This is a genomic window from Aurantiacibacter rhizosphaerae (assembly GCF_009807005.1).
GTDB classification, from domain to species: Bacteria; Pseudomonadota; Alphaproteobacteria; order Sphingomonadales; family Sphingomonadaceae; genus Alteraurantiacibacter; species Alteraurantiacibacter rhizosphaerae.
Window position 1 is genome coordinate 509,323 of record NZ_WUBR01000003.1, and the last position, 104,971, is coordinate 614,293.

Consider the following 104,971-nt stretch of genomic DNA (forward strand, 5'->3'; position numbering starts at 1 on the left):
TGATGGCCTGCCTTTCAGGAAAGGTTGTTTCGGACATGGCCCAGATCGTCGGCGGCGTTGCCACATCGCACACTCCCACCATCGCTTTTGCAAAGGACGCGAAGAAATTCGACGATCCCGTGTGGAAACCCATCTTCGAAGGGTATGAGCCTGTTCAGCAGTGGTTTCAGGAAAAGAAGCCCGATGTGCTGGTGTATATCTACAATGATCACATGACGTCCTTCTTCGACCATTACAGCCATTTTGCGCTGGGTGTGGGCGAGGAATTCAAGGCGGCGGACGAGGGTGGCGGCCCGCGCGATATCCCGGCGATCAAGGGCGATCCCAAGTTCGCCGAACACGTGGCCCGCGTGATGGTGGCCAATGAATTCGACCTGTCCTATTTTCAGGGCAAGGGGCTGGACCACGGCGCCTTCTCTCCCCTGTCCGTGATGGTGGATTACGACGAGGACGGCTGGGCCTGCAAATTGCTGCCCGTGGTGTGCGGCGTGTTGACCGTGCCGCTGCCCAGTGCGCGGCGGTTTTACAAATTCGGCAAGAGCCTGCGCCAGGCAATCCTGTCCTATCCCGAAGATATCAAGGTGGCCATTGCGGGCACGGGCGGCCTCTCGCACCAGGTGCACGGCGAAGCATGTGGCTTTAACAACCCGGAATGGGATGCCGAGTTCATGGATCGGCTGGAGAAGGACCCCGAAAGCCTGCTGGACATGACCATTGCCGATCTGGCGAAACTGGGCGGCTGGGAAGGTGCAGAGGTCGTAATGTGGCTGATGATGCGCGGCGCACTGGCAGCGGAGGTGGAGTGCACGCACAAGACCTATTTCCTGCCCAGCATGTGCCCCATCGCCACGATGATACTGGAAGAGAAGGCTGGCACGCAGCCGGTGGAGGACCCGGCGAAGACCCGCGAACGCGCCGATCATGATTACGAAGGTACAGAGGAGATGGCGGGCACCTATCCCTTCACCATAGAACGGTCGGTGAGAGGGTTCCGCCTCAATCACTTCCTGCATTCGCTCACCGATCCCACCGCGCGCGGCAAGTTCCGCACGGACGAGGAAGCGGCGATGGAGGAAGCCGGGCTGACGGATGACGAAAAGCGCCTTGTGCGGGATCGCGACTGGATCGGCATGATCCATTACGGCGTGATCTTCTTCATGCTGGAAAAGCTGGGCGCGGTGACGGGCATCGGCAATATCGATATCTATGCCGCGATGAAGGGCATGACTGTGCCGGAGTTCCAGAAAACCCGGAATGCGCAGATCAATTACGGCGTGGCGGGCAAGGAAGACTGAGCCCGGCTGGCGTCAGCCGTGCTTGCGGAAGGGCCAGTCTGTCACGCGCCCGCACCACAGCGCCAGCCAGATGATGATAGGCTGCGCGATCATGCGCGGCACGTGGTAGCCCATGCCAAAGCCGCCATCGGCCGAAGCCATGTCCATCATCATGTGATTGATGTTAGCTGGCCAGACGCAGAGGGCGTAAAGCGCCAGACCGACGCCGCCCGCCTGTCGCAACTTGCAAGACCATGGCTGGGCAAGGGCGATGGCGCCTGCAATCTCTGCAATACCCGTCAGCAGGATCACCGCTTCGGGCGCAGGCACCCAGCCGGGCGTGATAGACAGGAAGGGTTCCGGCCCGACGATGTGTCGATATCCGGCATAGGCATAGAAGATTGCCAGCAGATAGGTGAGGATGGTGCGGATCACGCGATGGCGATGCGATAGGGGCCCTGCGCTGTCAATCGGCTTTGCCCCTTCCAGCTGAGCCGGACCTCGCCCGCATCAGCCAAGGCCTGCGCCGCCGCATGCACATCGGCCATGTGGCCGCGCCATTCCTCGCCATCAGTCTTGTTTTCATGGGAGGCCAACAGGCGCGCGGCTTCGCTGGGGCAGATTGTCTTGCCGGCCCCGCGCTTAGCCAGCCAGTGCCTGATTGCCGCTTGCGGTGTCACCCTATCAATCGGGCAGCTTCACTTCGCCCTCATCCTCGCCTGCCCAGTAATGGATGCGCTTGGCAGATGCTTCGATCAGCACCAGGCCGGTGGTGTCCACGCCTTGTTTGAACCAACGCTCAAGGTCTTCCACCCAGTGCTCCTTGAACACCTCCTTGTCGCGGATCAGCTTTGCTTCTGCTTCCACGTGGATGAATGTGCCGGGGCGGCCATCGGGGCCGGTGGGCGTGCGGTAGGTGAGGCCGATGGAGGCATCCCTGCCGATATCGTCCGTCATGCGGGTATCGTCGCTGGTGAAATAGTAGCTGGTGCCTTCGTATTCGACCTGGTGGTTATTGCTCATCGGGCGACCCGCGAGGGAGCCGTCCTTTGCGCGGCTTACCAGCATGCAGAAATCGATCTGCTGCATCATGTCGGATACTTCTTTAAGGGACTTGGCCATTCGTTCGCTCCTTGCGCTGACGGGTCAGCTATCAAGCGATTGATTTGCCAGAGCGTTCCGCCCTATTCGCCCGGCTGCCATCCCTCCGGCGCGAGGGTGAAGCCGGAAAATTCGAAAGCCGGCGATACGATGCAGGATACCAGCGTATAATCATGCTCCCCCGTAAGGGGCTGCGCGGCCTGCCATTCACCGGGGCGGATCACCTGCTGCACGATATCGCCGCCCGCCACATCCGGGCCAAGGCGGATTTCGGCCAGCGCAGTGCCAGTAGGATCGGAAAGGGAAAGCTGCAGCGGATTTCCGCTATGCCACAGCCAGATCTCGGTCGCATCGACGCTATGCCAGTGGGAGCTTTGCCCCTGTTCCAGCAGGAACAGGATAGCGGTAGCGCTGCCGCGTTCACCATCGGGCGCATCGGCGCGCCAGGTTTCTCTATACCACCCACCTTCGGGATGCTGCTCCAGTTTCAGTTTCTCGATAAGGTCGCGTGCATTGGTCATGCACTGCGCCTTGCCCCGGAAGGCTCAACTTTGTCTAGTCGAGCTTTTCCAGCGTCGCCTTGTCCCGGCCACCATCGCACAAGTTGTCGAGCGCGCTGGCGAAGGGCGTCGGATCATCGGCAACTGCCTCGAACAATGTCATGGAGCTGCGAAATTTCAGGGAATCGATAGGGCCAAGAATAGTGAGCGGAGTGGCTGAACCGGCGTGATCCAGCATGGCGCGCGTACATTCCAGAAGGCGCGGGCCTAGCAACTCGTGATCGAGATAGGCCTTGGCCTCTTCCCGCCCGCGAATGGCGTAAGTGCGGGCATTCGCACTCAGGCCGAGGCCCAAGATCTGAGGGAAAATGAACCACATCCAGTGGGTTTGCTTATTGCCAGCGCGCAGTTCGGCCAGCACGGCATCATATTTGCCAGCCTGGGCGCGAACGAACCGATCCAGTCGCGCCGTATCAGTCACTCTTCACCGGATCATGGCCCCAGTTCTTCAGTGAATATCGCCAGTCGCTGTCTTCGATGTCACCGTCGGGGCGCTGCGCGAGATGGCGATGGATGTAACCGATGACCTTTTTCATATGATCATACTGATCATTGGTCAGGTCATCCTTCTTCGTGCGCTTTATCGTGACGATGCGCCTGCCAGACCTGTGGCCGGTGCTTTCGCCGCCGTCGCTATCGCCAACCGATTTCGATTTCTCGGTATCTAGCCAGTCTTCCAGTTCCTGCGGCTGCATGTTCACGCAGTCCATGAAATCGGAATAGGTTTCCTGATTCTCGTCGGCGTCCATCAATCGTCGCCGTCCGCTTTTTCCGGCAAGTCTTCGCGATCGGTGGAGGCCATGTCATCCAGCTCGTCTTCCGACATGCTTTCGTACATCTGTTTCGACGCGCCCTGCAGATCGCCCACCTTGGTTTCACCACGCTTGGCGGAGAGAGCCGCACCTGCTGCTTTCTGCTGGGCCTTGGATTTCGCTTTCATCAGTCCTGCGCCTCAATCTCTGAGCCGCGTTTGAGAACCTTGTCTCCGTCTTCCTGCTTGATCAGGTAGGCGGGGTTGTCGCTATCACCCTTCTTCGTAACCTCGCTGCCCTTCAGCGTGCGGGTCACCTCGCGTTCGAAACGGTCTTCGATCTGGCCACAGGCGGTGCCGTTGCCCCAGTCCCATTTCACATACTGGCCGGTTTGGAAACTGTTGGAATTGCTCATGATCTCGGTCTCCTAATTTTCCGCTATTAAACGCATCAGCCTGCGACCATGATCCCGAAAACCGCTATTTCTTCCGCGCTATTGTACTTGCTCTTCATAAGTGACGGTGTTCGATTGCTCGACTTCGCTTTCACCCATGGCGCCCACGATCCAGATGATCGACAGGATGAGGATTGCTGCAAGCAGGCTGATCAGCAGGACCCAGCGTACAACGCCTTCTTTTGAACCACCCGATGCATCTTCTTCATCGATATGGACTTCGCCGTCTTTAATCTTGCTCATAGGATTATCTCTTCCTCCAGTCAGACCCTGAAACCAAGTTACGGTCTGACAATGCTAAAGTTCCGCCGCAGCGGGTGTTACAGACCAAAGCAGGTGCCGCATATCCGGGCTCCCGATCAGTCTCGCAAAAGTTCGTTGATCCCGGTTTTGGAGCGGGTTTGCGCGTCCACCGTCTTTACGATCACGGCGCAATACAGGCTCGGGCCGGGCGTGCCGTCGGCCAGCGGCTTGCCCGGCAGCGCGCCAGGCACCACGACAGAATAGGGCGGCACTTCGCCGCGGTGCACTTCGCCGGTTTCGCGGTTCACGATCTTGGTGGATGCTCCAAGGTATACGCCCATCGAAAGCACCGCGCCTTCGCCCACGCGCACGCCCTCTGCCACTTCGGATCGGGCGCCGATGAATGCACCATCGCCGATGATCACGGGGTCTGCCTGCAAAGGCTCCAGCACGCCGCCGATGCCTGCGCCGCCGGAGATGTGCACATTCTTGCCGATCTGCGCACAGGAGCCGACCGTGGCCCAGGTATCCACCATGGTGCCTTCATCCACGAAGGCTCCGATATTCACGAAGCTGGGCATCAGCACGGTGCCCGGCGCAATATAGCTGCCGCGCCGCACGATGGCGCCGGGCACGGCGCGAAAACCTGCCTCCGCAAAGCGATCCTTGCCCCATCCGGCAAATTTGCTGGGCACCTTGTCATAGGCGGCGGCACCGGCGCAGCCGTTTTCGATCACGCGATTGTCATACAGGCGGAAGGACAGCAGCACGGCCTTCTTCAGCCACTGGTTCACCTGCCAGCCGCCGTTGCCATCGGGCTGCGCCACGCGCGCCTCGCCTGCATCCAGCATCGCCAGGGCTTCGTCCACCGGCCCGCGCACATCGCTGCTGGCGGCGTTGACTTCGGCGCGGTTTTCCCACGCCTGTTCGATGGCGGTGACGAGTTCGTCGGACATGTCTGCTGGCTCCGGTACAATGTTCAGGTTCGCATGCGCGGCTAGCCCGTTGGCGTTCCTGATACAAGCGCGGACAGGGCGCGGCGTTTGCATATATTGCGCAAGCGGCCACGGATCATGGCCCAGTCCGTTAAAACACCTGCGGTGCCTCCCGACACATGCGTTCAGAAAAGGTTACGAGGTTTGGGGTAAAAGGGGCTGAAGTAACAACAACATCAGCTTGGGATTTGGTTTGGGACAGGTCAGCACATCACGAAAGCAGCGCGTCTGGCGCGACCGGGGATTGATGGTTGCAGCAGTGGCCCTGCTGTCTGCCTGCGGCGGTGGAGGGGGCGGCGGATCGCCCGTGATAAGCGCGCCGCCACCCGCGCCCGCGCCGACACCCACGCCAACTCCGACGCCCACGCCAACTCCGACGCCCACGCCAACTCCGACGCCAACACCGACACCCACGCCGACCCCGCCTGCGTCGGGCGGCTTCCCCGTGGCCGTAGTGCCATCGCAATTCAACACCACGGAATTTCGCCGTTCGGACGGGCCGGGGCAGCACAATGCGGCCACTGCCTGGGCTGATGGCTTTACAGGCGAAGGCGTGACCATCGCCGTTATCGACACAGGGATCGACCCCGACAGCCCGGAATTTGCCGGGCGCATCTCTCCTGCTTCAAAGGACATCTTTGGCAGTCGCGGGATCGAGGGAGGAGATGACCACGGCAATTCCGTGTCGCTGGTGGCAGGGGCGGCGCGCAATGGATCGGGCGTGCTGGGTATGGCCTGGCAATCCACCATATTGGCAATCCGCGCAGACGAGCCGGGATCGTGCGGGGCGGACAACCCTGAAGACCCCAGCACCGAATGCGCCTTTACCGACAGCGCTATTTCCGATTCCATCGCCTATGCGGTCAGCAATGATGCGAAGGTAATAAACATCTCGCTGGGCGGGCCAGGCGGCCTGACGCAAGGTTTGCAGAACGCGATTGCCAATGCCGTGTCGTCTGGCGTGCTGGTGGTAGTGGCGGCAGGCAATGACGGACGCACCGAGCTGTCGCAATTTGCGCAGATGGCCGGAAATGCCGGCGATGGCGGCGTGATCGTGGTCGGTTCCGTCGATGACGATTACCAGATTTCCGATTTCAGCAATCGGGCGGGCGAGAATACCGAGTTCTACCTTTCCGCACGCGGAGAGGTGATCTGCTGCGTCTATGAAGATGGCGAATTATATGTCGATGACGAAGGGTTCATCTACCTATTCTCCGGCACGAGTTTCGCCACGCCGCAAGTGGCAGGCGCGGCGGCGCTGCTGGCGCAGGCCTTCCCGCAGCTGACGGGCAGGCAGATTGCCAGCATCCTGCTCGACAGCGCATTTGATGCAGGCGATGCCGGAGACGATGCCGTCTATGGCCGCGGCATTTTGAACATCGCCGCGGCATTCCAGCCCGCCGGCACCACGCAACTGGCGGGCCAGCAGACCGCCATGGCGCTGGCCGATACGATCGCGACAGGATCCCCCGCCATGGGCGATGCCTTTGGCACGGCAAGCCTGCCAACACTGGTGACGGACAAATATCAGCGCGCCTTCTCTGCCGATATCGCCGCAGGCCTGCGCGGTGCGGATGTGCCGCAGCGGCTGCGCGGTGCGGTGGGGCAGGGTGCGCGGCACCTTTCCGCCGGATCGGACAAGGCCAGCGTCGCCTTCTCCATCGATGCAAGCGGCCGCTATTCGCCGCGCGCGCAGGAATTGCGACTGGATGCCGAAGATGCAGAACAGGCGCGCGTGCTGGCAGCCCGCGTGGCCTTGCGCATATCGCCCGATACGCAGATCGGTTTTGCTTACCGGCAATCGGCAGATGGCCTTGTTGCCGGATTGCAGGATAGAGAGCGGCCCGCCTTCATGATTGCAGGCAGTGGCATTGGCGATGCGGGAATGCTGTCACAGGCAGACAGCGCGATTGCCCTGCGTCGCCAGCTTGGTTCGTGGGGCCTGACTGTCAGCGCGCAGAGCGGTTCCACCTTTACTGCCGCCGATGTACGCCGCGCTGCCGAATTGCGCGGGCACCGGACGAAGGATGCCACCTCCAGCATGGGCGCGGCGCTTGATCGCCGCTTTGGCGCGCTGGATGCTGCCGCCGGAATTACCTGGACGGCAGAGGACCAGACCGTTCTGGGAGCGCGTTTCCACGATGGCTTTGGCCTTGCGGGCAGCGATACGTTGTTCCTTGACGCCGATCTTGGCTGGCGGTTCGCGCCGGAATGGCGGCTGGGGGCGGCATATCGGCAGGGTTTCACGCGCCTTCGCGCCGCTCCGCTGCTGGCCGATGGTTCGCACGTCGCCAGCAATGCATGGTCGATAGACGTGCAGCGCAGCGGCGTGTTTGCGGCAAACGATAGGCTGGCGATGCGCTTTTCCCAGCCCTTGCGCGTTGCGTCGGGCTGGCTGAACCTGAGCCTGCCGGTGGATTTCGACTATCGTTCGCTTACGCCCACCTATGGCACCCGCCAGCTTTCCCTTTCGCCAGAGGGCCGGGAGCTGACCGGGGAACTGGCGTGGGTTGGCAATCTGTGGGGCGGCAGCGCAGCGGCCAGCCTCTATATGCGGCGCGAGCCGGGCCATTATGCCGATATGCCCGAAGATGTGGGCGCAGCCCTGCGATGGTCGCGCAAGTTCTGAGGCGTCAGCTCATCAGGCGGCGGGTGAAATCCACAAGCCCCGTCTGGCGCGCACGGCTCATCCGCTCCGCCTCAAGGATGGTGAGCACCTTGTCGTAACACGCATCGATATCGTCGTTGACGACGACGTAATCATAGCCGTCCCAGTGGCTGATCTCGAACCGGGCGCGATCCATCCGTGCGGCGATAACTTCGTCGCTGTCGGTCCCGCGGGAACGCAGCCTGTGCTCAAGCTCTGAAATGCTGGGCGGCAGCAGGAAGACGCGCACCACGTCCGTTTCCATGCGCTGGTACAGCTGCTGTGTGCCCTGCCAGTCGATGTCGAATAGGAAATCCTGCCCGGCCTTGAGCCCGGCCTTGATCTGCGCCTTGGGCGTTCCGTAGCAATTGCCGAAGACCTTTGCCCACTCGAGGAATTCCTCGTTTTCCACCATGGAATCGAAGGTTTGCTGATCGACGAAGTGATAATCGCGTCCCTCGACCTCTCCGGGACGCATCGCCCGCGTAGTGACGGAAACTGACATTCCGATGCCATTGACCTGCTTCAGCAATTGGCGCGCAATCGTCGTCTTCCCGGTTCCCGAAGGGGAGGACAGGATGAACATCAGGCCGCGGCGGGCGAGCGGCTGCGAGGAAACTGGCGAGGATTCGATCATGCAACGCTAATGCGGTGCAGCGTCAGGGGGATCAACCCCCGTGGGCGATGCGCCTAGATCAGCGCGTCGGGGTCCGACTGCTTTCTCAGCATTTTCTCGCCATCCTTGCGGGACTGGCGGCGCGATTTGCCCAGATCAAACAGAACCTTCGCAACAATGCCGCCACTTACCAATAGCGCACCGGGTACAGACTTGGTGGCGTATTTGGTGACACCATATGCTGTGAGGGAGTGCAGCATGGAGCGGTTTTCCACCGCCTCCTTCGCAAACTGGCTGCCGTAACGCTTGCCCAGCATCGCCTTTTCAATGGTCTGCCGCGTCAGCCTGCCGATGCTGCGAATCAGGATATCGCTCATGATCAGGTTTGTGGCAGGGTTGCTGCTGGGGCCGGGGACGTCGTCGCCGTCACCGATCTTGGCCAGACCATCAGACGCCACATCGGTCACATGGCTGGGCTTGGACCCTTTTCCGCGGCGTTCTCTTACACGGCGACGGATCTCTTCGCGGCTCAGTTCCATGGTGATTTGCTCCCTTTCACGCATTGCAAGCGCGGCCGGAGGCAGGCGCTGCTATTTCTTGCGGCCGAAATCGACCGTGACGACATTCGAGCCGTCCTCAGTCTTTGCAACGTCTTCAACCGAACGGCGTTCCTCGCCAGCGGGTGCATCATTTTCCGCATCGTCATGCTCGGCCGGTTCGTCATCATCGACGGCGGCTTGGAATTGCAGCCCGAAATCGACCGCTGGATCGACGAATGCCGTAATGGCGGAGAAGGGCACCACCAGCTTCGACGGGATCTGGTTGAAGCTCAGCCCGACGGAAAATCCTTCATCGGTTACGTCCAGATCCCAGAACTTGTTCTGCAGGACGATGGTCATCTCGTCCGGGAAACGCTCTGTCAGCGCCTTGGGAATATCCACGCCGGGGGCGCTGGTTTTGAAGGTGATGTAGAAGTGGTGATTGCCGGGCAGCGTGCCGCCCTCCTGCTGCACCGTGCCGAGCACACGCCCTACTACGGCGCGAAGCGCCTCCTGCACGATCTCGTCATACGGGATCAGGCTGTCGGGTGTGTTATCGGTCATGTGGCGCTTGGTGAAGCCGGATCGGGGCAAAATCAAGCCGGAATCGGTAGGCTATCACCGCCTATGCGCTTGCGTGACGCAATCATCGCCCTATAGGCTCGGCCCCATGCGTACAGGGCGAACAGAGCGAAAAACCAAGGAAACCGACATCTTCGTCGAGGTGAACCTCGATGGATCGGGCCAATATGACATATCCACCGGAATCGGCTTTCTGGATCACATGGTGGAGCAGTTCAGCCGCCATTCCCTGATCGATGTCACCATGAAGGTGGATGGTGATCTGCATATCGATCAGCATCACACGACGGAAGATTCCGCCATCGCGCTGGGGCAGGCGCTGTCCGATGCCCTGGCCGACAAGGCCGGTATCGGCCGCTATGGCGAAGCGCATTCCCCGATGGACGAGACGATGGCCCGCGTGGTGGTGGATATTTCCGGGCGGCCTTACCTTGTCTGGAAGGCTCGCTTCACGCAGGAAAAGCTGGGCGAATGGGACACCGAGCTGATCGAACACTGGTTCCATTCCGTGTCGCAATCCGCCGGGCTGACGCTGCATTGCCAGGTTCTCTACGGCAGCAACAACCACCATATTTGCGAGGCGCTGTACAAGGGCTTCGCCCGCGCCATGCGTCAGGCGGTGGAGCTTGATACGCGCAAGGGCGGGGCCGTGCCCTCCACCAAGGGGCAGCTTGGTGGCTGATTGTTCGAAGTCCGCACGCCCATCCGGGCGTTCGTCCTCGCTAGACAGCCTTCGCTGTGCTGCGGACCCGCTGCGGGCGGGCAGTCGCCCTTGCGGTCGCTTCGTGCCCGTGGATCGGGACCATGGCTGAGGCGATTGCTCTTATCGATTACGGCGCAGGCAATCTGCATTCCGTTTACAACGCGCTGAACGCCGCCGGGGCAGAGCATGTCACCGTAACCGCCGACCCGAGGCTGGTGCGTGGCGCAAAACGTATCGTGCTGCCGGGCGTCGGCGCGTTTGGAGCCTGCCGCGAAGGCCTGTGGTCCATCCCCGGCATGATCGAAGCATTGCAGGACAGCGTGATAGAGCGCCGCGTGCCCTTCCTCGGCATCTGCGTGGGCATGCAATTGCTGGCCGATCGCGGACTGGAGCACGGCACGCATGAAGGCCTCGGCTGGATACCGGGGGAGGTGCACAAGATAGAGCGCACCGATCCCAATATCCGCGTGCCGCACATGGGCTGGAACGACGTGGCGCTGACCGCCCATCATGATGACCATGATTTGATCGAGGAGGGCGAGGCCTACTTCCTCCACTCCTATCATTTCGCCGCCCAAGACGGGGCGGATGTTGCCGCGATGACCGATCACGGCGGCGGCATCGTTGCGGCCGTGGCGCGCGACAATATCGTGGGGGTGCAGTTCCACCCCGAAAAGAGCCAGGCCTATGGTATAGACCTGCTGAAGCGATTTCTGGAGTGGAAACCATGATCGTATTTCCCGCAATCGACCTGAAGGGCGGCGAAGTGGTGCGCCTTGCCGAAGGCGATATGGATCGCGCCACCGTTTATGGTGACAATCCCGCAGCCCAAGCGATGCTGTTTGCCGAAGCTGGCGCAGAGCATCTGCACGTCGTCGATCTGGACGGCAGCTTCGCAGGCCGCGCCGAGAACCGCGAGGCGGTGGAGGCGATTGTCGAGGCTTTTCCGGGCTATGTGCAGCTTGGCGGCGGTATCCGCGATGCAAAGGCCGTGGAAGGCTGGTTCAACCTCGGCGTAGCGCGCGTGGTGATGGGCTCTGCCGCTTTGAAAGACCCCGACTTCGTGAAGGAAATGGCGCGCGAGTGGGAAAGCGGCATTGTCGTCGCCGTGGACGCGAAGGACGGCATGGTCGCTACCGAAGGCTGGGCAGAGGTGTCCGACGTGCGCGTGGAAGATCTTGCAAGGCGCTTCGAGGATGCAGGTGTCGCCAGCCTGCTGTTCACTGACATCGGCCGCGACGGAATGCTGAAAGGCTGCAACGTGCAGGCCACGGTCGACCTTGCGCGAGCGGTGGACATTCCCGTAATCGCCAGCGGCGGGGTGAAGGGGCTGGACGACATTCACATGCTCGCGCTGCAGGCGGATCAAGGGATCGAGGGCGTGATCACGGGCCGCGCGTTGTATGAAGGACGGCTGGACCTGGCTACCGCGATTGCGATGGCGAACCGGTGATTATTCTCTTCGGTCTAATCTATGCTGCCGTGATTGGCGCCTTGTTTTTCGGCCAGTTCAAGGTCGTACGTCGGGCACTTCAGCAAAGAGTCGCGGGAATGGGGCGCTTCACCTTTCCGCGCGAAGAATCGCCGATTGGCTTTTGGATCGTGCTGGGCATTGAGATAGCCGCGCTTATGCTGGCTTCTCTCTATTTTGCAGCTGCACTTGGCATTTTGCTCAAATGACCGTCCGCATTCGCGTCATCCCCTGTCTCGACGTGGCCGATGGCCGCGTGGTGAAAGGCGTCAACTTCGTCGATCTGAAAGACGCCGGCGATCCGGTGGAGCAGGCGCAGGCCTACGATGCGGCAGGCGCGGACGAGCTGTGCTTCCTCGACATTTCCGCCAGTCACGAAGGGCGCGGCACGTTGCTCGATATCGTAAAGCGAACGGCGGAGGTGTGCTTCATGCCGCTGACCGTGGGCGGCGGCGTTTCCAGCGTGGAGGATGCGCGCGCGCTGCTGCTGGCAGGTGCGGACAAGGTGGCGGTAAACTCTGCCGCCGTGAAGCGCCCCGAAATCATGGCCGACATTGCCGATCGCATGGGTAGCCAATGCGCCGTCGCCAGCGTCGATGCGCGCCGCGTTTCCGCTCCGGGCGAGCCGGGACGCTGGGAAATTTTCACCCACGGCGGACGGCGCGAAACCGGAATCGATGCGGTGGAACACGCGGTGAAACTTGCGGAACTGGGCGCGGGCGAACTGCTCGTCACCAGCATGGATGGCGATGGCACGCAGGCAGGCTACGATCTCGAACTCACCCGCGCCATTGCCGATGCCGTGTCCGTGCCCGTGGTGGCGAGCGGCGGCGTGGGCAATTTGCAGCATCTGGTCGATGGCGTGACGAAGGGCCACGCCAGCGCGGTGCTGGCGGCCAGCATCTTCCACTTCGGCACCTACACCATTGCCGATGCGCACCGTGCCTTGCGTGAAGCGGGCTTGCCGGCGCGGGGATAAAGGTCCGGAAACGGGACACTGCAGGGGGCGCCGTTGCGGCACCATGCGCGATGGGCTTTGCGAGGGCCATGCCCTCCCGAATCGCAATCGCCACCACCATGCTTTTTGCCGCCACACCCGCCGCGGCGCGTGACGTTGCGCAAGTGTCGGAGGCCAGCAGCCTCACCTTGCTGGCGATGGGCGTGGCAGGCGTGCTGATCGGTCGCAGCCTTTCCATGCGCCGCAAGGACGAGGACTGACGCACCTCTTGGCTTGACCGCAAGCCACTGCATCGCGCATTGCCATTGGCGATGGATACACTCACCCGCCTGGAAGCCACCATTGCGCAGCGTCGCAAGGCCTCGCCCGACGATAGCTATGTCGCAAAGCTCAATGCCAAGGGGCTGCCGAAAATTTGCGAGAAGGTGGGGGAGGAAGCCACCGAAACCGTGATCGCCGCGCTGGCGGGCACGGATGCGGAGCTGACCGGAGAAGCCGCAGACCTGCTGTTTCACCTGCTGGTGCTGCTGGGCGCAAAGGACATTCCGCTGCACGATGTGCTGGCAGAGCTGGATCGGCGCGAAGGCGTATCCGGCCTCGATGAAAAAGCTGCAAGGACACCAGACTGATGGCTGTCGATCCCACCAAGCCCTACAATTCCGAAAATATCTTTGCAAAGATGCTGCGCGGTGAAGTGCCGTGCAGCAAGGTTTATGAAGACGAGTGGTCGCTGGCCTTCCACGATATCAACCCGCAGGCCGATGTGCATATCCTGGTGATCCCGAAGGGTGCTTACGTCAGCTGGGACGATTTTTCCGCAAAGGCATCGGCAGAGGAAATTGCCGGTTTCGTGCGCGCGGCGGGCCATGTTGCGCGTGAACAGGGGCTGGTGGTGCGCGGTTATCGCCTGCTGGGCAATGTGGGGCGCAATGGCGGGCAGGAAGTGCCGCATCTGCACGTGCACCTGTTTGGCGGCGGGCCGCTGGGACCGATGCTGGCTCGGTAGGCCGCACACTCGGCAGACCTTATGGGCGACTCGCTTCGCCGCCAAACGCTAATATTCTTGCGGCAGTCAGGCTGTAAGTCGCCGTTCATATAAGGAGAGCCAATTGCAGCCACCCTCTGGCATTATCGAAGGGTCTCGCCACCATTATCCGGTGCGGGTGTTTTTCGAGGATACCGATCTGTCCGGCATCGCCTATCACGCCAATTACCTGAAATGGTGCGAACGCGCCCGCAGCGATCTGCTGCGTGTGCTGGGCATAGACCAGCGCGCCGCTTTCGAGGCGGGCGAGGGGGTTTATGCCGTTTCCGAAGCGCAGATAAAGTGGCGCCGCCCGGCAAAGCTGGACGATGAATTGATCGTCACCACCCGCGCCGTGGAACTGCGGGCTGCCAGTGCGCGTATGGAACAGCGGGTATTGCGCGGAGAGGAACTGCTTGCCGAAGTGGACATCGTTGCCGCATTCGTTACTCCCCAAGGCCGCCCGCGCCGCCAGCCCGATGACTGGCGCCGCGCATTCGAAGAATTTGCCACGAAAGATCCTGAATGACCGTGCTGGACCTGCTTGCCGTTTCCGCCCCTACCAGGCTCGACCCGATCGAGCTGTTTCTCGATGCCGATATCGTCGTGCAGCTGGTGATCCTGGGCCTGATCATGGCGTCCATCTGGACCTGGGCGATCATCATCGGTTTTTCCATGCGCATGGGCAAGACGCGCCGCGCCTGCGACACGTTCGAGGAAGATTTCTGGACCAATGAGGATACCGACGGTGTTCTGGACTCGCGCCGCCGCAAGGATAACCCGTCCGCCCGCGTTGCCGCTGCCGGGATTGCCGAATTTCGCCGCAGCCACAAGGCAGGCCTGAAAGATCCCGTTGCCGCGCGTGGCCGCGTGGCGCAGGCGATAGAGGGGCAGGTGGCGCATGAATCGGACACACTGGCCAATCGGCTCAACTTCCTTGCCACAACCGGCTCCGTCGCGCCCTTCGTGGGCCTGTTCGGCACCGTGTGGGGCATCATGAACAGCTTCTTCCAGATCGGCATGCAGCAGAACAGTTCGCTGGCCGTGGTGGCGCCCGGCATTGCAGAGGCGCTGTTTGCCACCGCTATCGGCCTGTTCGCGGCCATCCCTGCCGTTATCGCTTACAACCGGCTGTCCAATTCGGTGAACGGCTTCGAGGCGCGCCTGCACCGCTTTGGTGACCGTGTGCATGCCGCCGTCAGCCGCGAGATGGAGCGCTAGGCGATGGGCATGGGCGTCATGTCCTCCAGCCGTCGAGGCCGCTCCAGCCGCCGCGCGCCCATGGCGGAGATCAATGTCACGCCATTTGTGGACGTGATGCTGGTGCTGCTGATCATCTTCATGGTTACAGCGCCATTGCTGGCCAGCGGCGTACCCGTGGAACTGCCCGAAAGCCGCGCCAATCCGCTGGATCAGGATCCGGAGCAATTCACCATCGCGCTGGACCGCGAAGGGTTTATCTACGTCGACGATACCTTGGTGGAGGATGGCGCGCTGCCACAGGCACTGGATGCGATTTCCGGGCCGCAAGGCTCTGAAAAGCCGCTTATCAATCTGCGCGCAGACACCTCGCTGGATTACGGCCGGGTGATGGCGGTGATGGGCGAATTGAACAACGCCGGTTTCAATTCCATCTCGCTGGTCACCACCGGTTCAGCCGAAGCGCCATAGCCCTGTGACCTGATGGCCATGTTTGCCGATCTTTCCCGTGAAGAGCGTGTGGGCTTCGGCCTGGCCGCGGTGGCACATGTGGCGCTGGCGGCGGCGCTGGCCTACCACGCCACGCGCGAACCGCCTGCCTTTACCGTGCCGGAACGGATCGACGTGAACCTGGCAAGCGAGGTCAGCCTGCGATCCACCGCGCCCGATCCCAGCGCGCAGCCTGCTGCGTCGCTCGCCCCTGAAGTTGCCGATATGCCGCAGGCGGCACAGGATCCGCTTGAAGTGCCGGTGACAGAACCGGTGGAGCGTTCCGTCACCACGCCGCCGCGACGATCACCGGAACGCAGCACGCCTGCACCAGCGCCAACGCCGCGGCCCACCCGCCGTGCAGAGCCCACGCCCGCCCCGCGCCCAACGGCCACCGCCACGCAGCGCGCGCAGGGCAGTCGGCTGAGCGAAGATTTCCTGCAAGGCACCAGCGATGCAAGCGGAGATCGCGGTTCGCCTGCTCAGACGGTGGGGCCAGCACAGCAAGCCTCGATAGCGCAGGCCATCATCCGGCAGCTTCGCCCACACTGGCAGCCGCCATCCGGTGTCGATATCGAGCAGCTGGTGACGGTCGTGCGGTTCCGGCTCAACCGCGATGGTTCGCTGTCAGGCTCGCCAGAGGTGCTGCGCACCAATGGCGTGACCGATGGCAACCGTACGCAGGTCAGCCGTCATCAGGAACAGGCCATTCGTGCGGTTAGACTTGCCGCCCCGTTCGATTTGCCCGAACAATATTACTCAGGATGGCGTACCATCACGTCCAACTTCGACAATAGGCTTGCCCAATGATCCGAACCCGTATTTTCGCCGCGCTTTCCACCGCTGCAATCGCATGCTTCGCCACCCCTGCCATCGCGCAGGATAGCGACCTTGCAACCGATATCGATCCGGCAGCGATAGGCGCCAACAGCGTGCAGCAGGTAGATGTGGAAGATAGCGGTGAAGGGATTTCCGTCACCGTTACTGCCGATGCCTGGCAGGATCTTGGCATCGCCATCGCCAGCTTCGCCACCAATCGGGATGAGCCCACGCCTGCCAATGCGCAGGGCACCGCCGCGCTGGGCCATGAACTGGCGCGTGTCGTATTCAGCGATCTGCGTTTCAATGGCCTCTTCCGCCCGGTTGGCCCCGATGCCCTGCCGCGCCCCAGCTATGGTGAGATTACGGCCCCGGCATGGCCCACATGGCGCGGCCGTTCGGCAGAGATGCTGGTGCATGGCTATGTGCGCAACAATGCTGATGGCCGCCTGACGGTTGGCTGCTATCTCTACGATGTCGCATTGCAGAGCGAATTGGTGCGGGAAGGCTGGGTGGTGAACCCCTCCGAATGGCGCCGCGCCGCGCATAAATGTGCAGACCTTGTCTATTCGCGCCTGTCGGGCGAAGATCCCTTCTTCGACAGCCGCATCGCCTATATCGCGGAAACCGGCCCCAAGGATAACCGCATCAAGCGGCTGGCCATCATGGATAGCGACGGCGCAAACCATCGCTTCATCACCAATGGCCAGTCCACCGCGCTTACCCCGCGCTATTCACCCGACTATTCCAAGATTGCCTATCTCTCCTATGTGGACGGCAATCCGCGCATCTATGTTTATGACATCGGCACCGGGCGGCAGACCCTGGTGACGCAAAGCAGCAATCCCACCTTTGCCCCGCGCTGGAGCCCGGATGGCCGCTGGATCCTCTATTCCATGGCAATCGGCGGCAACACCGATATCTATCGCGTATCATCCAGCGGCGGCGGCACGCCCCAACGCCTCACCACCAGCCCGGCCATTGAAGTGGGCGGTTCCTATTCTCCCGATGGCAGCCGGATCGTGTTCGAAAGCGATCAGTCCGGCGCGCAGCAATGCTATGTGATGGATGCAGACGGTTCCAACCAGCGCCGCATCAGCTTCGGCGGCGGACGCTGCGCTACCCCGGAATGGAGCCCGCGCGGCGACCAGATCGCCTTCACCCGCATCGCCGGGGATTTCAATATCGCCGTGATGAGCCCGCAGGGCCGCAACGTGCGTGTTCTGACAAATGCCTGGCATGATGAGGCTCCGACATGGGCGCCCAATGGCCGCATCATCCAGTTCTTCCGTACAGAGCGCGGTTCCGGCGATACGTCGATCTGGCAGGTGGACCTTACCGGCGATAACGAACGCCGACTGCGCACGCCGGTAGGCGCGTCAGACCCTGCTTGGGGACCGGTTTTGCCTTAAGTGCGTTAGTTCCCCACGGGAGCCGAAAAATGGCTGCAAGATAGCATACCGTACGTCAAAAGGGTTCAAGGAGAGCCAAGCAATGAATCGTCTGATTATCGCCGTCACTCTGTCCAGCGCACTGGCACTTGGTGCCTGTAAGAAGGAGCCGCCCGAAATGGCGCCGCCTCCGCCGCAGAACACCACGCCTGCACCCACGCCAACGCCGGCACAAACGCCGATGGCACCGCAGCCGGGTTCGCAGTCGCACTTCGCAACGGCCATGTCCGGGGCGGACACGATCTATTTCGATACCGACAGCTATAACATCGATGCAGAAGATCAGGCCGCGCTGCGCCGCCAGGCCGAATACCTGCTGCAATACCCCAATGCGCGCGCCACCGTGGAAGGCCATGCCGACGAGCGCGGCACGCGTGATTACAACCTCGCCTTGGGCGAACGCCGTGCCAATTCCGCGAAGAACTACCTCGTCAGCCTTGGCGTGCCGGAAACGCGCCTGCGCATGGTGAGCTATGGTGAGGAACGCCCGGTTGCCACCGGTTCGAACGAATCCGCATGGGCGCGCAATCGCCGCGCCGTGACGGTAATGATCGAGAACTGATCTAGCGGATCAGGCCAGACAGGATCGGTACGAACCGATCAACAGCGGGCGCGATGACCTTGGTCATCGCGCCCGTTTGCGTTGCAACGGCCGTGTAATCGGCGGCTGGCGTGGCAAGCAGCGTGAAAGCTGCCATCGCGAAAACGCTGAGGGCGGCGGAAATGGCGAGCGGCTTGCTCATGAGAGTCCTGCTTCGATTTTTCATTCGGTTTCCACATAGCCAGTCCGGCTGATGTTGCAACGCAGCAAATTGCACGAAAGTGTATCAATTGTCTCAATCCGTTGCGCAAAAACATGAATTGACGCAGTCGGTTCACGTAAGCGGTTTTGCCCCCTATATGGTGCAGATGCTTTCCTGCAGGATAACACGCTGATGGCCCGTTCTGGCCGATCGAACGACTGGGGCTTTCCCCGCTGGCGCGGCTATGAAGATGGCCGTGAAGCCGTTGAGGTGCGCATCTGCGACAGGCACGGCTGCGATCAGGCGGGCAATTGCCCTGCGCCAAAAAGCCCCAACAGCCCGGACCGCTGGTATTTCTGCGAGAAACACGCTGCGGAATACAACAAGGGCTGGGACTATTTTCAGGGCCTGGACAAGGAAGAAGCCGCCCAGCGCGCCAAGGCCGAACAGGCCGAGAGTGCAGGCTATGCCGAATCGCAGCATTACGGCTGGACCGGCAGCGGAGACGGATCGCGCAGCGCAGATGAAATGCGCGCGCTGGAGGTATTGGAGCTGGAGGCTGACGCCGATTTCCAGGCGATCAAGCGAGAATGGCGCGCACGGGCGAAGAAGGTGCATCCCGACGTGAAGCCCGGCGATGCCGAGGCTGCGGAGGAATTTCAGAAGCTGCAACTCGCCTATGAAGTGCTGAAAGCTGCCGAAGAACGGCGGGAATGGAAGGGGTAAGCCCTTCCCCTGCGCCCAATCGCGGTGGCGCTTTCGAAAAATGGACGGTGCGACTGCTGTTGCCGGCACTTGGGCTGGCGCTGGCCATGAGCATGCTCTGGGTCGCCAGTTCAAGTATTGAATATGAGAGTTTCAAAGCATATTGAGAGTATGAGTATTAATACTGTTTTCAAAGTTCTTTAGCTCTTTTACCATTATAAAGTTTTTCAATGATGTTTTTGATACCGATAACTTGGCCGATGTTGTAAATTTGATTTGCATCTGGTTCAGCAATCACTTTATCAATATAGTCAAGGATCGTTGATTTCTCACCATCGTTTAAAACCTCGATAACATTCATGTTTATTGGGAATTTGTTTTCGTCGCTTAAAAAATAGTCAACTAAAACTTTATCTTGTACATTCATTTGTATCGCTCTTTTAAAAAGATGCTGTCTAGGGAATAGGCCGCTATTAGCTTCACATATAATACTTTCGCTGTGTTTGTTCCAAAAATTGGCGAGTTGAAGTTTATAGTTTGGAGAAATTCTACTGATACTACTGAATCGAAGTAGAGTTTCTTCAAGATTCTCTGCTGCTGAATATTTATCCAAGCTACTTTCTTTTGTCAATATTAAGCATAACTCTGCTGACATGACCCGAACGTCGATTTGAGATAATTCTGAGGTGAGATTTTGGACAAACTTCACCCCATCTTCTTGAGGTAAACCAGGTGGAGTACAGTCACAATCTGAATCGGTTGCCGTTCCAAACGCATACGTTGAAATACTAAATACTAGAAAACCAATCAGTTTATTCATTCTTGTTTCCTGTAAATATATATAAATTGATTAAACCTTTTTAATTAATCGAATCGTTGAGTGTAAAACTTTGGGTAATTGTTATTATAGATTTCTCTAAGATATTGAAATGAATCGCCTCATTGCGAGGGAAAACTCGCTCCAATTATCAGCAAATGGAAAGTGTCCGCCATCATCAAGATTGAAATTCTTAATTCCAATATCACGACATGCGGAGTCAATGTATTTTTGAGGTGTAATTTTATCAAAAGAGCTAGTGATACTCACTGGCGTGCATGGTTCGATGGGCCGGAGCGCGGCACCTAGCGCGCCGTGGAAATCGATGAGCTCGACGTAGCGGACCAGCGAATGAGTATCGTGATAGCTGACGGCGAGGTCCGGGGTGGCCGCGATGGATGCAATTACTGGGGCTATGTGGGAGAGCCCGACCCCGAGACCGGCGAACGCATGATGGAAAGCACGCTTGCCGCCTGCGACCAGACACCCGCCATCCAGGCTTACGATAGCATCGGGCATTACCGGGCGGAGATCGAACTGCTTTCCGAAAACAGGCTACTGGTCAGCTAAAACGGGGCAAGCGGCGAGTTCATTCGCTGGACGCACGATCTGGCAGAGGCCGAGCATGCGGCTGACGAACGTGCCATGCAGAAAGTTATCACGGCGCAGCCGCCACAGCCCGCCCGCACCGCCATTCCGCCGCCACCCGCGCCTGCTCCGCCGTCGCCCCTGACGGGAGGAGCGGCAGGGCAGGACGCCGGGCAGTTACCCTAAACTTCGTCCAGCGCCTGTTCGAAGTCGGCAATCAGGTCGTCCGCATCCTCGATACCGATGGAGATGCGCACCAGATTGTCTGAGATACCCAGCTCCGCACGGCGCCCTTCGGCCACCGAGAGATGCGTCATGCTGGCAGGGTGGCTGGCAAGCGTTTCCGTGCCGCCAAGGCTAACGGCCAGCTTCGCCACCTTCAGCGCATCGAGGAAGCGGAAGCATTCCGCCTCTCCGCCCTTGATGAATACGGAGAAGGTGGAGCCTGCGCCAAGGCAATGGCGGTTGTAGATGTCCTGCTGCCGCTCGTCCTCGATCATGCCGAGATAGCCCAGGCCCTTCACCTTGGGATGCTTTTTCAGCATGGCACAAACCTTGGCGGCGTTCTCGCCTGCGCGCTGCATGCGCAGTTCCACGGTTTCAAGCGATCGCAGCAGCATCCACGCGGTGTTGGGATCGGCAATGCCGCCCATGGTGTTGCGCAGGGCGCGAATGGCGTCGATCCATTTTTTCCGGCCCGACACGCTGCCCGCCACCAAGTCTGAATGGCCGCCCACATATTTGGTGAGCGAGTAGACCACAAGGTCCGCGCCCTGGTCCAGCGGACGCTGCCACAGCGGGCCGAGGAAGGTGTTGTCGATGGCGATGGGGCAACGCTCCGGGTCGAAATGCGCGTCGCGCGCTTCCTTCACCGCTTCGATATCCACCAGCGCATTGGTGGGGTTGCCGGGGCTTTCCAGATAGATCAGCGGCACTTCGCCGCCCTGTTCTTCCGCCTTGGCCTTGGCCTCGCGCATCACCTCGTCCAGCTTTTCGCGGCTGGCCCCTGCGGGAAAGGCGATATAGGTGACGCCGTATTTCGCCATTACCTTGGCAACAAAGCCTTCCGACGCGGCGTAAAGCGGGCCGGAATGTACGATCACATCGCCGGAATTGCAGGCGGCCAGGATCAGCACGGCAATCGCCGTCATCCCGCTGGAGAAGCATAGTGCATCTTCCGCCCCGTCCCAGATTGCGAGGCGGTCTTCGAGGATCTCCTGGTTCGGCCCGTTGAAGCGCGAATAGACGAGGCCCTCGGCCCCGCCTTCACGCTTGCCGGTGATACCTTCGAAATGACGCTTGCCGGCAGAGGCGCTTTCAAAGGCAAAGGTGCTGGTGAGAAAGATGGGCGGTTTCAGGGAGCCTTCGGACAGCGACGGATCGAAGCCGTGGCCCATCATCAATGTGGAAGGCTTCAATTCCCGGCCGCCGATGGTGGTCACCTCCGGCTTGGGCTTGCGGCGCGGGGTGGGGGTGTCCACGGCGCCCATTGGGTCGGCTGCGTTATCGTCGGGCTTATCGGCCATAGGGGAGGCTCCTTGGGTGTCTTACCCCTAGGAAGGCAGGGGGACGCTGGGAAGTTCCGGGCCGCCCGCTCCTAACCTCCGCAGGAACGCCTCTGCCCGTTATCCGGTTTCATCTGTAATTATATGGACGGGCGACTTTGCGCAAGTCATCGCGGCGCAGGAAATTTCTTCTGCTTTGTCGGTTTACAAGCAATGATCTGGCGCCACACATTCCTGATTACCGCTCTCGCCCTGGCGGGATGCAGCCACACACTGCGCGAAGGTGAGTTGCTGGCACCCTACGCCGCTGTGATGAAACCCGTTCCCGAAGGAGAGAGCCGCATTTATCTGCTGGCCGCGATACCGGGCACTCTGGTTTTCGAAGATGATTGCGTGCTGCTCAGGCGAATGGATGGAATGCTGGTTCTGCCCGTGTTTGAGGCAGGAACCACGGCTGGAGCGGACAGCACGGGGGCCTGGCTGCATGATCCTGTCTCTGGCGAGACATTCCGGCATCGGGCACGGATTAATGGCGGCGGCGGTTCAGCGGGCGAAACCGTCTCGCAGCTTGAGCGGCGCAATGTCTTGCAACAGCGAGTGCCCACGCGCTGCCGCGAAGCAATGCAGGCGGATGCGGTGGTCATCCTCAATCCGGGACTTGAGCCAGCCGGTTAGGTGATGATGGGCGCCAGCGCGAACACCACGCCCACGATCAGGAATATCCCCGCCACATCCAGCACGAAACCGGCCTTTATCAGGCGGGGCAGGGCAATGCGGCCCGTGGCCCAGGCGATGGCGTTTGGTCCGGTGCCGGCAGGCAGGATGAAGCCCCAGCTTGCCGCCAGCGCCACCGGCATCGCCAGCAGCAGCGGATCGCCGCCCAGTGCCACGGCCAGCGCGGCCACCACCGGCATGATCCCACTGGCCGTCGCCACGTTGCTGGCGAATTCTGTAATCAGGATCACCATCGCCACCAGCGCCAGTGCCACCACAATCACCGGCACGGCGGAAAGCGGCAGCAGTGCCTCGCCCAGCCAGTCTGTCAGGCCGGTGCGCATCATGCCGCCCGCCAGCGCCAGCCCGCCGCCGAACATCAGCAGCACGCCCCACGGCGCCTTGTCCGCCTCGTCCCATTCCAGCAGGCGGCGGCCCGTGCCATCGGGTAGCACGAACAGGGCAAGGCTGGCGGCGATGGCGATTGTTCCATCGGTCAGCGATCCCTCCGGCAGAAAAGGCGCGATCCAGCCGCGCAGCATCCACGCGATGAAGGTGACGGCGATCACCGGCACCAGCCGCCGCTCGGCTTGCGCCCATGCTCCATGCGGATCGATGGATTCGCGCGCGGCGGCAATGTCGAAAGGATGGTCCGACACCTTTTGCACTCGTGCGATGATCCATGCCGCCAGCGGAATGCCCAGCATCACGATGGGCACCCCGAATGCGGCCCACATGGCGAAGGTGATCTCAACTCCAGATATATCGCGGAGCAGCGCCACGCCGATGGCGTTTGTGGGCGATCCGATGATCGTGCCAAGCCCGCCCACGCTGGCGGCAAAGGCCAGGCCCATGGGCAGCGCGCCGTAAATGCCATCCTGCGACACGCTGCCATCACCCTGCGTCACGCGGCCACCGTCAAGGATGGCCAGCGCCATGGGCATCATGATCAATGCGGTGGAGGTGTTGGAGATGATGTTGGACAGGATCGCAGCTGCAATCATGAAGCCCAGCAGCAGCCCGAAGGTGCCACCGCGCCCGCCGATCCTATCGAGGATATAGGTCGCCAGCCGCTTGTGCAGGCCGGTCCGCTCGATGGCGAGGGCGAGAAACGCGCCGCCCAGAAGCAGGAATATGATGGGAGAATAATAGTCCTCCGCCACCTCGCCCGCCGTGCCGCCTCCGCTGAAAGGCAGCACGACGAAGGGCAGCAGTCCGGTGACGGTGAGCGGCACAGCCTGCGTCATCCACCAGCTTGCCATCCATCCCACCAGGCCCGCCACGCGCCATGCTTCCGCCTGCATGTCAGCGGGAGCAGGCAGCAGCACGGTGAGCGCGAACAGCGCCGGTCCAATCCAGAAGCCGATGCCCTTGGCCGTCATATTAGGCGATTTCCCTCCCGTCCCTTACGGTATCGACCGTAGGGATTCGCGCAGATACGGCAAGGGAGAGTGGCAGTGGCAGATGGCAAGGTGCTGGGGATTGGCGGATATTTCATTCGCTCTGCCAATCCGGCAAAGCTGGCAGAATGGTATCGCACGCACCTGGGAATTGCGGCCACGCAAAGCGGTCAGCCAACGCCCGATGGCGAATGGGTGTGGATGCAGGAAGCAGGGCCAACCGTGTTCGCCGGATTCAAGGCAGACACCGATTATTGGCCCGAAGATCGTCAGGCCATGCTGAACCTTCGCGTGGAGGGGCTGGACGCGCTGTTGGCCCGATTGCAAATGGCAGACATCACTGTCAGCCACCGGGACGAGATGGAAGGCGTTGGCAGATTTGCCCGCATCCACGATCCCGAAGGGAATCCGCTGGAGCTGTGGGAGCCTGCCTAGTGCGTCTGGGTGAGGTCGATACTGCGGATGGACCAGCGCCTTTGCTCAGCGGTGGAGCCGGGCACGTCGTTCACGCGGCTCAGCACGATGGGGCCTTCAAGCCGCACCGGACGCCCGTCGGCATCGCTGGCGGTGACCGTCGCCTGGCTGGTGTAATAGCTGGTGCCCGCCGCGCCCTCCATCTGTCCGCCGGGAACTGCGACAGTGATATCCTGCAACCCTTCGAATAGGCTGGCGAACTTGCCTCCACTCCAGGTCTCTTTCGCGTGCGGAGATAGCAGGCCAAAGGCCTGATCCGTTTCGCGCAATTCGATGGCGCGGGCAAAGGAGATAAGCGCGTTTCGTGCGCCTTTCTCTCCCCGTTCGGCCTCCGGCGTCAGTTCGGCGGGCGATACATCGGGAGAGGCGCTCTCCGCCGTCGCCGAGGGGCCTGGCGTCGCCATAACGGGCGGCAATGCCTGATCGGGATTCTCCTCAACGGGCGATCCGCAGCCGGAAAGGGTTAGGGCGGCGATTAGCGCGATGCGGCGTGGCAATTTGGTCATGCCGCAACAATCCGGGACGCAGCGCGGGCGTTCCCGGATTACGCAGTTGGGCCGTGCTTGCGGTTCAGGGCGCTTCCAGCAGGTGCCTTGCAGCGCATTCGACATGGCGATGATCGGTGCCGCAGCATCCGCCAACGACGTGCAACGATGGCAGCAGCCGGGCCAGTTCCTCATGCAACTGCCCGAATTCAGCCGGATCGCCCTGATCCAGTTCCTCGGCCTCGTCCAGCTCTGCATGGCTCAGCCGCGACGCATTGGCGCGCACCCCGCCTATGCGAGACACCCACCCAGCGCCATCGCGCAGCGCGTCGCGGAAATGGTCTGGATGGGCGCAGTTCACCATGTAATACGCAGGAGCAGATCCCGTGGCCTCATCCACGGTTGCAATGGCCTCGCCCAGTGTTTGCCCCGTGGGCAGGCGGCCGTCGGTTTCCACCGTGAATGATATGACGACGGGCAGGCCAACTTCCTTTGCCGCCTGTACGATGCCGATGGCTTCTGCCGTGTTCGTCATTGTGATGGCGCTGATGCAGTCCACGCCGTTTTCGGCAAGAACCCTTATCTGGGGTTGGTGCATCCTGTATGCCGCATCGATGCTGGGCAGGCTTTCGGGCGCATAGCCATCGCCCGCGGGGCCAACCACGCCGTTCAGCACGATGCCGTGGACGCGGTCTGCCCAATCATCGCGGATCGCGGCGGCAAACTGCGCCGCATCGGCTGAAAGCTTCAGCAGTTCGTCTGGCGCCATTTGCAAGGCCGGCGCCCACTCGGTGCATCCTCGCCAGGTGATTGTATCCAGCACGAAGCCTGTTACGGCATCCTCGGCCATCGCCAGGAAATCATCGAAATATCGCCGCAGGGCTTTTCGGGCCGGTGGATCATTAGCCAGAGTAATGGCGGCAAATTCCGGTGCTTCGAAACCTTGCTGGAAGAATAGCCAGGTCTCCATGCCGCCATCGGTCAGATATGGGCGCGGGGCGCTCAACATTTTCTCAAATTCACGCATATCACATCTCCTCGTCACAAAACCGGATGCCGCTTTATGGCGCGCGATCACCCAATTTGGATAGTCGACCCGTGGTAAACCCGTCATACCGCAGAATTGCGCGGTTCTGTTCTGCAATTGAGCCAATTTCGCCGCAGAGTGTACTTGCGGTATAGTAAGCGCGTTCGATTCACTTGTGCAGGATGAAACGATGGCGCGTGGCAGCCAGACCCGTACCCGGATCCTTGATGTGGCGCAGGATGCTGTGCTGGCAAAGGGTTTCGATGCAACCTCGATAGAGGAGATTGTTGCCAGCGTGGGCATCACGAAGGGCGGCTTTTTCTATCACTTTCAGGACAAGAATGCGCTCGCGCTGGCCCTGATCGAACGGCACATCGCTGTGGAGGACGAGCTGTTCGATACGCTGTTCGCCCGCGCGCGCGAACTGGGCGAAGACCCGCTTACAACGATGCTGATCGGATTGAAGCTGCTGGCGGAATTGCTGGACGATATGCCAGGTGGGCACCCCGGATGCCTGGTGGCCACGGCAGCATATCAGGATCGGCTTTTCGATGCCCAGGTGCGGGAGGCCAATCGCAAGGCGGTGCTGGGCTGGCGCACGCGTTTTCGCGCCATGTTCGATGATATCGCGGCCACATATCCCATGCAGGACGAGGTCGATCTGGATCATCTGGCCGACATGGTGAGTGCAATCATCGAAGGCGGGCTGATCATGTCACGCGGGCTGCAGGATCCGGCCATCACCGCGCAGCAGATCCTGCTGCTGCGATCCTTCATAAAGCTGCAGTTTACGCCGCGCCAACAGTAGGGGGCAGGGCGCAAACAAAAAGGGCGCGCCCATTGCAAGCCCGCCCTTTTTATTATTCGTGATTGATGCAGCCTACTTGGGCGAAAGCACCATCAGCATCTGCCGACCTTCGAGGCGGGGATAGGCTTCGATCTTGGCGGTTTCCGCCATATCGTCCTGCACCCTTTTCAGCAGGTCCATGCCCAGGTGCTGGTGCGCCATTTCACGGCCACGGAAGCGAAGGGTAACCTTCACCTTGTCACCATTGTCGATGAACTTGTTCACGTTGCGCATCTTCACGTCATAATCATGCGTGTCGATGTTGGGGCGCATCTTCACTTCCTTGATGTCTTGCGTTTTCTGCGTCTTGCGCGCCGCATTCGCCTTTTTCTGGGCTTCGTAGCGGTATTTGCCAACATCGAGGAACTTGCACACCGGCGGGTTCGCATTGGGCGATACCTCGACCAGGTTCAGGCCTGCTTCGGCCGCCTGTTCGATCGCCTCATTGGTGTACATAACGCCGAGGTTCTCGCCTTCGCCATCGATGACGCGAACTTTCTCGGACTGAATGAAATTGTCGTATTTCGGGCCGGACTTTACCGGCGGTGCCATACTGCGGCGGGGTGGACGGGCTATGGAATCACTCCTGAAATGGTTGTCGTATCGGGCTCTATGTAGTGCGTAACGCACCCGAACGCCAGAGGTTCACGCCGCGCTGCGCCAAAGTGGAAACCGCGCCAGCCGTTTGCCTGCCGGAACAAAGGCATCGATGGCACTGGCAGGCTGCATCGCCTTTAGAATAGCAGGGTCTGCTGCGTCCATTCCGCCTGTCAGCGATCCGAATGCGGGCAGGATCATCCGCCCGCATATCGCCCCTGTAGCATCCGGGCCATTATGGCTCACCACCGCGCAGGGGCGGCGGATGTGGCGATGGTGGATCTTCACCTGCACGCGCGGATGGAAGTGGCCGGAAAGCTCTGGCCGGGTTTCGCCCCGCTTGGCCATGTGCCGCAGGACCATGCCCGCCACTTCCAGCTCCACCGCGATGGTGCCGCCGCTTTTGGCTTCCATCGAAGGATCGTGATTGCCGGTGATCCACACCCAGTCGGTGGCGCGGGTGAGGGCGGCCAGCATGCCGGTTTCGTGATCGCCCAGCGTCTGCGATCCATGCGAATCGTGGAAATTGTCTCCCAGCGTGTAAACCCGCCGTGCGCCGGTTTCGCGTATAGCCTCCGCCAGCCGTTCCAGCGTTTCGCGGCTGTCGTAAGGCGGTAGCAACTGCCCGTGGCGCGCGAAGAAGCTGGCTTTTTCCAGATGCAGATCCGCCACCAGCAGCGCATTTTCGCGCGGCCAGAAGAGTGCGCGCGACTTTGTCAGCACGAACTCGTCTCCGCAAAAGGGGAAGGCGAACGAAACGGGAACCATGGGTTCCACTTGCCGCCCGCGACACGCTTTGGCAAGAGCCTTTGCATGAACTGGAACGACCAAACCGAAATAGCCCGCAACTGGTTCGAATCCCTGAGAGACCGCATCTGCGCCGAATTCGAGGCGATCGAGCGGGAGGCAGGATCGGATGCAAGTTTTGACTACACGCCCTGGGACCGGGAGACCGATGATGGGTCAGACGGCGGCGGCGGCGTGCGCGGCGTGATGAAGGGCAAGGTGTTCGAGAAGGTTGGCGTCAACGTCTCCACCGTCACCGGCGAATTCGCCCCGCAATTTGCCGATACGATCAACGGTGCCAGCAAAGAACATCCGCAATTCACCGCCACGGGCATCAGCCTGGTGGCCCACATGGCCAATCCTCATGTTCCCGCCGTGCATATGAACACCCGCTTCCTGCACACGCAGGCGGCATGGTTTGGCGGCGGCGCGGATCTGAATCCGCCCATCGAATATGTGGAGGATACAGAAGCTTTTCACGCCCGCCTGCGCGCGGCCTGCGCGGCGCATAATCCCCTTTATTACGACAAGTACAAGAAGTGGGCGGAAGAGTATTTCTTCATCCCCCATCGCAATGTGCATCGCGGCGTTGGCGGGATTTTTTATGATCACCTGGAGTGCGAGGACCTGCCCGCGTTCGAACGCAATCTTGCCTTTACCAAGGACGTGGGCGAAGCGTTTCTGGATGCCTTCCCTGCTATCGTGCGCAGGCGCATGGATCAGGAATGGTCGCCGGAGGAAAAGGCCCAGCAACTGGAATGGCGCGGGCGCTACGTCGAATTTAACCTGGTGTATGATCGGGGAACGCTGTTCGGCCTGAAAACCGGCGGCAATATCGATGCGATCCTGATGAGCCTGCCGCCAGAGGTGACTTGGGGATGAAGAAACCGAAAGGACGTGCTGGCTCATGGTTTGCCGAGTGGGATGGCGAGAACTTGCCGTGTGTTCACAAATTTTGGACAGAGGGGATTTGGCCAGAGTATGCCGATAAGGGGTTTGATGATCGGCCCGAATGGGGTCCGTTTATCGAGGCCCTTCAGGAGAAGGGCAGGGCAATCCTAACGACCAGCCACCCGCAAGATGCTGACGGGAATTGGCGCCGAAAAAGCTACATCGGAATTTGGTCCGTGTCGGATGTTCGCGTCACTGACAATAAAGAACTCAGATTTACTTTTGGCGATCTTCTTCATCGATTTTAATTGGATTGCTGCCAAGCCCGACATACTCCAATCGATAGAGGCACGAGCTTTAACTACTCTTGCGCCCCGTAAACCCGCACCCAGTCCACTTCCATTGCCAGTTCGCCGTTCTTGATGCGGTCCGCCGTGTCCTGCGGCATGCCGACGTATGGCTCTTCAATGCCGTTGATCTTCTTTGGGTAAATGCCGCCCACGGCGAAGTTCAGCACCACGAATTGCGGGTTGTCGAACACCCAGTCGCCAAAGAATTCCACGTTGGTTTTCGGCACGCGGAAGGTCAGCCGGTCATCCACGAAGAACTCGATGCCATCGGGTGTCCATTCAGCGGCGTAGACGTGCCAGTCGGTAACGTCCGTACCTTCGGGGAAATACTGCCGATCCGCGATCCCGGCATCGCCCGAATAGCCGGGGCCATGCACGGCAACGCCGGTCCAGTCGGCCTGGCCGACATATTCCATGATGTCGATCTCGCCTTCGCTGGGCCATTCGGCATCGGCCAGCAGCCAGAAAGCGGGCCAGACGCCCACGGCATCGGGCATGCGAATGCGCGCCTCTGCACGGCCATGGGTAAATTCGAAATTGCCCTTGGTGTTGATCCTGCCGGAAATGATATCCGCCGCGCGTTCTTCATTGGTGTCCTGTCCGGGCCGATAGACCGGGCGCAGCACCAGCACGCCGCCATCGGCCCCTTCCACCCCTTGCGCAAACTGGATCGTGTCAGGCGAATCGACGTAGGCCTGTTCCTCTTCGTTCACCCAGAAATCCATGCCCACCACGTTCCAGCGGGTGGGATCGAGTTTATCGCCGGAAAACTCGTCAGAGAAGATCAGCTTGCGCGCTTCGGTCGCATCGCTGGCACCGGCTGCCTGCGCCTGGGCGGCATCCACATCGGCTTCGGTCGGTGGGCCGGTCTCGGCCCCATCGCCACAGGCGGAGAGGGTGAGGGCAAGTGCAGCAAGGGCGAGCGGTTTTGGAAACGTTCTCATGACGGACAACCTAACGCGCCGCGCGCCACAAGTCACGCCGCACCGCGATCAGCGCTGCTCTGTGCGCTCCGCTTCCATCCGTGCGTATTCCTCTTCCATCAGCCTTTCCACATCGGTCAGCGCCAGCCGCGCATCGCGGGTGGGGGAACTGCGGTACAGTGCGCGAAGGTATGAAAGGTCAAACACGCTGAGGCGGGTTACATCGCGGGCGGGGCCGAATGCGCCCAGGACCGTGTCGAAAGCCAGGCTCTCGTTCGGCTCCTCCGTCTTCGCCAGCCCGCGCATGGTGGCATAATCGGCCAGTGTCAGCGCATCCACGGTGGCCAGTTCGGACCGGCGCACCAGTACCACCGAAAGCTCTATATCCTGCCGGATCGCGGTGTTGGTGCGCGACATCAGCGTGGTTTCGTTCACCGCGTCGGAATTGGCGCCCTGAACAGCCTCCAGCCCGCCGCGACTGCGCGTGCTGACAAGGTTCCAGCTGAGCGCCGCGCCATCCTGTTTTTCGATCCGTTCACGCTCCCAATAGCCCATGCCGCGCACCAGGAAATCATTCTTGTCGCGCAGCTGCTTGAACGTCTCATGCGGATCGTCGACCACGATCACCCAGACATTGGCACCGCAATCCGGCGCGTCGTTCACTGGCACGCCTATTTTTTCCGCGTTGTCGTAAATGCGGTCTATCACGATCTGCGCATTTTCCGGGGCAAGTCCCCAAACGCCGGGGCAGATCTCCTTGTTGAAGCGGGCCAGCGGCTCCTGCGCGGATGTGGGGCGCGGGGTGATGTCGCGCGTCTGGTCCCTGGCATCGCCGCGATCCACGTCGATCTCTCCTTCCACAACGATCTCGTTATCCGGCTCTTTTGGCGCTTGATCCTGCGCGGCGAGCGGGGCGGCGATGGCCATTGCGGCGCTGCATAGCGCGGCTGCGATGGCGTGGCGGGCGCGAATGTTCATGAACTGTGCTCCTTCTGCCTGTTAGTGCCGATCTGGCGCGACCTGATCATTGGCGCTGCTGACCGGAAAAAGCATGAGCGCACGGTGAGTTATCGCTGAAATAACAGATTTGGCACGTCTTTGCCGACGAAATGCTGACTCAGTCCGACAATTTGCTACATAGGTTGCAAATCGGTCGCAAACCCCCCGGAGAATCCATGCGTATCCTATCTTTCTCACCTGCTTTGATCCTGCCGTTCCTGATGGCAGCCTGCACATCTGACGACTTGCCGGAGGAAAAACGCGTGGTCGCACCCGTTCTCACCAGTGAAGAGGCACTGGATGAATTCACCTATGCCCGCCCGCAGAAAGCGCGCGTTACGCATGTGGCGCTGGACCTCGATCTGGATTTTGAAGGCAAGCGGGTGGAAGGCGTGGCCACGCTGGATGTGGATGCGGCAGAGGATGCCAGCGAGATCGTTCTCGATTCCGACGGGCTGATTATCGGCGGCATCACCGATGGCAATGGCAACGAACTGGATTACACGATCGGAGAAAGCGATCCTGATAAGGGCGAGCCGATAACCGTCAAACTGGGCGAACTGACCGGGCCGGGCCTGCAGCAGATCGTGGTTTCCTATGCCAGCGGGCCTGATGCGGAGGCATTGCAGTGGCTTTCGCCAGAGCAGACCGCGGGCGGCCAATATCCCTTCGTTTTCAGCCAGGGCCAGGCGATCCTCAACCGTACGTGGATCCCCACGCAGGATAGCCCGGGCATCCGCCAGACATGGGAAGCGCGCATTACCGCGCCAAAACCGCTGAACGTTGTGATGAGCGGTATCAGCCGCGGTGATCCGGAAGATATTGGCGAGAACAATCGCGCCTTTGAATTCGTGATGGAAAACTCCGTTCCGCCGTATCTGATCGCGATTGCGGCCGGGAATATCGAATTTGCCGAACTGGGTCCGCGTTCGGGCGTCTGGGCAGAGCCGGAGGTGCTGGAAGAAGCGGCCGCTGAACTGACCGACACCGAGGCGATGATCGATGCCGCCTCGGAGATTTACGGCGACTATCGTTGGGGTCGGTATGACATGATCGTGCTGCCGCCGTCCTTCCCCTACGGCGGGATGGAAAACCCGGTGATGACCTTTCTCACCCCCACCTTCATCGCGGGCGACCGGTCCAACACCGGGCTGATCGCGCATGAACTGGCGCATAGCTGGTCTGGCAATCTGGTCACCTATTCAAGCTGGCGCGACGGCTGGCTGAACGAAGGCGTCACTTCTTATTTCGAAAGCCGCATTTCGGAGGCCGTGTTCGGAGAGGAGCGCGCCAACCAGGAATATGCGTTGAGCTATGCCAGCCTGGTGGACGCTATCGAAGAAAACGGCGCGGACAATCCCAACACCGCCATGCGCACGCCCCAAGGCATCAGCCCGTTCGATACGGTGGGAGAGGCGATTTACGACAAGGGCACCGTGTTTCTGCGCACGGTAGAAACCATCCTTGGGCGCGAACGCTTCGATGAATTTATGCGCGGCTGGTTCGATCGCCACGCGTTTCAGCCGGCAACATCCGAAATGTTTCTTTCCGAACTGCGCGAATACGTGATCAGGGGGGACGAGGATCTGGAAAACCAGCTGATGCTGAATGAATGGGTCTATGGCACCGGTCTGCCGAAGAATGCAGTGGCCCCCGATCCGCAGGCTTTTGCCGAGGTCGATAACGCGGCGCAGGCTTACGGCGCGGATGGCACCTTGCCCACGGCGCAGGTGTGGAATGGCTGGACCGGGGCAGAGCAGCAGCGCTTCCTGCAGGAGCTGCCCGATCAACTGTCCGCCGATCAGCTGGCCGCGCTGAACCGCAGGCTTTCACTCTCCACCACTGGCAATAACGAGGTGCTGTTTCTGTGGCTGGAAGCGGCGCTGCGCAATCAGTATGAGCCTGCCGTCTCTCAGGCGGAAACTTTCCTTGGGCAGGTGGGGCGCAACAAGTTTGTGGAGCCTCTGTTTGCCGCATTGTGGGAAACCGGCAGCTGGGGCCAGCCGATTGCGCGCGGCATCTATGACAAGACCCGCAGCGGCTATCACAGCTATACCCGCGGCAAGGTGGATGCCATCGTGGGTGCATCCGGGCAGGATAGCTGACTGCGGGCGGGCCGCCCTTCGTGTTGGCCCGCCGCCTGCATGCATAACTTTCGTTTTGTTGCGCCACTCATCTGCATTATGGATTGCAGCGAACATTCAAGGGGCTGATTACCGATGACTGCTGACGCGGATCGCCGCCCTGACGATACCCCTGTGACATCCGCAGACGATCAAGCCCGCGCATCGAATGATGATGCGCAGGAAATCTGGCGGCGCCAGCAGCAGATCCTGGGACGCGTGGCGCTGGGCGGTGTGCGTCAGGATGTTCTCAGCGATATCGTGAAGCTTGCAGAGGAGCAGACCGGCGACGGCATGCTAGCCTCCATCCTGCTATTGTCCGAAGATGGCAGAACCCTTCACCTGGGCGGCGCGCCAACATTGCCCGATGCCTATAACGAAGCGATCGAGGGCATGGAAATCGGTGTGGGCGAGGGCTCCTGCGGCACGGCGGCGCAAAGCGGGCAGGCGGTGTTCGTGGACGATATCGCCAATGATCCCCTGTGGAAGGACTTTCGCGAACTCGCTCTGTCGCATGGCCTTGCGGCCTGCTGGTCCGTGCCGATCAAGGCGGGCGATGGCAGCGTGCTGGGCACTTTTGCCAATTACTACCGCGAACCGCGCAAACCCTCTCGGCTTGACCGCGAGATTATCGAGGCGATTGCGCTCACCACCTCCATCGCGGTGGAGCGAATGCGGCTGGAGCGCATGCATGAACGTGCCGAGGAAGCGAAATCGCTGGTGCTGGAAGAATTGCAGCACCGGGTGAAGAACGCTTTCGCATTGGCGCAGAGCCTTATCAGCCTCAACGTGCCGGCTGCGGTCAGCGCACGGGACCTGGCAGATATGGTGAATGGCAAGCTGCGCGCCATCGCATCCGCGCAGGATCTGATCATCGTGCGCAAACCCGATGGCCGCTCGGATGAGATGACATCGCTGCGCAAACTGCTCGCCACGATCCTTGGCCCGCTTGGCTATGGCGACAAGGAAGAACGCATCGTGCTGCGTGGGGAGGATGAGGAGGTCGCTGCCGAAACCCTGTCCGGCCTGGCGATGATCTTTCACGAACTGGCCACCAACGCCACCAAGTATGGCGCACTTACCGAACCCGATGGCAAGGTGGTGATCGAGTGGGACAAGCGCCCCGATGGCATGCAGATCGTGTGGACGGAAAGCGGCGGCCCGCAGGCGGACAGTCCGGAAACGTCCAGCTTCGGAACGCGGCTGGTAACGGCCACGGTTCGGCAGCTGGGCGCAACGATGGATCACGATTGGCTGGAACGCGGGCTGGTGGCCACCATCACCTTGCCCGCACCGGGTCCCAGGGTGGGTTCGCGCGCGTCCTGACAGGCCCATATAGCGGCCGCTCTCGGCATGTTCGGACAGAAAAACTTTCTCTGCCGTGTTTCCCCTTGCCGAAAGGCACGGCGCGCCGCACATTCATGAAACGATGCTGCGCCAATATGAACTTGTTGAACGGGTCAAGCAATATGACCCCACCGCCGATGAGGCGCTGCTTAACCGCGCCTATGTCTACACCGTGCAGAAACACGGCAGCCAGAAGCGCGCCAGCGGCGATCCCTATTTCAGCCATCCGGTAGAAGTTGCTGGCCTGATGACGGACCTGAAACTGGATCAGGAAACCATCATGACCGCGCTGCTCCACGATACGGTGGAGGATACGCTGGCCACCATCGAGGATATCGAAACCAATTTCGGCCCCGACGTGGCGCGGCTGGTGGACGGCGTCACCAAGCTGTCCAAGATAGAGCAGATGGCGGAGAATGAGCGCGCGGCGGAGAACCTGCGCAAGTTCCTGCTGGCCATGAGCGAGGACTTGCGCGTCCTGCTGGTAAAGCTGGCGGATCGCCTGCACAACATGCGCACGCTGCACCATATCAAGAACCCGGAGAAGCGCCGCCGCATCGCGCGCGAAACGATGGATATCTATGCCCCGCTGGCAGAGCGCGTGGGCATGTATGAATACATGCGCGAGATGGAGCTGCTTGCGTTCGAGCAGTTGGAGCCCGAGGCCTATGCCACGATCACCAGGCGGCTGGAGCAATTGCGCCAGTCCGATGGCGGACAGGTGGATCGCATCGCGCTGGATATCAAGCAGGCGCTGGCCGCAGCAGGGCTGGAGGTGGAGGTGTGGGGCCGCGAGAAGCATCCCTATTCCATCTGGCGCAAGATGGCGGAGCGTCACCTGCCGTTCGAACAGGTGACAGACATCATGGCCTTCCGCGTGCTGACAGACAGCGTGGAGGATTGCTATGCCGCGCTGGGCGTGCTGCACACCACGTTCCAGTTCGTGCCGGGGCGGTTCAAGGATTATATCTCCACCCCCAAGAACAACGGCTATCGCTCGCTTCACACCACGCTGTTTTATGACAAGTCCATGCGCGCAGAAGTGCAACTGCGTACGCGAGAGATGCACCGCACCAACGGCTTCGGCCTTGCCGCACACTGGGCCTACAAGCAGGGCGGCAAGCATGATGGGCAGGTGGCCTGGCTGCGCGATCTGATAGAAATCGTCGATGCCAGCCACGATGCAGAAGAGCTGCTGGAACACACCAAGCTGGCGATTTACCAGGATCGCATCTTTGCCTTCACGCCAAAGGGCGCGCTGTTCCAATTGCCCAAGGGCGCAACCGCGGTGGATTTCGCCTTTGCCGTGCATACGGATCTTGGCGCGCAAACCGTGGGCGCGAAGATCAATGGCCGCCACATGCCGCTGCGCACGCCGCTGGGCAATGGCGACGTGGTGGAGATCATCAAGGGCAAGAATGCAGAGCCGCAATTGTCGTGGCTGGGCTTCGTCGTCACCGGCAAGGCGCGCGCATCCATCCGCCGCGCGGTGCGCGCAAAGGAGCGCGCCGAAATCGCCGAAATCGGTGCAAAGCTGTATGACGAGATTACCGAACGCCTGCCTGCAAAGGTGGGCAAAAAGGCCATGAAACAGGCCGTGGAGCGGCTGAACCTGATCGACGTGGACGACCTGATGTTTTCCATCGGTGCGGCCAAGCTTTCCGATCGCGAAGTAATGGAAGCGCTGATCCCCGGCAGCACGGCGGACATGCCCGAAGAAGCGCAGCAGGAACGCGCAATTTCGATCAAGGGGCTGACGCCCGGCGTCGGTTTTGACCTTGCCGATTGCTGCCACCCCGTGCCCGGCGATCGCATCGTGGGCCTGCGCCGTCCGCATGAAACGGTGGAGGTTCACGCCATCGATTGCCTTGAACTGGCCAATGGCGTGGATGCCGACTGGGTAGACCTTTCATGGGGTGAAAGATCGAGCGGCGCAGTCGGGCGGCTGCACGTCGTGCTGTATAATCGGCCCGGCACGCTGGCGGAAATGGCAGGCGTTTTTGCGCGCAACAATGCCAATGTGATGCACCTTGAACTGACCCAGCGCGACGATCCGTTTCACACCTATGTGCTGGATCTGGAAGTGCAGGATCTGGCCCATCTCACCCGCATCTTGAGTGCCCTGCGGGCGACCGATGCTGTGGCACAGGCGGAGCGGATCTAGAGCAGGCTGAGCGTCACCTGCACCCCGTCATCTTCGCCAAGCCCCTCCGCTTTGCGCACGGTAGCCTTGACCGGCAGCAAGTATCCTTCGTGCGATGTCCTGGGAAAGACGGATGTCGTCCAGCAGCTGTCCCCCAGCGTCACCTCCACCCGAACAGAGCCGAACCCGCGGCTCTTGCCTGTTTCCATACGCCTTAGCGCGGCATGTGCCCTTATTTCGTCGGCAGCATCGCCCGCGATGGTAATGAATACCAGCCCCCGGCAGGCGACCCGTCCTGCGCCCAGCGCCACAGCTTGGCGTCCAGGCTGAGCGTTTCGATGGCGCTACTCCCCGATCATCCGCACCGGCACCTGCACACTGCACACGTCGACCCCGCCAGCAGGCTGGGTGTAGAAGGCGTCGTCGCGATTGGCGCCCACTCCGACATAGCGGGCGAAGCTTTCGCTGCTCGTATCGAGGTATTGAAAAGCGGGCGGCGCGTCCATTTCCTTTGCCAGCCGGACTGACAAGATGGGCGTACGCAGATCGGCCTCTTCCTCGGTGTAAAAGCCCAATTCGCCAGAGCCGCGCGGCAGGCTGGAAAGGTGCTCCATCCCCATGATCACGCGGCCCACCACGGCAAGGTTGCGATCCATGTGCCGCTGCGGCTGGCCGATGATCGTATAGAGTTCGGCCCCGGTGCCGGTGTCGGGCGCATAGCCGCGGGCCACGCCGATGTAGCTGTAGCAGTGGATGGGCCAGGCGATTGTGCGCTGTGCCTCGTCCGGGCCGATACCCACCGGCCATCCTGCAATTATGGCAGTCTCCGATGCATAGCTGTCCCCTTTCTGCCGGGCGATAGCTTCGCGTATCGTATCTTCGTCAAGTATCATGCCGTCGCGGGCATATTGCTCCAGCCACGCATTGCGCAGCACGCCGGTAAGCGGGAAAACCGGTTCGTTCATTATCGGCGCGGGCGGTAATACAGATGCGTATCCGGCATCAGGCGAAACCACCCCCTCCGGCAATTGCTTCTCTTCCGTCACGTCGCCCCATTGCGTGACGTAATTATCCTGTACGCGGTAGACGCTCGCAGAGTCCCACCAATGCGCGCTGGCGAGGGTGCGGATATTGTCCACCCATGGCTGGCTGAAGGGTTCTGGCGCAAGCTGGATGACCACCGTGCGCGGATTGCCCCGCGCATCCGGCGTCAGTTCCATCACCAGCAGATCTTCGGGCGATATCGCCACCCATTCTTCGGCCTTGGCAGCGGCCACTACCGAGGACGGCGTTGCCGATGGCTCAGATTCCTGCGCGGTGGCGGCAAGGGGCAGGGAAAGGGCGGCAAGGGCCAGGAAGCGTTTCATGCACGGCACTGTGCCATGCCATCGCCCGTGGTCAATCCCGATCGCGGTTGAGCGGAATATCCACCTGCACTTCACGCGCGCGCGGCATGAATGCAGGCGCCGGTTCCTGTCCCGATGCGGCATCCATTTCCATCGCGCTGCGGATCAAGAATTCGCGCAGGCGGCAATGCATGGTCCAGCCGATCTTCGGATCCTTCGCCCATACGCAGGCGCGGGCGACCTGGCCTTGTGCGTTATGCTCGATAACCTCGATCTTGGCTTCGTCCTTCTTGATGATCTCGTCATCACCGGCGACGAATTCATCGAACTTCTCGCGCAATGCATCAATGTCAGCCCGGTGATCGAGGAAGATGGGCACGCGCTTGATGATGGCCGGGTCCTGCTTGGTCCAGTTTTCAAAGCTGGAGCCGACGAATTCGGCGACAGGTGCCATCACTCGGCGATCGTCCCAGGTGCGCAGGCGCAGATGGGTGAAGCCGATCTTTTCGACATAGCACCACTGGTCTTCATAATAGACCGCATCGCCAATGCGCGCGGTTTTCGCAAAGGCGATCTGCAGGCTGGCCATGATATCGCCCAGCACCTTTCGCGCGGCAAAGGCGATCACCAGGCCGATGGCACCTGCACCGGCCAACAGCGAGAAGCCGAGCGTTTGCGTGATATTGCTCTGCACCAGCACGATGCCAATTCCCGCCAGCATCACCAACACGATGACAAGGCGGCGCACGGCGGAAGCCTGGGTATAGAAATCGCGGCTTTCCTCGTTCTCCGGCTGCTCAATCTTGTGAGCATTGCGATCGGTGGCAAAGTCCAGCATCGCCTCCACCACGGTGACGATGATCGCCCCAATGGCGATTACGATCAGCGTGAGTTGCAGCGGGCCGAGCAGATCCTCCACCGGGCCGGAGAAGGTGAACAGGAAATTGCGCATGATGGCAAAGCTGCCGGCCAGCGCGAACAGCGTGACCGGCACCTGCACAGCGCGCAGGATCCTGCCGATCATATTGTCATCGTCATTGCGCTTTTTCGCCATGCCAACGGCCTTGTACGTCAGGATGGCGGCTAGGAACGCCAGCAGCATCACCAGCGGAATGGCGATCACTTCCCACCATGCCAGTGTCCAGAAGGCCTGCTGGCGCAGCGGGGTGGGCAGGCTGACTTCAAAATCTGTAGGGCCGAAACGTTCGTAAAGCGCTGGCAGATTGCCCACCGTCTGACGGCTGAACATCCACACCGGCTCCCCGCCCGGTTCCTGCAGGCGGGCAATGCTGACAGGTACGCTGCGGCGTGTCAGTTCAAGGCTGGCGAGGGTGATATGGCGGCGCTGGGCACCGGCCATCGGATCCTTGTTGCTGGCGGCGGTATCCACCGCATCAGGCCTGTCCGGCAGGCTGGCCCAGTTTACCGCTATGGAGCGGTTGGCGATTTCATACATCATCGCCGCAAGGTCTTCCGCCTGCGTGGCCTGTTCCTGCGGAGGAAGGTTCGACATGTCGAGCGCGGTTGCCGCGCGCTCCCATTCTCCTGCCTCTGCCGCGGCGAAGAAGCTTTCCAGCAAGGCCTGCGGCGTATCGAGTTCCAGCGGCTCACCCTGTGCGGCAAGGCCGGGGTTCAGCGCGTCAACCTCGTAAACATAGGGCTCGGAGCCGCTCGGCACCTGCGCATCCTGCTGCGCGGCCAGCGGGGCCGATAACAGCGTGAAGAACAGGGCAAGTACCCCGGCGAGCTTGTGAAATATCCGATCCATCCTGCCTGATATTACGCGCCGCGGCGTGGATAGGTCCGAATTGCCCTAGCGCACCTGTTCTTCCAGCGCGTGCATATCATCGTCGAACAGGCCGAAGTGATGCCCGATTTCGTGGATCAGCACGTGGCCCACAAGATGCTCGAACGTCTCGTCCCCGCGCTCGCACCACTCCAGCAAGATCGGCAGGCGGAACAGGCGGATGCGATCGGGCATGGTGCCGGAATGCTCGATACTGCGCTCTGTCAGCGGCAGGCCTTCATAAACACCGGTCAGTTCAAACGGATGTTCTATGCCCATTTCTGCCAGCAGTTCATCCTCGGCAAAATCCTGCACCTGGATAACGACATTGCCCAGGTGCGCGGCGAATTCAGCGGGCAGTTTTCGCAATGCTGCCTGCGCTGCGGCTTCCATGTCCTGAATGGAGGGAGCAAGTCCGATGTCACGTTTCATGGTGCCCGGAATAGGGCCACTGAAACGCGATGTCATTACGCTGCTTGTCTTTCCCGCAGAGCTTCGCTAGGTGCCCGCCTTCTGCCAAGACAGGCATGCGGAGCGGTGGCCGAGTGGTCGAAGGCGCACGCCTGGAAAGTGTGTATACGGTAACCCCGTATCGTGGGTTCGAATCCCACCCGCTCCGCCACTTACCCCAAGACTATCCCGCGATTACTTGGGCACCGCGCAGGCGGGTTTTGAAAAGACCATTGGCGTAGCGGCACAGTCATTCGCTGACTGGATACCGCGTTTCATGCGCTCGAAATTTCCTGGTGTTGCACGTCTGGTCCGGCCGGTGCGCTATGATGATTTTTGATGTCGCGAGGTTGTCGATTCATTTCTTGAGACGGGCAGGGCGAGTGAGTTTTTTCGCGCCTCGTCTCGATCTTGGGATGAGCTCTCCACTTAAACTGCCTCATTTGCCCTTGTGACCGATGATCGCTACCGATAATTGGTCAGTCCGATTGATGCCGATTGGTATTTGGACGGCTTGGGAGAGTTGAGAGTGAAACACCTGTATCGCATGCTGCCCGCCGCAGCCCCTGCCCTGACGATGGCCCTATCGATTGCCTCGCCCGCAGCCGCGCAAGACCATTCGCCAGAGACGCCAGACGTCTTGGAAACGAAGAACGGGCCTGTCGATGGCGTGATGCTGGATACAGGTGTGGAGGCCTATCTCGGCATTCCATACGCCGCGCCCCCGGTGCGAGAATTGCGCTGGCGCCCTCCTGCCCCCGTGGAGAGCTGGACCGATGTGCGCCACGCCGATCGGTTCGGCCCGCAATGCATGCAGCCGCTGCGCGGTCCGATGACCAATCAGTATTCCGGCGCCGAGGTGATGAGCGAGGATTGCCTCTATCTCAATGTCTGGGCCAAGCCTGGGCTGAGCGATGCTCCGGTGATCGTCTATATTCACGGCGGGGCCTTTTTCGTGGGTGCTGCCAGCATGCCGCTGTATAGCGGGCAGCATCTGGCCGAGCATGACGCTGTCGTCGTCAATCTGAACTACAGGCTTGGCGCTCTTGGCTTTCTTGCCCACCCTGAATTGACGGCGGAATCAGAACAGGGCGCATCGGGTAACTATGGCCTTCTCGATCAGCTTGCGGCGCTGGAATGGGTGAGAGACAATATCGCCGCGTTTGGCGGTAATCCCGACAACGTGACGATCGTGGGGCAATCGGCAGGTTCGATGTCGGTTCTTGCCCTGCAGGCCAGCCCGCTGGCGGATGGGCTGTTTCATCGTGCCGTGGGGATGAGCGGGGCGCTGATCGGCGATATGGGCCCGATGGCGATGCCCTCGCTTCCCAAGGCAGAGGCCGACGGCGTGCGTATCCAAGAAATCTGGAACACCTCCTCGATCAAAGAGATGCGCGGGCTGGCGGCTGATCGCATGCTCGATCTGCCGCGCTCTCCCGGTTCTCCGCGTGTGGGGCCGAACACCGATGGCTATTTTCTGCCGCAGACGATCCAGCAGACGCTTTCCCAAGGCAAGCAGATCGACGTTCCTCTGATCGTCGGCTTCACGCGGGATGAATCATTCGGCGGGTTTGGCCGCGTGGCCGGTCTGGCGGAATATCGTACCAAGGCGCAGGATCGTTTTGGTGACAGGGCGCAGGATTTTCTCGCGCTGTATCCCGCATCTACCGATGCAGAAGCCAGTGCCCAAGCCGCCCTGGCGGACCGTGACAGCACGATGGCGCTGGGCATGTATGAATGGGCTAGCCTGCAGCAGGCCAATGGATCGGCCCCCGTCTTCAGCTATGAATTTGCGCAGGCGCACCATTATCCCGAAGGCGTGATGATTGCGGGCCATGATGTTCAGAACGCCGGCGCCTATCACACGTCGGAAGTGCCATTCTGGCTCGGCACTTTGGAAAGTTTCAACATTTTCAGGCCGACGCGTGCCTGGAATGAGGACGACAGGGCGCTCAGCACGGCTATGCAGGCGGCGCTGGTGTCCTTTGCAAAAAGCGGAGATCCCGCGTCCGGCGCGATGAACTGGCCGAAGTTTGACGAAGGCGATGCGCGGCTGGTTCTACTGAAGTCGGGCGATATCGGTCTAGCCCCTTGGCCATCGCAGCAGCGGCTGGAATTCTTCCGCAGCCTGAACGGCGGCGGATAATAGCTGCTTCCATGATCAATCAGGCCTAGCTGGTAAGACCAAAACGTTGCTTTCTGGCAACAGGTCTGACTTGATCTCGTTCTGGCTACCGTATTGAGGATGCCTTCTACCCCGGTTTACCGATGGTTACCGCGGTTTATCCCGCGCCTTTAGAAACATCGCGGCAAGTCCAATTTGCCGTTGTGGTAAGGCCAATATTATGGCAAATGCGTTGCAAATTTGTGCAAACACAAATGCGTTTACTGCAAGGGAGTGGATTAATGACTCGAACGGCTCGTCCAATTTTGAAGGGCACTGGCTCGGCTATTGCAACTGCGGGCGTTCTCGCTCTGGCGGCAACGGCTGTTCCGGCCCACGCGCAGGAACAGGTGAGCGAGGAACTGGGCAACACCATCGTCGTGACCGCCCAGAAGCGCGAACAGAACGTTCTGGAAGTTCCGGTCGCTGTGACGGCGATTGGCGATAACGTGCTCGAAGCAGCGCAGGTGAATGAATTTGAAGACCTTACCAGCGTCTCTCCTTCCCTGACGATCACTGCCGGTGGCAGCCAGGCGGGCCATTCGATCGCCCTGCGCGGCGTCGGCACGGTGGCATTCTCCACCGCCGTTGAATCCTCGGTCCTCGTGGTGGTGGACGACGTTGCCCTGCTGCAGGCCGGGCAGGCATTCTCCAGCATCAGCGACCCGCAGCGCGTGGAAATCCTGCGCGGTCCGCAGGGCACGCTGTTCGGCAAGAACGCGTCTGCCGGTGTGGTAAACATCGTCACCCGCGACCCCACCGACTACTTCACCGGCTATGGACAGGTCTCTGTCACCGATGACGAGCAGTATCGCGCCGAGGCCGCGCTCTCCGGCCCGATCAACGATGCTGGCGGTTTCCGCGTCAGCGGCTACTGGTCCGACTATGACGGCTATCTCGACAATCTCACCACCGGCTCCACGCTTGGCGGCGAGAACACCTGGGGCGTGCGCGGCAAGCTGCAGCAGGAATATGGCGCTGTCACCTTCACCCTGACGGCAGACTATGGCGAAGCCACTGACAGCCTTCTGCCCGACACATACCTGCGCGTTGACCGTGCCAATGGCGCCAATGCGGATTACGACCTTACCGGCATCACGCCCGGCAAGGATAACAATGTGGTGCGCAACAATGTTGACCGGTTTGGCGATAGCGACCAGCTGATCGCCTCCTTCAAGGCCGATATCGACCTTGGCTTTGCCACGCTGTCCTCGATCACCAGCTACCAGGACTGGCGCTATGATTCGATCAACGATCAGGATGGCACGGCAGACGCGGTGATCCGCCACGACACCACCTATAATGCAGAGCAGTTCGCGCAGGAAATCCGCCTGACATCGCCCACCGATGGGTTCTTCGATTACATCGTCGGTCTGTATTATTCCGATGGCACGACGGATCGCTCCTTCATCCGTACGTCCCCCATTCCGCCGCTCAAGCAGAACTGGGATTCTGCGGCCGACACCACCAGCTATGCCGCATTCGCACAGCTTGGTTTCGATATCTCGGATACCACGATGCTCACCGTGGGTGGCCGCGTGAACCATGAAAAAATCGGCGTGTTCTTCCAGGATAACCGGCCTGCAACGCCGATCCAGTATTCCGGAAGCGATTCCGAAACCGCTGTTACCGGCAAGATCGCCCTGCAGCAGTTCTTCGACAACGGGCTGATGGCCTTTGCCTCGATTGCAACCGGCTACAAGGGACAGGCCTACGACGTTTCCTCTGGCTTCGATCAGCGCCGCGCTGACAATCCCATCGCATCCGAAGACAGCATCAATTACGAGATTGGTCTGTCCGGTCGTGCCCTGGGTGGTGACGCGCAGTTCCAGCTTGTTGGCTTCTGGACCGATTACGACAATTTCCAGGCCCAGGGCGTGAACGCCCAGCTGCTGGCTCCGCAGTTCGAGCTGACGAACGTGGGTAAGCTGCGCACGCGCGGTATCGAGTTCGAGACCTATTACTCGCCTACCGACACCCTCACGCTTTTCGGCTCGGCGGCCTATGTCGATGCGCAGATCCGGGAATTCCCCGATGCGCAGTGCTATTTCGGCCAGACCGCAGCAGAGGGCTGTGTGTTCGATCCCACGATCAACCAGCCGGTGCAGGATCTTGCTGGCGAACAGCTCGGCAACTCGCCGGACTTCAAGTTCAACATGGGCTTCGATTACTCGCAGCCGATCAGCCAGAGCATCTCGCTTTTCACCAGGGGTAACTACACCTGGCAGAGCGCGGTGAACTTCTCGCTGTCGCAGAACCCCCGCACAACTCAGGTCTCCTACGGCATCGCCAACCTCGCAGTTGGCATCGAAGGACCTGAAGACAGCTGGGCATTGTCGGTCTTCGTCAACAATTTGTTCGACAAGGCCTACGCCTCGCGGATTATCGACGATACCAACCCGCGCAACGATCCCTTCGTTCTTACCCAGCAGTTGCCGCGCAACTATGAACGCTACTTCGGTGCACGTCTCCGGTTCGGGTTCTAATCTCTCCTCACCCCCGCCCCGCCTTGCGGGTGCGGGGGTTTCCTTTAGACCGGCCAGCGCGCCGGCATTTGAAGAAAATTCGCACAACAGGAAATTCTAAATGGTCTGCACAACTGCGCGCCGAGCGCTCGTCGGAATATCCCTCCTTGGGCTGACGATGCCATCATTAGCCGTCGCGCAGGAGGGGCAGGCTGGCGCGCAATCCGCCACGGCCCAGCAGGACCATTCGACACCGCGCCAGCGGATCGAGCTGAAGGATGGCTGGCAGTTCAACCTCGTCGGTCCCTATGGCGAGCAGGGCGAGTTTGCTGCGCCCGAAGCGAGCGAGTGGGAAACGGTTTCCGTGCCGCACACGTGGAACCGGGTGGGCTATTACCTTTCGGACCCCGAAACGCATATCAACACGCCTGAGAACATCGAAAAGACGCAGGGCGTCGGATATTATTTCACCCGTTTCGAGGCACCCGAACTCTCCGATGGAGAGCGTGTCTTCCTCGAATTCGACGCTGTCAGCCGCACGGCAGAGGTATGGCTGAATGGCCAATACCTTGGCGGCCATCGCAACCCGTTCGGCAGGTTCCGCCTGGATGCGACTGACCTGATCCGTCCCGGCGCCGCTAACGAACTTTACGTGAAAGCGGACAACACGCAGCCCGCCGAAGGAAACAGCACGGCTGACGTTCTGCCCATGACGGGCGATTTCTTCGTGCGCGGCGGCATCTATCGCCCGGTAACCCTGGTGGTGACCGAGCCTGTACATTTCGACATGCTAGATCATGGCGGGCCGGGCGTTTACGCGGCCACCACCAGTCTGTCCGACAACGCCGCCGAAATTGCGCTGAATGGCCGGGTCACGAACTCTTCCGCGTCGCAGGCTCCGGTCACTGTGGTCGCCAGCCTGCGTGACGCCTCCGGGGCGCAGCTCGCGTCCTGGCAGGACGATGTCGTCATTCCGGCGGGAGAAACGCTGGAAGTGGAGGGAGCCCTGAAGGTTACCTCTCCGCGCCTGTGGGATGGTCTGAACGATCCCTATCTGCACACGCTCAGTTTCGAGCTGCGCGCTGCTGACGGCACGGTTCTCGACACCGTCGACCAATCCTTCGGCATCCGCCAGATGGAACTCGATCCCGAACGCGGGTTCCTGCTGAACGGCCGCCCCTACAGGCTGCTTGGCGCCGGTTTCCACCAGGACACGGAAGCCACCGACTGGGCCGTCTCGCCAGAGCAGGTGGACGAAAGCCTGCGCATCCTGCTGGACATGGGGGCAAACTCCATCCGGCTTGCGCATTACCAGCACGGCACGCCGGTTCACGATCTTGCCGATCGCTATGGCATCGTGCTTTGGGACGAGATCGGCCTTGTCACCGCATGGACGAACGCACGCGATCAGGTGGAGGCACCTGAGGGCATAGTGGAGAACGCGCGCCAGCAGCTGCGCGACCTTGTGCACCAGAATTACAACCACGCCTCCGTCGCCGTGTGGGGCATCGCCAACGAGGTGGATTTCGGACCCGGTCGCCCGGATTTCCTCGGCCGTCCGCCCGAAGAGGTGGCCGATCCCATGCCGCTGCTCAACAATCTGGCAGCATTGTCGCGCGAACTCGATCCGCGCCGCGCCGTCGTCCTCGCCAATTGCTGCGAGGATCGCGGCATGGAAGACGTGCCGGTGGTGGCAGAGGCGGTGGATGCCGTGGGCGCAAACCGATATTTTGGATGGTATTACGGACAGCCGAACCAGCTTGGCGCGCATCTGGATGACTTGCGCAAAAAGCATCCCGACATCCCTGTGTCGGTCAGCGAATATGGCGCAGGCGGCGCGCCGAACATGCACACCGATGATCCGCTGGGCGGACCGATCGACATGGCCGGTCGCACCCAGCCCGAGGAATTCCTGACGTGGTATCACGAGGAAAACTGGCGCCAGATGGCGGACCGCGATTACCTGTGGGGCGTGTGGCTGTGGAACGCCTTCGACTTCGGCACCACCGTTCGTGCCGAAGGTGACGCGCAGGATATCAACACCAAGGGCATCATCACCTACGACCGCGATATCCGTAAGGATGCCTTCTATTTCTACCGCGCCAATTGGTCTGACGAACCCACGGTGCACGTGCAGGGCCGCCGCTATGTCGATCGCGCCTATCCGGTGACCGATGTGCGCGTGAATTCCAATGCGCCGTCCACCACGCTGATCGTCAATGGGGCGCAACTCGATACCAAGAGCGATTGCGACCAGAACGTGTGCGTCTGGAGCGACGTCACGCTATCGACCGGCGAGAATAACATCGTGGCGCGCGGCAATTTTGATGGCGATCCGGTCGAGGATGCCATCGTCTGGCAGGTGGATGAGGAGCAGGCCAATGCCTTCCGCATCGATAGCGGCGCAGTGGTTGCCGCCAATGCCGAGGTGCAGTTCGGATCGGACGATTTCTTCGTCGGCGGCAGCGCCGGCAGCACGGATCAGCGCGGGGGGCGCGGCAGGCAGGCCGTGTTTGCAGAGATTGCAGGAACCGACAGGCGCGATATCGTCTCCAGCTTCCGCCAGGGCGATTTCAGCTATCGCATTCCTGCCAAGGCAGGGCGTTACCAGGTCACGCTCACCTTCGTGGAGCTGGACCAGCCAGCCGGTGCGCGGGTGTTCAACGTGGCGGCAAATGGCGAGACCGTATTGTCTTCGTATGACATCGCCCAGCGCGCCGGTGGCACGTTGAAGACGGTGACCGAGACGTTCGACGTTGTGGCCCAGAACGGCGGCATCGACCTGACCTTCTCGCCCACTGCGGGGCAGGCCCTTGTCTCGGCCATCGAAATCGTGCCGCAGAGCTAGGACCGCGCGTGATACCGCCGGTGGCTGGCAGACGCGAAGTCATCGCCGGTATCGCGGGACTGGCGGCGGCTGGGTGCACTCCCCACGCGCTGCGCGCGCCAGCCTCGCGCGCGCCGCTCGGCCTTACCCACCTCACCGTCGCGCGCGAACTGGCGGGCGATTACCTTGGGACGCTGCGCCGCGTGAGGGCGCTGGGATACACGCGTTTCGGCTTCCCATTGGGTGCCCAATCGCCGCGCCACATTGCGCAGCGCGATCCTGTCGAGGTGGCTGCCCTGTGCCAGCAGGCCGGGCTTTTGGTCGGAACCGTGCGCCTGGCCTACACCGACGACTATCAGCGGCAGATGCAGATCGCCCGCAGCATCGGCGCGACCATTGTTGCCCAATCCGCAGCGGACGTTTTTTTCACAGGACCGACCCCCGGCGAGACGACCCGCGCCGCTTTCGAGGAATGGTTGCTCCGCCTCGAAACGATGGCAAGGGCGGCGCAGGACGAAGGCGTTCGCCTCGTCTATCACAACCATGACTGGGATCACGTGCCGCTGGACGGCAAGACGCCGCTGGAACTGATTGCAGAGCGGTTTGCACCCGGCGAAGTCGATTTTGAGATCGATCTGGGATGGGCAGCGGTAGCCGGTGTCGGCCCTGTGGCGCTGCTGGAAAATCTCGGCCCCCGCGTGCTTTCGCTCCATCTCAAGGATCTGGATCGTGGCTGCGCCGGCGATGATTGCAGACGCTTCGTCGCGCCGGGTGAGGGCGACCTTGGCTACTCGCAACTCATCCCCCGTATCCGGCGCATAACCGATGCGATCGGCTATGTTGAAGTGGACGACCCGGTGGATGGCATGCAGGCAGCGGCCAGTGCCGCGCGCAACCTTACCTCCAATTAGCTGACGGGTCTTCGGCGTCAGTCCTTGGTTGGATAGGGGGCAGCGGCATCCGCTGGCGGGATGGCGCCTGCGCGCATGATGGTCCACGCAGCCAGAGCGTTGCCCTGTTGGGCAGCCTTGCGGGGATCGGTACCATTCAGGCGCGCTGAGAGATATCCGGCGTTGAACGCATCGCCTGCGCCGCTGGTGTCCACCGGGTTCAGGACCGTTTCCGGCGCAAGGATCTCTCCGTCCGGCAGGCGGCAACCTTCGCCGCCAAGCTTCACCACGACCTCGGCGCAGCCCAAGCCATGCCAATGGTCGGCCACGCCCTGCGCATCGATTGGGCCGCCGATAAGCTTCTCGTCATCAAGTGTAGGCAGGCCATGGGTCGCCACCGCAATCGCCTTGTCACGCCACAGTGCGGCGGACTGCGCGCTATCCCACAGGTTGGGCCGGTAATTGGCGTCGAAGGCCACCTTGCGCCCGTCCTCCCGCATCCGCGCGGCGAGCGAGAGCAAGGCATCCTTCCCCGCATCCGGCAGGATAGCGAGGGAAATCAGCGAAAAGGCCAGCATTTCGGCCTGCGCCATCTGCTCAATCAGATCGGCGCTGCCGGGGAGGGCGAAAAGCTGGCGCGCTGCGCTGTCGTTTCGCCAGTAGGTAAAGCTGCGTTCCCCCGCCGCATCCAGCGAGATCGCGTAAAGTCCCGCGCCGCGGCGCGGATCGGTCAGGATGGTGGAGCAATCCAGACCTTGCGTTTCCCATGCGGATCGCAGCCGTTCGCTGAAGGTATCGGCGCCCAGAGCGGTGGCAAAACCCACGTCGCAGCCGGATCGTGCCATGTGGATGGCCGTATTCAGAGTGTCGCCGCCGTAGCCGAGCCGGTAATCGCTGCCCCCGGCCTGCCGCAGTTCGACCATGCCTTCGCCAACGAAAATTATGCGGGCATTGGCCAAATCACCAGTTCCACATGCTGCCATCTTCCAACCGGGCGACCGGCAGATAGGCGGGCTTGTAGGGATATTTCGCGGCCAGCTCCTCGTCTATGTCCACCCCGTGACCTGGCGTCTCGCCGCAATGCAGGTGACCATCGGCGAAGGTGTAGTCATGCGGGAAGACCGCGTCCGTCTCCTCGGTATGGCGCATGTATTCCTGAATGCCGAAATTGGGCACCCAGGTATCGAAATGGAGCGCGCAGCCCATGGTGACAGGGGAGAGATCGGTCGCGCCGTGGCAGCCGGTGCGAACCTGGTAAAGGCTGGCAAAGTCCGCGATGCGGCGCAGGTGCGTAAGGCCGCCTGCGCTCACGACTGTTGCGCGGATATAGTCGATCAGCTGGTTCTCGATCAAGTGCTTGCAGTCCCAGATCGTGTTGAAGATCTCGCCCACCGCAAGCGGGGTGGAGGTGTGCTGGCGCACCAGCTTGAAGGCTTCCTGGTTCTCTGCCGGTGTGCAGTCCTCGAACCAGAACAGCTGATAAGGCTCCAGCATCTTGCCGAGGTTCGCCGCTTCCTGCGGGGTGTAGCGGTGGTGGCCGTCATGCAGCAGGTGATGATCGAAACCGTAGGTATCGCGCAGCTTTTCAAACAGCTTGGGCACGTAGTTCAGCGCCTTGCGCGTATCCCATCCGGTGACGGAGGGAAGTTCGGCATCGGCGGGCTCATAATGCAGGGTGCCGCGGCCAACGCCATAGGCATCCTTAACGCCCGGCACGCCGCTTTGCGCGCGGATGGCCTTGTAACCCATGTCGATATATTTGCCGACTGCATCCACCGTCGCCTCGATATCGGAGCCATTGGCGTGGCCATACACCATCACCCGATCCCGGCTGCGACCGCCCAGCAACTGATAAACCGGCATTCCGGCCATCTTGCCCTTGATGTCCCACAGGGCCATGTCCACCGCCGCAATGGCCCGCATGGTAACAGGCCCGCGCCGCCAGTAGGCACCGCGATAGAGATATTGCCAGATATCCTCGATATTGCGCGGATCCATGCCGATCAGGCAGGGGATCACGTGATCTTCCAGATAGGAGACAACCGCCAGTTCGCGTCCGTTCATCGTCGCATCGCCGATCCCGTAGACGCCCTGATCGGTTTCGATCTTGAGGGTAACGAAGTTTCGTCCCGGGCAGGTGACAATAACTTTTGCTGACTGGATTTTCATGCGAGACCCCGGATTTATACGACTGGCAATATGCAGTCCTTGACGCCGCCATTTTGGTCTGTCAAGTTTCGAAAATCGGTAAGTCCAAAAAGGCAGAGAGAGACATATGAAGGCGCAGGCAACACCCCGTCTCTACAAGGAAGTGGCAGCAAAGCTGTTGCATGAAATCCAGTCGGGCAATTACGCCATCGGCGCGCGCCTCCCCGCGGAACGTGATCTGGCCGTTAAATACGACGTCAGCCGACCGGTAATTCGCGAGGCCATCATCGCGCTGGAGGTGCAGGGCCTGGTCGACGTGCGCGTCGGCTCCGGCGTGTATGTCCACTCCACCACGGGGCAGACAAGCACACCGGCTGGCAACGTCTCCGCTATCGAGCTTACCGAAGCGCGCCTGCTTATCGAAGCCGAAGTGGCCGCGCTGGCAGCTTCGCAGATCACGGACGAGGAGCTGGCCGAACTGGAATCCCTCGTCGTCCAGATCGAGCAGGAGAACAAGACCGTCGGCGGCAAGGAGGAGGCGGACGCCGCCTTCCATCTCGCCATAGCAAGGGCCACCAAGAACAGCGCGCTGGTGGAAAACGTGGAGCGCCTGTGGGAACTGCGCAATACCTCCAGAGAGGCGGCGCTTTTGCATGAAAAGGCGCGCCACGCGAACATTAAGCCCGTGGTGGACGAGCATACCGCCATCCTTCGCGCCATGCAGGAAAGAGATCCCGCCGCCGCGCGCAACGCGATGCGCACCCACCTGCTGCAAGTTCTCGACAGCCTGCTTTTCGCGACAGAGCAACGCGCGGTCGACGAAGCGCGCCGCACCGTGCAGGCCAAGCGCGAACGCTACTCCCAACTGACGGCCTGAGAAGACCGAGAAAAGTTTTCACCACCATGCACAAGCTCAGTCTCCACCCCGACCGGCTCTTCCCGGCGCACGATGCCACGCGTTCGATTGCGCGCAAGCTGTACGAAAGCGTGCGCGATCTGCCGATCATCAGTCCGCACGGACATACCGATCCATCGTGGTTCGCCAAGAACGAGAATTTCACCAACGCGACCGATCTGCTGCTGGTGCCGGATCACTACCTGCTGCGCATGCTCTATTCGCAAGGTATCCCGCTGGAATCGCTGGGCGTGCCCGACGCATCGGGCGCGACCAGCGCCGATCCGCGCGAGGCATGGCGTCTGTTTGCCGCCAATTATCACCTATTCCGCGGAACGCCGTCGCGCATCTGGCTGGACTGGGTGTTCAGCGAGGTATTCGATCTGGACGTGCTGCTGTCAGGCGAGACGGCAGACACCTATTTTGACACGATAACCAATGCCCTCCAACGCGAGGAATTTCGCCCGCGCGCGCTGTTCGACCGTTTCGGGATCGAGGTGATCGCGACGACTGAGAACCCTCTCGATACGCTGGAAAGCCATGCCACGATCAGGGATTGCGACTGGAACGGGCGGGTGATCACCGCCTATCGCCCCGATCCGGTGATCGACCCTGAGTTCGAGGGCTTCCGCTTTAACCTGGATGCTCTCAGCAAACTGACGGACGAGGATTGCACAAGCTGGAAGGGCTATCTTGCCGCGCACCGCCAGCGCCGCGATTTCTTCCGCGAAATGGGGGCGACCTCCACCGATCACGGCCACCCTACGCCAGCGACGGCGGACCTGTCTGAGGCCGAGTGCGAAGATCTGTTCCGTAAAGTACAGTCCGACACGGTGGACCCGGCAGATGCGGAACTTTTCCGCGCGCAGATGCTGACGGAAATGGCGACGATGAGCCTTGATGACGGGCTGGTGATGCAGATCCACCCCGGATCATTCCGTAACCACAACCCGGCGTTGTTCGATCGTTTCGGCAGGGACAAGGGAGCAGACATTCCCGTCCAAACCGAATATGTTCATGCGCTCCAGCCGTTGCTGGCGAAGCACGGCAATGATCCGCGCCTGTCGCTGATCGTCTTCACACTGGATGAGACGACATATGCGCGCGAACTGGCGCCGCTGGCGGGCCATTATCCGGCGCTGAAGCTGGGCCCGGCGTGGTGGTTCCACGATAGCCCCGAAGGCATGCGCCGCTATCGCCGCATGGTTACCGAGACGGCCGGTTTCTACAACACTGTGGGCTTCAACGATGACACGCGGGCGTTCCTGTCCATTCCCGCGCGGCATGATCTCGCCCGCCGCATCGACTGCGGTTTCCTAGCAGAACTGGTGGTGGAGCATCGGCTGGAGGAATGGGAAGCTGCCGAGCTGGCGCAGGACCTCGCCTATAATTTCGCCAAAGCGGCCTACAAGCTGTGAGGCTTTCCAGCGAAATTGTCAGCCGGTTGCCAGACGCTGTTGCGCGTCCCGGTTACGACCGCGCACAGCCCTGCGGCATCGTGCATTTCGGCATCGGCGCATTCCACCGCGCGCATCAGGCCGCCTATACCGATGCGTGTATGGGGGCGGGCGAAAGCGGCTGGATGATAGCCGGTGTATCAATGCGCTCTGCCAGCGTGGCCGATCAGCTAAACCCGCAGGACGAGCTGTACACGCTGACGGTGCGATCTGCCGGTGAGAGCGAAACGCGCCTGATCGGTTCGGTTGCAGAGGTGCTTGTCGCCGGGCCTGATCGCGATCGGATCGTCGAGCTACTTGCTTCTCCCGATTGCCATGTCGCGACTTTTACCGTCACCGAGAAGGGTTATTGCCGCAAGTCGGACGGATCGCTGGACTTCCCGAAGGCGGAAGACGGGTTCTACCCAATCCTCTGCGACGCGCTGGCGCTGCGGCGCGATGCGGGCGTGGCGGGCCTCTCGCTGCTCAGCTGTGACAACCTCTCCGGCAATGGCAAGCAGCTGCGCCGCCTGATGCTGGAATGGATCGAAGCCAGGGCGCCTGATCTGCGCGACTGGTTCATCGAAAACTGCACCACGCCCGATATGATGGTGGACCGGATCGTGCCCGCGTCATCCGATGAGGATCTGGACAGTCTGGAACAGCGCATCGGCATGCGAGACGAGGGCGCGGTATTCACCGAGGCCTTTACCCAGTGGGTGATCGAGGATGATTTCGCTGGCCCGCGTCCTTCGTGGGAGGATCACGGCGCGCAGATCGTTTCCGATGTTGCACCCTTCGAAACCGCCAAGCTGCGAATGCTGAACGGCGCCCATTCCCTGCTCGCCTATGCCGGGTTGGACCACGGGCATACCTTTGTTCACGAAGCCATTGCCGATGCGGCGCTGCGCAGCCTTGTGAAGCAATTGATGACCGAGGAAGCAGCCCCCACCATTGCGGCGGGCGATGGCCAGGATCTCGATTCTTATGCTGACGAGCTTGTCGCGCGGTTTGAAAATCCGGCGCTGAACCACAGGCTGGCGCAGATCGCGATGGACGGCAGCCAGAAAGTTGGCCAGCGCTGGCTTGAAACACTTGCGATCCAGCAGTCGCAGGGCAAGTCCTGCGAAGCCATCCTGACCGGCATCGCCCATTGGCTGAACCATGTCAGCGGCGATGTGCGACAGGTGGAAGATCCGCAGGCGGATAGCTTGCGCGCAATCTGGCAGCAGGCTGGCGCGGACGGCGTTGTGCTCGCGGTGTTTGGTGAAGGCGGTCCTCTGCAATCGGATTGGACGCCGAGCGAAACCGAAGTCGCCTTCATCGACGATAGATTGACGGCCCTTCGATGAGTTGTCTCGGCGGACTCCCCATGCCGGACGCACCCTCATGCTCCGCCTGAACCGGCGCGCGGCCATGCTGGCGGCTGGGGCTTCCTGCCTGTCCGCTTCGCTGGGCGGCTGCGCACAGGGAAGCCGCGCCTTGCTGGCGGCGGATAGCCAGCCGGAAAACTACCCCACCGTCGCGGCCTTGCGCTTTTTCGCTAGCGAACTGGCGCGGCTCACAGGCGGCAGGCTCAAAGTCGATGTCTACCCGTCCGAACAGCTTGGCAGCCAGAACGACACGCTGGAACTGGCCCAGCTAGGCGGTATCGATCTCGTGCGGATCAATTCCGCGCCTCTCAACGTGCTGGTGCCAGAGACGCTGGTGCCCTCGCTGCCGTTCCTGTTCCGCTCCATTGCGCACATGCGCAGCGCCATGGACGGCGAACCCGGCCGCGCTATCCTTGCCGCGCTGGAGACCCACGGGCTGATCGGTCTCGCCTTTTATGAAAGCGGGGCGCGCTCCATCTACACGGTCGATCGCCCGGTTCGCGAACCGCAGGATATGGCGGGCCTGAAGATCAGGGTGCAGACCTCTGACCTGTTCGTCTCCATGATCGAGGCGATGGGCGGCAACGCGACGCCCATGGCCTATGGCGAAGTCTATCAGGGCATGGTGCAGGGCGTGATCGACGGGGCGGAAAACAACTTCCCGTCCTACGAAAGTTCGCGCCATTTCGAGGTTGCCCCCGTCTACAGCCTGACGCGGCACGTGATGGCGCCAGAGATATTCGCCATGTCGAAGCGGAGTTGGGACAAGCTTTCGCCCGATAATCGCGAGGCCGTGTTGCAGGCAGCGCGCGCCTCCGTTCCGGTCATGCGCGAAATCTGGGACGAGCGCGTGATCGAATCGCGCCAGATCATTACTGCTGCCGGTGTCCAGATTATCGAGGATGTCGACCGGGCTGCGTTCAGCGAGCGCATGCAGGCTGTGTGGTCCACCTACGCCGATACGCCCGCACTGGGCAGGCTGGTGGACGATATTCGCAACATGGGTGAAACCGATGCTTGATCGCGTGAGCCGCATCGTCAGCCGGGTGCTGCTTTGGGCATCCGCGCTTTCGCTGGCGCTGATGGTGGGCATCCTCACCTGGCAAGTGTTCTCCCGCTATGTGCTGGACAGCAGTCCTGCATGGGCAGAGCAGTCGGCGCTGGTGCTGATGATCTGGATGACCTTTCTCGGCACCGCATCCGGCATTGCCGAAGGGTTTCACATCCGCATCGTGGAAGGGGTGAACAGCCTTGCTCAGCCATGGCGGGCACGTGCGATCGGATTGGCCAATGTGCTGATCATCATTGCGGGTATCCTGTTCCTTGTACTGGGGGCGCAGCTCGTCGGCGCGACATGGAACAATGCGGTGCCCACGCTGCCGCTGACGCGCGGGATGGTCTATCTCGTCATTCCCGCTTCGGGCGCGCTCATGGCGCTGTTTGCCTTGCAAAAACTGCTGAAGGGTGAGGAAATCGCCGGAAGTGCAGGCAGCGCATGACACTGATCCTGCTCCTCCTGATCCTGCTGGCGGCAATGCTCTATCTTGGCGTACCGGTGGCGATCTCGCTGTTCCTTTCGGCGGGCGCGATCCTGCTGGCGCTCGACATTCCGCTGGTTGTCGCGGCGCAGCGCATGTCCGCGGGTGTGAACGTCTTTACGCTGATGGCTATCCCGCTGTTCATCCTGGCAGGCGAGTTGATGACGCAGGCCGGCATCGCCCGCCGGCTGGTGAACCTCTCGGAATCCACCCTCGGTTCCGCGCCGGGCGGGTTGGGGCAGGTGACGATCCTCTCTTCCATGCTGTTCGGCGCTGTGTCCGGTTCCGCTCTCGCAAGCGCCTCCGCCATGGGCTCCGCCATCGGGCCTGAAATGCGCAAGCGGGGTTTTGACGCTGATTACACGGTGAATGTTTCCACCACCGCATCCATCACGGGCCTGCTGATACCGCCCTCCCACAACATGATCATCTATGCCACGGCTGCGGGCACCGGCATCTCCATCGGTGATCTTTTCCTGGGCGGCGTGGTGCCGGGCATACTGACGGGCCTGGCGCTGATGGTGGTGGCAGGCATCGTGGCCATAAAGCGCGGCTATCCGCGCGGCAGCTTCCCCGGCGTGCGGCCATTGCTGCGCGCAGCGGTGACGGCGATGCCCGGTATCCTGACTGCCGTGATTATCCTCGTCGGCATTCTTGCCGGGATATTCACGCCCACCGAAAGCGCGGCAATCGCCTGCGCCTACACCTTGGTGATCGGCATCGTGGTCTATCGCGATCTCGATCTTGCGGGCCTGCGCGCCGCATTTGTGAACAGCGCGCGCACCACGATCATGGTGATGTTCATCATCGCCACCGCATCGCTGTTCGGCTGGGTTCTGGCGGTGCTGCAGGCCCCCACACAGCTTGCAGAGCTGCTAGCCCCTGCAATGGCCAGCCCCTTGCTCACCCTGATCCTGATCGCGGCCATGCTGCTGGTGCTTGGCACATTCATGGACATGGCCCCGCTGATCCTGATCACCACGCCCATCTTCCTGCCCATCGCCATGGAGGTGGGCATGGACCCGGTGCAGTTCGGCGTGATGCTGATGCTGGCACTGGGCATCGGACTCCTGACCCCGCCAGTCGGTTCGGTGCTGTTCGTGGGTTGCGCGGCGCAGGGCATCCAGATCGGCCAGGCGCTGAAAACGATTTGGCCGTTCTATATCGCCCTGCTGGTTGCGCTGCTGCTGGTGATCTGCGTTCCGGGGCTTTCGCTCTGGCTGCCGCAAATCATCGGCTGATCGGCAGGCAGGTCAGCTGCGCTGTCAGACAAGTTCGAGGCGCGTGACGAAGGATTGGGCCACGCGATCGAAGCTCGCCTTGTCCACGGACTTGTGCGCTATCAGGCACAGGTGTGCGAGTTCGCAATCTTTCGATAGCCGCACCAGTTCTCCCGCTTCCACGGCAGCGCGCTGATGCCAGTCGAAGAACACGGCAGCGCCGTTTCCTTGCAGGACCTGCTTCGTCACCAGTTCGATGAACTGCGGCGCTTCCACCCGCTTGGCCTGCTCCAACCCTGCAGATGCCAGCAGCCTGCCATCGGAAAAGTCGGTATTGGCGCGTTTGGAGTAATCCAGGAACCTGACTTCGGATGGAAGCATTCCGCCGCTTTTCAAAGCAGAGGCGACTGACGGCGCAGCGAATAGCGAGAGCGTCTCTGTCCGCAGGATTGACGATCGCAAGCCGTCTACGCGGCTGCCGCGAGCGCTGCGATACAGGCTCATGCTCCCGGGGGTTTTGCGTACCATATCGATCGGGTCCTCGCTGTCGTCGATCAGCTTGAACCTGGTGCCCGCCGGCAGTCCCGCCAGTTGCAGCCCCTCGTATTGCTGCTTTACCCAGTCGCTCATGAACCCGCGCACATAGATTACCGGGTTGTTTGACTGAACGGCCAGCCGCGTCGCGTTCTCGATACGATGCCGTGCCGCCAGGCTGAATTGCGCATCGTCGAGCAGCTGTCGCCCCAGCGGCGACAGCTTCACGCGCTGTCCGCGATTGCGTTCAAAAAGCCGTCCGCCGATATTGGCTTCCAGCGCCTTCAGGTGCTTGCTGACCGTCGGCTGGCTGACATCCAGGTGTTCAGCAGCCAGCCGCACGCTCTCAAGCTCGGCAACCGTGACGAAAATCTCGATCTGGCGGGTGGTTGTCATGACCTGCTATTACCATTTGGCTATCACTTTGATAGCCCTTACCTGCGTTGCCTTCCAATCTTTGATTGCTCAACTATAATGCGACTTGGGGTCACTCCATGGGTGACTTTCGACGATGGTTCGAGCCCTTAAACGGGGCCGATTGGGGAGGAAGAATTTTGAAACGAACAGCCTATTTCAGCACCACTGCGTCCTTTGCTCTGGCAGCCGCATGTATTGCCACCACCGCCCATGCACAGGACGCTGGGGACAGCGAAGTGCGCGAAGAGGAACAGCGCAATGTCATCGTGGTGACCGCGCAGTTCCGCGAGCAGGCCCTGCAGGATACGCCAATCGCCATTACGGCGGTGACTTCGGAACTGCTGGAGGCCCGCAGCCAGACCGAGCTTGTGGAAGTGGCACAGCAAGCGCCAAGCGTCGTCTTGCGCAACTCCACCAGCGCCTTTGGCAACTCCATCTCTGCATCGATCCGCGGCCTTGGCCAGATCGACTTCAACCCGCAGTTGGAGCCGGGCGTCGGCATCTATATCGACGATGTGTACTATCCGCGCCTGACAGGCGCCAACTTCGATCTGTTGGATGTCGAGCGGGTGGAAATCCTGCGTGGTCCGCAAGGTACGCTTACGGGCCGCAACTCCGAAGGCGGCGCCATCCGTTTCGTCAGCCGCCGTCCCGACGGGTCAAACACCGGCTATGTCGAGGGGACATATGGCAGCCGGCAGAAAGTCGGCGTTCGTGCAGGTGCCGATTTCTCTCTGACGGACAATCTTTTTGCCCGCGTATCCGGCTCTTTCAAAACGCAGGACGGCTATGTCGACCGGATCGATTACGGCTGCGCATTCCCAAGCAGCGGCATTCCTTCCAGCACGCTGGATAATGACTGCGTGGTGGAGAAGCTGGGCGAAACCGATTACAAGGCTGCGCGCGGCATGCTGCGTTACGTGCCCACCGACTCTATCGATATCACCATCAGCGGCGATTACGTGAAGGACACCGGGAACAACGGTGCCGAAGTCCTGCTGTATCTCGACAATTCCAATCCCAACGTCCTGACAGAGAACGGCATTCCGGGCGATTCACGCTTCGTCTGCGGTGATTTCTGCAACTATGCGAGCTATGGCCAGTCCGGCGGCACTTTCGTCGGCAGCTTCATTCGTCCCGATGCCGATGGCGTGGAATTGCTGGATACCCGCGGCTATGATGATCAGCAGCGCTACGAAAGCTGGGGTGTCTCAGCCAATGTCGAGATCGACATTTCAGAGCGTTTGCGCCTGACCTCCATCACCGCCTACCGCGAATTCACCAACTACTTCGTGAGCGATGCCGACATGGCCCCCACACGCCTCAACTTCGGCGTGAACGATGTCGACAGCGATTTCTTCAGCCAGGAACTGCGCCTCAACGTCGATCTGGCAGATTGGGCTGTGCTGACCGTGGGTGGATATTACTCCGAAGAAAATACGACCTACGATACGCTGCAGGATCTGCGCTATGTCTCGGCCGGGCCGAACCCAATCTATCCGCTCCAGTTCCTTGGATCGAACCCTGTTGAAACGGATAGCAAGGCGGTTTTCGCGACAGCCATCCTCGATCTGACGGAAAGGCTGACGCTCACCCTCGGCGGTCGTTACACCGATGAAAGCAAGTCCACGCTGTTCGGCCGGTTCAATTACGATAACACCACGATCAACCGCTTCGTAGATCCTGTCGGCGCATTCTATGGCGCTGGCTACAATGGCCCAGACACGGCGGACTTCAACAACAACGGCAACACTTCGGAAGTCGTGACCGCGCTGACGGGCTTCGTCGGCACTTACGAGGGCGATCGCTTCGATTACCGCGTCTCGGTAGACTATCGCTTCAGCGATGCCCTGCTCGCCTATGCGACGATCTCCACCGGCTTCAAGGGCGGCGGCATCGCGCCGCGGCCGTTCAACGCGGCACAGGTGCAGCCGTTCGGGCCGGAGGAGTTAACGGCATACGAACTCGGCCTGAAGACAGACTTCTTCGACAATCGCGTGCGGTTGAACCTTGCAGGTTTCTACAACGACTTCACCGATGCCCAGCTGACCCTGCTTGCCTGCCCCCAATTCGGCGGCCCCGGCCCCTGCGCCCTGCCGCAGAACGCGGGCGATGCCACGGTGAAGGGGATCGAGGTCGAACTGAGCGCAGAACCGGTCGACGATTTCGACATCAACGCCTCGCTCTCCTACCTCGATTTCGAGTGGGACTGCGTGGTGCCAACGGTTGTCGATCGCACGGCTGACCCGTCTGCCCCGTGTTCCAGCGATCCGGCCGTGGTCGATCTGCTGGCTACCCCGCCGCGCGGTGTGGCAAACTGGCAATGGTCAGTCGGTGCGCAATATCGCGCAGACCTGGGCGATGCGGGATCGCTGACCCCGCGCCTTGATGTGAGCTATCAGGGAGAGCTGGTGTCGGGCGCCACCGTGCCGGCTCCCGGTTCTCCGTCAGACCAGTTCGGCACGATCGAAGCCTACACCCTCGCCAATGCCCGCCTGACGTGGCGCAATCCGCAAGAGGATCTCTCGATCGCTCTCGCGGTGACGAACCTGCTGGACAAGTATTACCAGCCCAACAAGTTCGACCTCACCGGCGCGGGGGCAGGCTTCATCACCGCTTCCGTGGGTCGCCCGCGCGAATGGTCTGTAACGGTCAGGAAGGAGTTCTAGGCCTTTCCTGCATCGAGGCGGCGGCTCTTATACCTCCCTTTGGGGGTCGCCGCCTCGATATCCTCGAGATCAACTCAAGCTCAGGCCGTGATGCTGAGGAATGCGATCATGAAGGAGCGCTGGGCGACATATTTCTCCGTCGCATCCGGCATCCCGTTATCGAAAGGAACCGAGCCATTTCTACAGGAACGCGCATGGACTTCGCCGGTGTATTATCGCCTATGACACTGCGGTTTGGCCTGTCCATATCGCTGGCTCTGGCCCTGGCCGCCTGTTCCCAGGCGGAGCCTGCGCCGATGAACGATGGGGAGGTGGCGGCAGTCACCCTCGATCCGGCGCCCGCCGATGGCGACCGGCAATTGCTGTGGGGTGACACGCACGTCCATTCGCGTAACTCCACCGACGCTTTTGCCAGCGGTGTCGGCAGCGTGGATATCGACACGGCCTATCGCTTCGCACGTGGCATTCCCGTGGTCTTCCGGAAGACCGGCGAGCGTGTGCAGATCGACAGCCCGCTCGATTTCATCGTGATGGCCGACCATGCCGAGAACCTGGGCATCAACGCGCGGGTCGAACGCGGGGACGAGCAGGTGCTGTCCACCAGCCTTGGCAAAAGCTGGTGGGATATCCTGCAAACGGACGGCGCGCAGGCCATGACCCGTGCGATCATGGGCCTCAGCATATCGGAAGAAGAGCGAAACGATTACCTGGCACCTGTCCTGACGGACGCGATCCGGCAGACGAGCTGGGACGAGCAGATCGCGGCGGCAGAGCGGCACAACAGGCCCGGCGAATTCACGGCCATGATCGGCTGGGAATGGAGCTCCACGCCCAACATGCGCAATCTGCACCGCGTGGTGATGACCAATGTGAATGGCGATGTGGCGCGCCAGTTCCTGCCCTTCAGCTACTATATCTCCGACAGGCCCGAAGACCTGTGGTCGTTCTTCGAACAGACCCATGCCCGCACGGGCGCCGATTTCGTCGGCATGCCGCACAATTCCAACCTTTCCGACGGACGCATGTTTGCGACCACGGACAGCGACGGGGATGATTTCACCGTCGATTACGCCCGGCGTCGCAGCCGGTGGGAACCGGTGGCGGAAATCACCCAGTACAAGGGCACCAGCGAAACCCATCCGCAGCTTTCCCCGACAGATGAATTCGCCGATTTCGAACTGCGCAACATGCTGCTGACGGGGCAAGCAACTGCCGTCAGCGAGGGATCGTATTTACGCAGCGCGCTGCTGAACGGCATGAAAGAACAGCAGCGGCTTGGCGTGAACCCGTTCGCCTTCGGCATCGGCGGGGCAAGCGACAGCCACACCGGCCTTTCTTCCCAGCGCGAGAACAGGTTCGAAGGAAAGATGGCGGAGGATCATTCTCCGGCAGAGCGCCTCGGCCCGGACCGTGTCGCCAGCATCTTCCCCAATGTCGAGATGTCGGCTGGCGGCCTCACCGGCATATGGTCCGATGCCAATGATCGCCAGTCGATCTTCGATGCCTTCCGCCGCCGGGAGGTGTTTGCCACCACCGGGCCACGCATTGGCCTGCGCATGTTCGCAGGGCAGAACTTCACCCGGTCAGACCTGTTGTCCCCGCAATTCGGCCGTATCGGCTATGCCAAGGGGGTGCCGATGGGCGGCACTCTTTTGCCGATGCGAACCGGACAGGCGCCGCAGTTTGCGATTGTCGCGGTAAAGGACCCCGCAGCCGCCAATCTTGACCGGGTCCAGGTCGTGAAGGGGTGGATCGATGCCAATGGCGTGGCGCGAGAAAAGGTCTTCAACGTCGCATGGTCGGGCGAGCGAAGCCTGCGCGGCGATGGCACTTTGGCCGACGTTGGCAACACGGTGGACCTGGCCACCGCGCGCTATACGAACACGATCGGCGCGGCAGAGCTTTCGACGCTGTGGCGTGACCCTGAATTCGACCCCGCGCAGCCTGCGTTCTACTATGTTCGCGTGCTGCAGATCCCGACGCCGCGCCAGCACGTGTTCGATGCGCTGGCCATGGGTATCGACCCGTTGACGATCGACCTGCCGCCGACGATCCGCGAACGCGCCTGGTCCTCTCCGCTCTGGTACATGCCGTGACATTTGCGAAATGGCGGCGCGAACCGCTGGTCCATTTCCTGCTGGCCGGTGTCGCCATGTTCGTGGTGGCCAGCTGGTGGGAAGGGGGCAGCGAAGATGCCAACACCATCCGCCTTGAAGAAGAAGACCTGCTGAACTTCATGCAGGGCCGGGCGCAAGTTTACGATGCACCCACGTTCGATGCCTTGCTGGCGAAGATGCCCGCAGAGGAGCGGGACGCGCTGATCCGCGATGCGGCGCAGCAGGAAATGCTGTATCGGGAAGGCCAGGCGCTCGGGCTTGCAGAAGCCGATCCGCTGGTCCGTCAGCGCGTGGTGCAACAGATGCGGCTGATCCTTGTTGAGGAAGCCACCTCCGGCCTTGAACTGGATGACGCCGATGTCGCTGCCTATTTCGATGCCAACAAGGATCGATATGCGACTGCTCCGTCGCTTTCCTTCACCCATGTCTTTCTGCGCGATCCTGCAACCCGTGCAGACGCAGCTGAGCTGCTGGCTCGCCTGCGGGCAGACAATGTTTCGGCGGATAGCGCAGGGCAATATAGCCAGCGCTTCCTCTACCAACAGAATTATGTCGAGGCGGACAAGGGCGTGCTGGAAAGCCACTTCGGCAGCGAATTTGCGCACACGGCCTCCGCGCTGGAGCCGGGGCGCTGGCAGGGGCCGGTGAAATCGCAACACGGCTGGCACCTTGTCCTGCCGCTGGAAAAGCTGGGCGCGAGGACGCCCGAACTGGCAGATGTGGCGGACCAGGTTCGTGAAGACGCGCTTGCGGAGCGTCGCCGCGAAATCCTCGACACGGCTATTGCAGAGCGGCTTGCCAGCTATAATATTGAGCTGGCCGGCGACCTTTGACGCCGATGCTGCGATATTTGCTTGTCCTCGTCATGGCCGTGTTTCTCCTGCCGGGAACGGCGCTGGCGGACGACAACCGCCCGCTTTCCGTGAAGCTGGAACAGGAAGGGCCAGACAGCGCGCGCGTGACCTGGAAACTGCCCGTAAATGTCGATCAGCGCCACATGCCGCGTGTCACGGCGGCGGGGTGCGAGACGAGTGGCCGTGCCCGCAACTGGGCAGATTCACTGGGATTGTGGCGGGAAGAAAGCTGGGCTTGCGACGCTGATATCTACGGGCGGCAAATCGCCATCGATTATCCGGCGGCAAACCCCGGCCTTGCCACCATCGTCCGCTTCTTCCCGCGGGGCGAAGATCAGCCACGCACCATCCTGCTGCAGCCGCAGGAGAAACGTTTTGCAATCGCGCGCGATGCGACGGAAGCGGAGCGCGGGTTCGGCCAGTTCGTGATCCTGGGGATCGAACATATCTGGATCGGTTTCGACCACCTCCTGTTCTTGGCAGGACTGGTGCTGATCGCCGGAACGCCGCGCCGCATACTGGTGACGATAACCGGTTTCACGGTTGCCCATTCCATCACGCTGGCGCTTTCCGCTCAGGACCTTGTGCGCCTGCCGATTGCCGCCATCGAGGCCGTGATCGCGCTCTCCATCGTTTTTCTTGCAGTCGAGATCGTGAAGGGTCCGCGCGACACTCTCACCTGGCGCAAACCCGTGGTCGTGGCGACAGCATTCGGCCTGCTGCACGGTTTCGGCTTTGCCGCCGTCCTGCGCGAAGTGGGGCTGCCTGAAAGCGGACTGATCGAGGCCCTTCTTGGTTTCAACATCGGGATCGAGATCGGCCAGATCGTGTTCGCGGCCGCAATCTTCGCCGGTTTTGCGCTGCTGCGCAGGATCGGCACGCGCCTTCAGGGCAAGATACAGCCGACCCGCATTGCCGGATATACTGTCGGCTCCTTGGCGAGTTTCTGGATGATCGAAAGGCTGGCGGGTATCTAGGGCCCTTGGGATCAGAGGGGCTTCGTCAGGCGAGGCCGATTTCGCGGAGCCGCTGCATCAGGAAATCATGCGCAAGTATCGGCTCCGGGGCCGGTTCGCCGGGCTTGGTGCAATTCGGCAGCGGCTCTATCAGGAAGTCGGGCCGGAAATGCAGAAAGAACGGCATCGAATAGCGGGACCGCTTCGCTGCCTCGCCACTGGGGTTCACCACGCGGTGCGTCGTGGAACGCAGCCTGCCGTTGGTCAGCCGATCCAGCATATCGCCCACATTCACGGCCAGCGCACCGGGCGGGGGTGAGACGGGCACCCAGTTGCCCTGTCTGTCCTGCAGTTCAAGACCTGCCTCCTCTGCCCCCAGCAGCAGGGTGATTGTGTTGATATCGCCATGTGCGGCGGCGCGAATGGCCCCGTCGGGCGCATCATGGGGAAGGGGAGGGTAATGCAGCAACCGCATGACTGAATTGCCGTCCTTCACGCTGTCCTCGAACCAGTCGGCATCCAGCCCGAGGTGCAGGGCGATGGCGGACAGGATCAGTGCGCCTGTTTCTTCAAAGGCGCGGAAAAGCTGTTCGAAGGTTTCGCGAAACCCGTCAATTTCGCGGGGCCAGATATTGGGCTGCATGTAAGCGGACAGCGGATGCCCTTCGGCTAGGGTGCGACCGACGTGCCAGAATTCCTTGAGGTCGTGCACTGCGGCGTCTTTCGCGATCTCCGTGCCGAACGGGGTGTACCCGCGCGCGCCGCCGCCGCCCTCTATCCGGTATTCGTGCTTTGCTTCAGGCGACAGGGCGAAAAACTGGCGGGCCAGCGTATCTGCCTTCTCGATCAGCTCTTGCGAAATCGTGTGATCGCGCACGATGGCAAAGCCGTATTCGGCGAAGCTGCGGCCCAGTTCGCCGGCAATTTCCTCACGCGGGCGGGCAAGCGATATGGTGGCGATCGTATCGATGACGGCGTTCCTTACATGGGTAGCACCAATCGGGCGAGCGCCGGCAAAATGCTGGGCCCACCCCTTCCAATTGGGCTGGGTGTTGAATAGCGAACCGGTATGGACCGCAATCGCCCTGCCGAATCGATAGTCACCTCGCTCTATGACCGATGATGACGCACTGATAAACGCCGCGCTGGCTGCGCGGGCACAGGCACACGCGCCCTATTCGCATTTCCTTGTCGGCTGCGCAGTGGAAAGCACCGATGGCGCCATCGCGCGCGGCGCGAATATGGAGAATGCCTGTTATCGGCTTGGCGTGTGTGCAGAGCAATCGGCGCTTGCGGCGGCGCAGATTGCCTTTGGTCTTGAGAACGTCGTCCGGCTGGCTGTCGTGGGCGGGCCGCGCCATGGCGGTGTTGGTGACCCCGTGATGCCATGCGGCGGTTGCCGACAGGCCATCATGGAAGCTGCCACGCTGTCAGGCCGCGATATTGCCGTCATATGCTGTGACCAATCTGGCCAGCAGCAAGTGACGACGACGATTGGCGCGCTCCTCCCCTCCGCCTTTGATCTGCCGAAGGATTAGTCAGGCCTCGGCCAGCAAAATCAGGCTGCCCGTACCCAGGCGCCATGCCGCCCAGAGTCTTGGCGCCGCTGATCCCGCATCGCCTCGATCGCGCGGCAGGGCAGCGGGCTATATTTGCAACAGTCGTGCTGTCGCAGGCGTCCGACCCCAATTTTCCACTGGACGAATATAATAAGCCTCTACATCGTATGCCTCCTAACCATAAACAAGTTAATAACATCAGGAGCCGTCTAGCGGCCCGATGTTGGAGGAGAGGGGATTATGTCTTTCAAGTCTTGTCTTATGCTGTCTGCAGTAATCGTGGCGACCTCAAGCGGGGCGGCGATGGCGCAGACGTCAACGCCGGATCAGGATACGGCGGAAGCCAACGGGCCGCAGCTTGAGGATATTATCGTCACGGCCCAGCGCACGGACCAGCGGCTGCAGGAAGTTCCCATCTCTGTTATCGCGGTGACATCCGAAAATCTGGATGCGCGCGGCATCTCCACGTCTGAGAGCCTGACCAATGCCGTGCCCGGACTGCAGGTCAACCGCTATGGCTCCACCGTCACGCCATATCTGCGCGGCGTTGGCGCGCTGGCTGGTTCCCCAAACCAGGAAAACTCGGTCGCCACCTATATCGACGGTATCTACATCGCGTCGCCAAGCGGCGGGTTGACCGCATTCAACAATATTGACCGGATCGAGGTGTTGAAGGGGCCGCAGGGCACCCTGTTCGGCCGCAACGCCACAGGCGGTGTCATCCAGATCATCACGCGAACCCCGGAACACACGCTCTCCGGCGATTTCGAGGTGGGCTACGGCAATTACGACACCGTCAATGCCGGTGTTTATGTCACAGGCGGATTGTCGAACACGATAGCCGCCGATCTGGCCGTGCAATACCGCAACCAGGGGGACGGCTTCGGCCAGGACCTTATCAATGGCGAAGACACCTACAAGGGCAAGGAATTTGGCGCCCGGTCCAAGATCCTGTGGGAGCCATCTGCGACAACGAGCATCACCCTTGCGGGTGATTACAACGATCTGGTCGATCATTCCGCCAATTACGTCTTTGCTGAAGGTGGCGTCGTGCCGCTCAATCCGGGTCAGGTTTATGCCGGGCGGTACGCCACCAGCACCAACCTTCCTTCCAGGGTCGAGGTGGAGACCTATGGCGCATCGTTGACAATCAGCCAGGATCTCGGCTTTGCAGAGCTGGTGAGCCTGTCGGCGCGCCGGATTATGAAGGGGCTGTTCCGGTTTGACCGTGACAGCACGCCTTTGCCGATCCTGAGTTTCGACACGCCATTGTCGAACAAGACATGGAGCCAGGAGGTGCAGCTCATCTCTACCGGCAACGGACCGCTCAGCTGGACGGTTGGCGCATTCTATTATGATATGGAAGGCGGTTATGTGCCCGCGCGTCTCATCGGGCTTGCCGTCGGCCCCACGCCGGATTCCAGCACCTTCATCAGGGGCGTGCAGAACAACGAGTCCGTTTCGGTCTATGCGCAAGCCACCTACGAAATTCTTCCAGAGCTTCAGGCAACCGGCGGCATCCGCTACACGTCAGAGAAGATCCGCATCGATTATGATGTATCGGCAGACGGGGTTTTCCTGTTCTCGACAGGCGACAAGACAAGCTTCGAAAAGCCGACCTGGCGGCTGGCGCTGGATTACGAATTCGTCAGCGATGTGCATGCCTACGTATCGTACAACCGCGGCATCAAGAGCGGCGGTTTTGAAGTGCTTTCCCCATTCAGCCCGCCATACAAGCCGGAAATTCTGGATGCCTATGAATTCGGCATCAAATCGGAATTGCTGAACCGGCGGCTGCGCCTGAACCTGGCGGCATTCTATTACGATTATCAGGACATCCAGGTATCCTCCAACCCCGGCACCACCATCCTGACGACGAACGCGGCAGAAGCCACGATAAAGGGTTTCGAAGGGGATTTTGAGGCAGCGGTGACGGATGATTTCCGCCTAAGCGGCGGTTTCGCAGTGCTGCGCGGTGAATTTGGCGACTTCCCCACTCCATCTGTATTCGATGAATTCGGTGTCCCGGTTGTCCTGCCCAATGCAGACGGCAATACCACTGGCCGCACACCGCGTTTTACGGCCAATCTGCTGGCTACCTACACCAGGCAGACCTCAATCGGAGAGTTCGGCCTTACCGGAAGCTTTGCCCATAATTCGGGTTATTTCTTCGATCCCGACAATCGGATCAAGGCGCCTGGCTACGATCTGTTTGGCGCGTCCGTATCCTGGACCGATCCCTCTGACCGCTACACCATTCGCGTATGGGGAGAGAATTTGACCGATGAGGAATATCTGTCGCAGTTCAGCCAGGGCGGCGGCATCGGCGATACCTACACCTATGCTCCGCCAAGGACATATGGCGTAACGCTCAGCGGCCGCTTCTGATTGGTGCAGTCTCCCGCCTGCCAGCGATCAGCAGCAGGCGGGGGCATGCCGCTTATCGGACCTTGGTCCAATCCTGCGATTTGCAGATCAGGCCGCCCAGCTCGCAGCCCGATATCTTCAGATGATCTGCGTCGATCATGGAAATATGCGCGGCAACATGCACGTTCATATCGGGCACGAAGGCGGTTCCAGACCAAGCATTCGTATCGACGCGGACGAAATTCTGGAGAAGGTGAACGCCGACCAGCGGATCGGTGCCCGCACGCCGGGCGTCTGCCTGCGCCGCTGGCGATGCCTCTGTAACGACACCGCACAGGTTTCTGCCGCAATATTGCGTCTTCACCTCGATAGTGCCGGCAGGGTTTTGCCATACGCCCAGGATCGGATCGGAAGCCTTGCTTTCCTCAGCCTTCGCCGGGGCAGGGGCTGCGGCAATCGCAGCTCCTGCCAACATCGTGAGCGCCACTGCGCGGATTTGCTTTTGCATGGTTTTCTCCATCATTCTTCCTGGCTTCAGACAGCCGATTGCATCGAAGAGGTGCTGGATTTCGCCGAGGAATAGAACAGCAAGGCTCCCATCCCCGAAACGAAGAAGCTGACCGCGAGGAGCGTGCCGGGAACGATCAGGGCGGAGCCGGGAAGCAGCGTGACGCAGAGCACGGCGAGTGCGAGATTTAGCACACCCATCACCACCATCCACACCCTGCGGAATGGCCACTTCACGGCGGAATAGAGTTCAAGCAAGCCGCGCCCGGCAAACCAGATTGCCAGCAGGATGGTGAGCGAAACCGCCCCTTCCACCGGCTGCACCAGCATCCAGATGCCAACCGCGATGGAAAGCATGCCCAGCATGGCGTCATAAAAGGGATGGCTGGTGTGCCTGCCAATCGCAATGCCCAGCGCGCCAACGCCGGAGATGAGGAGCAGGAACGCTGCAAAGGTAACCGCGGCAAGACTGGCCGGGGCAGGCCAGATCAGCGCAAGCACGCCGACGGCAAGGCAGAGTATTCCATAGGCAAGAAGCCAGCGGCTGGGAGAGAAGGGTCTGGTTTGCGTCATCATTCATTCCAATCGCAATCGGGGCAAAATCCGGGAGGCGGCGGTGGGGCCACCTCCCGGCAAATCACGGCCACCGAGGGTAGGTGCCGCTCTTTATCTGCTGCATTGGGGCCAACAGGAGGGGGGAAATCTGTGACCCTTCAATGCAGGACCCGACTTTAGCGCCCGCTCCGTTGCGCAGGTCTGGCGGGTAGATGAACTCCACGTAATGATTGAAGGGCCGTTCGGGGCGGGCCATCGCGCCACCGGCGTGAAAGCCGCAAATGACGGCGATTTAATGAAGCCACCATGGTGCGGCGTAGGGCCGATAATTATAAAGCCGCGCAGATTGGCGCGTTGGCCAAGTGGGGCCACCGCGATTGCATGGTAGGGAAGTGAAGAATGGTCACACTTGAAGAGCTGTCGCACCGGCTGCTGCAAAAGAACGAACAGGAGCTGGAGCCGGAGGAGCGGCGCGCGCTTCACTCCATTCTCAACCGCAAGCCGATTTCGCAGGATGCGGCTGAAATTGCCGACGCGCGCGAAACCTATGGAGAGCGGCTTGCCGATCGGGTTGCCGCGATAGGTGGATCGTGGGGCTTCATTATCGGCTTCACCATCGTGCTGATTACCTGGATGGTCCTCAACAGCGATATTCTGCCACAGTTCAAGGCGGCGTTCGATCCCTATCCCTACATCTTCCTGAACCTGATGCTGTCCACCATCGCTGCGATCCAGGCGCCCGTCATCATGATGAGCCAGAACCGCAAGGACAATCGCGACCGAACAAGCGCCGGTCTTGATTACGAAGTGAATTTGAGGGCGGAGCTGGAAATCATGCAGCTACATCGCAAGCTGGATGAATCGGTTCTGGCGCGGTTGGACCGGATCGAGAAAATGCTGGTCGAGCGTTTTCAATCCGACATGGACGGCCAAGATGCTGCATCGGACAAGACGCCATGAGCAGAAGCCCGATCCATAAAGAGCGGCACCGGCTGGAAATCGGCGGTTCGCTGAGGGCGGCGGCGCTGGGAGCGAATGACGGCATCGTTTCTGTTTCCAGCCTGCTGCTGGGCATCGCGGCGGCTTCCGGTGATCGCACGCACATCCTGATCGGCGGCGTTGCCGCGCTGGTGGGCGGTGCGATGTCGATGGCGGCGGGCGAATATATCTCCGTCAGCGCGCAGCGGGATCTTGAGCAAGCCGAACTTAACACCGAACGGCGCGAACTGGAAGACGATCCCGTAGCGGAGGAGAAGGAGCTGGCCGCAATCTACGAGGGCCGCGGCTTGTCGAAGGATTTGGCAGCACAAGTGGCGCGGCAATTGATGGACGCTGATCCGCTGGGCGCCCATGCGCGTGATGAACTGGGCATATCGGACCAGTTGAAGGCGAGGCCGATCTCTGCCGCCATTGCATCTGCCACCAGCTTCACCGCAGGGGCGATCCTGCCCCTTTCGGCAGCCTATCTTTCCCCCGCAGGCATGATCCAGCCGATCATCCTGGCCAGTTGCCTGCTTGCCTTGGTCTTGCTGGGATATCTTGCCGGAAAAGCGGGCTCTCAGGTTACGCTGCGCGGTATAGCGCGCGTCGTGTTCTGGGGCCTTGCCGCGATGGGCATTACCTGGCTGACCGGACACCTCTTCAACGGCGTTGTGGGGTGAACGACGCCTGCGGATTTGCATGCGGGAGCTTACCGTTTGGTTGCGCGTATTACCAAACTGTAATGCGTGATCCACCCGCCGGATCAACCGGCATTGCTAATCGGGCGGAAGAAACCGGAAAGACGCACGCACGCGGAGCAGGAAAGAATGACAATCAACAGATATAAGCACAGCTGGCCCACGAGGCTATTTCACGCAGCACTGGCCCTGTCGATCATTACCCAGTTGGCGACCAGTCAATTCATGGTCACGCCAAAGGCGGGCCGGCCGGAAAATGTGTTTTTCGAAATTCACGAATATTCAGGGCTGACGGCGCTTGTGCTGGCCACCCTGTTCTTCCTCAATATCGCCTTCCGCAACCGCGGCACCGAAGCAGGCCTGCTGTTCCCTTGGTTCAGCGGCGCACGTTTGCGGGCACTGGGCGCGGATATCTCGCAATTCCTGAAGAGCGCGGCCAAATTTCGCCTGCCGCCCTATCACTCCGAAAGTCCCATCGCATCGGCGGTTCATGGGCTTGGCCTGCTGCTGATGGCTTTGATGGCCAGCACCGGGGCGCTCTGGTGGGCGGGCGGCAAGTTCGGCGTGCCCGGCAGCCAGATCACGGATGTGGCGATGGAAGTGCACGAGATCTTTTCGAACCTCGTCTGGGTCTATCTGATCGGCCATGCTGCAATGGCGCTGATCCATCACTACACCGACCAGATGAGCCTCAAGGAAATGTGGTCCCTGAAAAAGCATCGCGGCTGATTGCAAGCCCGCATGTGGGGGCGGCACGGCGCAACCGGGCCGCCCTCAAGCTTTAGTTCTGGGCGCCGGTTTTGGCAGCGTCATCACGACGGCGAAGCTGTTCTCATCGCGTTCAAACTGCAATTGCCCATCGTGCAGATGCGCAATGGCATTGACCAGCGCCAGCCCAAGCCCGCTGCCAGGAGTTCTGCGGGCGGGATCTAGCCGGCCAAACCGGCGCAGCGCGGCGGCTTCGTCTTCAGGCGCGATGCCCGCACCCTCGTCAGCAAACTGTATCGCATAGCCTGTGGCCGTTTCGGTCAGGCGCAGCCTTATATTCCCGGCACCGTGGTGCAGCGCATTCTCGATGAGATTGGCGAAGGCTCTGGCAAGCAGGTCCGGCTGCCCTTGCAGCGGAGCGGCAATGGCGGCGTCCAGCGTGATATCCCGCTCGGCATCTTCTGCAACGGGGCCGTAAATCTCCGCCAGATCGGCGAGGATCTCCTGCAGATCGACAGGTACGAAAGCTTCGCGGCCCACGCCGCCTTCCGCCCGGCCGATCTGCAGCATCTGGTTGAGGACGAACAACAGATGCTCCAGATCATTCGCCACAGCCTCGTTCGCCGTCTTGTGATCCTCCACATCCTCACTCTCTGCAACGGTGGCCAGCTGCGCCTGAATACGCGTGAGGGGAGAGCGCAGATCATGCGCAAGGCTATCGGTCACCAGCCGCAATTCGGCAATCAGGCCGGACATCCGGTCCATCATCACGTTTTCGATCTTGGCAAGCCGATCGAAGGAATCATCGGTTCCGTGATCGGCGATGCGATCATCCATTTCTCCCACACCGAAATTGCCCAGCACATCCTCAAAATTGCGGAGCCTTGCGTCCACCAGTTGCACCACCAGCCACGCCGCGACCAGTGCCAGGGGAAGGCCAAGCAGGGCCGCCAGCAGAAATGCATCCAGCAGTGCATCCATCGCCTGGTTGCTGCGCGTAAGGCTATGGCCGACAAGCAGTTGCTGGCCTCCTGACAGGCGCGTGGCGTAGGTGCCGAATTCAACGCTGGCCTTGCCATTGGTCGCTTTCAGAAACAGCGGGCGATAAACCCCGTCAGGCTTTGCCGCTTTCGGCCAGCTTTCAAGGCTGCCCACCAACGAGCGTCCGCTACCATCGGTCAGCAGGAAGACATCGTCCGTTTCCGCGCCGCGCAGCGTCAGAAATTCACGCAAGCCCTCCGGCCCCTCTGTCCGGGCCACGGCCAGCGTATCTTCCAGAAGGGTTTCGGCGGTATGCTCGTTCGCTTTCAGAATTTCCGATCTTGCCAGTTGCACGGTCGCCAGGCCGATTGCGCCTGCAACCAGCATTTCCAGTGCCAGCACCAGCAGCATGCCACGGAAGAAAAACGACTTGGTCCAGCTTGGCAAGATCAGTCGCCCAGCCGGTATCCAGCCCCGCGGACTGTATGGATCAACGGCTCTTCGCCATCGGAATCGATCTTCTTGCGCAAGCGGCTGATATGCACGTCGATAACATTGGTGCCGGGATCGAAATGATAGTCCCATACGCCTTCCAGCAGCATGGTGCGCGTGATGACCTGCCCGGCCTGGCGCATCATGAATTCCAGCAGCCTGTATTCGCGCGGTTGCAATTCGATCAGCCGGTCTCCCCGGCGCACTTCGCGTTTCAGCAGTTCGATGGAGAGATCGCCGCAGGTCAGCCGCGTTTCCTCGGCACTGTCCTGGCTGCCCCTGCGGATCAGCAGCTTCAGGCGCGCCAGCAGTTCTGCAAAGACGAATGGTTTGACCAGATAATCGTCAGACCCCTTCGTCAATCCGGCCACGCGATCCTCTGCAGAGCCGAGCGCCGAGAGGATCAGCACCGGGGTTTTCACATCCGCTGCGCGCAATGCGGCCAGCATCGCCATGCCGTCCATTCCCGGCAGCATCCGATCCAGCACGATTGCGCCGTAGCTGCCATCTGTCGCATGAAACAGGCCATCGCGCCCGTCGCTGACGTGATCGACCGTGAAGCCCTCTTCGCTCAGGCCCCGGACGATAAAATCGGCGGTGGTCTTGTCATCCTCCACCACCAGGATCTTGTTGTCAGGCATCGTGCTATCTTTCGCATTGATCGAACTGGGTTGAGCGCCGCTCTCCATGGGTGACGTAATCGATATGCGTCTGGCAGCCAAACTGTCTTGTGCTGCGGGATAAGGCTGTCCCGATTTCCACGTGATCGATCGCGATAATCTGGTCGCCGACGGCAAGATCGGTTTGCGCTGCAGGGCTGCCCTTTTCAATCCGCCCGACGAAGAAGCCCTTGTCTGCGTGTATGATCGACATGCCGATGGCGGGGAAGGGATGGTATCGGGGGGCATTGTCGCCCTCGTGATCGAACCATTCGGGCATGGTGATCGCGATGCCGATGGGCACCATGGCCAGTAATATCGCCCCTATCGCAAGCATCACGCCCCGATGCCGAGACGCACCGCGCTCGCGCGCGGAAGCACGCGCAGGCGGTTGCCGAGGGGACAGGGGCGTTTTCATGGCAAAGATATAACACGTAGAGGGAACGCTGGATGCTGGCGCAAACATGACAAAAAGTTAATCTTGCCAAGGCCAGTGCCTGAAATCGGGCGCTCTTCAATGGTTATGCGAGAAGCGATAGAATATAGCGCGCCCATGCTTTCGGCCATGGTCGGGAGCCAGGGTGAATCATGTTAACGATGGAGTGCAAGTGACCGAAAAGCGCATTACCACACGCGTGACATCGTTCGACGTGGCCGAACTTGCCGGCGTGAACCAGTCCACGGTTTCACGCGCGCTCAATGGCGATCCCTCTATCACCGACGGCACCCGGACCCGCATCGAAGAGGCTGCACGCAAGCTTGGCTATCGCGTGGATAGCCGCGCGGCGCGCCTGCGCACAGGGCTCACCGCGACAATCGCCGTGGTGGTGATAGCGCGGGCGGGGTTGAGCGTTACCGAGATCAATCCTTTCCACTATTCGCTGCTGGGCAATGTGTGCGCAGCGGCGGCGGCGCGGGGATATCAGTCGCTGGTGTCCTTTCAGGCGGAGCGCGCCGACCTCTATTCGGATTTCATCGAAAGCAGGCAGGCAGATGCCGTGGTTCTGCTGGGCACCAGCACGAATGACACGGCATGGGAATTTCATCGCCACATGCTGGGCCGCAGTGATGTTGCCTGCTGGGGATCGCCCTTTGCAGATCACCGGCGCATCGCTTCGGACAATCGCGCTGGCGGCCTGCTGGCAACCGAGCGGCTGATCAAGGGCGGCTATCGCAACATCGTTTTCGTGGGCGATCTGGATGACAGGCAGGCACAGTTTCGTGAACGCTTCGAAGGGTATCAGGATGCGCTGGAAAAGCAGGGGCTGGGCGCGGGCCGCGCGATGAATTCGCCCGCCGATACGCGGTTCGAACAGGGGCGCAAATCGGCGCAGGCGCTGATCGCGGGAGACGAGGCATTCGATGCGCTATTCTGCTGCTGCGATGCAACCGCGCTGGGCGCTATAGAGGAACTGGTGCGCAGCGGGGTAAGCGTGCCACAGCAGGTGGGCGTGGTCGGCTTTGACGGGTTGGGAAGCGGCGTTCACAGCAATCCGCCACTGACGACGATAGAGCCCGATTTCAGCCTTGCAGGCAAAATGCTGGTTGCGGCTGCGCTGGGAGAGGCAGATGCCGGGGCGCCGCACCGCGTGCCCGTTCGCCTGGTGGAACGATCAAGCGCGCTGTGATGCGCAAGGGCGGCTAGCCAAGAGCCTTCTCGGCAAGAAGCAAGGCACCAATAATTCCGGAATCATCGCCCAATTGCGGCGTTACGACACTCTGGCGATCACGGCCCGGCAAGTAGTTGCCGCCTGCCTTCTGCGTTAAGTCCTGAACTCTCTGTGCAAGGCCCGGCGTTTTCATCACGCCGCCACCCATCACTACGCGCTCGATAGCGCAGCAGGCGAACAGCGTGTGGCAGGCCTGCGCCAGATATCCGGCGACAAGATCATGCGCCTCGTGATCCTGCGGCAGTTGCGACAGGGTCTTGCCCCAGCGCGCCAATATCGACGGTCCGCTGGCGAGGCCTTCCAGGCAATCGCCATGAAATGGGCAATTGCCTGCAAAATCGATGTCCTGCAAAGGACGGCGCGGATAGAAATGGCCCATCTCCGGATGGCCTGCGCCATGCACAACGCTATCGCCCACGATCAGGCCGCCACCGATGCCGGTACCCACGGTGATATAGGCCATGCCCTGTGCACCGCGACCGGCACCGAAGCGAAATTCCCCCAGTGCCGCACCGTTGACGTCCGTATCGAAGCCAATCGGCACACCAAGTTCGCGCGCGAAAAAGCCTGCAAGGTCGCAATCGCTCCAGCCGGGTTTCGGCGTATCGGTAATGTGGCCCCAATTCGGGGAATTGCGATCCAGCTCAACCGGGCCGAAGGATGCGATGCCCATGGCTGCAACGGCAGGCTGCGTGAAAAACCAGTCGCGAGCCATGGCCAGCGTAGCCTCGGGATCGGTGGTGGCGATGCTGTGCCGGGCGTGGATTGTTCCGTCGGCCGTGCCGGTGGCCAGCACGAACTTCGTGCCGCCTGCTTCTATGGCGCCCAGCAGCCGATCCGTGTTGGCAGGCTGCGCCATCAATCGTGCACCAGCCAGGATCGTTCACCCTCCAAAGCAATCTGCAGGAAGGGCGCGAAGGTGCCGCCAAAGCGCGCGCGGCGTGTCTCGATTTCCGGCCTGTCCGTCATTTCCGGCCCCCAGTAATCGACAAAGCTGGTGACGCTGAGATCGGGAAGAACCCACCAGCTATAGGCCTGTGTAGGCCGTTCGGCCGGATTGGCAATAACGAGCCCGTGACCATTCAGCAGCGTCCATGGGCCAAGGATGGATTTCGCCACCGCACCGTAAAGACCGGTCGGCGCCGCAATACCCGGCGCGAAGACTCCGCGCTGCGTGGACCAGAACAGGTAGAGCGCGCCTGAATGTTTCACCACATGCGGGCGTTCCAGCTCATTATTCACGCCCGTAGCTGCCAGCAGAGGCGGCAGGAGATGAAACTCACCGCCATCATTCTCTGCCGCCAGGCCGATAACGCCATCATGCGTGCCGGGATTGCTGGCGGAGGAGCCTGTGAAGAGCAGATAGCTGCCATTGTCATCATCGTGATAAAAGCTGGGATCGCGAAAGGCCTTTATCCTGCCGGGCTCACCTTCATTCTCGTCCGCCGGGCGATAGAATTTACCGTCGGCCTTGATGATCTCTATCGGGTTCGACCAATCGCCAAACTCGCCCTCAGCATTCAGGGTCGTCTGGGTGGAATAGATGCGCTGATGATAGGTCAGCGTCTCGTCGCCCTTCCGGCCCGCCGCTGTGAAATACAGTGTGACGACGCCGTCCTCCAGCTTTGCCGAGCCAGACCATTGCCGTGCGCCGGGGCTTATCGCTTCCGGCAGCGTCTGCGCCACATGGTGGAAATGATCGCCAAGCCGGTGGAAGTGATGGATGCGCGCCAGGTGATGACGCGCCTCAGGATCTCCGGCACGGGGCACAGCCAGCGCGAACCAAAGCTCGCCCCCGCGCCATGCCACGGGATTTCCCTCGCGGTCCGCCAGCGGCCAGGAATCCCACACATCAAGCTCTGGCGACATGGGCTGGGCCAGATCGGCTTCTATGGCAGGGGCCTGATTGGTTTCGTCCAGCTGCAAGTCTTGCAAAGCGCTGGCGGTCCATGCCTTTGTTGCAACGCTCTTGGAGTTTGCCGTGGCCGCGCTCGCGTTCATCATACCTGCTCTAGCTTGATCGGCGCAGCTTGTCGCCCAAACCCGGTTTGGTTAAACGGCGCCGGTTTATGAAAATGTGTGGCCGACGGACGGAGGGAGGAGCAACCGCCGGCCACATTTGTCTGATCGGGGAGGATCAGAATTCAACCCTTACCGAGGCAGAGATAGTCCGACCGGCAATCGAGCGGGCGCGAACGATGCCGTTGCCGGGGATCGAACCTTCTTCAGCCTCGGTATAACCATAGGCATTGAAGAGGTTGTTGGCATTGAGGCCAACTTCCAGCCGATCCAGCGGACGCACTGCGAGGTAGGCATTCACCTGCGTATAGGCAGGCAGCACCAGCTCGTTATTATCCTGCGTGAAGCTTTCGGTGGTGCCGATCAGGTTCAGGCCAGCGGTGAAGAAATCATCTTCGTACTGCGCGGTGCCTTGATACACGAGGTCCGCCTGGCGGCGCGGCGTGTTGCCGATGACGGCCGCGTTATTGGCGTCCACGATTTCTGAATCGGTCCATGTAGCACCGGCGGAAAGCGAGAACGGGCCAACCGAGTAGCTGCCTTCCAGTTCGACGCCATAAGCCTCGTACTCATTATCGGTCAGCAGCAGCGGAGCGATTTCGACATTGGTTTCCGCAGTCTCTGCATAGAAGGCCGTGGCGTAGAGGCGCAGGCCATCACCCTGGTACTTCAGGCCGCCTTCAAGCTGGTTCACTTCTGCAATCACGCCGCTGTCGCCGCCGGGAAGGCTGCCATCCACGGTGCTGACCGCTGGCGAGAACAGGCTGCGATCCGCAGTGTGCCGACCACCCTGACTGTAGCGCGCAAAAACGGACAGGTCATCGGTCAGCAGATAGTTCGCGCCCAGCGAGAAGGAGAAGTAATTGTAGTCGTAATTGACCGGGCGGGCATTGGTAAGCGGGAGAACTGCCGTCTGCGATTCAGCCGGAGAGATCACGCCATCATTGTTGAAATCGAAGGACGTGATGCCGCTGCCAAAGCCGGTGTCGCTACCGGTGATGGTGCCATCAGCTGAGCCAAAATCATAGCGAACGCTGGCGTCCAGCGTCAGGCTGCCAAGCTCTGCTGAAAGGGCGGCGAAGGGCGCGTAGGTGTCATAGCTGACATCGTAATTGCGGCGGCAGCAATTGCCGAAGAAGCTGGCACTGTAGCCGACCACGCCGTTCTGCGTGACCAGATCTCCATTGGCATTGCGAACATCCACCAGCACGGATTCGCCATCACCTTCCACCGTCTGCACGAAGGAGGTCCACAGCCAGTCGGTGTCGACTTCCTGGCGCGAAGCGTAGAAGCCGCCGGTGAAGTTGATGCGCGCGCTGCCCGCTTCGAACTCCCGCGAAATGCGCAGGTCGTTGGAGATATTGTCGAGATTGTTGAGGCGGACGTTGAATAGCACGATGTTCGTCAGCAACCCATTGCCCCCAATATTGCCAGCGTTCGCAACCTGGCCGGAATCGGGGCCGGAGGCGAATTCGATGGTGGAGCCGGGGCCGCCAATGCCATCGGCAATCGACTGCGCCGATCCGGCGCTGGCGGGGAAGGGCGATACGAAGCTGCCGGAATTGTCGGCAAAGCGGAAACGCTCTGTCAGCACCCAGCCATCGGCAAATTCCACTTCGGCTTCAAGACCCAGCGCCGCGGACTTGACCGACAGGCCATCGTGAATGTCATAGGTGGTAGGGTTGTTGCCACCATCCAGCGTCACGGCCGTGGTGATATACTGGCTGTAAAGCGAGTCCGTGCGCGGATCAAAATTGTCGATTGCCTGATAATCGGGATCGGCATTGGTGCCGCCAACGAACACCGGCTGCGGCAGGATCGTGGGCGTGCTGTCGTCCAGATATTTGCCGTATACGCGGATGTAGCCGCCATCGAATTCCTGCGTGAAGTTCGCGCGGATCTGGCCACCGTTGCTGCCGGTGTAGCCGATATCGCGGTTGCCCTCGCCAGTGCGATAGAAGCCGCCGATGTGGAAGTAGCTGTCGTCCGTCAGGCTGGCGCCATAATCGAAATCCAGGCGATATGTTTCATAGTCCAGGCCCACGGTGCCAGCGACGGCGCCGCCTTCCTGCTGTCCGGTCTTGGAAATGAAGTTGATCACGCCACCAGGGGAGTTGGAAGCGAAGGTGGAGGCCGAACCGCCGCGAACCGCTTCTACGCGGCCCACGTTGCGGTCTGCGCGCACGAAGTTGTCGGCATTGCCGAAGACGATGTCACCAAATTCCAGCACCGGCAGGCCATCTTCCTGCAACTGGATATAGCGCGCGCCGCCGGTCGATACCGGAATGCCGCGCACAGCGATGTTGGCATTGCCTTCACCGCCTGATGCCTCTGCACGGATGCCGGGGATCTGGCGCACCAGGTCAGCGGCAGAGCGCGGGTTGGTGGCGGTGATGGTTTCAGCATCGATCACGCTCAATGAAACCGAAGTTTCCAGCTCGTTTCCGCCGCGTGCAACGGCCGTCACGAAGATGGTGTTGTCCTGCGTTACGGGGTCTTCACCGGCGGTGTTGTCCTGCGCAAAGGCGGGGGTGGAAATGGCCGAAAGGGCAACGCCAAAGGCAAGGGCGTGACGAAATTTCATGACAAGCTCTCCTGGAACGCTCGCACTTTGATGTGCGATTCGCATTTATGGATAGCCCGGTTTAAATCGATTGCAATAGAGAATTTCAATCGATTGCAAAAACGTGGCGCATGTGTCACCACAGCACTTGCGAACCGTCGGAAAGGCGGAGCATTAGAGGATGGCTGATCATGGAAATTGCCCGAAAACCGCGGCTTTCGCTGCTGCGAATCATCGAAATGAACATCGGCTTTTTCGGCCTGCAATTCAGCTTTGGCCTGCAACAAGCCAACATGGGCCCGATCTACGGCTTCCTTGGCGCAGACGAAGCGACAATGCCGCTGTTGTGGCTGGCCGGACCGATGACGGGGCTGATCATCCAGCCGATCATCGGCGCGATGAGCGATCGGACCAATTCGCGTTTCGGCAGGCGCACGCCGTACTTCCTGATCGGCGCCATCATCTGCACGATCAGCCTGTTCCTGATGCCATATTCCAGCGCGCTGTGGATGGCAGCGTCGCTGCTGTGGATCCTAGATGCAGGCAACAACATCACGATGGAGCCCTATCGCGCCTATGTGGCGGATCGGCTAGTGCCGGAACAGCGATCCATCGGTTTTCTTACGCAAAGCGCCTTTACCGGCCTTGCGCAGACACTATCCTATCTGGCGCCCACCTTGCTGACCGCTTTCGTCGCGCAGGATGTGCTGGATGACAACGGCATCCCGGTGATCGTGCGCATCGCCTTTATTATCGGTGCGATTCTTTCGATCTCCACCATCGTCTGGTCCGTATTGCGAGTGCCAGAACTGCCGATGACTGATGATGAAGTGGCCGTTCTGGAAAAGAAGCCGCTTACCGTGAAGGCGACCCTTGCCGAGATCCTCGACGCGATCCGCGACATGCCAAAACCCATGCGCCAGCTGGCCGTGGCCATGCTGTGCCAGTGGTATGCTATGTTTGCCTATTGGCAGTATGTCACCTTCGCCGTGGGCCGGGCGCTGTATGATACCAGCGATCCTTCCAGCGCGGCCTTTCGGGAGGCGACCTTGACCACGCAGCAGGCGGGCGCGCTGTATAATTTCATCGCCTTTCTTTCTGCACTGGTGCTGATCCCCATCGTTGCGCGACTGGGCGCGCGGATGGTGCATGCGGCTTGCCTGACGGCATCGGGCATTGCCATGCTGCTGCTGCCGGGGGTGGAGACGCCTGCGGGCCTGTTCGTGCTGATGCTGGGCATCGGCGTTGGCTGGGCAGGCATGATGGGCAACACCTATGTGATGCTGGCAGATTCCATCCCGGCAGAGCGGAACGGCATTTACATGGGCATCTTCAACATGTTCATCGTGATCCCGATGCTGATCCAGACTCTCACCATGCCGCTGATCTACAATCCGGTGCTGGGCGGTGATCCGCGCAATGTGCTGATGCTGGGCGGCCTGCTGATGATTGCAGGGGCCATCGCCACGTTGTTTGTCGACGCCGGCCATCGCGTTCCGCGTGAACAAAAGCCCATCATCGGCTAGAGGCGCAGGATGATGGAACGGGAAGATCGGGAAATGTCGGATTTGCAAAAGCCCGTTCGCACGATTGCCGATCTGGCAAAGATCGCCGGTGTCTCTGCCGGAACGGTGTCCCGCGCGCTTGCGGGCAACAGCCTGGTGAATGCCAAGACGCGCAAGAAGATAGAGCAGCTGGCGCGCGAGCATGATTTCCGCCCAAACCAGATGGCCAGCAAGCTGCGCCGCCAGAAGACCGGCGTGATCGGCGTTATCATCCCGCTTGGGCATGATCGGCACCAGCAGATATCCGACACCTTCTTCATGACCCTGCTGGGCCATCTGGCAGATGAGCTGACGGAGAAGGGCTATGACCTGATGCTGCGGCGGGTCATCCCGCAGCAGGACGAGGATTGGCTGGATCGCTTCATCCGGTCCGGCATGATCGACGGTGTGCTGGTCATCGGCCAGTCAAACCAGTTCGACCGGATAGAGGAGATCGCCGACGGCTATCTGCCGATGGTGGTGTGGGGTAACCACCAGGAGGGCCAGCGCCACTGCGTGGTGGGTGCCGATAACCGTCTGGGCGGGCGGATGGCGGCAGAGCGGCTGATTACCGCCGGGGCCAAACGGCTCGCATTCCTGGGGGACACCGGACCTTTCGAATTTGCCGCCCGCTTTGCCGGTGCGCGCGATGTGGCGGATCGTATGGGTGTTGGAATCGAACCGGTGTCGGTCCATCTTTCACCCGATCAGACAGGCCGGGAAATTGCCACCTTCCTTGCCGAGCGCCGCGATGAAATAGATGGCATCTTCGCCGCAAGCGACACCATCGCCTTTGCCTGCCTGCGTGAATTGCAGCGAATGAACGTGCCCGTTCCCCAGCAGATGAAGCTGATCGGTTTTGACGACCTGCCGATCGCCGCGCAAACCATCCCGCCGCTCACAACCATTCATCAGGACATATCGGCCGGTGCACATGGCATGGTGGATCTGCTGCTGCGGCGTCTGGATAAAGAGGACACCGAAAGCCTCGTCCTGCCGCCAAGGCTGGTGATCCGCGGCACTGCCTGAAGCGGCTCGACAATGCTGATCGGCCTGCTGTGCCAAGCGGGCGATAGCGATCATCCTGTATCCCTTCGCATTAGCGCCCTATGCTGGGCCCCGCGCCGCGTGCTTGACATAATCAGGCCTGCAAAATAATGTGATCACTAATTTACAGCTTATCGCCGGATGTTCGGCAAGATTCACGTTTAGGAACCATGATGCCCAGTGCTCCGCGCATCGCCGAACCCTCCGAGGCGGCTGACTTTCTGGCTGCCAATCCGCAGATCGAATATGTCGAGGTGATCTTCACCTCGATGGCAGGCGTGCCGCGCGGTAAGCGGGTTCGGCGGTCTGAACTGCTGCCAATCTACGAGAACGGGCGGTTTTTCCCAGGGTCCATGCTGGTGATCGACGTGACCGGACAGGATTGCGAGGATACCGGACTGGTGTGGGGCAATGGCGATCCCGACATGTTGCTGCGCCCGGTGCCCGGCACATTGGTGAAGGCGCCGTGGCTGGGCGATGATGTGGCACAAGTGATCACATCCATGTATAATCTGGACGGATCGCCCAATGATCTGGATCCGCGCCACGCCTTGCAGCGGGTGCTGGATCGGTTTGCCGATATCGGCCTCACCCCCGTCGTCGCGTGCGAGATGGAGTACTATCTCGTCGATCAGCAGCGCGGCCCGCGCGGAGAATTGCGGCCAGCGGTCGCGCCGGGGCAGCAGGCTGCACCGCAACAGGTCGATGTCTTCAGCCTGCGCGAGATGCAGGACTTCGCCCCCTTCTTCAAGGAACTGTGGCGCATGGCGGATGTCCAGGGCATCCCGCTGGAGGCAGGCATTTCGGAATATGCCGCCGGTCAGGTGGAACTGACCCTGCACCACGGCCCCGATGCCCTGCGCGCCGGTGACGAGGCGCTGATGTACAAGCGGCTGGCACGCGGGCTGGCCTCCACGCACGGGATGGAGGCTACCTTCATGGCCAAGCCCTTCACCCATTCCGCGGGCAGTTCAATGCACCTGCATTTCAGCGTGAACAATGCCTCCGGCGAAAACATCTTCGCCAGTGAAGACCCGCAGGGCACGCCGGTGATGCGGCACGCCATTGGCGGCCTGCGCGAAACCCAGGCAGAAGCCTTCGGCATCTTTGCGCCCAACGCCAATTCCTATCGCCGCTACCGCGCCAATTCCTACGCGCCCACCGCGCCGATCTGGGGCGTGAACAATCGCTCTGTATCCCTGCGCGTGCCCGCCGGTCCGCCAAAAACGCGGCATGTGGAGCATCGCTTTGCCGGGGCCGACGCAAACCCCTATCTGGCGCTGGCCGCCATGCTGGCGGGTGTCCACCACGGCATCGTGAACGAAATCGATCCCGGCCCGCCAGTGGAAGGCGATGGCTACAAGGCGGCGGCAAGTTCAACGCACCAGGTGCCGGGCAACTGGTATGCAGCGATTGAGGCGCTGGATAAGTCGCAGGTGATGCGGGATTATCTCGGCGCGAACTTTGTCGACATGTACTGCTCTGTAAAGCGTACCGAGCAGGATCGCTTCTTCAGCGAGGTGACTTCGCTCGATTACGACTGGTATCTGAAAACCGTCTGATCCGGTCGGACCGCAAAGGAGCCAGCGCGTGCCTGACGCCAAAAACGATCCGGCGATCGAAGCCCTTGTTAAGCGGCGCGATGCGGCCTTCGGGCGCGGCGCGAAGCTGTTTTACGATACGCCGCTCCACCTGGTGAAGGGGGAGGGCGCCTACGTGTTTGACAGCGCGGGCCGGCGTTATGTGGACATGTACAACAACGTGCCCTGCGTAGGCCACGCCCACCCGCGCATTGTGGAAGCGATGGCCACGCAGCAGGCCACGCTCAACACCCATAGCCGTTATCTGCACGAAAGCGCGATTGCCCTGGCAGAGCGGCTGACTGCATTGCAACGGGTAACCGACTGCGCAATCTTCAGCTGCAGCGGGACCGAGGCGGTGGAAGTGGCGATGCGGATGGCGCAAATCGCAACCAGCGCGCACGGCATCATCTGCACGAACCACACCTATCACGGCAACAATGCGATGGTGGGCGCGCTCACCAATCTTGCCACGGATGATCGCACCAATCCCGCCCTGCGCGCCATTCCGTTCCCCGAAACGCTGCGCCCTGTCGAAGCAGGCCTGTCGCAGACCGAGTTGGCCGATGCCTATATCGCGCGCCTTGCCACCGCGATTGAAGAGCTGAAAGCCAACGCATCGGGCTTTGCCGCACTGATCCTGTGCCCCATCCTCGCCAATGAGGGGCTGCCCGATATTCCCGAAAGCTTCATGCAAAAGGCCGCGCGCATGGTGAGGGCCGCCGGTGGCCTGATCATCGCGGATGAAGTGCAGGCGGGCTATGGCCGCACCGGGCAATGGTGGGGCTATGATGCCGTGGGTTTTGTTCCCGATATCGTGGTAACCGGAAAGCCGATGGGCGCCGGACTGCCGCTGGCCGCCACCACCGGACGGCGCGATCTGGTGGAGGGGTTTCGGGCGGAGACCCGCTATTTCAACACCTTCGCCGCCAGTCCGCTGCAAGGCGCGGTGGGGTTGGCGGTTATCGACGTGCTGGAAACCGAAGGTATGATCGAGAATGCGCGCGATGTGGGCGCTTTCCTGCACGCCGGGCTGGCTCAGCATCAGGCGCACTGGAATGCGCTGGCCGATGTGCGCGGGAAGGGCCTTTTTCTGGGCGCGGAATTTGTCGATGCTGACGGCAGGCCGGATACCGCGCTAGCCTCCGCAATGGTGCGCGGGTTGCGGGAGCGGGGCTTTCTCACCTCGATCGATGGCGCGTTCAACAACATGGTGAAAATGCGCCCGCCGCTGCCGCTGCCGATGCAGGAGGCGCAAGGCTTCCTCGATGCATTCGAAGCAGAGATGGAGAGCCTGCATGGCTGATGGCCTGGCCATCGAAAGCTATACAGGCGCGGCCCATGCGGCCGCCGAAGCCTTCGGCGTGGAAGTTGCTGCGCTTGATCCGATTTCCATCAGCGAGAATGTTGTCTTCCGTTTGCGGGAGGCCGGAACAGGACAGCTCTACGCCCTGCGCCTGCACCGTCCCGGATACCATGCGCTCGACACGCTGGAATCGGAGCGCAGCTGGACATCCGCCCTGGCTGCGAAGGGGATGATCGTGCCTACCGGTCGCCGCTCGGCGAGTGGCAATTGGTATGAACTGGTTCGAACACCGGATGCAGCAGGAATGCGCTATGCTGGCCTGACGGTGTGGCACGAAGGGCAGGTGCTGGGCAGCGTGCTGGGGTCGCGGCGCGGGCCGGAATGTCTGCCGTGGTTCGAAAAGCTGGGCTCTCTTCTGGGCGAAATGCATCGGCACACGGCAAGCTGGGCGATCCCGGCGGGTTTTGCACGGCATCGGCTGGATCGTGATGGACTGGTGGGGGACACACCCTTCTGGGGCCGGTTCTGGCAGGCCGGAACGCTCGATAATGACGAGCGGTCGCTGCTTTCAGAAGTTCGCAAAATGGTGCGCTCGCGGCTGCAGGAACTGGAGCGGCAGGGCGCGGCATTCGGCCTGATCCACGCCGATGCGCACCTTGATAACGTGCTGATCAGCGGAGAGCGGCTTGGCCTGATCGATTTCGATGACTGCGCCTTTGGCTGGCACGCTTTTGACATGGCCGTGGCCCTGCAAGGCAGCAGCAGCCATCCGGACTTTGCTGAAATTCGCGACCACTTCCTGGCGGTTTACCAGCTGCAACAGGATGTGCCGCCCGACATCATTCAGCAGATCGACCTGTTCCTGCTGATCCGCGAATTGCAACTGGTCGGCTGGCGTGACGCGCGGCCCGAAAACCCGGAGAATCTCGACAAGGCACAATGGATGCCGCAACTGATGCAGAAGATCGACCGGGCACTGGGCAGCGTTTAGCCGCCGCCCAGTGTCGTCTAGCCCAGGTGACGCAGCCAGTTGCGCAGTTCGGTTCGCCGGGTTGGCCCGTCCAGAATATCTGCATCGATGCCCAGGCGCCATGCCACCGGATCATCCGGCATCGCACTGTCCGCTTTGCGCAGATCCGCGATGTGATCATCCAGCGCGGCCCTGCTTTCGAAAAAGCCGGTGCCGACCATTTCATCTCCATAGCCTTCGTAGATTTCCGCAAGGTGCGGCAGATCGAATTCGGGATGATACTGAACGCCCCAAGCCAGGCTCTTGCCGATGGGTATCAGTGCGGCCTGCACGCGGCAGCGCGCATTGGTGGCCAGCAGCACGCTGCCCTTTGGCAGTTGCGCCACGTGGTCATAATGAATGCAAGGCGCATCGAAAGTGGCGGGCCGATCCGCCAGCAGCGGATGATCGCGCCCGGCCTCGGTCGCCACGATCTTACGGGCGATGCCCATTTCCGCATGGGCGATGCTGCGTTCCACCACGCCGCCGCCTGCCACGGCGCAAATTTGCAGGCCCCAGCAGCTGCCGAATATCGGCAAGCCTTGATCGGCCACTTGCTGCACCCAGTCGATCTGGCGAGTCACCTCCGGCAGATCGTCATACGCGTGCAGCGCCGATCCGGAGATGACGAAACCATCATACCAATCCAGCTGCTGCGGCGGCACCCCACCTTCCAGCGCGCCATACAGCACGTCGATATCAAGGCTCGGATTCTCGGCCAGCAGGGCGCGCGCATAGACCTGCGCCGTTGTCTCGTGGCCAAGCTGTTCTGCGCGTTCGAGAGCGGGGAGGCTGCTGCCCTCCATGAGCAATAGTCTTTTCACTCTGGACCTCTTTGTGTGATCACATTAATCTGCCTGCGTTCGAGTCCATTTGCAATTGCAAATGCGAGGATAGTGATCACAAGGAGATTGAGATGAGCGAACTTTCCAGGCGCGGCATGCTGGCAGTAGCGGGCGCAGGAAGTGTCTCCCTGCTGGCCGCGGGCGCGAGGGCGGCGCCTGCCGATGCAGCGCTCCAGAACGGTACGCCCCCTGCGCCAAGGCCGGAATGGGTCTATGATGCGACGGTGGAACTGGAGCCTGAGGTGGCGCACGGCACGACCATCCGCGGAGATCGTTATCGCGTCGCCATCATTGGTGGCACCTTCGCCGGTCCGGGGTTCAAGGGGGGGGTTGTGCCCGGAGGTTACGACTGGCAATTGGTGCGCAAGGATGGCTTCTGGGAATTGTCTGCGGACTATTTCATGGAAACCGATGACGGGGTGCAGATCCACGTGTTGAACCGCGGATTATGGTTCAGCCCCACGGGCGGCTGGCCGGCCACCTATTCCGTCACCACCCCGCAGTTGGAGGCGCCCGATGGCCCTTATGACTGGCTCAACCGCTACATCTTTACTGGCACTGTCGGCCCTGCTGGAACGGAGGAAAATCCGGCGGTGAAAATCTCGATCTTCCGGCTCCTGAACCCTGCATAGGGTTCTTGAGCACGGGCCGGGTTCAGGCGCTTTTTTCTGCCGTTTCTTCCGCCTTCGCGGCGGCGTTGAACTTGATTAACTCCTTGCCAATATGGCTAATTCCGTCCCTAATATCCGCCTCGATCGCAATACGAAGGCCGGGGCGGTTGCGGTTGCGCATGGCGTCCAGCGCCTCTGCGTGACGGTCTATGCTCAGCTCCGGCCCGAAGTGCATCAGCGCCAGGCGCAGGAACGGGCCGATCTGCAGCCATATGGATTCGATCAACGGCAGGAAAACCGATTCCGGCTGCGCTGAATACAAGGTGCGGTGGAAGGCGAAATTGCTGGCCAGCCAGTGATCGTAATCGCGCGCGGCAATGCCCTTGTCGACCTCCGCATCATAGGCCACCAGCTTTTCGATCAACGCGTCATCGACATAGTCGAGGCAGCTTGATGCAGCCTCTGTCTCCAGCGCGATCCGGGCCACCACCAGATCATCGAAACGCTGCGGCGACATGATCGGAATGCGGATCCGCCGATTGCCGAGAAGCTCCACCGCGCGCTCCGTCGCCAACTGGCGCAGCGCCTCGCGAATAGGCATGGCGCTTACGTCCAGGCGCTGCGCCAGGCCGCGAATGGTCAGCGGTTCGCCAGGGGCAATTCTTCCGAGCAGGATGTCAGTCCGCAACTGGTTGTAGACCCGCTGCTGTACGGTCACGCCGTCCGCCGGATTTGCTGTATCGGGATCGGCTTTTCCGATCACATTAGACAATTGCGACACCTCAATAAGCTGTTCCGGATACCGGAATGTGATTCCAATTCCGGCATTATAGCTGAACGACACCGGCGTTGACAATGCGGCGATTCGGAAATATGTGATCACATTATTGGATTGGCGGGGGCGGTGGTTCGCTGCTTTTCGCCAGCTCCCGCGCTTCATCAAAACGGTGTTGGCGCGCATCTGGAGACGGTTTGACATTGGAATACGCACCCATCCAGGAACCCTATGCCGGCCTGCCTAGCTATTACGCTGCCACGGCCAACGCAGCAGCGCCGCGCCCGCAACTGCTGGGCGAAGAGACTTGCGACATCGCCGTGGTCGGGGCTGGCTTCACCGGAATGTCCGCGGCGCTGGAACTGGCGGAGCGCGGGTTCAGGGTCATCGTGGTGGAAGGTGAGCGTGTCGGCTGGGGCGCATCGGGCCGCAACGGCGGGCAATTGGTCAACGGATACAGCCGCCAGCTGGCCGAAGTGCGCAAGCATTATGGGGCCGAGGCGGAGCGTCAATTCGGCGAAATGGCGCGCGAGGGTTCCGATATCATCCGCGAACGCGTGGCCAAGTATGGCATCGAATGCGATCTGCGCGATGGCAACAGCATCGTGGGCATGCACAAGGCGCACATGCGCTTCCTGAGCGACCGTGTGGACGAATGGCACCGCCACGGTTGCACCGATGTTGAACTGCTGGAGGGTGACGAGCTTCGTAGCATCATCAATTCAGACCGCTATGTTGGCGGATATTACGATCCGCGCGGCGGGCACATGCATCCGCTGAATTATGTTCTGGGTGAAGCTGCGGCTTTTGAAAATCTGGGTGGACGGATCTTCGAAAAATCGCGCGTGACCAACGTTGATCGCTCGGCAAACCCGGTGGTGCATACCGCGCAGGGCCAGGTCCGCGCGAACAAGGTGCTGGTATGCGGCAACGCCTATCTCGGCGATGCCGCGCCCGATCTTTCCAGCCGTATCCTGCCTGTTTCCAGCCAGATCATCAGTACAGAAGTGCTGGGCAAGGATCTGGTCGACGAACTGCTGCCCGCAAATGCCGCGATGGAAGATGCGCGCTACATCCCCGATTACTATCGCCGCACGGCCGACCATCGCATCATCTATGGCGGTGGTTCGGTGTATGGCGGCGTCGATCCCGCCAACATCAAGGCCAAGATCCTGCCGCAGATGCTGCAAACCTTCCCGCAGCTTCAGAACGTGAAGATCGATCATGTCTGGTCCGGCAATTTCGCGCTGACGATGACGCGCTACCCGCAGGTGGGGCGCGTGTCTGACAGTGTCTATTATTCACAAGGCGACAGCGGCCACGGCGTAACCACCACGCAAATGCTGGGCCGACGGCTGGCCGAGGCGATCGACGGCCAGCTCACCAAATTCGATGTGTTCGCCAGGGTTCCATACATCCCCTTCGTGGGCGGAAAGCATTTCAGGGTGCCGTACTGCTTTGTCGGCTCCTGGTATTACGGTCTTCGCGACAAATTGGGCGTCTGATCGCCACCATTACAACGACATCAAAGTATCGAGGGAGTAATCATATGCGGGTTGGTCTAGTTATTGGCGCTTCTATTGTTGCATTGTCCGCCAATCCGGTGGTGGCGCAGGAGGCAGCGGACACGCAGCGCAGTCCCGCCGCGCAGGATGGCGCCATCGTTGTCACGGCGCAGCGGCGTGAGCAGAACGTGCAGGACGTGCCGATTGCCATCAGTGTCGTCTCCGGCGATTCCCTGCAGGACGGACGCATCCGCACGATCGACGAGATCGGCCAGCAGGTCAGCAATACGCAGATCTATCAGGACAAGGGCGGCAGCCAGCCCAACTGGACCATTCGCGGCGTGTCGCTGTTCGATTTCAATGTCAACAACAGCCCTTCCACCTCGATCTTCATTGACGAGGTTTACCAGCCGTCATCGGTGATGGGTTCAGGCGGCATTTTCGATCTGGAACGGGTGGAAGTGCTGCGTGGTCCGCAATCCGGCCTGTATGGTCGCAACTCGGTTGGCGGCGCGGTGCAGATCATCTCGCGCGAAGCCCGCCCCGGTGACAATGATGGCTATATCAATGTCGATTACGGTTCCTGGAACCGCTATCGCCTGGAGGCGGCCCAGTCTGTCACGCTGGGCGATAACACCGCGCTGCGTCTGGCAGTTCTCAATGATGGCAGCTTTGGCGGCGGCTGGCAGGAAAGCCTGGCCGGTGGCCGCGATTGGGGAGAGCCGGACCGGCTGGCCGTGCGCGGCATCCTGCGTTCCGAAGTGGGCGCGCTGACGGCGAAGCTGAAGCTGTATTATGCCCGCGACAAGAGCGACACCGTGCTGGCGACTGCCGCGGCCCCCTATTCACCCACCTTCGATTTCTGCGACGCTGTTCTTGCCGGTAATCTTGATCAGGACAATTGCTTGACGCTGGCACAGCTGATCGATCCATCACTGGCGGGTGCCGGCGCGCAAAGCGATGATGGCAAGCGTGTGCTGTCGCAGCCGATCAACCACCTGGACAATGAAGAGCTGAGCGCCACGCTGAACCTGTCCGTCGATGTGGGCGATCTCACCATCACATCGATCAGCGGCTATACGGATTTCGATTTCGGCTTCGATTTCGATTACGATGCCAGCCAGCTTAATCTTGGCGGCTGGACCGAACAGGCGGGCCTGCGCAATTTCAACCAGGAACTGCGCATCGCCTCCCCATCATCGGGCGCTTTGCGCTGGCAGGCGGGCGTGCTTTACACCAATTACAGGTTCGATGAATTCAAGGAATTCAACTGGACCGATAACCCCCTGCTGTTCGATACGTTCAACCCGATTTTCGGCGTCGGTTACCAGGATCTGTTCTTGGATGTGACCTATCGCCAAAAGACGCGCTATTGGGGCGTTTACGGCCAGTTCGATTACGATCTGACGCCCGATCTCACTTTCAGCGGTTCCCTGCGCTATTCCGATGAGAAGACGACATATCGCGATGGCCGCACCGGCTTCCAGTCGATCACCAGCTTCCCTGCGCCGGACGGTATTGACCTGATCCCGGTGGGCGCCATCGATCGTGATTATTCGCTGGGCGATCATTTCACCGGATCGGCAACGCTATCATATCGCCCCACGGCTGAATCCATGGTCTACGCCACGATTGCGCGCGGCTATAAATCCGGCGGCGTTCCGGGCGGTTTCCCGCAAACCACGGAAGACACGCTGCCGTATGAGGAGGAATTCGTCCTCAACTACGAAGCCGGTTTCCGCACGCAGTGGCTGGATCGCGCGCTGCAGATCAACGGGTCGATCTTTCATTACGACCATGACGATATCCAGGCATTCTCCACCGTGCCCAGCACCCTTACGCCGGGGCAGTTCGCCTTCCGCCTCACCAACATCGGCGATGGCTATAATTTCGGCGGAGAGCTGGAAGTGGTGGCACGGCCCGTGTGGGGCCTGCGCCTGGGCGCGTCGGTCGGCTATCTGAAGACAAAGATTACCGATAGTGACAAGGTCTTCTTCTCCTTCGATAACCAGGCCATCCCGTGGGAAGGCCAGCGACTGGATTACGCCCCGACATGGAGCGGCAATCTGTTCGCCACATACACCACCGACGTAAGCGAAACGAAGGAGCTGACACTGGCGGCAGATTACAACTTCCGATCGCGCCTGCGCTATGGCCAGACGCTGGTTGACGAAGCGCTTCGCGCCGTGCCCGGCTACGGCGTGGCCAATGGCCGGATCGCGCTGGAGGATGATGCCGGCTGGTCTGTCGTCCTGTGGTCGAAGAACCTGCTGGACAAGGCCTATATCACCGATGCCAGCAATGATGGTGTTGGCAGTTACTACCGCACCTATGGCGAACCGCGATCCATCGGCGTGGCGCTGGGCTTCCGCTGGTGAACGCACCTGCGCCCGATACTGCTCAACGGCGCATCGATATTGCCGCAGCGATCGGGTACGGAATATGCGGTGTCGCCATCCTTTCGCTGCAGCCCCTCGCATTCGGCCCATTGGTTGAAGCGGGGCGGCTGAGCGAGAGCAACCTTGGTGCGATTGCCGGGCTGGAAACTGCCGGACTGGCGCTGTCCTCCGCCGTTCTGCCCGGCTGGATCAGCGGCAAGAATATCCGGCCCAAGCTGGCGTTGCTGGCTGTCGTCGTGCTGGTGTGCAATTTGCTTACGCCCCATGTCGGCTATTCAACCGGGCTGTGGCTGACCCGCCTGCTTTGCGGACTTGCCGAAGGCGGCGTTCTGGCGGGTGCCTTCGTCGTGCTGTTCCATTCCGGAAAGCCTGACCGGATGAACGCGCTGTTCCTGGCGGTGTCTAACATCGTCATCGCGCTGATATCCTATCTCGTGCCGACCGTGATCCTGCCGCAATTCGGCACTTCCGGCCCGTTTTCCGTGCTGGCGGGGCTGGCGCTGGCTGCGCTGATTGCCGTGTTTGCGATCGGTCATAAGCCTGAACCCATGCCCGCACCTGTCAGCACATGGCGCAGCTGGCCGTTTGCCACCTGGCTGGTGCTGGTGGGCATCGTCTTGCAGAATGCGGGCGTCGTATCGGGCTGGGTGTTCTTGGAATCGACGGCACGCGCGGCGGACCTTGGGGCGCAGCCTCTGGCGCTGTCGGCTTCGCTGGGACTGCTGGCACAGGTGGCCGGCGCGTCCACGGTGGCGCTGATCGGCTATCGACTGCCAGCGGGCAAGGCGCTGGTGATCGGCGGCACGGCACTGGCCGGGGCGATCCTGTGGCTCGGCCATCCCAGCAGCGCGCTGACCTTTATCCTGCCGAATGTGGTGATGGGCGCCTTCTGGCTGGCGCTGCTGCCGCTTTCGATCAAGCTGGTTTGCGAGATCGAGCGCAATCACCACGCCCTGTATCTCACCGCCGCAGCACAGCTTCTGGGGATGAGCCTGGGGCCGCTGATCTCTTCGCTTTTCGTATCGAGTGAGACGGTGAAACCTGCCTATTGGGTTGGCTTTACCTTGGCGATGCTGGCCGTGGGCGCTTTCGCCCTGGCGGCCAATTCGGCTGACCGTATACGACGTACCGCTTAAAGAAGGGCAGAACAGATGGTTTGGACTACGCGCGACATTGGCCTTTTCAGAGGTGTGCCGCAGGTTGAAAATTTCCGCCACATGGCCAGCGTAACCCCGTGCCGACGCATCAACCGCGCCACGAATGCCTTTCCCATACCGGAGAATGACACCGCATTCAGCCTGCCGTCCGCCTTCGATGCCCTGGGCAAGACGCATGACATGGCGGCCTTCCTTGACGATGTGACCACCACCGGCCTGATGGTGCTGCACAAGGGAGAGAAGGTTTACGAGAACTACTGGCACGGCAACCGCGCCGATACGCAGGTTGCCATCTTCAGTTGCACGAAAAGCTTCGTCTCCACCCTGGTCGCCTGCGCCTTGCGCGATGGGCATATCGCCAGCGTGGACGATACGGCAGACACATACGCGCCCGAACTCAAGGGCTCCGGCTACGAAGGCGTGCGGATAGAGGATATCCTGCAAATGTCCTCCGGAGTGCGCTGGAACGAGGATTATGGCGATCCCAACTCCGATATCGCGCGTTTCGCCGCCGCGTATCTTGAGCCTGCATCCTTTGACGCGGTGTGCGCATCCCTGCCGCGAGAGCATGAGCCGGGCACCTACAATCGCTATAACACCTGTGACACGCATGTTCTGGGCATGATAGTCAGCCGCGCGGTTGGCATGTCGCTAACCGATTACCTGCAACAGCAGGTGTGGGATGTGCTGGGCATGGAGGATGACTCCTTCATTCTGGTTGATGGAGAAGGCGTGGAAGCGGCAGGCATGGGCCTGCAGGTCACCTTGCGGGATATGGCAAAGCTGGGCCAGCTGATGCTGCGCGGCGGGATTTCTCCAGATGGTGCAAAGCTGTTGCCCGATGGCTGGATCGCCCACTGTGCAACGGCCAGCAAACCTCATCTGATGCCCGGTAAACGGCCTAATGCCAGCTATCCCTGGGGCTATGGCTACCAATGGTGGATCCCGGATGAGACCGGCGTCTTCACCGCATTGGGCGTCTATCACCAGATGATCTGGGTCGATCAGGATCGCGATGTCGTGATCGCCAAGACCACTGCCTATCCCGAATTCGGGCAGGATCACGATGATGAAGATCGGGTGGACGCACTGCATTTTGCGGCATGCCACGCCATCGCCGCAGCCGCGGCTGGCCAGTAAGGACAAGAAGATTGGCGGCGTTGATGTGCAAGGTCTGCACCGATGCCACCATGTGAATGGATCACGCCATGACCGATAATCTTTCCGCCAAGGATAAGCGCAGCCTGTTTCACGCGGTCTCGTCCATCGCCGATACTGCCAGCTCCGGCCCCTTCGTGCTGAGCCACGGCAAGGGCAGCACGGTGACGGATGAGCATGGGCGTGACTATATCGACATGGGGGCAGGGCTGTGGTGCGTGAACATCGGCTATGGCCGTGACGAGGTGGCCGATGCCGTGGCGCAGGCGACGCGCCAGCTGAGTTTTCAGCACCTGTTCGGCGGGGCCGCGTCTGCCCCGGCCATCGAACTGGCGGACCGATTGCTCACCCTGTTTCGGGAGCGTGCAAATGCGCCGCACATGGCCCGCGTGTTCTTTGGATCATCGGGATCAGACGCGAATGACACCGCGTACAAGATGGTGCTGCACTACCATAACCTGATCGGCAAGCCGCAGAAGAAGAAGGTGATTTCCCGCCACGGCGCCTATCATGGATTGACCTATGCTGCCGGCAGCCTGACCGGCATCCCCGCCTATCACAAGGCGTTCGACATGCCTGCCCACGGCGTGCTGCACGTAGATGCGCCGCATTATTATCGCGGCGCCATGGCAGGAGAGAGCGAGGCGGATTTTGCCGCGCGCATGGTGGCGCAATTGCGCGACACGATAGAGCGCGAGGGGCCGGAAACGATTGCCGCATTCTGGGCAGAGCCGGTGATGGGCACAGGCGGCGTGATCCCGCCGCCGCAGGGGTATTTCGAAGGTGTGCAGCAATTGCTGGCACAGCACGATATTCTGTTCGTGGCGGACGAGGTGATCACCGGATTTGGCCGGACCGGCGAATGGTTCGGCACCGGCCGCTATGATCTGAAACCCGATATCGTCAATCTCGCCAAGGGGCTGACCAGTGCCTATCAGCCGCTGTCTGCCACGATTGTGGGGGACCGGATCTGGGATGTGCTGGAGGGCGCATCGGCGCAGCACGGTGCCTTCATGCATGGCTTCACCTATTCCGGCCACCCGGTGTGCTGCGCGGCGGCACTGGCGGTGCTGGATATCATGGAGAGCGAGAGCATCGTCGATCCGGTCGCCGCGAAGGGGGAGCGGCTGCTGGCTAGCCTCAAGCAGCGATTGAAAGATCATCCCTTCGTGGGCGATATTCGTGGCGCGGGCCTGATGGTGGCGATCGAATATCTTGCCGATCCCGCCACGAAACGGGACTTTGCCGGCATGGCTGGCCACAAGATCGTGGCCGCCCATGTGCGGGAGGAAGGCGTGCTGTCGCGCGCCTTGCCGTGGATGCCGGTAACCTCGCTGTCACCGCCGCTGGTGATCGCCGATGCCGAACTGGATGAGGCTATCGAACGCTATGCAAAGGGGGCCGAGCGCGCGCTTCCCCAATTGGAGAGCGCAGCCTCGGCCTGAATTTGCGTCATCGATGATGAGGCCGTTCAGATCGGGCGGGGCGGTTCTTCGAGGTCGTAAGGGACTACGCTTCTCTTGTAGTGATCGATGCTGATCACCTGGTCGCTGGGCGGATATGCGCGCTGATCGCAGCTGATCCGGGGGCAGATGCGGCAGGATACGCCAATGGGGGTCGTCTCGTCATCGGAGCCGGTGCCGATTGAATCGGCATAGACGAAATCGTCGCTATGCTTGGCTTCGCACCCCAGCGCCACGGCATAGCGCCTGGGGTTCTTGTCGAACCGGCCCGATGTTTTCACCAGACCCTTCGCCATGGAAACATAGCGCATGCCATCGGGCATCTCTGCCAGCTGCACCAATATGCGATCGGGAATGGCCACGGCCTCGTGGACAATCCACAGCGGACAGGCGCCGCCATAGCGGGCGAACTGCAATTGCGTGGCGCTGTGCCGCTTGGTGATGTTGCCCGCCATATCCACCCGGCAGAAGAACACCGGCAGCCCGCTCGATGTTTCGCGCTGCAGGCTGGAGAGGCGATGGCATGTCTGTTCGAAACTGGTGCGGAAGATCAGGCTGATCCGGTCGATATCGTGCCGGAATTCCCGCGCGGCTTTCCGAAACCGTTCGTAAGGCATCAGGAAAGCGCCAGCGGCGTAATTTGCCAAGCCCACCTTCAGCAGTTCGCGTGCAGTGTCCGTGCGCAACTGCGCGGCAGACGCGATATCCGTGATCGCGTCGCTCAGCGAACAGGTGACCAGGTGATAGGCCACCTGAAACCGTATCCCTGAGGGCGATTGTCCGGCATTGATGTGCAGCCGCTTCTGCTCATTATCGAAGCGGCGCAGCGTCTCGCTCTGTTCCAGCACCACATCCACGCCGTAGCGGTCCTTCAGATGCCCGCGCATCGCGGCTCCGCTAACGTGATCGTGCTCGTCCAGCATCGATTCCGCCAGCTTTTCTGCCGACTTGTCCAGCAGATCGACATAGTTGTTCGATATGTGAAACCAGTCCCGCACCTCTTCCCACGGCAGCCGCGCGCCAATCGAACTGTCGACCGATATCGCCTCGTCCACCACTTCCAGCCGCTGGCTGGTGCGGCGATAAATCTCGTGCAGATCGATGAAGCGGCGGGCAAATTCGGGCTGTTGTTCGGCCAGCTTCACCAGCCTGTCTGGCGGCATCTGGTCCCCGAACACGGGATCGCCCACCGCCTCCCTCAGGGCATGGGCCAGCCGCTCCGTTTCATCGACGGCGAAATCCTGCCAGTCGATCGGAAACAGGGTGGCCAGCCGCTCTGAAAGATTGGGGGTAAGCGGGCGGTCGTCATGCTCCAGCTGGCTGAGGTAGGAGGAGCTGATACCCAGCGATTGCGCCAGATCGTTCTGCTGCAATCCCCTGGCTGTTCGCAGCTTCCTGAGCTGCGGACCAGCGAAGATTCTCGGGCGTTTTGTCATGGCTCAAGCATATTTTGCAAATTCGGGTTTTGCAAATTTGCAAATTAACATTGGACGCCTCGCTTTTTAGGCGACATTCCCCCAGCCTTGTCCAAGGTCACTCAGGTTTGAAATGTCAGCCAATATTGCCGAGATGGAACGTCGCCGAGAAGCCGCCCGCATGGGTGGCGGCCAGAAGCGTATCGATGCGCAGCATGGCAAGGGTAAGCTAACCGCGCGAGAGCGGCTGGACGTGCTGTTGGACGAGGGCAGCTTCGAAGAGCTGGACACCTATGTCGAGCATGACTGCGTGGATTTCGGTATGCAGGACCAGAAGATCCCCGGCGATGGCGTGGTCACCGGCAGCGGCACGATCAATGGCCGGCTTGTCTATGTCTTCAGCCAGGATTTCACCGTCTTTGGCGGTTCATTGTCCAAGCGTCATGCGGAGAAGATCTGCAAGGTGATGGACAACGCCATGAAAATGGGCGCGCCCGTTATCGGATTGAACGACAGCGGCGGCGCGCGCATCCAGGAAGGCGTGGCCAGCCTTGGCGGCTATGCCGAGGTGTTTCAGCGCAACGTGCTGGCATCGGGCGTGGTGCCGCAGCTCAGCCTGATCATGGGGCCATGCGCGGGCGGGGCGGTGTATTCGCCCGCCATGACGGACTTCATCTTCATGGTGAAGGACAGCTCCTACATGTTCGTGACCGGTCCGGAAGTGGTGAAGACGGTCACCAATGAAGAGGTGACGCAGGAAGACCTTGGCGGTGCGGTGGTGCACACCACGAAAACCAGCGTGGCCGACCTTGCGCTGGAAAACGATATCGAGGCGCTGCTGGCCGCGCGCGAGATGATCGGCTTTGTACCGGCCAACAACCGCGCCGAACTGCCCACCGTGCCGACGGACGACCCGTGGGATCGCATCGAAGACAGCCTGGACACGCTGATCCCGGCCAGCTCCAACATGCCTTACGACATGCATGAGCTGATCGGCAAAGTGGTGGATGATGGCAATTTCTTTGAAATCCAGCCGAAGCACGGCGGCAACATCATCACCGGCTTTGGCCGGATAGAAGGCAAGCCCATCGGCATTGTCGCCAACCAGCCGATGGTACTGGCGGGCGTGCTGGATATCGATGCCAGCCGCAAGGCCGCGCGCTTCGTGCGGTTCTGCGATGCCTTCAGCATTCCCATCATCACCTTCGTGGACGTGCCCGGCTTCCTTCCCGGCACCAGCCAGGAACACAACGGCATCATCAAGCACGGCGCAAAGCTGCTGTTCGCTTATGCCGAGGCGACCGTGCCCAAGATCACCGTGATCACGCGCAAGGCATATGGCGGCGCGTATGACGTGATGGCATCAAAGCATCTGCGCGGCGATCTCAACTATGCCTGGCCCACCGCCGAGATCGCGGTGATGGGCGCGAAGGGCGCGGTGGAGATCATCTTCCGGCAGGATCGCGACAATCCGGACAAGATCGCCGAGAAAACTAAGGAATATGAAGACCGCTTCGCCAACCCCTTCGTGGCGGCATCGCGCGGTTATATCGACGAGGTGATCTACCCGCGTTCCACCCGCCGCCGCATCGCGCTGGGCTTGCGCAAGCTGGCCACGAAGCAGCTCGAAAACCCCTGGAAAAAGCACGATAATCTGCCGCTATGAAAGATCAGAACACCAAAAGCGACTGGCAAGCCAGGGCCGACAAGGAAGTCAAGGGCCGCGATCTGACCTGGCATACGCCGGAAGGTATCGCCGTGCAGCCCCTGTACACCGCCGATGATACTCAGGGGCTGGACCCCGGCCTTCCCGGTTTCGAACCCTTCACCCGCGGTCCCTACGCCAGCATGTACACGGGCCGCCCGTGGACGATCCGCCAATATGCAGGGTTCTCCACCGCCGAGGAATCGAACGCATTCTACCGCCGCAACCTGGCCGCCGGGCAAAAGGGGCTGTCGGTTGCCTTCGACCTTGCCACTCACCGCGGCTATGACAGCGATCATCCGCGCGTTGTGGGTGACGTCGGCAAGGCGGGCGTGGCTATTGACACCGTGCGCGACATGGAGATCCTGTTCGACCAGATCCCGCTTGAGACCATGAGCGTGTCGATGACGATGAACGGCGCTGTGATCCCCATCCTCGCCTTCTACATCGTGGCGGGCGAACGTCAGGGCGTGAGCGCCGAAAAGCTGAGCGGCACCATTCAGAACGACATCCTGAAGGAGTTCATGGTCCGCAACACATACATCTATCCGCCAGAGCCATCGATGCGGATCGTGTCGGATATCATCGCCTACACTTCGCAGCACATGCCGCGCTTCAACAGCATCTCCATCAGCGGCTATCACATGCACGAAGCCGGGGCGACCGCCGTGCAGGAGCTGGCCTTCACCATTGCCGATGGCAAGGAATACGCCAGGCGCGCGATGGAAGCCGGGCTGGATATCGATGCCTTCGCGCCGCGCCTGTCCTTCTTCTGGGGCATCGGCATGAACTTCTTCATGGAAATCGCCAAGATGCGCGCGGCGCGCGCCCTGTGGCACGATGTGATGGATGACCTTGGCGCGCAGAACCCCAAGTCCAAGATGCTGCGCACCCATTGCCAGACCAGCGGCGTCAGCTTGCAGGAGCAGGATCCCTACAACAACGTGATCCGCACCACGATAGAGGCGATGGCCGCCGTGCTGGGCGGCACGCAGTCGCTCCACACCAATGCGCTGGACGAGGCGATTGCACTGCCGACGGACTTCTCCGCCCGCATCGCCCGCAACACCCAATTGGTGATCCAGGAGGAAGCCGGCATTACCAATGTCGCCGATCCGCTGGGCGGCAGCTATTACATCGAAAGCCTGACCGCCGCACTGGTGGAAAAGGCCAAGGCCATGCTGGACGAGGTAGAGGCGGCAGGCGGCATGACCGAATATGTCGCCAGCGGAAAGCCCAAGGCCCAGATCGAGGAAGCCGCCGCTGCCAAGCAGGCGAGCGTCGACAAGGGTGAGACGGTGATCGTCGGCGTGAACAAGTACCGCCTCGATGAAGAGGCCGAGATCGACACGCTGGATATCGACAACCACGCCGTGCGCCAGAGCCAGATCGAACGCATCGAAAAGGTGCGCGAGGGCCGCGACGAGGCAGCCTGCCAGGCAGCCTTGAAGGCTCTTTCCGAAGGTGCGGCAGAGACCGACAACGTGCTGGAACTGGCCGTTGCCGCCGCGCGCCAGGATGCGACGCTGGGCGAAATATCCTCTGCAATGGAGGATGTGTTCGGCCGTTATGACACCGTGCCCACGCCCGTGCGCGGCGTTTACACCTCTGCCTACGCCGGTGATGCGCGCTACCGCCAGGTGGTGGACGGGGTGAAGGCGGTGGAACGCCGCCTTGGCCGCGCGCCGAAGCTGATGGTCGCCAAGATGGGGCAGGATGGGCATGATCGCGGGGCGAACGTGATCGCCTCCGCCTTTGCCGACATGGGTTTCGAGGTGATTTCCGGCCCCTTGTTCCAGACGCCCGCAGAAACGCGTGACATGGCTTTGGAAAAGGATGTGGACGCCATCGGCGCCAGCAGCCTTGCCGCAGGCCACAAGACACTGATCCCCGACCTGATCCGACTGCTGAAAGATGCCGGCCGGTCTGACATCAAGGTGGTGGCAGGCGGCGTGATCCCGCAGAAGGATTATGACTTCCTTCGCGATGCCGGGGTTCAAGGCATCTATGGGCCGGGCAGCAACGTGGTCGAATGCGCGGCGGACCTGCTGCGGCTGCTGGGGCACAACATGCCGCCTGCGGGAGAAGAACTGGAGGCCGCGGAGTAAATATGTTCAAGAAAATCCTCATCGCCAATCGGGGCGAGATTGCGTGCCGTGTGATCAAGTCGGCACAGGGCATGGGTATTGCCACCGTCGCGGTCTATTCCGATGCCGATGCGCGCGCGCCCTTCGTGCAGATGGCAGACGAGGCGGTGCATATCGGCCCGGCACCGGCAGCAGAATCCTATCTGTTGGCCGACAAGATTATCGACGCCTGCAAGCAGACCGGCGCCGAGGCCGTGCATCCCGGCTATGGCTTCCTGTCGGAACGCGCCAGCTTTGTTGAGGCGCTGGAAAAAGAGAACATCGCCTTCATCGGCCCGCCCGCAAAGGCCATTGCGGCGATGGGCGACAAGATCGAGAGCAAGAAACTGGCCAAGGCCGCAGGCGTCAACACTGTGCCCGGATCGGAAGACGCCATCGACACGACCGAGGAGGCGCTGAAGGTCTCCAACGACATCGGCTATCCGGTGATGATGAAGGCCAGCGCGGGCGGCGGCGGCAAGGGCATGCGGCTGGCGTGGAACGACAAGGACGTTGAGGAAGGTTTCGAGGCCACCAAGCGCGAGGGACTGAACAGCTTTGGCGACGATCGCGTCTTCATCGAGAAGTTCATCGAAGACCCGCGCCATATCGAGATTCAGGTGCTGGGCGACAAGCACGGCAACGTCCTCTACCTCAACGAGCGTGAATGCAGCATCCAGCGCCGCCATCAAAAGGTGGTGGAAGAAGCGCCATCGCCGTTCGTCACCCCGGAAATGCGCCGCAAGATGGGTGAGCAGGCCGTCGCGCTGTCGCAGGCGGTGGGATACCACTCCGCAGGCACGGTGGAATTGATCGTATCGGGCGCGGACCCGACCGGCGAAAGCTTCTACTTCCTGGAAATGAACACCCGCCTGCAGGTGGAGCATCCGGTGACGGAGGCGATCACGGGCATCGACCTTGTCGAGCAGATGATCCGCGTGGCTGCGGGCGAAAAGCTGCCGATGACGCAGGACGATATCGGCATCGACGGCTGGTCCATCGAAACCCGCATCTATGCAGAAGATCCCTATCGCGGTTTCCTGCCCAGCACCGGGCGACTGGTGCGCTATGGCACGCCGGTGGAGCCTTGGGCGGGGGATTTGCGCGGCGTGGCACAGGAAAATGGCGGCGGTGTACGGCTCGATTCAGGCGTTCAGGAAGGCGGCGAGGTGTCGATCTTCTACGATCCGATGATCGCCAAGCTCGTGACCTGGGGCGAAACGCGCGATGCGGCGGCGGATTTGCAGATCGCGGCGCTGGACGGGGTGGAATTGCAGGGCCTTGGCCACAACGTGGATTTCCTGTCCGCACTGATGCAGCACCCGCGTTTTCGCAGCGGCAATATCACCACCGGCTTCATTGCGGAGGAATATCCCGAAGGCTTTGAAGGCGCAGCCACCAGCGAAGAACGCCTGCGCGTGATCGCGGCCATTGCGGCAGGTATCGAATTTACGCACCAGTCGCGCCAGCGGCAGATCAGCGGCCAGCTTAATGGTCCTCAACCCGTGTCCGCCGCTTGGATCGTGCGCGTCGATGGTGTGGATCACACCGTTACTCTGGGAGACGGGCACGCGATGGTGAACGGCCACAAGGTGGAGGGCACCTGTGATTGGAAGCCGGGCGATCGCACCGCCACCGCCACGCAGGCCGATGGGCCGACGCTGGGGCTGACGGTAACGCGCAACCGGCCCAACTGGCAGATCAACACGCACGGGCGCAGCTACACCGCGCGTGCTCTGCCCGCCAAGATCGCTGCGCTGGCCGATCACATGATCGAAAAAGTGCCGCCCGATACATCGAAAATGCTGCTGTGCCCGATGCCGGGCCTGCTGGTGAAACTGCACGTGGCGGAGGGTGACGCGGTGGAAGCCGGCCAACCGCTCGCCACGGTAGAAGCCATGAAGATGGAAAACATCCTGCGCGCCGAAAAATCGGGCACCGTTGCCACGATCAATTTCGCAGAGGGCGATACGCTCGTCGTCGACGCAGTGATCCTAGAGCTTGAATAGGAGAGACCCATGAAAATCCTCGTGCCCGTTAAGCGGGTGATAGATTACAATGTGAAGCCGCGCGTGAAGAGCGATGGTTCGGGTGTTGATCTGGCGAACGTCAAGATGAGCATGAACCCGTTTGACGAGAT

General features: G+C 61.1%; 103 protein-coding genes, 1 tRNA gene and 1 pseudogene. 63 read left to right on the top strand and 42 right to left on the bottom strand.

Going from position 1 to position 104,971, the window contains the following annotated elements; all coding sequences use genetic code 11:
- Nucleotides 1-35 precede the first annotated feature (35 nt).
- Nucleotides 36-1,295, top strand: coding sequence for a gallate dioxygenase (locus tag GRF63_RS14775; RefSeq protein ID WP_160486780.1), 1,260 nt, complete (start codon nt 36-38; stop codon nt 1,293-1,295).
- Between the two features lie 12 nt (nt 1,296-1,307).
- Here GRF63_RS14775 and GRF63_RS14780 read toward each other — a convergent pair whose 3' ends face one another.
- The 10 genes from GRF63_RS14780 to dapD form a co-directional block, all read right to left on the bottom strand.
- Entirely contained in the window at nt 1,308-1,709 is a 402-nt protein-coding gene (locus GRF63_RS14780; protein ID WP_160486781.1) for a DoxX family protein, read from the bottom strand.
- Nucleotides 1,706-1,954 carry a DUF3253 domain-containing protein gene (locus tag GRF63_RS14785; RefSeq protein ID WP_160486782.1) on the bottom strand — a complete coding sequence of 83 codons (249 nt, stop codon included), beginning with the start codon at nt 1,952-1,954 and terminating at the stop codon, nt 1,706-1,708. The genes GRF63_RS14780 and GRF63_RS14785 overlap by 4 nt, the downstream gene beginning before the upstream one ends.
- A gap of 4 nt (nt 1,955-1,958) precedes the next feature.
- Nucleotides 1,959-2,396, bottom strand: a complete 438-nt coding sequence (locus GRF63_RS14790; protein ID WP_160486783.1) for a pyridoxamine 5'-phosphate oxidase family protein — start codon at nt 2,394-2,396, stop codon at nt 1,959-1,961.
- A 62-nt stretch (nt 2,397-2,458) separates the two neighbouring features.
- Nucleotides 2,459-2,896 (bottom strand): cupin domain-containing protein, encoded by a 438-nt coding sequence (locus GRF63_RS14795; RefSeq protein WP_160486784.1) that lies wholly within the window; start codon nt 2,894-2,896, stop codon nt 2,459-2,461.
- A gap of 34 nt (nt 2,897-2,930) precedes the next feature.
- The gene (locus tag GRF63_RS14800) at nt 2,931-3,356 is read right to left on the bottom strand and encodes a DUF1810 family protein (RefSeq protein ID WP_160486785.1); all 426 of its coding nucleotides are present in this window, start codon (nt 3,354-3,356) and stop codon (nt 2,931-2,933) included.
- Nucleotides 3,349-3,684, bottom strand: a complete 336-nt coding sequence (locus GRF63_RS14805) for a DUF3140 domain-containing protein (RefSeq protein ID WP_160486929.1) — start codon at nt 3,682-3,684, stop codon at nt 3,349-3,351. Before GRF63_RS14805 ends, GRF63_RS14800 begins: the two co-directional genes overlap by 8 nt.
- Nucleotides 3,684-3,878: a DUF3008 family protein gene (locus GRF63_RS14810; RefSeq protein WP_160486930.1), complete on the bottom strand. Its 195-nt coding sequence runs from the start codon at nt 3,876-3,878 to the stop codon at nt 3,684-3,686. Before GRF63_RS14810 ends, GRF63_RS14805 begins: the two co-directional genes overlap by 1 nt.
- Nucleotides 3,875-4,102 (bottom strand): hypervirulence associated TUDOR domain-containing protein, encoded by a 228-nt coding sequence (locus tag GRF63_RS14815; RefSeq protein ID WP_160486786.1) that lies wholly within the window; start codon nt 4,100-4,102, stop codon nt 3,875-3,877. Before GRF63_RS14815 ends, GRF63_RS14810 begins: the two co-directional genes overlap by 4 nt.
- A gap of 78 nt (nt 4,103-4,180) precedes the next feature.
- Entirely contained in the window at nt 4,181-4,384 is a 204-nt protein-coding gene (locus GRF63_RS14820) for a hypothetical protein (protein ID WP_160486787.1), read from the bottom strand.
- A gap of 116 nt (nt 4,385-4,500) precedes the next feature.
- The gene (gene dapD, locus GRF63_RS14825; RefSeq protein ID WP_160486788.1) at nt 4,501-5,340 is read right to left on the bottom strand and encodes a 2,3,4,5-tetrahydropyridine-2,6-dicarboxylate N-succinyltransferase; all 840 of its coding nucleotides are present in this window, start codon (nt 5,338-5,340) and stop codon (nt 4,501-4,503) included.
- Nucleotides 5,341-5,626: 286 nt separating this feature from the next.
- Between dapD and GRF63_RS14830 the strand changes: the two genes are divergently transcribed.
- Entirely contained in the window at nt 5,627-8,008 is a 2,382-nt protein-coding gene (locus tag GRF63_RS14830) for a S8 family peptidase (RefSeq protein ID WP_160486789.1), read from the top strand.
- A 4-nt stretch (nt 8,009-8,012) separates the two neighbouring features.
- On the opposite strand, the gene gmk is transcribed toward GRF63_RS14830, so the two are convergent.
- The 3 genes from gmk to GRF63_RS14845 are packed head-to-tail and all read right to left on the bottom strand — an operon-like array spanning nt 8,013 to nt 9,745.
- Nucleotides 8,013-8,663 (bottom strand): guanylate kinase, encoded by a 651-nt coding sequence (gene gmk / locus GRF63_RS14835; RefSeq protein WP_160486790.1) that lies wholly within the window; start codon nt 8,661-8,663, stop codon nt 8,013-8,015.
- Nucleotides 8,664-8,716: 53 nt separating this feature from the next.
- Nucleotides 8,717-9,181: a hypothetical protein gene (locus tag GRF63_RS14840; RefSeq protein ID WP_160486791.1), complete on the bottom strand. Its 465-nt coding sequence runs from the start codon at nt 9,179-9,181 to the stop codon at nt 8,717-8,719.
- Between the two features lie 51 nt (nt 9,182-9,232).
- Complete coding sequence (locus GRF63_RS14845) at nt 9,233-9,745, bottom strand: SspB family protein (RefSeq protein ID WP_160486792.1); 513 nt, start codon at nt 9,743-9,745, stop codon at nt 9,233-9,235.
- Nucleotides 9,746-9,851: 106 nt separating this feature from the next.
- On the opposite strand from GRF63_RS14845, the gene hisB reads away from it, so the two are divergent.
- The 14 genes from hisB to pal all read left to right on the top strand — a co-directional run bounded on the left by hisB (nt 9,852) and on the right by pal (nt 18,440).
- Nucleotides 9,852-10,445, top strand: coding sequence for an imidazoleglycerol-phosphate dehydratase HisB (gene hisB, locus GRF63_RS14850; RefSeq protein ID WP_160486793.1), 594 nt, complete (start codon nt 9,852-9,854; stop codon nt 10,443-10,445).
- Between the two features lie 122 nt (nt 10,446-10,567).
- Nucleotides 10,568-11,197: an imidazole glycerol phosphate synthase subunit HisH gene (gene hisH, locus GRF63_RS14855; protein ID WP_160486794.1), complete on the top strand. Its 630-nt coding sequence runs from the start codon at nt 10,568-10,570 to the stop codon at nt 11,195-11,197.
- Entirely contained in the window at nt 11,194-11,919 is a 726-nt protein-coding gene (gene hisA / locus GRF63_RS14860; RefSeq protein WP_160486795.1) for a 1-(5-phosphoribosyl)-5-[(5-phosphoribosylamino)methylideneamino]imidazole-4-carboxamide isomerase, read from the top strand. The genes hisH and hisA overlap by 4 nt, the downstream gene beginning before the upstream one ends.
- Nucleotides 11,916-12,146, top strand: coding sequence for a hypothetical protein (locus GRF63_RS14865; protein ID WP_160486796.1), 231 nt, complete (start codon nt 11,916-11,918; stop codon nt 12,144-12,146). Before hisA ends, GRF63_RS14865 begins: the two co-directional genes overlap by 4 nt.
- Nucleotides 12,143-12,916: an imidazole glycerol phosphate synthase subunit HisF gene (hisF, locus tag GRF63_RS14870; RefSeq protein WP_160486797.1), complete on the top strand. Its 774-nt coding sequence runs from the start codon at nt 12,143-12,145 to the stop codon at nt 12,914-12,916. The genes GRF63_RS14865 and hisF overlap by 4 nt, the downstream gene beginning before the upstream one ends.
- Before the next feature lie 68 nt (nt 12,917-12,984).
- The gene (locus GRF63_RS16450; protein ID WP_202131759.1) at nt 12,985-13,155 is read left to right on the top strand and encodes a hypothetical protein; all 171 of its coding nucleotides are present in this window, start codon (nt 12,985-12,987) and stop codon (nt 13,153-13,155) included.
- 51 nt (nt 13,156-13,206) lie between these two features.
- The gene (locus GRF63_RS14875) at nt 13,207-13,524 is read left to right on the top strand and encodes a phosphoribosyl-ATP diphosphatase (RefSeq protein WP_160486798.1); all 318 of its coding nucleotides are present in this window, start codon (nt 13,207-13,209) and stop codon (nt 13,522-13,524) included.
- Nucleotides 13,524-13,901, top strand: a complete 378-nt coding sequence (locus GRF63_RS14880) for a histidine triad nucleotide-binding protein (protein ID WP_160486799.1) — start codon at nt 13,524-13,526, stop codon at nt 13,899-13,901. Before GRF63_RS14875 ends, GRF63_RS14880 begins: the two co-directional genes overlap by 1 nt.
- Before the next feature lie 103 nt (nt 13,902-14,004).
- Complete coding sequence (locus tag GRF63_RS14885; RefSeq protein WP_160486800.1) at nt 14,005-14,448, top strand: YbgC/FadM family acyl-CoA thioesterase; 444 nt, start codon at nt 14,005-14,007, stop codon at nt 14,446-14,448.
- Complete coding sequence (tolQ, locus tag GRF63_RS14890) at nt 14,445-15,140, top strand: protein TolQ (RefSeq protein ID WP_160486801.1); 696 nt, start codon at nt 14,445-14,447, stop codon at nt 15,138-15,140. The genes GRF63_RS14885 and tolQ overlap by 4 nt, the downstream gene beginning before the upstream one ends.
- 3 nt (nt 15,141-15,143) lie before the next feature.
- Nucleotides 15,144-15,590, top strand: coding sequence for an ExbD/TolR family protein (locus GRF63_RS14895; RefSeq protein ID WP_160486802.1), 447 nt, complete (start codon nt 15,144-15,146; stop codon nt 15,588-15,590).
- Between the two features lie 12 nt (nt 15,591-15,602).
- Nucleotides 15,603-16,418 carry an energy transducer TonB gene (locus GRF63_RS14900; protein WP_237392516.1) on the top strand — a complete coding sequence of 272 codons (816 nt, stop codon included), beginning with the start codon at nt 15,603-15,605 and terminating at the stop codon, nt 16,416-16,418.
- The gene (gene tolB / locus GRF63_RS14905; protein ID WP_160486803.1) at nt 16,415-17,839 is read left to right on the top strand and encodes a Tol-Pal system beta propeller repeat protein TolB; all 1,425 of its coding nucleotides are present in this window, start codon (nt 16,415-16,417) and stop codon (nt 17,837-17,839) included. Before GRF63_RS14900 ends, tolB begins: the two co-directional genes overlap by 4 nt.
- A gap of 82 nt (nt 17,840-17,921) precedes the next feature.
- Nucleotides 17,922-18,440, top strand: a complete 519-nt coding sequence (gene pal, locus GRF63_RS14910; RefSeq protein WP_160486804.1) for a peptidoglycan-associated lipoprotein Pal — start codon at nt 17,922-17,924, stop codon at nt 18,438-18,440.
- 1 nt (nt 18,441) lies between these two features.
- Here the strand turns inward: pal and GRF63_RS14915 are convergent, their stop codons facing one another.
- Complete coding sequence (locus GRF63_RS14915; RefSeq protein WP_160486805.1) at nt 18,442-18,621, bottom strand: hypothetical protein; 180 nt, start codon at nt 18,619-18,621, stop codon at nt 18,442-18,444.
- A gap of 192 nt (nt 18,622-18,813) precedes the next feature.
- On the opposite strand from GRF63_RS14915, the gene GRF63_RS14920 reads away from it, so the two are divergent.
- On the top strand, nt 18,814-19,347 hold the full coding sequence (locus GRF63_RS14920; RefSeq protein WP_160486806.1) for a J domain-containing protein: 534 nt from the start codon (nt 18,814-18,816) through the stop codon (nt 19,345-19,347).
- A gap of 169 nt (nt 19,348-19,516) precedes the next feature.
- On the opposite strand, the gene GRF63_RS14925 is transcribed toward GRF63_RS14920, so the two are convergent.
- Complete coding sequence (locus tag GRF63_RS14925; RefSeq protein ID WP_160486807.1) at nt 19,517-20,146, bottom strand: hypothetical protein; 630 nt, start codon at nt 20,144-20,146, stop codon at nt 19,517-19,519.
- Between the two features lie 348 nt (nt 20,147-20,494).
- Here GRF63_RS14925 and GRF63_RS14930 point away from each other — a divergent pair, with 348 nt between their 5' ends.
- Nucleotides 20,495-20,713, top strand: coding sequence for a hypothetical protein (locus GRF63_RS14930; RefSeq protein WP_160486808.1), 219 nt, complete (start codon nt 20,495-20,497; stop codon nt 20,711-20,713).
- Nucleotides 20,714-20,913: 200 nt separating this feature from the next.
- On the opposite strand, the gene GRF63_RS14935 is transcribed toward GRF63_RS14930, so the two are convergent.
- Nucleotides 20,914-22,257 carry a cystathionine gamma-synthase family protein gene (locus tag GRF63_RS14935; RefSeq protein WP_160486809.1) on the bottom strand — a complete coding sequence of 448 codons (1,344 nt, stop codon included), beginning with the start codon at nt 22,255-22,257 and terminating at the stop codon, nt 20,914-20,916.
- A 192-nt stretch (nt 22,258-22,449) separates the two neighbouring features.
- On the opposite strand from GRF63_RS14935, the gene GRF63_RS14940 reads away from it, so the two are divergent.
- Nucleotides 22,450-22,911, top strand: a complete 462-nt coding sequence (locus GRF63_RS14940; protein WP_160486810.1) for a hypothetical protein — start codon at nt 22,450-22,452, stop codon at nt 22,909-22,911.
- Here the strand turns inward: GRF63_RS14940 and GRF63_RS14945 are convergent.
- A complete protein-coding gene (locus GRF63_RS14945) occupies nt 22,908-24,332 on the bottom strand; it encodes an SLC13 family permease (protein ID WP_160486811.1) in 1,425 nt (474 codons plus the stop codon). The genes GRF63_RS14940 and GRF63_RS14945 overlap by 4 nt on opposite strands.
- A gap of 75 nt (nt 24,333-24,407) precedes the next feature.
- On the opposite strand from GRF63_RS14945, the gene GRF63_RS14950 reads away from it, so the two are divergent.
- Entirely contained in the window at nt 24,408-24,785 is a 378-nt protein-coding gene (locus GRF63_RS14950) for a VOC family protein (protein WP_160486812.1), read from the top strand.
- Here GRF63_RS14950 and GRF63_RS14955 read toward each other — a convergent pair.
- Both GRF63_RS14955 and GRF63_RS14960 read right to left on the bottom strand, forming a co-directional pair.
- Nucleotides 24,782-25,330 carry a hypothetical protein gene (locus tag GRF63_RS14955; protein ID WP_160486813.1) on the bottom strand — a complete coding sequence of 183 codons (549 nt, stop codon included), beginning with the start codon at nt 25,328-25,330 and terminating at the stop codon, nt 24,782-24,784. The two genes, GRF63_RS14950 and GRF63_RS14955, sit on opposite strands and share 4 nt — an antisense overlap.
- Before the next feature lie 64 nt (nt 25,331-25,394).
- The gene (locus GRF63_RS14960; RefSeq protein ID WP_160486814.1) at nt 25,395-26,336 is read right to left on the bottom strand and encodes a homocysteine S-methyltransferase family protein; all 942 of its coding nucleotides are present in this window, start codon (nt 26,334-26,336) and stop codon (nt 25,395-25,397) included.
- 190 nt (nt 26,337-26,526) lie between these two features.
- Here GRF63_RS14960 and GRF63_RS14965 point away from each other — a divergent pair, with 190 nt between their 5' ends.
- Nucleotides 26,527-27,144 (top strand): TetR/AcrR family transcriptional regulator, encoded by a 618-nt coding sequence (locus GRF63_RS14965; protein WP_160486815.1) that lies wholly within the window; start codon nt 26,527-26,529, stop codon nt 27,142-27,144.
- Between the two features lie 72 nt (nt 27,145-27,216).
- On the opposite strand, the gene infC is transcribed toward GRF63_RS14965, so the two are convergent.
- Both infC and pdeM read right to left on the bottom strand, forming a co-directional pair.
- Nucleotides 27,217-27,735: a translation initiation factor IF-3 gene (gene infC / locus GRF63_RS14970; protein ID WP_160486816.1), complete on the bottom strand. Its 519-nt coding sequence runs from the start codon at nt 27,733-27,735 to the stop codon at nt 27,217-27,219.
- 93 nt (nt 27,736-27,828) lie between these two features.
- Nucleotides 27,829-28,548, bottom strand: a complete 720-nt coding sequence (gene pdeM / locus GRF63_RS14975; protein ID WP_160486817.1) for a ligase-associated DNA damage response endonuclease PdeM — start codon at nt 28,546-28,548, stop codon at nt 27,829-27,831.
- 45 nt (nt 28,549-28,593) lie between these two features.
- Here pdeM and hemF point away from each other — a divergent pair, with 45 nt between their 5' ends.
- Both hemF and GRF63_RS14985 read left to right on the top strand, forming a co-directional pair.
- A complete protein-coding gene (gene hemF, locus GRF63_RS14980; RefSeq protein ID WP_160486818.1) occupies nt 28,594-29,448 on the top strand; it encodes an oxygen-dependent coproporphyrinogen oxidase in 855 nt (284 codons plus the stop codon).
- Nucleotides 29,445-29,765, top strand: a complete 321-nt coding sequence (locus GRF63_RS14985; protein WP_160486819.1) for a hypothetical protein — start codon at nt 29,445-29,447, stop codon at nt 29,763-29,765. Before hemF ends, GRF63_RS14985 begins: the two co-directional genes overlap by 4 nt.
- Nucleotides 29,766-29,818: 53 nt before the next feature.
- On the opposite strand, the gene GRF63_RS14990 is transcribed toward GRF63_RS14985, so the two are convergent.
- Nucleotides 29,819-30,751: a glycoside hydrolase family 16 protein gene (locus GRF63_RS14990; protein WP_160486820.1), complete on the bottom strand. Its 933-nt coding sequence runs from the start codon at nt 30,749-30,751 to the stop codon at nt 29,819-29,821.
- Between the two features lie 48 nt (nt 30,752-30,799).
- The gene (locus GRF63_RS14995) at nt 30,800-31,708 is read right to left on the bottom strand and encodes a hypothetical protein (RefSeq protein ID WP_160486821.1); all 909 of its coding nucleotides are present in this window, start codon (nt 31,706-31,708) and stop codon (nt 30,800-30,802) included.
- A 197-nt stretch (nt 31,709-31,905) separates the two neighbouring features.
- Between GRF63_RS14995 and GRF63_RS15000 the strand changes: the two genes are divergently transcribed.
- The 3 genes from GRF63_RS15000 (at nt 31,906) to GRF63_RS15010 (ending at nt 37,363) form a co-directional block, all read left to right on the top strand.
- Nucleotides 31,906-33,834, top strand: coding sequence for a M1 family metallopeptidase (locus GRF63_RS15000; protein ID WP_160486822.1), 1,929 nt, complete (start codon nt 31,906-31,908; stop codon nt 33,832-33,834).
- Between the two features lie 114 nt (nt 33,835-33,948).
- The gene (locus tag GRF63_RS15005) at nt 33,949-35,178 is read left to right on the top strand and encodes a sensor histidine kinase (RefSeq protein ID WP_160486823.1); all 1,230 of its coding nucleotides are present in this window, start codon (nt 33,949-33,951) and stop codon (nt 35,176-35,178) included.
- A 103-nt stretch (nt 35,179-35,281) separates the two neighbouring features.
- The gene (locus tag GRF63_RS15010) at nt 35,282-37,363 is read left to right on the top strand and encodes a RelA/SpoT family protein (protein ID WP_160486824.1); all 2,082 of its coding nucleotides are present in this window, start codon (nt 35,282-35,284) and stop codon (nt 37,361-37,363) included.
- Here the strand turns inward: GRF63_RS15010 and GRF63_RS15015 are convergent.
- Genes GRF63_RS15015 through GRF63_RS15030 form a run of 4 tightly spaced genes read right to left on the bottom strand, consistent with a single transcriptional unit; the run spans nt 37,360 to nt 40,942 of the window.
- The gene (locus GRF63_RS15015; RefSeq protein ID WP_337189686.1) at nt 37,360-37,653 is read right to left on the bottom strand and encodes a DUF1905 domain-containing protein; all 294 of its coding nucleotides are present in this window, start codon (nt 37,651-37,653) and stop codon (nt 37,360-37,362) included. The genes GRF63_RS15010 and GRF63_RS15015 overlap by 4 nt on opposite strands.
- Nucleotides 37,654-37,686: 33 nt before the next feature.
- The gene (locus tag GRF63_RS15020; RefSeq protein ID WP_160486825.1) at nt 37,687-38,709 is read right to left on the bottom strand and encodes a peptidylprolyl isomerase; all 1,023 of its coding nucleotides are present in this window, start codon (nt 38,707-38,709) and stop codon (nt 37,687-37,689) included.
- 31 nt (nt 38,710-38,740) lie between these two features.
- The gene (locus GRF63_RS15025; RefSeq protein WP_160486826.1) at nt 38,741-40,456 is read right to left on the bottom strand and encodes a mechanosensitive ion channel family protein; all 1,716 of its coding nucleotides are present in this window, start codon (nt 40,454-40,456) and stop codon (nt 38,741-38,743) included.
- 45 nt (nt 40,457-40,501) lie between these two features.
- Complete coding sequence (locus GRF63_RS15030) at nt 40,502-40,942, bottom strand: metallopeptidase family protein (RefSeq protein WP_419865966.1); 441 nt, start codon at nt 40,940-40,942, stop codon at nt 40,502-40,504.
- A 63-nt stretch (nt 40,943-41,005) separates the two neighbouring features.
- Between GRF63_RS15030 and GRF63_RS15035 the strand changes: the two genes are divergently transcribed.
- The 5 genes from GRF63_RS15035 (at nt 41,006) to GRF63_RS16600 (ending at nt 49,291) form a co-directional block, all read left to right on the top strand.
- Nucleotides 41,006-41,096, top strand: a tRNA-Ser gene (locus tag GRF63_RS15035).
- Nucleotides 41,097-41,453: 357 nt separating this feature from the next.
- Complete coding sequence (locus GRF63_RS15040; protein WP_337189687.1) at nt 41,454-43,070, top strand: carboxylesterase/lipase family protein; 1,617 nt, start codon at nt 41,454-41,456, stop codon at nt 43,068-43,070.
- 260 nt (nt 43,071-43,330) lie between these two features.
- Nucleotides 43,331-45,574 (top strand): TonB-dependent receptor, encoded by a 2,244-nt coding sequence (locus GRF63_RS15045; protein WP_160486827.1) that lies wholly within the window; start codon nt 43,331-43,333, stop codon nt 45,572-45,574.
- A 157-nt stretch (nt 45,575-45,731) separates the two neighbouring features.
- Complete coding sequence (locus GRF63_RS15050; RefSeq protein ID WP_237392517.1) at nt 45,732-48,401, top strand: glycoside hydrolase family 2 TIM barrel-domain containing protein; 2,670 nt, start codon at nt 45,732-45,734, stop codon at nt 48,399-48,401.
- Nucleotides 48,402-48,421: 20 nt separating this feature from the next.
- A complete protein-coding gene (locus tag GRF63_RS16600; protein WP_160486829.1) occupies nt 48,422-49,291 on the top strand; it encodes a TIM barrel protein in 870 nt (289 codons plus the stop codon).
- Nucleotides 49,292-49,308: 17 nt separating this feature from the next.
- On the opposite strand, the gene GRF63_RS15060 is transcribed toward GRF63_RS16600, so the two are convergent.
- Complete coding sequence (locus GRF63_RS15060) at nt 49,309-50,193, bottom strand: sugar kinase (protein ID WP_160486830.1); 885 nt, start codon at nt 50,191-50,193, stop codon at nt 49,309-49,311.
- 37 nt (nt 50,194-50,230) lie between these two features.
- Nucleotides 50,231-51,439, bottom strand: coding sequence for a D-mannonate dehydratase ManD (manD, locus tag GRF63_RS15065; protein WP_160486831.1), 1,209 nt, complete (start codon nt 51,437-51,439; stop codon nt 50,231-50,233).
- Nucleotides 51,440-51,545: 106 nt separating this feature from the next.
- On the opposite strand from manD, the gene GRF63_RS15070 reads away from it, so the two are divergent.
- Genes GRF63_RS15070 through GRF63_RS15095 form a run of 6 tightly spaced genes read left to right on the top strand, consistent with a single transcriptional unit; the run spans nt 51,546 to nt 57,901 of the window.
- A complete protein-coding gene (locus GRF63_RS15070; protein WP_160486832.1) occupies nt 51,546-52,295 on the top strand; it encodes a FadR/GntR family transcriptional regulator in 750 nt (249 codons plus the stop codon).
- A gap of 26 nt (nt 52,296-52,321) precedes the next feature.
- Complete coding sequence (gene uxaC / locus GRF63_RS15075) at nt 52,322-53,731, top strand: glucuronate isomerase (protein WP_160486833.1); 1,410 nt, start codon at nt 52,322-52,324, stop codon at nt 53,729-53,731.
- On the top strand, nt 53,728-55,101 hold the full coding sequence (locus tag GRF63_RS15080) for a mannitol dehydrogenase family protein (RefSeq protein WP_160486834.1): 1,374 nt from the start codon (nt 53,728-53,730) through the stop codon (nt 55,099-55,101). The genes uxaC and GRF63_RS15080 overlap by 4 nt, the downstream gene beginning before the upstream one ends.
- A gap of 37 nt (nt 55,102-55,138) precedes the next feature.
- Complete coding sequence (locus GRF63_RS15085; RefSeq protein ID WP_160486835.1) at nt 55,139-56,143, top strand: TRAP transporter substrate-binding protein; 1,005 nt, start codon at nt 55,139-55,141, stop codon at nt 56,141-56,143.
- Nucleotides 56,136-56,621 (top strand): TRAP transporter small permease, encoded by a 486-nt coding sequence (locus tag GRF63_RS15090; RefSeq protein ID WP_160486836.1) that lies wholly within the window; start codon nt 56,136-56,138, stop codon nt 56,619-56,621. Before GRF63_RS15085 ends, GRF63_RS15090 begins: the two co-directional genes overlap by 8 nt.
- Nucleotides 56,618-57,901, top strand: coding sequence for a TRAP transporter large permease (locus GRF63_RS15095; protein WP_160486837.1), 1,284 nt, complete (start codon nt 56,618-56,620; stop codon nt 57,899-57,901). The genes GRF63_RS15090 and GRF63_RS15095 overlap by 4 nt, the downstream gene beginning before the upstream one ends.
- A gap of 24 nt (nt 57,902-57,925) precedes the next feature.
- Here GRF63_RS15095 and GRF63_RS15100 read toward each other — a convergent pair whose 3' ends face one another.
- A complete protein-coding gene (locus tag GRF63_RS15100; RefSeq protein ID WP_160486838.1) occupies nt 57,926-58,810 on the bottom strand; it encodes a LysR family transcriptional regulator in 885 nt (294 codons plus the stop codon).
- A gap of 158 nt (nt 58,811-58,968) precedes the next feature.
- Here GRF63_RS15100 and GRF63_RS15105 point away from each other — a divergent pair, with 158 nt between their 5' ends.
- The 4 genes from GRF63_RS15105 (at nt 58,969) to GRF63_RS15120 (ending at nt 65,448) form a co-directional block, all read left to right on the top strand.
- On the top strand, nt 58,969-61,500 hold the full coding sequence (locus GRF63_RS15105; protein ID WP_160486839.1) for a TonB-dependent receptor: 2,532 nt from the start codon (nt 58,969-58,971) through the stop codon (nt 61,498-61,500).
- A 221-nt stretch (nt 61,501-61,721) separates the two neighbouring features.
- Entirely contained in the window at nt 61,722-63,596 is a 1,875-nt protein-coding gene (locus GRF63_RS15110) for a DUF3604 domain-containing protein (RefSeq protein WP_160486840.1), read from the top strand.
- Nucleotides 63,593-64,450 carry a peptidyl-prolyl cis-trans isomerase gene (locus GRF63_RS16755; RefSeq protein WP_160486841.1) on the top strand — a complete coding sequence of 286 codons (858 nt, stop codon included), beginning with the start codon at nt 63,593-63,595 and terminating at the stop codon, nt 64,448-64,450. The genes GRF63_RS15110 and GRF63_RS16755 overlap by 4 nt, the downstream gene beginning before the upstream one ends.
- 32 nt (nt 64,451-64,482) lie before the next feature.
- Nucleotides 64,483-65,448: a HupE/UreJ family protein gene (locus tag GRF63_RS15120; RefSeq protein ID WP_160486842.1), complete on the top strand. Its 966-nt coding sequence runs from the start codon at nt 64,483-64,485 to the stop codon at nt 65,446-65,448.
- Nucleotides 65,449-65,473: 25 nt separating this feature from the next.
- Here GRF63_RS15120 and GRF63_RS15125 read toward each other — a convergent pair whose 3' ends face one another.
- Nucleotides 65,474-66,379 (bottom strand): isopenicillin N synthase family dioxygenase, encoded by a 906-nt coding sequence (locus GRF63_RS15125; RefSeq protein WP_337189696.1) that lies wholly within the window; start codon nt 66,377-66,379, stop codon nt 65,474-65,476.
- Between GRF63_RS15125 and GRF63_RS16455 the strand changes: the two genes are divergently transcribed.
- From GRF63_RS16455 to GRF63_RS15135, 3 genes are all read left to right on the top strand, one after another.
- Nucleotides 66,293-66,487: a hypothetical protein gene (locus GRF63_RS16455; RefSeq protein WP_202131760.1), complete on the top strand. Its 195-nt coding sequence runs from the start codon at nt 66,293-66,295 to the stop codon at nt 66,485-66,487. The genes GRF63_RS15125 and GRF63_RS16455 overlap by 87 nt on opposite strands.
- 52 nt (nt 66,488-66,539) lie before the next feature.
- Nucleotides 66,540-66,965 (top strand): cytidine deaminase, encoded by a 426-nt coding sequence (locus tag GRF63_RS15130; RefSeq protein WP_160486843.1) that lies wholly within the window; start codon nt 66,540-66,542, stop codon nt 66,963-66,965.
- 324 nt (nt 66,966-67,289) lie between these two features.
- The gene (locus GRF63_RS15135) at nt 67,290-69,374 is read left to right on the top strand and encodes a TonB-dependent receptor (protein WP_160486844.1); all 2,085 of its coding nucleotides are present in this window, start codon (nt 67,290-67,292) and stop codon (nt 69,372-69,374) included.
- Between the two features lie 52 nt (nt 69,375-69,426).
- Here the strand turns inward: GRF63_RS15135 and GRF63_RS15140 are convergent, their stop codons facing one another.
- Nucleotides 69,427-69,861, bottom strand: coding sequence for a DUF2147 domain-containing protein (locus tag GRF63_RS15140; RefSeq protein WP_160486845.1), 435 nt, complete (start codon nt 69,859-69,861; stop codon nt 69,427-69,429).
- A 26-nt stretch (nt 69,862-69,887) separates the two neighbouring features.
- Nucleotides 69,888-70,433: an HdeD family acid-resistance protein gene (locus tag GRF63_RS15145; protein WP_160486846.1), complete on the bottom strand. Its 546-nt coding sequence runs from the start codon at nt 70,431-70,433 to the stop codon at nt 69,888-69,890.
- A gap of 381 nt (nt 70,434-70,814) precedes the next feature.
- Between GRF63_RS15145 and GRF63_RS15150 the strand changes: the two genes are divergently transcribed.
- The 3 genes from GRF63_RS15150 to GRF63_RS15160 all read left to right on the top strand — a co-directional run bounded on the left by GRF63_RS15150 (nt 70,815) and on the right by GRF63_RS15160 (nt 72,823).
- A complete protein-coding gene (locus GRF63_RS15150) occupies nt 70,815-71,375 on the top strand; it encodes a DUF1003 domain-containing protein (RefSeq protein ID WP_160486847.1) in 561 nt (186 codons plus the stop codon).
- Nucleotides 71,372-72,076 (top strand): VIT1/CCC1 transporter family protein, encoded by a 705-nt coding sequence (locus tag GRF63_RS15155; protein ID WP_160486848.1) that lies wholly within the window; start codon nt 71,372-71,374, stop codon nt 72,074-72,076. The genes GRF63_RS15150 and GRF63_RS15155 overlap by 4 nt, the downstream gene beginning before the upstream one ends.
- A gap of 147 nt (nt 72,077-72,223) precedes the next feature.
- Nucleotides 72,224-72,823 (top strand): cytochrome b/b6 domain-containing protein, encoded by a 600-nt coding sequence (locus GRF63_RS15160; protein WP_160486849.1) that lies wholly within the window; start codon nt 72,224-72,226, stop codon nt 72,821-72,823.
- A 45-nt stretch (nt 72,824-72,868) separates the two neighbouring features.
- Here the strand turns inward: GRF63_RS15160 and GRF63_RS15165 are convergent, their stop codons facing one another.
- From GRF63_RS15165 to GRF63_RS15175, 3 genes are read right to left on the bottom strand one after another with little or no spacing between them, the layout of a single operon-like run.
- Nucleotides 72,869-74,194, bottom strand: a complete 1,326-nt coding sequence (locus GRF63_RS15165; RefSeq protein WP_160486850.1) for a sensor histidine kinase — start codon at nt 74,192-74,194, stop codon at nt 72,869-72,871.
- A gap of 38 nt (nt 74,195-74,232) precedes the next feature.
- The gene (locus tag GRF63_RS15170; protein WP_160486851.1) at nt 74,233-74,916 is read right to left on the bottom strand and encodes a winged helix-turn-helix domain-containing protein; all 684 of its coding nucleotides are present in this window, start codon (nt 74,914-74,916) and stop codon (nt 74,233-74,235) included.
- A gap of 4 nt (nt 74,917-74,920) precedes the next feature.
- Entirely contained in the window at nt 74,921-75,271 is a 351-nt protein-coding gene (locus GRF63_RS15175) for a PDZ domain-containing protein (RefSeq protein WP_237392559.1), read from the bottom strand.
- Nucleotides 75,272-75,542: 271 nt separating this feature from the next.
- On the opposite strand from GRF63_RS15175, the gene GRF63_RS15180 reads away from it, so the two are divergent.
- On the top strand, nt 75,543-76,562 hold the full coding sequence (locus tag GRF63_RS15180) for a LacI family DNA-binding transcriptional regulator (RefSeq protein WP_337189688.1): 1,020 nt from the start codon (nt 75,543-75,545) through the stop codon (nt 76,560-76,562).
- A gap of 13 nt (nt 76,563-76,575) precedes the next feature.
- Here GRF63_RS15180 and GRF63_RS15185 read toward each other — a convergent pair whose 3' ends face one another.
- From GRF63_RS15185 to GRF63_RS15195, 3 genes are all read right to left on the bottom strand, one after another.
- Nucleotides 76,576-77,463: an ROK family protein gene (locus tag GRF63_RS15185; RefSeq protein WP_160486853.1), complete on the bottom strand. Its 888-nt coding sequence runs from the start codon at nt 77,461-77,463 to the stop codon at nt 76,576-76,578.
- A complete protein-coding gene (locus GRF63_RS15190; protein WP_237392518.1) occupies nt 77,463-78,608 on the bottom strand; it encodes a glycoside hydrolase family 68 protein in 1,146 nt (381 codons plus the stop codon). Before GRF63_RS15190 ends, GRF63_RS15185 begins: the two co-directional genes overlap by 1 nt.
- Before the next feature lie 133 nt (nt 78,609-78,741).
- Nucleotides 78,742-81,207: a TonB-dependent receptor domain-containing protein gene (locus tag GRF63_RS15195; protein ID WP_160486854.1), complete on the bottom strand. Its 2,466-nt coding sequence runs from the start codon at nt 81,205-81,207 to the stop codon at nt 78,742-78,744.
- Nucleotides 81,208-81,377: 170 nt separating this feature from the next.
- On the opposite strand from GRF63_RS15195, the gene GRF63_RS15200 reads away from it, so the two are divergent.
- From GRF63_RS15200 to GRF63_RS15220, 5 genes are all read left to right on the top strand, one after another.
- Nucleotides 81,378-82,712, top strand: coding sequence for an MFS transporter (locus tag GRF63_RS15200; protein WP_160486855.1), 1,335 nt, complete (start codon nt 81,378-81,380; stop codon nt 82,710-82,712).
- 9 nt (nt 82,713-82,721) lie between these two features.
- The gene (locus GRF63_RS15205; protein ID WP_237392519.1) at nt 82,722-83,759 is read left to right on the top strand and encodes a LacI family DNA-binding transcriptional regulator; all 1,038 of its coding nucleotides are present in this window, start codon (nt 82,722-82,724) and stop codon (nt 83,757-83,759) included.
- 188 nt (nt 83,760-83,947) lie between these two features.
- Nucleotides 83,948-85,339 carry a glutamine synthetase family protein gene (locus tag GRF63_RS15210; RefSeq protein WP_202131761.1) on the top strand — a complete coding sequence of 464 codons (1,392 nt, stop codon included), beginning with the start codon at nt 83,948-83,950 and terminating at the stop codon, nt 85,337-85,339.
- Nucleotides 85,340-85,367: 28 nt separating this feature from the next.
- Nucleotides 85,368-86,663, top strand: a complete 1,296-nt coding sequence (locus GRF63_RS15215; protein WP_160486856.1) for an aminotransferase class III-fold pyridoxal phosphate-dependent enzyme — start codon at nt 85,368-85,370, stop codon at nt 86,661-86,663.
- On the top strand, nt 86,656-87,654 hold the full coding sequence (locus GRF63_RS15220) for a phosphotransferase enzyme family protein (protein WP_160486857.1): 999 nt from the start codon (nt 86,656-86,658) through the stop codon (nt 87,652-87,654). Before GRF63_RS15215 ends, GRF63_RS15220 begins: the two co-directional genes overlap by 8 nt.
- 17 nt (nt 87,655-87,671) lie before the next feature.
- On the opposite strand, the gene GRF63_RS15225 is transcribed toward GRF63_RS15220, so the two are convergent.
- The gene (locus GRF63_RS15225) at nt 87,672-88,496 is read right to left on the bottom strand and encodes a glutamine amidotransferase-related protein (protein WP_160486858.1); all 825 of its coding nucleotides are present in this window, start codon (nt 88,494-88,496) and stop codon (nt 87,672-87,674) included.
- Between the two features lie 92 nt (nt 88,497-88,588).
- Here GRF63_RS15225 and GRF63_RS15230 point away from each other — a divergent pair, with 92 nt between their 5' ends.
- Nucleotides 88,589-89,149, top strand: coding sequence for a DUF3237 family protein (locus tag GRF63_RS15230; RefSeq protein ID WP_237392520.1), 561 nt, complete (start codon nt 88,589-88,591; stop codon nt 89,147-89,149).
- Between the two features lie 22 nt (nt 89,150-89,171).
- On the opposite strand, the gene GRF63_RS15235 is transcribed toward GRF63_RS15230, so the two are convergent.
- Nucleotides 89,172-89,891 carry a GntR family transcriptional regulator gene (locus tag GRF63_RS15235; protein ID WP_337189690.1) on the bottom strand — a complete coding sequence of 240 codons (720 nt, stop codon included), beginning with the start codon at nt 89,889-89,891 and terminating at the stop codon, nt 89,172-89,174.
- Nucleotides 89,892-90,100: 209 nt separating this feature from the next.
- Between GRF63_RS15235 and GRF63_RS15240 the strand changes: the two genes are divergently transcribed.
- From GRF63_RS15240 to GRF63_RS15260, 5 genes are all read left to right on the top strand, one after another.
- Nucleotides 90,101-91,408: an NAD(P)/FAD-dependent oxidoreductase gene (locus GRF63_RS15240; protein WP_237392521.1), complete on the top strand. Its 1,308-nt coding sequence runs from the start codon at nt 90,101-90,103 to the stop codon at nt 91,406-91,408.
- Between the two features lie 83 nt (nt 91,409-91,491).
- A complete protein-coding gene (locus GRF63_RS15245; RefSeq protein ID WP_237392522.1) occupies nt 91,492-93,786 on the top strand; it encodes a TonB-dependent receptor in 2,295 nt (764 codons plus the stop codon).
- Nucleotides 93,783-94,943 carry a hypothetical protein gene (locus tag GRF63_RS15250; protein ID WP_337189691.1) on the top strand — a complete coding sequence of 387 codons (1,161 nt, stop codon included), beginning with the start codon at nt 93,783-93,785 and terminating at the stop codon, nt 94,941-94,943. Before GRF63_RS15245 ends, GRF63_RS15250 begins: the two co-directional genes overlap by 4 nt.
- A 15-nt stretch (nt 94,944-94,958) precedes the next feature.
- Nucleotides 94,959-96,104, top strand: coding sequence for a serine hydrolase domain-containing protein (locus tag GRF63_RS15255; RefSeq protein ID WP_237392523.1), 1,146 nt, complete (start codon nt 94,959-94,961; stop codon nt 96,102-96,104).
- A gap of 68 nt (nt 96,105-96,172) precedes the next feature.
- Nucleotides 96,173-97,567, top strand: a complete 1,395-nt coding sequence (locus GRF63_RS15260; RefSeq protein ID WP_160486860.1) for an aminotransferase family protein — start codon at nt 96,173-96,175, stop codon at nt 97,565-97,567.
- A 26-nt stretch (nt 97,568-97,593) separates the two neighbouring features.
- Here the strand turns inward: GRF63_RS15260 and GRF63_RS15265 are convergent, their stop codons facing one another.
- Complete coding sequence (locus tag GRF63_RS15265) at nt 97,594-99,021, bottom strand: helix-turn-helix domain-containing protein (RefSeq protein WP_160486861.1); 1,428 nt, start codon at nt 99,019-99,021, stop codon at nt 97,594-97,596.
- Nucleotides 99,022-99,133: 112 nt separating this feature from the next.
- Between GRF63_RS15265 and GRF63_RS15270 the strand changes: the two genes are divergently transcribed.
- The 4 genes and pseudogenes from GRF63_RS15270 to GRF63_RS15285 all read left to right on the top strand — a co-directional run.
- Nucleotides 99,134-100,666 (top strand): acyl-CoA carboxylase subunit beta, encoded by a 1,533-nt coding sequence (locus tag GRF63_RS15270; RefSeq protein ID WP_160486862.1) that lies wholly within the window; start codon nt 99,134-99,136, stop codon nt 100,664-100,666.
- Nucleotides 100,663-102,813, top strand: coding sequence for a methylmalonyl-CoA mutase (scpA, locus tag GRF63_RS15275; RefSeq protein ID WP_160486863.1), 2,151 nt, complete (start codon nt 100,663-100,665; stop codon nt 102,811-102,813). Before GRF63_RS15270 ends, scpA begins: the two co-directional genes overlap by 4 nt.
- A 2-nt stretch (nt 102,814-102,815) precedes the next feature.
- The gene (locus GRF63_RS15280; RefSeq protein WP_160486864.1) at nt 102,816-104,840 is read left to right on the top strand and encodes an acetyl-CoA carboxylase biotin carboxylase subunit; all 2,025 of its coding nucleotides are present in this window, start codon (nt 102,816-102,818) and stop codon (nt 104,838-104,840) included.
- 9 nt (nt 104,841-104,849) lie between these two features.
- Nucleotides 104,850-104,971, top strand: a pseudogene (locus GRF63_RS15285) (electron transfer flavoprotein subunit beta/FixA family protein); the annotation flags it as partial.

Excerpts from the sequence above, each read along its gene's own strand:
- GRF63_RS14775 (WP_160486780.1), top strand. The coding sequence starts at position 36 with ATGGCCCAGATCGTCGGCGGCGTTGCCACATCGCACACTCCCACCATC.
- GRF63_RS14790 (WP_160486783.1), bottom strand. The coding sequence starts at position 2,396 with ATGGCCAAGTCCCTTAAAGAAGTATCCGACATGATGCAGCAGATCGAT.
- GRF63_RS14795 (WP_160486784.1), bottom strand. The coding sequence starts at position 2,896 with ATGACCAATGCACGCGACCTTATCGAGAAACTGAAACTGGAGCAGCAT.
- GRF63_RS14805 (WP_160486929.1), bottom strand. The coding sequence starts at position 3,684 with ATGGACGCCGACGAGAATCAGGAAACCTATTCCGATTTCATGGACTGC.
- GRF63_RS14815 (WP_160486786.1), bottom strand. The coding sequence starts at position 4,102 with ATGAGCAATTCCAACAGTTTCCAAACCGGCCAGTATGTGAAATGGGAC.
- GRF63_RS14820 (WP_160486787.1), bottom strand. The coding sequence starts at position 4,384 with ATGAGCAAGATTAAAGACGGCGAAGTCCATATCGATGAAGAAGATGCA.
- dapD (WP_160486788.1), bottom strand. The coding sequence starts at position 5,340 with ATGTCCGACGAACTCGTCACCGCCATCGAACAGGCGTGGGAAAACCGC.
- GRF63_RS14830 (WP_160486789.1), top strand. The coding sequence starts at position 5,627 with ATGGTTGCAGCAGTGGCCCTGCTGTCTGCCTGCGGCGGTGGAGGGGGC.
- gmk (WP_160486790.1), bottom strand. The coding sequence starts at position 8,663 with ATGATCGAATCCTCGCCAGTTTCCTCGCAGCCGCTCGCCCGCCGCGGC.
- GRF63_RS14840 (WP_160486791.1), bottom strand. The coding sequence starts at position 9,181 with ATGGAACTGAGCCGCGAAGAGATCCGTCGCCGTGTAAGAGAACGCCGC.
- GRF63_RS14845 (WP_160486792.1), bottom strand. The coding sequence starts at position 9,745 with ATGACCGATAACACACCCGACAGCCTGATCCCGTATGACGAGATCGTG.
- hisB (WP_160486793.1), top strand. The coding sequence starts at position 9,852 with ATGCGTACAGGGCGAACAGAGCGAAAAACCAAGGAAACCGACATCTTC.
- hisH (WP_160486794.1), top strand. The coding sequence starts at position 10,568 with ATGGCTGAGGCGATTGCTCTTATCGATTACGGCGCAGGCAATCTGCAT.
- hisA (WP_160486795.1), top strand. The coding sequence starts at position 11,194 with ATGATCGTATTTCCCGCAATCGACCTGAAGGGCGGCGAAGTGGTGCGC.
- hisF (WP_160486797.1), top strand. The coding sequence starts at position 12,143 with ATGACCGTCCGCATTCGCGTCATCCCCTGTCTCGACGTGGCCGATGGC.
- GRF63_RS16450 (WP_202131759.1), top strand. The coding sequence starts at position 12,985 with ATGCCCTCCCGAATCGCAATCGCCACCACCATGCTTTTTGCCGCCACA.
- GRF63_RS14875 (WP_160486798.1), top strand. The coding sequence starts at position 13,207 with ATGGATACACTCACCCGCCTGGAAGCCACCATTGCGCAGCGTCGCAAG.
- GRF63_RS14880 (WP_160486799.1), top strand. The coding sequence starts at position 13,524 with ATGGCTGTCGATCCCACCAAGCCCTACAATTCCGAAAATATCTTTGCA.
- tolQ (WP_160486801.1), top strand. The coding sequence starts at position 14,445 with ATGACCGTGCTGGACCTGCTTGCCGTTTCCGCCCCTACCAGGCTCGAC.
- GRF63_RS14895 (WP_160486802.1), top strand. The coding sequence starts at position 15,144 with ATGGGCATGGGCGTCATGTCCTCCAGCCGTCGAGGCCGCTCCAGCCGC.
- GRF63_RS14900 (WP_237392516.1), top strand. The coding sequence starts at position 15,603 with ATGGCCATGTTTGCCGATCTTTCCCGTGAAGAGCGTGTGGGCTTCGGC.
- tolB (WP_160486803.1), top strand. The coding sequence starts at position 16,415 with ATGATCCGAACCCGTATTTTCGCCGCGCTTTCCACCGCTGCAATCGCA.
- pal (WP_160486804.1), top strand. The coding sequence starts at position 17,922 with ATGAATCGTCTGATTATCGCCGTCACTCTGTCCAGCGCACTGGCACTT.
- GRF63_RS14915 (WP_160486805.1), bottom strand. The coding sequence starts at position 18,621 with ATGAGCAAGCCGCTCGCCATTTCCGCCGCCCTCAGCGTTTTCGCGATG.
- GRF63_RS14920 (WP_160486806.1), top strand. The coding sequence starts at position 18,814 with ATGGCCCGTTCTGGCCGATCGAACGACTGGGGCTTTCCCCGCTGGCGC.
- GRF63_RS14925 (WP_160486807.1), bottom strand. The coding sequence starts at position 20,146 with ATGAATAAACTGATTGGTTTTCTAGTATTTAGTATTTCAACGTATGCG.
- GRF63_RS14930 (WP_160486808.1), top strand. The coding sequence starts at position 20,495 with ATGAGTATCGTGATAGCTGACGGCGAGGTCCGGGGTGGCCGCGATGGA.
- GRF63_RS14935 (WP_160486809.1), bottom strand. The coding sequence starts at position 22,257 with ATGGCCGATAAGCCCGACGATAACGCAGCCGACCCAATGGGCGCCGTG.
- GRF63_RS14940 (WP_160486810.1), top strand. The coding sequence starts at position 22,450 with ATGATCTGGCGCCACACATTCCTGATTACCGCTCTCGCCCTGGCGGGA.
- GRF63_RS14945 (WP_160486811.1), bottom strand. The coding sequence starts at position 24,332 with ATGACGGCCAAGGGCATCGGCTTCTGGATTGGACCGGCGCTGTTCGCG.
- GRF63_RS14955 (WP_160486813.1), bottom strand. The coding sequence starts at position 25,330 with ATGACCAAATTGCCACGCCGCATCGCGCTAATCGCCGCCCTAACCCTT.
- GRF63_RS14960 (WP_160486814.1), bottom strand. The coding sequence starts at position 26,336 with ATGCGTGAATTTGAGAAAATGTTGAGCGCCCCGCGCCCATATCTGACC.
- GRF63_RS14965 (WP_160486815.1), top strand. The coding sequence starts at position 26,527 with ATGGCGCGTGGCAGCCAGACCCGTACCCGGATCCTTGATGTGGCGCAG.
- infC (WP_160486816.1), bottom strand. The coding sequence starts at position 27,735 with ATGGCACCGCCGGTAAAGTCCGGCCCGAAATACGACAATTTCATTCAG.
- pdeM (WP_160486817.1), bottom strand. The coding sequence starts at position 28,548 with ATGGTTCCCGTTTCGTTCGCCTTCCCCTTTTGCGGAGACGAGTTCGTG.
- hemF (WP_160486818.1), top strand. The coding sequence starts at position 28,594 with ATGAACTGGAACGACCAAACCGAAATAGCCCGCAACTGGTTCGAATCC.
- GRF63_RS14985 (WP_160486819.1), top strand. The coding sequence starts at position 29,445 with ATGAAGAAACCGAAAGGACGTGCTGGCTCATGGTTTGCCGAGTGGGAT.
- GRF63_RS14990 (WP_160486820.1), bottom strand. The coding sequence starts at position 30,751 with ATGAGAACGTTTCCAAAACCGCTCGCCCTTGCTGCACTTGCCCTCACC.
- GRF63_RS14995 (WP_160486821.1), bottom strand. The coding sequence starts at position 31,708 with ATGAACATTCGCGCCCGCCACGCCATCGCAGCCGCGCTATGCAGCGCC.
- GRF63_RS15000 (WP_160486822.1), top strand. The coding sequence starts at position 31,906 with ATGCGTATCCTATCTTTCTCACCTGCTTTGATCCTGCCGTTCCTGATG.
- GRF63_RS15005 (WP_160486823.1), top strand. The coding sequence starts at position 33,949 with ATGACTGCTGACGCGGATCGCCGCCCTGACGATACCCCTGTGACATCC.
- GRF63_RS15010 (WP_160486824.1), top strand. The coding sequence starts at position 35,282 with ATGCTGCGCCAATATGAACTTGTTGAACGGGTCAAGCAATATGACCCC.
- GRF63_RS15020 (WP_160486825.1), bottom strand. The coding sequence starts at position 38,709 with ATGAAACGCTTCCTGGCCCTTGCCGCCCTTTCCCTGCCCCTTGCCGCC.
- GRF63_RS15025 (WP_160486826.1), bottom strand. The coding sequence starts at position 40,456 with ATGGATCGGATATTTCACAAGCTCGCCGGGGTACTTGCCCTGTTCTTC.
- GRF63_RS15030 (WP_419865966.1), bottom strand. The coding sequence starts at position 40,942 with ATGACATCGCGTTTCAGTGGCCCTATTCCGGGCACCATGAAACGTGAC.
- GRF63_RS15045 (WP_160486827.1), top strand. The coding sequence starts at position 43,331 with ATGACTCGAACGGCTCGTCCAATTTTGAAGGGCACTGGCTCGGCTATT.
- GRF63_RS15050 (WP_237392517.1), top strand. The coding sequence starts at position 45,732 with ATGCCATCATTAGCCGTCGCGCAGGAGGGGCAGGCTGGCGCGCAATCC.
- GRF63_RS15060 (WP_160486830.1), bottom strand. The coding sequence starts at position 50,193 with ATGGTCGAACTGCGGCAGGCCGGGGGCAGCGATTACCGGCTCGGCTAC.
- manD (WP_160486831.1), bottom strand. The coding sequence starts at position 51,439 with ATGAAAATCCAGTCAGCAAAAGTTATTGTCACCTGCCCGGGACGAAAC.
- GRF63_RS15070 (WP_160486832.1), top strand. The coding sequence starts at position 51,546 with ATGAAGGCGCAGGCAACACCCCGTCTCTACAAGGAAGTGGCAGCAAAG.
- uxaC (WP_160486833.1), top strand. The coding sequence starts at position 52,322 with ATGCACAAGCTCAGTCTCCACCCCGACCGGCTCTTCCCGGCGCACGAT.
- GRF63_RS15085 (WP_160486835.1), top strand. The coding sequence starts at position 55,139 with ATGCTCCGCCTGAACCGGCGCGCGGCCATGCTGGCGGCTGGGGCTTCC.
- GRF63_RS15090 (WP_160486836.1), top strand. The coding sequence starts at position 56,136 with ATGCTTGATCGCGTGAGCCGCATCGTCAGCCGGGTGCTGCTTTGGGCA.
- GRF63_RS15095 (WP_160486837.1), top strand. The coding sequence starts at position 56,618 with ATGACACTGATCCTGCTCCTCCTGATCCTGCTGGCGGCAATGCTCTAT.
- GRF63_RS15100 (WP_160486838.1), bottom strand. The coding sequence starts at position 58,810 with ATGACAACCACCCGCCAGATCGAGATTTTCGTCACGGTTGCCGAGCTT.
- GRF63_RS15110 (WP_160486840.1), top strand. The coding sequence starts at position 61,722 with ATGACACTGCGGTTTGGCCTGTCCATATCGCTGGCTCTGGCCCTGGCC.
- GRF63_RS15120 (WP_160486842.1), top strand. The coding sequence starts at position 64,483 with ATGGCCGTGTTTCTCCTGCCGGGAACGGCGCTGGCGGACGACAACCGC.
- GRF63_RS15130 (WP_160486843.1), top strand. The coding sequence starts at position 66,540 with ATGACCGATGATGACGCACTGATAAACGCCGCGCTGGCTGCGCGGGCA.
- GRF63_RS15135 (WP_160486844.1), top strand. The coding sequence starts at position 67,290 with ATGGCGCAGACGTCAACGCCGGATCAGGATACGGCGGAAGCCAACGGG.
- GRF63_RS15140 (WP_160486845.1), bottom strand. The coding sequence starts at position 69,861 with ATGCAAAAGCAAATCCGCGCAGTGGCGCTCACGATGTTGGCAGGAGCT.
- GRF63_RS15145 (WP_160486846.1), bottom strand. The coding sequence starts at position 70,433 with ATGACGCAAACCAGACCCTTCTCTCCCAGCCGCTGGCTTCTTGCCTAT.
- GRF63_RS15150 (WP_160486847.1), top strand. The coding sequence starts at position 70,815 with ATGGTCACACTTGAAGAGCTGTCGCACCGGCTGCTGCAAAAGAACGAA.
- GRF63_RS15155 (WP_160486848.1), top strand. The coding sequence starts at position 71,372 with ATGAGCAGAAGCCCGATCCATAAAGAGCGGCACCGGCTGGAAATCGGC.
- GRF63_RS15160 (WP_160486849.1), top strand. The coding sequence starts at position 72,224 with ATGACAATCAACAGATATAAGCACAGCTGGCCCACGAGGCTATTTCAC.
- GRF63_RS15165 (WP_160486850.1), bottom strand. The coding sequence starts at position 74,194 with ATGCTGCTGGTGCTGGCACTGGAAATGCTGGTTGCAGGCGCAATCGGC.
- GRF63_RS15170 (WP_160486851.1), bottom strand. The coding sequence starts at position 74,916 with ATGCCTGACAACAAGATCCTGGTGGTGGAGGATGACAAGACCACCGCC.
- GRF63_RS15175 (WP_237392559.1), bottom strand. The coding sequence starts at position 75,271 with ATGCTTGCGATAGGGGCGATATTACTGGCCATGGTGCCCATCGGCATC.
- GRF63_RS15185 (WP_160486853.1), bottom strand. The coding sequence starts at position 77,463 with ATGGCGCAGCCTGCCAACACGGATCGGCTGCTGGGCGCCATAGAAGCA.
- GRF63_RS15190 (WP_237392518.1), bottom strand. The coding sequence starts at position 78,608 with ATGATGAACGCGAGCGCGGCCACGGCAAACTCCAAGAGCGTTGCAACA.
- GRF63_RS15195 (WP_160486854.1), bottom strand. The coding sequence starts at position 81,207 with ATGAAATTTCGTCACGCCCTTGCCTTTGGCGTTGCCCTTTCGGCCATT.
- GRF63_RS15200 (WP_160486855.1), top strand. The coding sequence starts at position 81,378 with ATGGAAATTGCCCGAAAACCGCGGCTTTCGCTGCTGCGAATCATCGAA.
- GRF63_RS15205 (WP_237392519.1), top strand. The coding sequence starts at position 82,722 with ATGATGGAACGGGAAGATCGGGAAATGTCGGATTTGCAAAAGCCCGTT.
- GRF63_RS15210 (WP_202131761.1), top strand. The coding sequence starts at position 83,948 with ATGATGCCCAGTGCTCCGCGCATCGCCGAACCCTCCGAGGCGGCTGAC.
- GRF63_RS15220 (WP_160486857.1), top strand. The coding sequence starts at position 86,656 with ATGGCTGATGGCCTGGCCATCGAAAGCTATACAGGCGCGGCCCATGCG.
- GRF63_RS15230 (WP_237392520.1), top strand. The coding sequence starts at position 88,589 with ATGAGCGAACTTTCCAGGCGCGGCATGCTGGCAGTAGCGGGCGCAGGA.
- GRF63_RS15255 (WP_237392523.1), top strand. The coding sequence starts at position 94,959 with ATGGTTTGGACTACGCGCGACATTGGCCTTTTCAGAGGTGTGCCGCAG.
- GRF63_RS15260 (WP_160486860.1), top strand. The coding sequence starts at position 96,173 with ATGACCGATAATCTTTCCGCCAAGGATAAGCGCAGCCTGTTTCACGCG.
- GRF63_RS15265 (WP_160486861.1), bottom strand. The coding sequence starts at position 99,021 with ATGACAAAACGCCCGAGAATCTTCGCTGGTCCGCAGCTCAGGAAGCTG.
- GRF63_RS15270 (WP_160486862.1), top strand. The coding sequence starts at position 99,134 with ATGTCAGCCAATATTGCCGAGATGGAACGTCGCCGAGAAGCCGCCCGC.
- scpA (WP_160486863.1), top strand. The coding sequence starts at position 100,663 with ATGAAAGATCAGAACACCAAAAGCGACTGGCAAGCCAGGGCCGACAAG.
- GRF63_RS15280 (WP_160486864.1), top strand. The coding sequence starts at position 102,816 with ATGTTCAAGAAAATCCTCATCGCCAATCGGGGCGAGATTGCGTGCCGT.